This is a genomic window from Paraburkholderia sp. LEh10, assembly GCF_017814945.1.
Lineage (GTDB): Bacteria > Pseudomonadota > Gammaproteobacteria > Burkholderiales > Burkholderiaceae > Paraburkholderia.
The window spans coordinates 1-112,625 of record NZ_JAGIPX010000012.1 but is presented as its reverse complement, the minus strand read 5'-3'; the positions used below and the strand labels follow the sequence as shown (position 1 = coordinate 112,625).

General features: G+C 63.4%; 106 protein-coding genes and 2 pseudogenes (1 of these 108 running past the window's edge). 63 read left to right on the top strand and 45 right to left on the bottom strand.

Annotation, left to right across the window (positions count from 1 at the left end):
- On the bottom strand, positions 1 to 886 hold the 5' portion of the coding sequence (locus J8I87_RS12905; RefSeq protein WP_209931841.1) for a tetratricopeptide repeat protein. Its footprint begins 764 nt before the window's first position; 886 of the gene's 1,650 nt are visible here — the first part of the coding sequence; its start codon is at positions 884 to 886; the stop codon falls past the left edge of the window.
- Positions 887 to 1,589: 703 nt separating this feature from the next.
- Between J8I87_RS12905 and mprF the strand changes: the two genes are divergently transcribed.
- Positions 1,590 to 4,184 (top strand): bifunctional lysylphosphatidylglycerol flippase/synthetase MprF, encoded by a 2,595-nt coding sequence (gene mprF / locus J8I87_RS12900; RefSeq protein WP_209931840.1) that lies wholly within the window; start codon positions 1,590 to 1,592, stop codon positions 4,182 to 4,184.
- Entirely contained in the window at positions 4,181 to 5,458 is a 1,278-nt protein-coding gene (locus tag J8I87_RS12895) for a virulence factor family protein (RefSeq protein WP_209931839.1), read from the top strand. Before mprF ends, J8I87_RS12895 begins: the two co-directional genes overlap by 4 nt.
- Positions 5,459 to 5,551: 93 nt before the next feature.
- On the opposite strand, the gene J8I87_RS12890 is transcribed toward J8I87_RS12895, so the two are convergent.
- On the bottom strand, positions 5,552 to 5,830 hold the full coding sequence (locus tag J8I87_RS12890; RefSeq protein WP_209931903.1) for a hypothetical protein: 279 nt from the start codon (positions 5,828 to 5,830) through the stop codon (positions 5,552 to 5,554).
- A 210-nt stretch (positions 5,831 to 6,040) separates the two neighbouring features.
- Between J8I87_RS12890 and J8I87_RS12885 the strand changes: the two genes are divergently transcribed.
- Together J8I87_RS12885 and J8I87_RS12880 are read left to right on the top strand one after the other, a co-directional pair.
- Positions 6,041 to 8,344 (top strand): xanthine dehydrogenase family protein molybdopterin-binding subunit, encoded by a 2,304-nt coding sequence (locus J8I87_RS12885; protein WP_209931838.1) that lies wholly within the window; start codon positions 6,041 to 6,043, stop codon positions 8,342 to 8,344.
- On the top strand, positions 8,332 to 8,793 hold the full coding sequence (locus tag J8I87_RS12880; RefSeq protein ID WP_209931837.1) for a (2Fe-2S)-binding protein: 462 nt from the start codon (positions 8,332 to 8,334) through the stop codon (positions 8,791 to 8,793). The genes J8I87_RS12885 and J8I87_RS12880 overlap by 13 nt, the downstream gene beginning before the upstream one ends.
- Positions 8,794 to 8,821: 28 nt before the next feature.
- On the opposite strand, the gene J8I87_RS12875 is transcribed toward J8I87_RS12880, so the two are convergent.
- A complete protein-coding gene (locus J8I87_RS12875) occupies positions 8,822 to 9,184 on the bottom strand; it encodes a BON domain-containing protein (protein WP_209931836.1) in 363 nt (120 codons plus the stop codon).
- Between the two features lie 215 nt (positions 9,185 to 9,399).
- Between J8I87_RS12875 and J8I87_RS12870 the strand changes: the two genes are divergently transcribed.
- A complete protein-coding gene (locus tag J8I87_RS12870; RefSeq protein WP_209931835.1) occupies positions 9,400 to 10,572 on the top strand; it encodes a 4-hydroxybenzoate 3-monooxygenase in 1,173 nt (390 codons plus the stop codon).
- A 12-nt stretch (positions 10,573 to 10,584) separates the two neighbouring features.
- Here the strand turns inward: J8I87_RS12870 and J8I87_RS12865 are convergent, their stop codons facing one another.
- Positions 10,585 to 11,478 carry a helix-turn-helix domain-containing protein gene (locus J8I87_RS12865; protein ID WP_209931834.1) on the bottom strand — a complete coding sequence of 298 codons (894 nt, stop codon included), beginning with the start codon at positions 11,476 to 11,478 and terminating at the stop codon, positions 10,585 to 10,587.
- A gap of 162 nt (positions 11,479 to 11,640) precedes the next feature.
- Between J8I87_RS12865 and J8I87_RS12860 the strand changes: the two genes are divergently transcribed.
- The 4 genes from J8I87_RS12860 to J8I87_RS12845 all read left to right on the top strand — a co-directional run bounded on the left by J8I87_RS12860 (position 11,641) and on the right by J8I87_RS12845 (position 16,148).
- Positions 11,641 to 12,471, top strand: coding sequence for an SDR family NAD(P)-dependent oxidoreductase (locus J8I87_RS12860; protein WP_209931833.1), 831 nt, complete (start codon positions 11,641 to 11,643; stop codon positions 12,469 to 12,471).
- 95 nt (positions 12,472 to 12,566) lie between these two features.
- Positions 12,567 to 14,333: an FAD-dependent oxidoreductase gene (locus tag J8I87_RS12855; RefSeq protein WP_209931832.1), complete on the top strand. Its 1,767-nt coding sequence runs from the start codon at positions 12,567 to 12,569 to the stop codon at positions 14,331 to 14,333.
- A gap of 12 nt (positions 14,334 to 14,345) precedes the next feature.
- A complete protein-coding gene (locus J8I87_RS12850; protein WP_209931831.1) occupies positions 14,346 to 14,684 on the top strand; it encodes an NIPSNAP family protein in 339 nt (112 codons plus the stop codon).
- 99 nt (positions 14,685 to 14,783) lie between these two features.
- The gene (locus tag J8I87_RS12845) at positions 14,784 to 16,148 is read left to right on the top strand and encodes an aromatic acid/H+ symport family MFS transporter (protein ID WP_209931830.1); all 1,365 of its coding nucleotides are present in this window, start codon (positions 14,784 to 14,786) and stop codon (positions 16,146 to 16,148) included.
- Between the two features lie 42 nt (positions 16,149 to 16,190).
- On the opposite strand, the gene J8I87_RS12840 is transcribed toward J8I87_RS12845, so the two are convergent.
- The 7 genes from J8I87_RS12840 to sapR are packed head-to-tail and all read right to left on the bottom strand — an operon-like array spanning position 16,191 to position 22,974.
- The gene (locus J8I87_RS12840; RefSeq protein WP_209931829.1) at positions 16,191 to 16,958 is read right to left on the bottom strand and encodes an ABC transporter ATP-binding protein; all 768 of its coding nucleotides are present in this window, start codon (positions 16,956 to 16,958) and stop codon (positions 16,191 to 16,193) included.
- Complete coding sequence (locus tag J8I87_RS12835) at positions 16,955 to 17,836, bottom strand: ABC transporter ATP-binding protein (RefSeq protein ID WP_209931828.1); 882 nt, start codon at positions 17,834 to 17,836, stop codon at positions 16,955 to 16,957. Before J8I87_RS12835 ends, J8I87_RS12840 begins: the two co-directional genes overlap by 4 nt.
- A 1-nt stretch (position 17,837) precedes the next feature.
- A complete protein-coding gene (gene nikC / locus J8I87_RS12830) occupies positions 17,838 to 18,752 on the bottom strand; it encodes a nickel transporter permease (RefSeq protein ID WP_209931827.1) in 915 nt (304 codons plus the stop codon).
- A 13-nt stretch (positions 18,753 to 18,765) separates the two neighbouring features.
- Entirely contained in the window at positions 18,766 to 19,836 is a 1,071-nt protein-coding gene (locus J8I87_RS12825; protein ID WP_209931826.1) for an ABC transporter permease, read from the bottom strand.
- A gap of 22 nt (positions 19,837 to 19,858) precedes the next feature.
- The gene (locus J8I87_RS12820; RefSeq protein WP_209931825.1) at positions 19,859 to 21,466 is read right to left on the bottom strand and encodes an ABC transporter substrate-binding protein; all 1,608 of its coding nucleotides are present in this window, start codon (positions 21,464 to 21,466) and stop codon (positions 19,859 to 19,861) included.
- A 57-nt stretch (positions 21,467 to 21,523) separates the two neighbouring features.
- On the bottom strand, positions 21,524 to 22,090 hold the full coding sequence (gene ddpX / locus J8I87_RS12815; protein WP_209931824.1) for a D-alanyl-D-alanine dipeptidase: 567 nt from the start codon (positions 22,088 to 22,090) through the stop codon (positions 21,524 to 21,526).
- A 5-nt stretch (positions 22,091 to 22,095) separates the two neighbouring features.
- Positions 22,096 to 22,974, bottom strand: a complete 879-nt coding sequence (sapR, locus tag J8I87_RS12810) for a sap1 transcriptional regulator SapR (protein WP_209931823.1) — start codon at positions 22,972 to 22,974, stop codon at positions 22,096 to 22,098.
- Positions 22,975 to 23,379: 405 nt separating this feature from the next.
- Between sapR and J8I87_RS12805 the strand changes: the two genes are divergently transcribed.
- Positions 23,380 to 24,843 carry a catalase gene (locus J8I87_RS12805; protein ID WP_313064439.1) on the top strand — a complete coding sequence of 488 codons (1,464 nt, stop codon included), beginning with the start codon at positions 23,380 to 23,382 and terminating at the stop codon, positions 24,841 to 24,843.
- Positions 24,844 to 24,926: 83 nt separating this feature from the next.
- On the opposite strand, the gene J8I87_RS12800 is transcribed toward J8I87_RS12805, so the two are convergent.
- Together J8I87_RS12800 and J8I87_RS12795 are read right to left on the bottom strand one after the other, a co-directional pair.
- Entirely contained in the window at positions 24,927 to 25,415 is a 489-nt protein-coding gene (locus J8I87_RS12800) for a GAF domain-containing protein (protein ID WP_209931822.1), read from the bottom strand.
- Positions 25,416 to 25,586: 171 nt separating this feature from the next.
- Positions 25,587 to 26,255, bottom strand: a pseudogene (locus tag J8I87_RS12795) (nitroreductase); the annotation flags it as partial.
- Positions 26,256 to 26,420: 165 nt separating this feature from the next.
- Between J8I87_RS12795 and J8I87_RS12790 the strand changes: the two are divergent.
- Positions 26,421 to 27,098, top strand: coding sequence for a hypothetical protein (locus J8I87_RS12790; protein WP_245253890.1), 678 nt, complete (start codon positions 26,421 to 26,423; stop codon positions 27,096 to 27,098).
- A gap of 67 nt (positions 27,099 to 27,165) precedes the next feature.
- Here J8I87_RS12790 and J8I87_RS12785 read toward each other — a convergent pair whose 3' ends face one another.
- Positions 27,166 to 27,924 (bottom strand): sulfite exporter TauE/SafE family protein, encoded by a 759-nt coding sequence (locus tag J8I87_RS12785; RefSeq protein ID WP_209931820.1) that lies wholly within the window; start codon positions 27,922 to 27,924, stop codon positions 27,166 to 27,168.
- A 75-nt stretch (positions 27,925 to 27,999) separates the two neighbouring features.
- Between J8I87_RS12785 and J8I87_RS12780 the strand changes: the two genes are divergently transcribed.
- Positions 28,000 to 28,893: a LysR family transcriptional regulator gene (locus J8I87_RS12780; RefSeq protein ID WP_209931819.1), complete on the top strand. Its 894-nt coding sequence runs from the start codon at positions 28,000 to 28,002 to the stop codon at positions 28,891 to 28,893.
- Between the two features lie 43 nt (positions 28,894 to 28,936).
- Here the strand turns inward: J8I87_RS12780 and J8I87_RS12775 are convergent, their stop codons facing one another.
- The 3 genes from J8I87_RS12775 to J8I87_RS12765 all read right to left on the bottom strand — a co-directional run bounded on the left by J8I87_RS12775 (position 28,937) and on the right by J8I87_RS12765 (position 31,912).
- Complete coding sequence (locus J8I87_RS12775; RefSeq protein WP_245253889.1) at positions 28,937 to 29,560, bottom strand: lytic transglycosylase domain-containing protein; 624 nt, start codon at positions 29,558 to 29,560, stop codon at positions 28,937 to 28,939.
- A gap of 117 nt (positions 29,561 to 29,677) precedes the next feature.
- Entirely contained in the window at positions 29,678 to 31,237 is a 1,560-nt protein-coding gene (locus tag J8I87_RS12770) for a phospholipase D family protein (protein ID WP_209931818.1), read from the bottom strand.
- Positions 31,238 to 31,441: 204 nt separating this feature from the next.
- Positions 31,442 to 31,912, bottom strand: a complete 471-nt coding sequence (locus J8I87_RS12765; RefSeq protein ID WP_209931817.1) for a response regulator — start codon at positions 31,910 to 31,912, stop codon at positions 31,442 to 31,444.
- A gap of 438 nt (positions 31,913 to 32,350) precedes the next feature.
- Between J8I87_RS12765 and J8I87_RS12760 the strand changes: the two genes are divergently transcribed.
- Together J8I87_RS12760 and J8I87_RS12755 are read left to right on the top strand one after the other, a co-directional pair.
- Positions 32,351 to 32,569, top strand: a complete 219-nt coding sequence (locus J8I87_RS12760; RefSeq protein ID WP_209931816.1) for a hypothetical protein — start codon at positions 32,351 to 32,353, stop codon at positions 32,567 to 32,569.
- 294 nt (positions 32,570 to 32,863) lie between these two features.
- Positions 32,864 to 34,426, top strand: a complete 1,563-nt coding sequence (locus tag J8I87_RS12755) for a methyl-accepting chemotaxis protein (protein ID WP_409518754.1) — start codon at positions 32,864 to 32,866, stop codon at positions 34,424 to 34,426.
- Positions 34,427 to 34,450: 24 nt separating this feature from the next.
- Here J8I87_RS12755 and J8I87_RS12750 read toward each other — a convergent pair whose 3' ends face one another.
- Positions 34,451 to 35,350 (bottom strand): hypothetical protein, encoded by a 900-nt coding sequence (locus tag J8I87_RS12750; RefSeq protein WP_209931815.1) that lies wholly within the window; start codon positions 35,348 to 35,350, stop codon positions 34,451 to 34,453.
- A 204-nt stretch (positions 35,351 to 35,554) separates the two neighbouring features.
- Here J8I87_RS12750 and J8I87_RS12745 point away from each other — a divergent pair, with 204 nt between their 5' ends.
- From J8I87_RS12745 to J8I87_RS12730, 4 genes are all read left to right on the top strand, one after another.
- Positions 35,555 to 36,088, top strand: a complete 534-nt coding sequence (locus J8I87_RS12745; protein ID WP_209931814.1) for a carboxymuconolactone decarboxylase family protein — start codon at positions 35,555 to 35,557, stop codon at positions 36,086 to 36,088.
- 156 nt (positions 36,089 to 36,244) lie between these two features.
- Complete coding sequence (locus J8I87_RS12740) at positions 36,245 to 36,649, top strand: FKBP-type peptidyl-prolyl cis-trans isomerase (protein ID WP_209931813.1); 405 nt, start codon at positions 36,245 to 36,247, stop codon at positions 36,647 to 36,649.
- A 278-nt stretch (positions 36,650 to 36,927) separates the two neighbouring features.
- Positions 36,928 to 37,440, top strand: coding sequence for a low molecular weight phosphatase family protein (locus J8I87_RS12735; protein ID WP_209931812.1), 513 nt, complete (start codon positions 36,928 to 36,930; stop codon positions 37,438 to 37,440).
- Between the two features lie 111 nt (positions 37,441 to 37,551).
- The gene (locus J8I87_RS12730; protein WP_209931811.1) at positions 37,552 to 38,385 is read left to right on the top strand and encodes a CHAD domain-containing protein; all 834 of its coding nucleotides are present in this window, start codon (positions 37,552 to 37,554) and stop codon (positions 38,383 to 38,385) included.
- A gap of 10 nt (positions 38,386 to 38,395) precedes the next feature.
- On the opposite strand, the gene J8I87_RS12725 is transcribed toward J8I87_RS12730, so the two are convergent.
- The 3 genes from J8I87_RS12725 to J8I87_RS12715 all read right to left on the bottom strand — a co-directional run bounded on the left by J8I87_RS12725 (position 38,396) and on the right by J8I87_RS12715 (position 39,655).
- Positions 38,396 to 38,596 carry a DUF3562 domain-containing protein gene (locus tag J8I87_RS12725; protein ID WP_209931810.1) on the bottom strand — a complete coding sequence of 67 codons (201 nt, stop codon included), beginning with the start codon at positions 38,594 to 38,596 and terminating at the stop codon, positions 38,396 to 38,398.
- A 212-nt stretch (positions 38,597 to 38,808) separates the two neighbouring features.
- Positions 38,809 to 39,144 (bottom strand): hypothetical protein, encoded by a 336-nt coding sequence (locus J8I87_RS12720; protein WP_209931809.1) that lies wholly within the window; start codon positions 39,142 to 39,144, stop codon positions 38,809 to 38,811.
- Positions 39,145 to 39,235: 91 nt separating this feature from the next.
- Positions 39,236 to 39,655, bottom strand: coding sequence for a secondary thiamine-phosphate synthase enzyme YjbQ (locus tag J8I87_RS12715; RefSeq protein WP_209931808.1), 420 nt, complete (start codon positions 39,653 to 39,655; stop codon positions 39,236 to 39,238).
- 138 nt (positions 39,656 to 39,793) lie between these two features.
- On the opposite strand from J8I87_RS12715, the pseudogene J8I87_RS12710 reads away from it, so the two are divergent.
- Positions 39,794 to 39,895, top strand: a pseudogene (locus J8I87_RS12710) (SDR family NAD(P)-dependent oxidoreductase); the annotation flags it as partial.
- A gap of 154 nt (positions 39,896 to 40,049) precedes the next feature.
- On the opposite strand, the gene J8I87_RS12705 reads toward J8I87_RS12710, so the two are convergent.
- Positions 40,050 to 40,724: an antibiotic biosynthesis monooxygenase family protein gene (locus tag J8I87_RS12705; protein ID WP_209931807.1), complete on the bottom strand. Its 675-nt coding sequence runs from the start codon at positions 40,722 to 40,724 to the stop codon at positions 40,050 to 40,052.
- A gap of 48 nt (positions 40,725 to 40,772) precedes the next feature.
- Entirely contained in the window at positions 40,773 to 41,066 is a 294-nt protein-coding gene (locus J8I87_RS12700) for a Rid family hydrolase (RefSeq protein ID WP_409518753.1), read from the bottom strand.
- 300 nt (positions 41,067 to 41,366) lie between these two features.
- Here J8I87_RS12700 and J8I87_RS12695 point away from each other — a divergent pair, with 300 nt between their 5' ends.
- Both J8I87_RS12695 and J8I87_RS44675 read left to right on the top strand, forming a co-directional pair.
- Positions 41,367 to 41,843, top strand: a complete 477-nt coding sequence (locus J8I87_RS12695) for a glycine zipper 2TM domain-containing protein (protein WP_209931806.1) — start codon at positions 41,367 to 41,369, stop codon at positions 41,841 to 41,843.
- Entirely contained in the window at positions 41,840 to 42,478 is a 639-nt protein-coding gene (locus J8I87_RS44675) for a hypothetical protein (protein WP_245253888.1), read from the top strand. The genes J8I87_RS12695 and J8I87_RS44675 overlap by 4 nt, the downstream gene beginning before the upstream one ends.
- On the opposite strand, the gene J8I87_RS12685 is transcribed toward J8I87_RS44675, so the two are convergent.
- Positions 42,475 to 44,010 (bottom strand): NuoM family protein, encoded by a 1,536-nt coding sequence (locus J8I87_RS12685; protein ID WP_209931805.1) that lies wholly within the window; start codon positions 44,008 to 44,010, stop codon positions 42,475 to 42,477. The two genes, J8I87_RS44675 and J8I87_RS12685, sit on opposite strands and share 4 nt — an antisense overlap.
- A gap of 401 nt (positions 44,011 to 44,411) precedes the next feature.
- On the opposite strand from J8I87_RS12685, the gene J8I87_RS12680 reads away from it, so the two are divergent.
- Complete coding sequence (locus tag J8I87_RS12680) at positions 44,412 to 44,660, top strand: hypothetical protein (RefSeq protein WP_209931804.1); 249 nt, start codon at positions 44,412 to 44,414, stop codon at positions 44,658 to 44,660.
- A 93-nt stretch (positions 44,661 to 44,753) separates the two neighbouring features.
- Here the strand turns inward: J8I87_RS12680 and cyoD are convergent, their stop codons facing one another.
- Genes cyoD through cyoA form a run of 4 tightly spaced genes read right to left on the bottom strand, consistent with a single transcriptional unit; the run spans position 44,754 to position 48,621 of the window.
- Entirely contained in the window at positions 44,754 to 45,098 is a 345-nt protein-coding gene (gene cyoD / locus J8I87_RS12675; RefSeq protein ID WP_209931803.1) for a cytochrome o ubiquinol oxidase subunit IV, read from the bottom strand.
- The gene (cyoC, locus tag J8I87_RS12670; protein WP_209931802.1) at positions 45,099 to 45,704 is read right to left on the bottom strand and encodes a cytochrome o ubiquinol oxidase subunit III; all 606 of its coding nucleotides are present in this window, start codon (positions 45,702 to 45,704) and stop codon (positions 45,099 to 45,101) included.
- A complete protein-coding gene (cyoB, locus tag J8I87_RS12665; RefSeq protein WP_209931801.1) occupies positions 45,704 to 47,716 on the bottom strand; it encodes a cytochrome o ubiquinol oxidase subunit I in 2,013 nt (670 codons plus the stop codon). Before cyoB ends, cyoC begins: the two co-directional genes overlap by 1 nt.
- Positions 47,717 to 47,718: 2 nt before the next feature.
- The gene (cyoA, locus tag J8I87_RS12660; RefSeq protein WP_209931800.1) at positions 47,719 to 48,621 is read right to left on the bottom strand and encodes a ubiquinol oxidase subunit II; all 903 of its coding nucleotides are present in this window, start codon (positions 48,619 to 48,621) and stop codon (positions 47,719 to 47,721) included.
- Positions 48,622 to 48,900: 279 nt separating this feature from the next.
- Here cyoA and J8I87_RS12655 point away from each other — a divergent pair, with 279 nt between their 5' ends.
- The 5 genes from J8I87_RS12655 (at position 48,901) to J8I87_RS12635 (ending at position 52,504) form a co-directional block, all read left to right on the top strand.
- A complete protein-coding gene (locus tag J8I87_RS12655; RefSeq protein WP_209931799.1) occupies positions 48,901 to 49,320 on the top strand; it encodes a DUF1810 domain-containing protein in 420 nt (139 codons plus the stop codon).
- A 106-nt stretch (positions 49,321 to 49,426) separates the two neighbouring features.
- A complete protein-coding gene (locus J8I87_RS12650; RefSeq protein ID WP_209931798.1) occupies positions 49,427 to 49,843 on the top strand; it encodes a Fur family transcriptional regulator in 417 nt (138 codons plus the stop codon).
- A gap of 121 nt (positions 49,844 to 49,964) precedes the next feature.
- Positions 49,965 to 50,627 carry a response regulator gene (locus tag J8I87_RS12645; RefSeq protein WP_209931797.1) on the top strand — a complete coding sequence of 221 codons (663 nt, stop codon included), beginning with the start codon at positions 49,965 to 49,967 and terminating at the stop codon, positions 50,625 to 50,627.
- Positions 50,624 to 51,958 carry a HAMP domain-containing sensor histidine kinase gene (locus tag J8I87_RS12640; protein ID WP_209931796.1) on the top strand — a complete coding sequence of 445 codons (1,335 nt, stop codon included), beginning with the start codon at positions 50,624 to 50,626 and terminating at the stop codon, positions 51,956 to 51,958. Before J8I87_RS12645 ends, J8I87_RS12640 begins: the two co-directional genes overlap by 4 nt.
- 264 nt (positions 51,959 to 52,222) lie before the next feature.
- Positions 52,223 to 52,504 carry a DUF4148 domain-containing protein gene (locus J8I87_RS12635; protein WP_409518752.1) on the top strand — a complete coding sequence of 94 codons (282 nt, stop codon included), beginning with the start codon at positions 52,223 to 52,225 and terminating at the stop codon, positions 52,502 to 52,504.
- 21 nt (positions 52,505 to 52,525) lie between these two features.
- On the opposite strand, the gene J8I87_RS12630 is transcribed toward J8I87_RS12635, so the two are convergent.
- From J8I87_RS12630 to J8I87_RS12610, 5 genes are all read right to left on the bottom strand, one after another.
- Positions 52,526 to 53,977, bottom strand: a complete 1,452-nt coding sequence (locus J8I87_RS12630; protein ID WP_209931795.1) for a heavy metal sensor histidine kinase — start codon at positions 53,975 to 53,977, stop codon at positions 52,526 to 52,528.
- Positions 53,977 to 54,654, bottom strand: a complete 678-nt coding sequence (locus tag J8I87_RS12625; RefSeq protein ID WP_209931794.1) for a heavy metal response regulator transcription factor — start codon at positions 54,652 to 54,654, stop codon at positions 53,977 to 53,979. The genes J8I87_RS12630 and J8I87_RS12625 overlap by 1 nt, the downstream gene beginning before the upstream one ends.
- Positions 54,655 to 54,822: 168 nt before the next feature.
- Positions 54,823 to 55,686, bottom strand: coding sequence for an ABC transporter permease (locus J8I87_RS12620; protein WP_209931793.1), 864 nt, complete (start codon positions 55,684 to 55,686; stop codon positions 54,823 to 54,825).
- 26 nt (positions 55,687 to 55,712) lie between these two features.
- On the bottom strand, positions 55,713 to 56,510 hold the full coding sequence (locus J8I87_RS12615; RefSeq protein WP_209931792.1) for an ABC transporter ATP-binding protein: 798 nt from the start codon (positions 56,508 to 56,510) through the stop codon (positions 55,713 to 55,715).
- Positions 56,511 to 56,561: 51 nt separating this feature from the next.
- Positions 56,562 to 57,578: an ABC transporter substrate-binding protein gene (locus tag J8I87_RS12610; protein ID WP_209931791.1), complete on the bottom strand. Its 1,017-nt coding sequence runs from the start codon at positions 57,576 to 57,578 to the stop codon at positions 56,562 to 56,564.
- Between the two features lie 231 nt (positions 57,579 to 57,809).
- Between J8I87_RS12610 and J8I87_RS12605 the strand changes: the two genes are divergently transcribed.
- The 4 genes from J8I87_RS12605 to J8I87_RS12590 all read left to right on the top strand — a co-directional run bounded on the left by J8I87_RS12605 (position 57,810) and on the right by J8I87_RS12590 (position 63,893).
- Positions 57,810 to 58,487, top strand: coding sequence for a response regulator (locus J8I87_RS12605; RefSeq protein ID WP_209931790.1), 678 nt, complete (start codon positions 57,810 to 57,812; stop codon positions 58,485 to 58,487).
- Between the two features lie 43 nt (positions 58,488 to 58,530).
- A complete protein-coding gene (locus tag J8I87_RS12600; RefSeq protein WP_209931789.1) occupies positions 58,531 to 59,931 on the top strand; it encodes a sensor histidine kinase in 1,401 nt (466 codons plus the stop codon).
- Positions 59,932 to 60,055: 124 nt separating this feature from the next.
- Entirely contained in the window at positions 60,056 to 61,648 is a 1,593-nt protein-coding gene (locus tag J8I87_RS12595) for an aspartate:alanine exchanger family transporter (protein ID WP_209931788.1), read from the top strand.
- A 295-nt stretch (positions 61,649 to 61,943) separates the two neighbouring features.
- On the top strand, positions 61,944 to 63,893 hold the full coding sequence (locus J8I87_RS12590; protein WP_209931787.1) for a putative bifunctional diguanylate cyclase/phosphodiesterase: 1,950 nt from the start codon (positions 61,944 to 61,946) through the stop codon (positions 63,891 to 63,893).
- Between the two features lie 36 nt (positions 63,894 to 63,929).
- On the opposite strand, the gene J8I87_RS12585 is transcribed toward J8I87_RS12590, so the two are convergent.
- A complete protein-coding gene (locus J8I87_RS12585) occupies positions 63,930 to 64,388 on the bottom strand; it encodes an Lrp/AsnC family transcriptional regulator (protein WP_209931786.1) in 459 nt (152 codons plus the stop codon).
- Positions 64,389 to 64,667: 279 nt separating this feature from the next.
- On the opposite strand from J8I87_RS12585, the gene J8I87_RS12580 reads away from it, so the two are divergent.
- From J8I87_RS12580 to denD, 8 genes are all read left to right on the top strand, one after another.
- Complete coding sequence (locus J8I87_RS12580) at positions 64,668 to 65,741, top strand: amino acid dehydrogenase (RefSeq protein ID WP_209931785.1); 1,074 nt, start codon at positions 64,668 to 64,670, stop codon at positions 65,739 to 65,741.
- Positions 65,742 to 65,905: 164 nt separating this feature from the next.
- Positions 65,906 to 66,610 carry a FadR/GntR family transcriptional regulator gene (locus tag J8I87_RS12575; RefSeq protein WP_209931784.1) on the top strand — a complete coding sequence of 235 codons (705 nt, stop codon included), beginning with the start codon at positions 65,906 to 65,908 and terminating at the stop codon, positions 66,608 to 66,610.
- The gene (gene ltnD / locus J8I87_RS12570; protein WP_280923070.1) at positions 66,607 to 67,566 is read left to right on the top strand and encodes an L-threonate dehydrogenase; all 960 of its coding nucleotides are present in this window, start codon (positions 66,607 to 66,609) and stop codon (positions 67,564 to 67,566) included. Before J8I87_RS12575 ends, ltnD begins: the two co-directional genes overlap by 4 nt.
- A 17-nt stretch (positions 67,567 to 67,583) precedes the next feature.
- Entirely contained in the window at positions 67,584 to 68,897 is a 1,314-nt protein-coding gene (gene otnK, locus J8I87_RS12565; RefSeq protein WP_209931782.1) for a 3-oxo-tetronate kinase, read from the top strand.
- The gene (locus J8I87_RS12560; RefSeq protein WP_209931781.1) at positions 68,894 to 69,562 is read left to right on the top strand and encodes an aldolase; all 669 of its coding nucleotides are present in this window, start codon (positions 68,894 to 68,896) and stop codon (positions 69,560 to 69,562) included. The genes otnK and J8I87_RS12560 overlap by 4 nt, the downstream gene beginning before the upstream one ends.
- 154 nt (positions 69,563 to 69,716) lie before the next feature.
- A complete protein-coding gene (locus J8I87_RS12555) occupies positions 69,717 to 71,054 on the top strand; it encodes an MFS transporter (RefSeq protein WP_209931780.1) in 1,338 nt (445 codons plus the stop codon).
- 74 nt (positions 71,055 to 71,128) lie between these two features.
- Entirely contained in the window at positions 71,129 to 71,917 is a 789-nt protein-coding gene (gene otnI / locus J8I87_RS12550; RefSeq protein WP_209931779.1) for a 2-oxo-tetronate isomerase, read from the top strand.
- Positions 71,918 to 71,980: 63 nt separating this feature from the next.
- A complete protein-coding gene (gene denD, locus J8I87_RS12545) occupies positions 71,981 to 72,964 on the top strand; it encodes a D-erythronate dehydrogenase (RefSeq protein WP_209931778.1) in 984 nt (327 codons plus the stop codon).
- A 107-nt stretch (positions 72,965 to 73,071) separates the two neighbouring features.
- On the opposite strand, the gene J8I87_RS12540 is transcribed toward denD, so the two are convergent.
- On the bottom strand, positions 73,072 to 73,479 hold the full coding sequence (locus J8I87_RS12540) for a cupin domain-containing protein (RefSeq protein ID WP_209931777.1): 408 nt from the start codon (positions 73,477 to 73,479) through the stop codon (positions 73,072 to 73,074).
- 65 nt (positions 73,480 to 73,544) lie between these two features.
- Positions 73,545 to 74,024, bottom strand: coding sequence for a carboxymuconolactone decarboxylase family protein (locus J8I87_RS12535; RefSeq protein ID WP_209931776.1), 480 nt, complete (start codon positions 74,022 to 74,024; stop codon positions 73,545 to 73,547).
- Positions 74,025 to 74,579: 555 nt separating this feature from the next.
- Here J8I87_RS12535 and J8I87_RS12530 point away from each other — a divergent pair.
- Genes J8I87_RS12530 through J8I87_RS12520 form a run of 3 tightly spaced genes read left to right on the top strand, consistent with a single transcriptional unit; the run spans position 74,580 to position 77,186 of the window.
- Positions 74,580 to 75,047, top strand: coding sequence for a FecR domain-containing protein (locus J8I87_RS12530; RefSeq protein WP_209931775.1), 468 nt, complete (start codon positions 74,580 to 74,582; stop codon positions 75,045 to 75,047).
- Positions 75,048 to 75,052: 5 nt separating this feature from the next.
- Entirely contained in the window at positions 75,053 to 75,661 is a 609-nt protein-coding gene (locus J8I87_RS12525) for an OmpA family protein (RefSeq protein ID WP_313064447.1), read from the top strand.
- 43 nt (positions 75,662 to 75,704) lie between these two features.
- A complete protein-coding gene (locus tag J8I87_RS12520; protein ID WP_209931774.1) occupies positions 75,705 to 77,186 on the top strand; it encodes a CHASE2 domain-containing protein in 1,482 nt (493 codons plus the stop codon).
- Positions 77,187 to 77,378: 192 nt separating this feature from the next.
- Here the strand turns inward: J8I87_RS12520 and J8I87_RS12515 are convergent, their stop codons facing one another.
- The 3 genes from J8I87_RS12515 to J8I87_RS12505 form a co-directional block, all read right to left on the bottom strand.
- Positions 77,379 to 78,668: an SUMF1/EgtB/PvdO family nonheme iron enzyme gene (locus J8I87_RS12515; RefSeq protein ID WP_209931773.1), complete on the bottom strand. Its 1,290-nt coding sequence runs from the start codon at positions 78,666 to 78,668 to the stop codon at positions 77,379 to 77,381.
- A 115-nt stretch (positions 78,669 to 78,783) separates the two neighbouring features.
- Positions 78,784 to 79,557: a helix-turn-helix domain-containing protein gene (locus J8I87_RS12510; protein ID WP_209931772.1), complete on the bottom strand. Its 774-nt coding sequence runs from the start codon at positions 79,555 to 79,557 to the stop codon at positions 78,784 to 78,786.
- Between the two features lie 135 nt (positions 79,558 to 79,692).
- Positions 79,693 to 80,169, bottom strand: a complete 477-nt coding sequence (locus J8I87_RS12505; RefSeq protein WP_209931771.1) for a universal stress protein — start codon at positions 80,167 to 80,169, stop codon at positions 79,693 to 79,695.
- Between the two features lie 298 nt (positions 80,170 to 80,467).
- Here J8I87_RS12505 and J8I87_RS12500 point away from each other — a divergent pair, with 298 nt between their 5' ends.
- Entirely contained in the window at positions 80,468 to 81,157 is a 690-nt protein-coding gene (locus J8I87_RS12500; protein ID WP_209931892.1) for a FadR/GntR family transcriptional regulator, read from the top strand.
- A 158-nt stretch (positions 81,158 to 81,315) separates the two neighbouring features.
- The gene (locus tag J8I87_RS12495) at positions 81,316 to 82,824 is read left to right on the top strand and encodes an MFS transporter (protein WP_209931891.1); all 1,509 of its coding nucleotides are present in this window, start codon (positions 81,316 to 81,318) and stop codon (positions 82,822 to 82,824) included.
- Positions 82,825 to 82,976: 152 nt separating this feature from the next.
- Here J8I87_RS12495 and J8I87_RS12490 read toward each other — a convergent pair whose 3' ends face one another.
- The gene (locus tag J8I87_RS12490) at positions 82,977 to 83,564 is read right to left on the bottom strand and encodes an acyl-homoserine-lactone synthase (protein WP_209931770.1); all 588 of its coding nucleotides are present in this window, start codon (positions 83,562 to 83,564) and stop codon (positions 82,977 to 82,979) included.
- Between the two features lie 143 nt (positions 83,565 to 83,707).
- On the opposite strand from J8I87_RS12490, the gene J8I87_RS12485 reads away from it, so the two are divergent.
- Positions 83,708 to 84,040, top strand: a complete 333-nt coding sequence (locus J8I87_RS12485) for a helix-turn-helix transcriptional regulator (protein WP_209931769.1) — start codon at positions 83,708 to 83,710, stop codon at positions 84,038 to 84,040.
- Here J8I87_RS12485 and J8I87_RS12480 read toward each other — a convergent pair.
- Positions 84,024 to 84,728 (bottom strand): LuxR family transcriptional regulator, encoded by a 705-nt coding sequence (locus tag J8I87_RS12480; protein ID WP_209931890.1) that lies wholly within the window; start codon positions 84,726 to 84,728, stop codon positions 84,024 to 84,026. The genes J8I87_RS12485 and J8I87_RS12480 overlap by 17 nt on opposite strands.
- Before the next feature lie 697 nt (positions 84,729 to 85,425).
- Between J8I87_RS12480 and J8I87_RS46315 the strand changes: the two genes are divergently transcribed.
- The 9 genes from J8I87_RS46315 (at position 85,426) to araD (ending at position 94,890) form a co-directional block, all read left to right on the top strand.
- The gene (locus J8I87_RS46315; protein ID WP_409518751.1) at positions 85,426 to 85,578 is read left to right on the top strand and encodes a hypothetical protein; all 153 of its coding nucleotides are present in this window, start codon (positions 85,426 to 85,428) and stop codon (positions 85,576 to 85,578) included.
- Positions 85,579 to 85,581: 3 nt separating this feature from the next.
- Positions 85,582 to 85,959 carry a hypothetical protein gene (locus J8I87_RS46310; RefSeq protein ID WP_409518750.1) on the top strand — a complete coding sequence of 126 codons (378 nt, stop codon included), beginning with the start codon at positions 85,582 to 85,584 and terminating at the stop codon, positions 85,957 to 85,959.
- An 81-nt stretch (positions 85,960 to 86,040) separates the two neighbouring features.
- Positions 86,041 to 87,621 carry an aldehyde dehydrogenase (NADP(+)) gene (locus J8I87_RS12470; protein WP_209931768.1) on the top strand — a complete coding sequence of 527 codons (1,581 nt, stop codon included), beginning with the start codon at positions 86,041 to 86,043 and terminating at the stop codon, positions 87,619 to 87,621.
- A 99-nt stretch (positions 87,622 to 87,720) separates the two neighbouring features.
- Positions 87,721 to 88,671: an SMP-30/gluconolactonase/LRE family protein gene (locus tag J8I87_RS12465; RefSeq protein WP_209931767.1), complete on the top strand. Its 951-nt coding sequence runs from the start codon at positions 87,721 to 87,723 to the stop codon at positions 88,669 to 88,671.
- A gap of 283 nt (positions 88,672 to 88,954) precedes the next feature.
- A complete protein-coding gene (locus tag J8I87_RS12460; protein ID WP_209931766.1) occupies positions 88,955 to 90,133 on the top strand; it encodes an extracellular solute-binding protein in 1,179 nt (392 codons plus the stop codon).
- Positions 90,134 to 90,269: 136 nt separating this feature from the next.
- Entirely contained in the window at positions 90,270 to 91,349 is a 1,080-nt protein-coding gene (locus J8I87_RS12455; RefSeq protein WP_209931765.1) for an ABC transporter ATP-binding protein, read from the top strand.
- The gene (locus J8I87_RS12450; protein WP_209931764.1) at positions 91,346 to 92,224 is read left to right on the top strand and encodes an ABC transporter permease; all 879 of its coding nucleotides are present in this window, start codon (positions 91,346 to 91,348) and stop codon (positions 92,222 to 92,224) included. The genes J8I87_RS12455 and J8I87_RS12450 overlap by 4 nt, the downstream gene beginning before the upstream one ends.
- Positions 92,224 to 93,129, top strand: coding sequence for an ABC transporter permease (locus J8I87_RS12445; RefSeq protein WP_209931763.1), 906 nt, complete (start codon positions 92,224 to 92,226; stop codon positions 93,127 to 93,129). Before J8I87_RS12450 ends, J8I87_RS12445 begins: the two co-directional genes overlap by 1 nt.
- A gap of 9 nt (positions 93,130 to 93,138) precedes the next feature.
- Entirely contained in the window at positions 93,139 to 94,890 is a 1,752-nt protein-coding gene (gene araD / locus J8I87_RS12440; RefSeq protein WP_209931762.1) for an L-arabinonate dehydratase, read from the top strand.
- Between the two features lie 71 nt (positions 94,891 to 94,961).
- On the opposite strand, the gene J8I87_RS12435 is transcribed toward araD, so the two are convergent.
- Both J8I87_RS12435 and J8I87_RS12430 read right to left on the bottom strand, forming a co-directional pair.
- On the bottom strand, positions 94,962 to 95,567 hold the full coding sequence (locus J8I87_RS12435; RefSeq protein WP_209931761.1) for a short chain dehydrogenase: 606 nt from the start codon (positions 95,565 to 95,567) through the stop codon (positions 94,962 to 94,964).
- A gap of 226 nt (positions 95,568 to 95,793) precedes the next feature.
- Positions 95,794 to 96,243 carry a DUF3005 domain-containing protein gene (locus J8I87_RS12430; protein WP_209931760.1) on the bottom strand — a complete coding sequence of 150 codons (450 nt, stop codon included), beginning with the start codon at positions 96,241 to 96,243 and terminating at the stop codon, positions 95,794 to 95,796.
- Between the two features lie 299 nt (positions 96,244 to 96,542).
- Here J8I87_RS12430 and J8I87_RS12425 point away from each other — a divergent pair, with 299 nt between their 5' ends.
- Entirely contained in the window at positions 96,543 to 96,776 is a 234-nt protein-coding gene (locus J8I87_RS12425) for a hypothetical protein (protein ID WP_209931759.1), read from the top strand.
- Positions 96,777 to 96,938: 162 nt separating this feature from the next.
- A complete protein-coding gene (gene epsC, locus J8I87_RS12420) occupies positions 96,939 to 97,898 on the top strand; it encodes a serine O-acetyltransferase EpsC (RefSeq protein ID WP_209931758.1) in 960 nt (319 codons plus the stop codon).
- Between the two features lie 223 nt (positions 97,899 to 98,121).
- Here the strand turns inward: epsC and folE are convergent, their stop codons facing one another.
- The gene (gene folE, locus J8I87_RS12415) at positions 98,122 to 98,751 is read right to left on the bottom strand and encodes a GTP cyclohydrolase I FolE (protein WP_209931757.1); all 630 of its coding nucleotides are present in this window, start codon (positions 98,749 to 98,751) and stop codon (positions 98,122 to 98,124) included.
- A gap of 103 nt (positions 98,752 to 98,854) precedes the next feature.
- Complete coding sequence (locus tag J8I87_RS12410) at positions 98,855 to 99,778, bottom strand: LysR family transcriptional regulator (RefSeq protein WP_209931756.1); 924 nt, start codon at positions 99,776 to 99,778, stop codon at positions 98,855 to 98,857.
- A gap of 139 nt (positions 99,779 to 99,917) precedes the next feature.
- Between J8I87_RS12410 and J8I87_RS12405 the strand changes: the two genes are divergently transcribed.
- From J8I87_RS12405 to J8I87_RS12375, 7 genes are all read left to right on the top strand, one after another.
- Positions 99,918 to 101,096, top strand: coding sequence for a 4-hydroxybenzoate 3-monooxygenase (locus J8I87_RS12405; RefSeq protein WP_209931755.1), 1,179 nt, complete (start codon positions 99,918 to 99,920; stop codon positions 101,094 to 101,096).
- 366 nt (positions 101,097 to 101,462) lie between these two features.
- Positions 101,463 to 102,161 (top strand): 3-oxoacid CoA-transferase subunit A, encoded by a 699-nt coding sequence (locus tag J8I87_RS12400; RefSeq protein ID WP_209931754.1) that lies wholly within the window; start codon positions 101,463 to 101,465, stop codon positions 102,159 to 102,161.
- A gap of 12 nt (positions 102,162 to 102,173) precedes the next feature.
- On the top strand, positions 102,174 to 102,833 hold the full coding sequence (locus J8I87_RS12395; RefSeq protein ID WP_209931753.1) for a 3-oxoacid CoA-transferase subunit B: 660 nt from the start codon (positions 102,174 to 102,176) through the stop codon (positions 102,831 to 102,833).
- 174 nt (positions 102,834 to 103,007) lie between these two features.
- The gene (locus J8I87_RS12390) at positions 103,008 to 104,372 is read left to right on the top strand and encodes a 3-carboxy-cis,cis-muconate cycloisomerase (protein ID WP_209931752.1); all 1,365 of its coding nucleotides are present in this window, start codon (positions 103,008 to 103,010) and stop codon (positions 104,370 to 104,372) included.
- A gap of 21 nt (positions 104,373 to 104,393) precedes the next feature.
- Positions 104,394 to 105,185 carry a 3-oxoadipate enol-lactonase gene (gene pcaD, locus J8I87_RS12385; protein ID WP_209931751.1) on the top strand — a complete coding sequence of 264 codons (792 nt, stop codon included), beginning with the start codon at positions 104,394 to 104,396 and terminating at the stop codon, positions 105,183 to 105,185.
- Entirely contained in the window at positions 105,182 to 105,577 is a 396-nt protein-coding gene (gene pcaC / locus J8I87_RS12380) for a 4-carboxymuconolactone decarboxylase (RefSeq protein WP_209931750.1), read from the top strand. Before pcaD ends, pcaC begins: the two co-directional genes overlap by 4 nt.
- Positions 105,578 to 106,253: 676 nt before the next feature.
- A partial coding sequence (locus J8I87_RS12375; RefSeq protein ID WP_209931749.1) for a filamentous hemagglutinin N-terminal domain-containing protein occupies positions 106,254 to 112,625 on the top strand: 6,372 nt, incomplete at its 3' end.

The window sequence follows — 112,625 nt, the reverse complement described above, 5'->3', positions numbered from 1 at the left end:
ACGGGCGCACCTTCTTCCACACATGCAATCCGCCGCTCATCTCGACGATATGGCGCGCGCGACGGATCGAGCCTTCGTAGTCGCGCGCATACGTGTCGAGCTTCGAGAGCGCGAGCATTGCCCATGCCGCATCCTCTTTCGATGCACCCGACGCGTCCCGGCCCGTGCCAGCCGCGAGTTGTTCGAAGCGCTCGCGCACGTCGTCGAACTGGCAGGGCGCTTCGCCTTTCAGGCAGCGCTTCTGCTCCATCTGCGTCAGGTACGACGCGTACAGCAGCGGGCTCTGGTGTTGCAGGATGCGCATCGCGGCCTGGCGCATCGCATGGCGCATCGCCAGCGATTCGTTCGACACGTTGGGCGTAGAACCCATGTCGGGCGGAACGTCGTTGCCCAGCGTGACGGTGTGGCCATCCGGGTCACGCAGCGTGAGCATCACGGCGAACGCAGACGGCGTGCCGACGACGGTGCCGTACACGGACGAATCGCGTTTGAGCAGCGTGCGCGCGAACTCGATTAGCGGGCGGATCGACAGGCCCGTGCCCGGCACCGTGATGTCGGGCAGCTTGAATTCGGACAGCACGTGCTCGGTGTCGTTGGCGGGCGTGACGGCTTGCGCTTCGCTGCGCAGATCGCTGAGCGTATCGACGAGCAGGTGTTGCAAGGTCTGATCGGTATAGCCCTGGCGGTTGAACTCGTCGGAGACCTGGATCGGGTCGACCACCGTCAACGGATCGAACCACACGCCGCACAGCGCGATGATACGCGGCCCGAGATAGAACGCGGCAACGAGGATCAGCGGCACTACGATGCCGAGATACAGCACGTGACGGCACAAGAACCGGACCGCCCAGAGCAGCGAGGCGAGCGGGTTGTCGAGGGGTTTCATGCGGGGTCTCCTTGCGAGGCGCTGCGATTGGCGCACCTGTCACAAGGCATCGAACATGCCAATTCGTCTGACACCGCAGGATAAGGCGGCGCGCGCGTGGCGCGGCCAGCGTGTTGGCACGGCGGCAACGCTGGAGCGGACGAACGTTGGACCGCATCCACCACATGCGAGCGGCCCAGGCCGGGCTCCAATATGAAACGCGATAGACAGTTTGCTTTCACGTGCCGTTCGCCGCTGAAAGCATCCGGAACATTCGATCAGGGCAAACGTAAGTTGGAATCTGGTATCGTGCGTCCCTGGTCGAACGGCCGGAACGCGATCAGCGCGATGTCGGAAATTTGTACCGTCCGGACCACCGTCCTTGTCGAGCTGGCTGAAGAGCGAGCAGCCGTGCGGGTTGCGATAAGGCCGTCCGTCGGGGACCCGCAATCCGTCTCCTGTTTGACCGCATGGAAAATCCGCCTCCATTTCAGGCCGATCGCGAAGCACCTCAGGATTTCTTAAGCGAAAACTGTAAAAAATCGTCCTCGGGAAGCTCCCGATGTCAACCTTTTGGGCAATTTGCCGTTGTCCATTTGTAAAGAGTTGAAAAAGGCGAGGTCAGGGCGGCGATAACGTCCGGCGCGCTCCGAAATCCAACCTCATTCGATGCGGCAGCAACGAGACCATTGCTTTCGCATCCAAGCATTACCCGGGTTCATCCATGTCTGACCTTCCCCGTTCTTTCTTGAGCCGCGCTGGCGCGGTGCTTCGACGAGCGTGCGCCGCCGCCGGGAGCCGCCGTCTGCTGTCGCCCGTGCTTTCGCTGGGCGTCTGCGTGCTGCTTCTGATCGTGTTTCAGCATCTTTCGCAGGCGGTCGACTATCGGTCGGTGATCCGCCACCTGCGTCATCTGACGGCGGGCGAATGGTCGGCGGCGCTCGGCGCGACCGTGCTCAGCTTTATCGCCCTCGTGGGGCGCGATGCCGTCGGGCTGCGCTACATCGGCAAGACGGTGCCGCGCGCGGCGCTGTGGATCGGCGCGACGGCCGGCTCGGCGCTCGGCAACGCAACCGGTTTCGGCGCATTGACGGGCGGCGCGGTGCGCGCGCGCGTCTATGCCGTCGCCGACGTGACGCCTGCGCAGATCGGCCGCATGACGGTTTTCACCAGCGTTTCGCTTGCGCTGGCCCTCGTTCTGATGACCGCGCTCGGCATGCTGTGCGGCGCGGCGACGCTCGCGCCGATGCTGCATAGCCCGACGGGCGCGCTCGCGTGGGGCGGCGCGGCGCTCCTGACCGTGCTCGGCCTATTGACGCTCGCATGCGGCAGCAGCACGCGCCAGATCCGCACGCGCTGGAACTGGCTGTCGTTGGACGTTCCCGCGCGCCGCGATTTCGTCGCGCAGATCCTGCTGGCCGTGCTCGACGTCGTAGCGGCGGGCCTTGCGCTGTGGGCGCTGCTGCCGCATGCGCACGTGAGCTTCGTGTCGTTCATCACGATTTACGCAGCCGCGATGCTGCTCGGCATGATCGGCCATACGCCGGGCGGCGTCGGCGTGTTCGAGGCGGCGATGGTGTTCGCTCTCGGCGGCAGCGTGCAGACGCATCACATGGTTGCCGCGCTGCTCGCCTATCGCGCGATCTACTTCGGTCTGCCGCTGATCGTGTCGGCGGGACTGCTGGCCGGTTTCGAAGGGCGCGCGCTGAAGAAGCATCTGCCGCTGCATCACGCGGCGGCCGTGTCGCAGCTTGCGCCGCTGTTTCTGAGCCTGTTGACGTTCGTCGTCGGCGGCATGCTGGTGATTTCGAGCGCGACGCCCGCGTTCTGGCAGCGCATTGCGATCCTGCGCGACCTCGTGCCGCTGTGGGTGCTCGAAAGCTCGCAGATGCTGTGCAGCGTAGTCGGCGTGATGCTGCTGTTCGTCGCGCGCGGTTTGTCGCGGCGGCTCGATGCGGCGTGGTGGCTCACGCTCGGCCTGACGGTTCTAAGTTTCGCGCTGTCGCTGGCGAAGGGTCTCGCATTCGTCGAAGCGGGCGTGCTGATGACGCTGATCGCGCTGCTGCTCTCGACGCGCGCGCGCTTCAATCGCCGCTCGTCGCTCTTTGCCGAGCCCTTTACGGCGGGCTGGCTGGTTTCGGTGGCGATGGTGCTGATGCTCGCTGTGTGGGTGATGCTGTTCGCGTTCCGCGACGTGCCTTATACGCGTGATCTGTGGTGGCAATTCGCATTCGACGAGCGCGCGCCGCGCGCGCTGCGCGCCACGCTCGCCGCTAGCCTGTTCGCCGCGACCTTCGCGTTCTGGCAGCTGCTGCGTCCCCCGGCGGGCCGCTTCGTGAAGCCCGCGAAGCAGGATCTCGAAGACGCCGCGCGCATTTATCGCGCACAGGAACGCAGCGACGCGGGCCTCGCACTGATGGGCGACAAGAGCTTCCTGTTTTCCGAGTCGCGCCAGGCGTTCCTGATGTACGCGAAGTATGGCCGCACGTGGGCCGCGCTGCACGACCCCGTCGGGCCGCGTGCGGAATGGGCGGACCTGATCGGCAAGTTCGTCGCGCTCGCGCATGCGCACGGTGGCCGCGCGGCGTTCTATCAGGTGCGCGCGAATGCGCTGCCGCTCTATCTCGATGCCGGTCTCACGCTGATGAAGCTCGGCGAGGAGGCGCATGTCGTGCTCGACGACTTCGATCTGAAGGGCTCGCATCGCGCGCATCTGCGCTACGCGCTCAAGCGCGGCGAACGCGATGGCTTTGCGATCGAGGTGATCGAACCGGCGCGCGTGCCCGAATCGATCGCAACGTTGCGCGCGATTTCCGACGACTGGCTCGACAGCCGCGACGCGCGGGAAAAGAGCTTCTCGGTGGCCGCGTTCACCGATGACTATCTCGCCGCGCAATCGGTGATGCTCGTGCGTCAGAACGGCGAGCCCGTCGCGTTCGTCACCTTCATGACGACCGACCTGAACACGGAAGCGACCGTCGGCGTGATGCGCCACGTGCCGCAGGCCTCGCCCTACGCGATGGAGTACCTGTTCACGCAACTCGCGCTGCATCTCAAGCATGCCGGCTTCCGTTCGCTGAGCCTCGGCATCGCGCCGTTCTCCGGCATGTCGCCGACTCCGCTCGCGTCGCGCTGGCACCGGCTTGCGAATATCGTGTGGCGCTTCGGCGGCCGCTTCTATAACTTCCGCGGACTGCGCGCTTTCAAGAGCAAATTCCAGCCTCATTGGGAGCCGCGCTATCTCGCTGCATCGGGTTCCGTCGGCGTGTTCTTCACGCTCGCGGACCTTTCGCTGCTGGCAGGGGGCCGGCGTTCATGACCATGCAAAAGTTTTACCGGCTCGCCGCGCTGGCGAGCGTTTCGCTGTGCGCGCTCGCGGCCGTCGCGCCGACGGCGCACGCCTATGAAACCGTGTCCGGCGGCCGTTACGGGCAGGTTACGGTGACGAGGCCTGCGGGCGAAGTACGCGGCTTCGTCGTGCTGTTCTCACGCGAGACCGGCTGGAATCCGGCCGACCAGCAGGCCGCCGATGCCCTCGCGAAGAACGGCGCGATGGTGGTCGGCGTCGATACGGCGAAGTACGCGGCGAATCTCGCCGCGAAGAAAGAGACATGTCATCAACTGGTGGGCGATGCGGAAGCCGTGAGCCATCAGCTCGAACGGCAGGTGCAGTCGAACCGCTATTTCATGCCGATCGTCGCGGGCACGGGCCAGGGCGCGACGCTCGCGATCCAGGTGCTGAAGCAGGCGCCGGAGAACACGGTGGCGGGCGCGGTGACGGTGGCCGCGCAGCGCGATCTCGACAAGCGCTTCAACCCGTGCCCGCCGGACCCGACCGTGACGCACGGCCCCGGTTTGCCCGGTTTCGCGGAAACGGACGCGAACGCTTCCGCCGGCACGCAGCGCATCGTCGATCTGACGACACCGCATCTGCGTACCGTCGCGATGAAGGAAGAAGATGTCTCCGACCTGCCTTTGATCGAGCTGCCCGCCGCGCATCCGACGGGTTTGATGGCGATCGTGATCTCCGGTGACGGCGGCTGGCGCGACCTCGACAAGACCATCGCGGAAGAACTGCGGAAGGACGGCGTGTCCGTGATCGGCTGGGACAGTCTGCGTTACTTCTGGTCCGAGCGCTCGCCGCAGCAGACGAGCCACGATCTCGCGCGCGTGCTGCAAACCTACACGACCCGCTGGCATGCCGATCATGTGGCGCTGATCGGTTATTCGTTCGGCGCCGATGTCATGCCGTTCGCGTACAACCGCTTACCCGACGCCGTGCGCACGAAGGTATCGCTGATTTCGCTGCTCGGCTTCGCGCCCTCCGCGGACTTCCAGATCCGCGTGACGGGGTGGCTCGGCATGCCCGCCAGCGACAAGGCCTTGCAGGTGAAGCCCGAGTTCGCGCGCCTGCCGCCGAAGATCGTGCAGTGCTTCTATGGCGAACACGAGCAAGACACGCTTTGCCCGGCGCTGACCAAGACGGGCATCGAAGTGATCCGCACGTCCGGCGATCATCATTTCGGGCATGACTATGCCGCGCTCGAAAAGCGCATTCTCGGCGCACTGAAAAAGCAGGCAGGCAAAGTCTGAAGTTGAAGCGGCGCGGCGACCGTGCAGAATGGTCGCCGCGCCTGCTGTTAAATGACTTCGTGCGGCCGCAATGACCGCAATAGCTGTGTGTCCTTAGTGGAAAATCAGATACAGAATCACAAGGACGATAAGCGGCACGCCGAGCAACCAACCAATCAGATAAGGCATCTGTTTTCTCCTGTGCGACTGCCGAGACCAAGCGGTCGTCGTGACACAGCGCTTGTCGCTCTTCAATGCAAGCGATATGCCACTGCGTTCGGATCGCGGTGCAACATCGTAGTCCGCCTGCGCGAAAGCCTTGATGCGGCTTGGATGGAGCGCTTCTGCAACGCACCCGTGAGTGCCCGCTTTTTGCGCTTCGTTTCCACTCATCGGCAATCCGGGAATTGCCGCATCGTCGCAATCTTTTCAGGCTTGATTTGCAGTTCATTCAATACGCCGGAATGCCGCAATGCGCACTAATATGAACGTTGACCGGAGTGATCGGCGCGCATTGACGGGCGTTTGAATTCGCAGGCTTTCACTTGCGCCGTCATTGCTGCGTTTTACTGGTGTCCAGGCTGGATTCCTCTGAGAGATGCGATGAAGCGTCGAACCTTCGTGCTGGGCGGCGCGGGCGCAGCCGGTGCGCTGGTTATCGGATGGTCCGTGCTGCCGCCGCGCCAGCGGCTCGTCACGTCGATGACGATGCCCGTGCATGCCGGCGAAGCGGTGCTCAACGGCTACGTGAAGATTGCCGCCGACGACACGGTCACGGTGATGATGTGCCGCGCGGAGATGGGACAGGGCGTGCACACGGGGCTCGCGATGCTGGTCGCCGAGGAGCTGGACGCGAACTGGGCGGATATCCGTGTCGCCGATGCACCGCTCGACGGCATCTATAACAACGTCGAAAGCGTGGTCGGCGATCTGCCGTTTCGCTCCGACAATGACGGCGTCATCAAGGAACTGGCCGTATGGCTTGCGCGCAAGCTCGCGCGCGACTTCGGCACGGTAATGACGGGCGGTTCATCCAGCATGAATGACCTCTGGCAACCCATGCGCGAAGCAGGCGCATGCGCACGCGCGATGCTGATCGCGGCGGCCGCCGAACGCTGGAACGTGAAGGCCGCAGAATGCCGCATCGAAAAGGGCATGGTGCGGCACGGCGCGGCGCGCAGCGCATCGTTCGGACAGCTTGCCGCTGCGGCGGCGCGGCAGTCATTGCCGCGCAAACTCGTGCTCAAGTCGCCGGACAGGTTCACGCTGATCGGCAAGCCGCTCGCGCGTATCGAAGCCGCCGCGAAAATGAATGGCAGCGCGCGCTTCGGCATCGATGTCGTCCCAGAGGGACTGCTTTACGCGAGCATCTCGATGTGCCCGACGCTGGGCGGCAGCGTGCGCCGTTTCGACGGCTCGAAAGCGCAGGCGACGCCCGGCGTGCACAAGGTCCTCGCTGTCGATGCGTACAACGGCGGCACGGGAGGCGTTGCCGTGATCGCCGAGAACATGTTCATCGCGATGAACGCGCTAGACGTGCTCAATATCGAATGGAACGATGGGCCGGCCAAAGGCCTGACCAACCTCGAGGTCGAAAAGCGTCTCTCGCAGGCGCTCGACGACAGCGAAGGCCACGCATGGTATTCGCATGGCGACGTCGATGGCGCACTGCGCCGCGCCGCGCAAACGCTTACGGCCGAATATCACGCGCCGTATCTCGCGCACGCCGCGCTGGAGCCCGTCAATTGCACCGCGCAGGTCAAGGACGGCAAGGCGACAGTATGGACAGCGACACAGGTGCCCGCTGTCGCGCGCATGCACGTCGCGCATCTGCTCGGCATCGATACGGACCAGGTCGATCTGCAACAGCAATTGATCGGCGGCGCATTCGGGCGCAGGCTCGAAGTCGACTTCATCGCGCAGGCGGTTGCGATTGCACGCGAAGCCGACGGACGTCCTGTGCAAACACTCTGGACGCGCGCGCAAGACATGCGCCACGACTTCTATCGTCCTGCGTGCCTGTCGCGTTTCAAGGCGGGACTCGATGCGCAGGGACAACTGACTGCATGGCACAACGCGTCGGTGAGCCAGTCGATCGTCGCAAGCTGGCTCGCGCGCAACTACCGCGTTCCTGATCCCGGCATCAATTTCGACAAGACCGTTTCCGAGGGCGCATTCGATCAGCCTTATGAAATGCCGAACGTGTGGATTGGGCAACGCACCGTCGATCTCCCCATGCCCGTCGGCTTCTGGCGCTCGGTTGGCCATTCGCATCAGGCGTTTTTCATCGAGAGCTTTATCGACGAACTCGCTGCGGCGGCGGGCAAAGATCCCGTCGCGTTTCGCGCGAGCCTGCTCGCGCAGCATCCGCGGCATCTCGCGGTTTTGCAGCGCGTGGCGAGCATGTCGCGCTGGCGTGCGCCCGCAGTGTGGACGGACAAGGGCGTGAGCCACGCACGCGGCGTCGCGTTGCACGAAGCATTCGGCAGTGTGGTCGCACAGGTCGCGGATGTGTCGATGGAAGCGGGCAATGCAGTGAAGGTCGATCACGTGTATTGCGCGATCGACTGCGGCTTGCCGGTGAACCCGAATCTCATCAGGCAGCAGGTGGAAGGGGCGATCGTCTTCGGTCTCTCCGCTGCGCTGAAGGAAGAGATCACGATCGACGACGGTGCCGTCGTGCAGAGCCTGTATAGCGAATTCGACGTGGTGCGGATGGATGAATGCCCCGACATTTCAGTCGAGATCATGCCGTCCACCAGCCATCCGCAAGGCGTTGGCGAGTCCGCCGTGCCGCCCGTCGCGCCCGCCGTCGCGAATGCCCTGTTCGCACTGACGGGTATCCGCCACCGCACATTGCCGCTGAAAGTCAGGCTGTATTCGGAGGACGCGACATGCGCAGGCTGAATATCAATGGCAAGACGGTCGAGGTGCACTCCGATCCCGCGACGCCGCTGCTCTGGGTCTTGCGCTGTGAACTGAAAATGACGGGGACGAAGTTCGGCTGCGGCGTCGGCATATGCGGCGCGTGCACGGTGCATGTCGGCAAAGAGGCGAAGCGCTCGTGCCAAGAAAAGCTTTCGGCTATCGGCGCACAGAGCATCACGACCATTGAAGGACTGCAAGGGCCGCACGTGCGCGCGCTGAAAGAGGCGTGGGCGCGGATCGATGTCGTGCAATGCGGCTATTGCCAGAGTGCGCAACTGATGGCGGCGAGCGCGCTGATACAGCGCAATCCGAACCCGAGTTCAAAAGATATCGACTGCGCGCTGCGCGGCATCATTTGCCGCTGCGGAACGTATCCGCGCATCAGGCAGGCGATCCTCGAAGCGACGGGGCAAGTCAAACGAACGTGACCTATCCCCGTCACGCGTGCTCAACGGCTTACTGATTCCCGCGCGAATAGAGCGTCAGCTTGTTGCTCACCGACGTGACGCCGTCCACGCCTTTCGTCACTTCCGTAGCCTGCGCGATCTGCGAGCCGTCCACGACGGAACCTGACAAGGTCACGGCGCCGTTACGCGCGCGCACGAACACGTTCGACACATTGAAATTGGGCGCCTTGGACAATGCCTTGCGGACATCGCGGGCCAGCTTCTTGTCCGCTGGCGTGGCTTTCCCCTTCCATGTGCTTGCAGCCGGAGTCGACGCCATCGACATGGAGTCGCTGGCCTGCGCATAAACATTCGACGCTAGTGCGATGCATCCCGCGACGACGATCAGCTTCAGGGCATTGCGTGCTTTCATGATGACCTCTGTTGTTCGATTTGTGAGTTCGTCTGTCAAAGACAGCCGACATTACGCTTCCATTAAGCTCAAAGCCGTAATGAGGGAAAACCCGTGGTTCACTACTATCGCGAATGGAGATAACGCTTATTCACGCTATTACGTTGCTCGATAAGAGCGGGGCCGGCACACTTTGACCCACATCAAAGACGTCACGCATTTCAGGAGACACACATATGCGTACCCAAGTCGGCATCATCGGCGCTGGTCCTGCTGGACTGCTTCTTTCCCATCTTCTCCATTTGCAGGGCATCGACTCCGTCGTGCTCGAATCGCGCAGCCGCGAGCAGATCGAATCGACGATACGCGCTGGCGTGCTCGAGCAGGGCACGATGGACCTGCTGACGGAAACAGGCGTAGGCGAGCGCATGAAGGCCGAAGGCGCGCTGCATCATGGCTTCGAACTCGCATTCGAGGGTAAGCGCCGCCGTATCGATCTGACTGATCTCACGGGCAAAGCGATCACCGTCTACGCTCAGCACGAAGTCATCAAGGATCTGGTCGCCGCACGCGTGGCCGCGCAAGCTGCGCTGCATTTCGAGGTGTCGGACGTATCGCTGCACGGCATCGAAGGCGCGACGCCGACTATTCGCTATCGTCATCAAGGCGAAGCGCACGAACTGCAATGCGATTTCATCATCGGATGCGACGGCTCTCAGGGCATTTCGCGCAACGCGATTCCCGAAGCACGGCGCCGCGATTATCAACGCGTCTATCCGTTCGGCTGGTTCGGCATTCTGGTCGAAGCGCCGCCGTCGTCCGATGAATTGATCTATGCGCGTCACGAGCGCGGCTTCGCGCTGGTCAGCACCCGTTCGCCCAACGTGCAGCGCATGTACTTCCAATGCGACCCTAAAGACAACGTCGACAACTGGTCCGACGACAGGATCTGGGCGGAAATGCATGCGCGCGTCGATTCGGACGAAGGCCACAAGGTTGTGGAAGGCAAGATCTTCCAGAAGAACATTGTCGGCATGCGCAGCTTCGTATCGACGACGATGCAGCACGGCCGCCTGTTCCTGGCCGGCGACGCCGCCCATATCGTGCCGCCGACGGGCGCGAAGGGCCTGAACCTGGCTGTGTCGGACGTGCGCATCCTTTCGGAAGCACTGCACGCGTTCTACAAGGAAGACCGCAACGACCTGCTCGACAGCTATAGCGAAACGGCGCTCAAGCGCATCTGGCGTGCCGAGCATTTCTCGTATTGGATGACGCGCATGATGCACCGCCTCGACGACGCTTCGCCATTCGAGCAGCAGTTGCAAGTCGCGGAACTGGAGCACGTGACGACTTCGCGCAGCGCGGCGATTTCAATGGCCGAAAACTATGTCGGCGCGGTGCCCGTTTAAAGCGGCAAGCCTTTAGTTCAAAGACAAATCGGTGTGCGCGGCGGCTTGGAATGCCTTGGGCGTCGCGCCCGTCTGCTTGCGGAAATAGCGGCTGAAATAGGCCGCGTCCTCGAAGCCGAGCGCATGGGCGATCTGCTTGATCGTCAGACCTGAATAGACCAGATCGCGTTGCGCCTCGCGTATCAGATGCTCATTGACGAGTGACATCGGCGAATGACCGAGTTCGTCACGACAGATGCGGCTTAATTGCGCAGTCGTAATGCCCAGCTTCTCCGCGTAGAACTCGACGGGCCGATGCTCGCGGAAATGCGCGGCGACCAGTTCGCGAAAGCGCCTGATCTGCCCGCTGCGGCGATCGGCGACGGCACTCGTCGCGGGCATCGCCGCGGCGTCGCCCAACCTCGCCACTTGCACGAAAAGTGCAATCATCAACGACATGCCCGCCGCGATATGGCCGCGTGCGTTGCCACGGAATTCCTGTTCGAGCAGCGTAAAGAGCGGCATTAGCGTGTCGTCGCCCGCTGAGGGCTTCACGGGAATCACTGCGGCGCGCTGAAGCACGGGCAGCAGTCCCGGCGCTATCGCTTTCGAAAGCGACTCCAGCGCGCGCTGCGCAGCCGTAATCACCAGCCCGTCGATCTCAGGCGAGAAGACGAAACCATGCACCGTTTGCGCAGGCAACACGACAATGCAAGGCGGCGAAAACGTGTGCTTTTCGCTCTCGATCACGACATGCCCGCTCCCGCTGCGAATGTATAGCACCTGCAATAACGCATCGTGCCGGTGCGCGGCGATTTGCCAGTCGTTCGGCCGGCTGCGCTCGGGAATCCACTCGAAATTGAATGCGTCGAACCACGGCGGGCGGGCGGATTCGCCGTACAAATCGTAGTTAGGGATTTTCCTCATGCGTTGCTGTCGTCCCGCGCAAGATGATTGCCGTGTACGAATTGTCCTGCGATGCGCGCCGTTTGTCCAATGCGCGCAACGAGCGCGTCACTATACTTTTCTCCATGAATCGGTCGGCCTGATGTGAGGCGCGTCGATAGAAGAAACCACATGGAGATTCGGATGACTAATCAAATCAGCGGCAATTGGCTCGGCATTGAAGGAAGGGTTTGCGTCGTGACGGGCGCGGCAGGCGGTATCGGCAGTGCGATTGCAAAAGTACTCGGTGAAAGCGGCGCGCGTCTTGCGCTGCTGGATCGCGAGGCGGCGAAGTGCGAAGACCTCGCGCGGACCCTGAGCGCAAACGGAATCGAAGCCCATGCATTCGCCTGCGATATCGGCGATGCAACAAGCGTCGAAGCGACGGCGGCGCGCGTTGAAGAAACGCTCGGCGCAGCGGACGTGCTCGTCAACAACGCAGGTCTTTTGCGGCCGGGCGGCATTGAAGACATTGCGCTCGACGCATGGAACGCGATGCTTCAGGTCAATCTCACCGGTTACATGCTGTGCTCGCAGGCGTTCGGCCGTGCAATGCTGAGCAAAGGCGCGGGCAGCCTCGTGCATGTGGCGTCGGTGGCTGCGCATCATCCGCAAACGTGGAGCGGCGCGTACAGTCCGGGCAAAGCCGCTGTCGCGATGCTGTCGAAGCAGATCGCAGCCGAGTGGGGCCCGCGCGGCGTGCGCAGCAATGCCGTCTGTCCGGGCATGATCCGCACGCCGCTGTCCGCGTCGTTCTACGCGCACGGCGATATCGAACAGCGGCGCAGCGCAATGACGGCGAGCCGCCGCATCGGCGAGCCCGTCGATATCGCGGACGTCGTCGCGTTTCTTGCAAGCCCGCGCGCAGGCTATGTGAACGGAACGGAGGTGGTCGTCGACGGCGGCTTGGAATGCATGTTGATGGATCTCGTGCCGCGCCCCGGATACGACGCGAAAGCCGGCGCGGCAGGTTAAAGAAGCAGGTTTAGAGGCACAGCGGACACAGCGGACACAGCGCGGTGCGCAAGCAGGCATCCCGGATGGGATCAGAGGAAGGCAGGAGACACAGCATGAAAGCAAACCCCAATACGCCCGCGACATTGACGTGCGATGTACTGGTGATCGGTTCGGGCGCAGGCGGATTATCGACGGCCATCACCGCGCGCAAACATGGCCTCGACGTCGTCGTGATCGAAAAGGAAGCGTATTTCGGCGGCACGACGGCGTTTTCTGGCGGCGTGCTATGGATTCCCGGCAACCGGCACGCGCGCGCGAATGGTGTGAGCGATACGCGCGAAGCGGCGAAAACGTATATGCGTAACGAAACGGGCGCATTCTTCGATGAAGCGGCCGTCGATGCGTTTCTCGATACGGGCCCGCAGATGCTCGATTTCTTCGAGCGCGAAACGCAAGTGAAATTCGTCCCGACGCTATATCCCGACTATCACCCGAATGTGGCTGGCGGCGTCGACATCGGGCGCTCGGTCGTTGCCGCGCCGTACGACGCGCGCGATCTCGGCGGCGACATCGCGCGCTTGCGTCCACCCCTCAAGACGATCACGTTCATCGGCATGATGTTCAATTCGTCGAATGCCGACCTCAAGCATTTCTTCAACGCGACGCGCTCGTTTAAATCTGCCGCCTATGTCGCGAAGCGCCTCGCGAGTCATCTGAAAGATCTCGCGCTCTACAGACGCGGCGTGCAGATCACAAGCGGCAATGCACTGGCCGCGCGGCTCGCGAAATCGGCGCTATCGCTGGGCATTCCAATCCACACGAACACGGCTGCGCGCGAACTTACGGTGTCGAACCAGCGCGTGACGGGTGCGATCGTTGAACAGCCCCACGGCGAGATGCGCATTACCGCGCGCCGCGGCGTCGTGCTCGCATGCGGCGGCTTCTCGCACGACATCGCGCGTATCGCGAAGGCCTATCCGCATGTGAGGCGCGGCGGCGAGCATTGTTCGCCCGTGCCGGAAGGCAACACGGGCGACGGCGCACGCATGGCCGAAAGCCTCGGCGCGCAACTGTCGATACGCTACCCGCAACCCGCCGCGTGGATGCCCGTGTCGCGTGTGCCGATGCGCGACGGCACGTTCGGCGTGTTTCCGCATCTGGTCGATCGATATAAGCCGGGCATCATCGGCGTGACGCGCAAAGGCCGGCGCTTTACGAACGAATCGAACTCGTATCACGACGTAGGCGCGGCGATGATCGAAGCATGCAGCAACGAGCGGGAAACAGCGATGTGGCTGATCTGCGGTCACGCGACGATACGCAAATACGGGCTCGGATACGCAAAGCCCGCACCTGTGCCGCTCGGGCCGCTGCTGCGCAACGGCTACCTCGTCAAAGGACGCACGCTGGCCGAACTGGCGCGCAACGCGGGCATCGACGCGGCGGCGCTCGAAGCGACCGTGCGCCGCTACGACGCAAGCGCGATACGCGGCGAAGACCCTGAGTTCTGCCGCGGATCGACGTCATTCAACCGCTATCTCGCCGATCCCGAACATCGGCCCAACCCATGCGTCGCACCGATCGGCGACGGTCCCTATTACGCGCTCAAGGTCGTCATGGGCGATCTCGGCACTTTCGACGGCATCAGCACAGCCGTCACGGGAGAAGTGCTGGATGTGCGCGGCACTGTGATCGATGGACTTTATGCCGTCGGCAACGACCGCGCGAGCGTGATGGGCGGCAACTATCCGGGCGCGGGCATCACACTCGGCCCGATCATGACCTTCGGCTATATCACGGGCCGCCGTCTCGCGGGCGTCATCGACGCAGCCGGCCACGCGCGCGGAGCGCAAAAGACGGCGCAATCCGAAACCGTATAAGAGGACACACGCATGAGCAGCATCAAGCCTTTTGTCGATCATCGCATCTACACGATCCGGCCGCGCGGCATGGCCGAATTCATCGAGGTATTCGATCGTCTTGCGATGCCCATCCAGTTGAAGTATCTCGGGCCGCCCGTCGGCTTCTATATGAGCGATATCGGCGCGCTGAACCAGGTCGTGCATCTGTGGGGCTACGACAGCATTGCCGATTACGATCAGCGCCGCACCGCGCGCGACGCGGACCCGGAATGGCCCGAGTATTTGCAGGCATCCGCGCATCTGATCGTCGCGCAGGAAAGCAGGATCATCCGGCGTGTCGAATTCAGAAGCCTTACCTTGCTGCGCTAGAACACAACAAACGGCAGCAAACACCATACAGACACGGAGACACAGCATGCAGTCCTTCAGCGTGAAGCGGTCGTTCAACCGCATTCAAGGAGACGCACGATGAACCAGCACAAACGCACCGTCGATGTACAGCATTTCATCGACAGCCAACGTTTTTCGCCTTTTCAATGGACCATTCTCGTGCTGTGCTTTCTGGTCGTGGCCGCCGATGGCTTCGATACGGCCGCAGTCGGTTTCATCGCGCCTTCGCTGGTGCAGGAATGGGGCATCGCGCGCGCGGCGCTGGGGCCCGTGATGAGCGCCGCGCTCGTCGGGCTCGGCATCGGCGCATTGGCGGCCGGACCGCTTGCCGATCGCGTGGGACGCAAGACGGTGCTGGTCTTGTCGGTGTTCTTCTTCGGGCTGTGGAGTTTCGCCGCTGCGCACGCGGCTTCGATCGAATCGCTCACCTTTCTGCGCTTCATGACAGGGCTGGGTCTCGGCGCGGCGATGCCCAATGCGGTCACGTTGATGTCCGAATACGCGCCCGCGCGCATTCGCGCCGTTGCCGTCAATGCGATGTTCTGCGGCTTTTCGTGCGGGCTTGCGATAGGCGGCGTGGCGTCCGCATGGCTGATACCGCATTTCGGCTGGCAAAGCGTGCTCGTGGCAGGCGGCGTTGGACCGATCGCGTTGACCGTCATGCTCGTCGCGCTGCTGCCCGAATCCGCGCAGTTCATGGTGACGAGAAAGCGCGGCGACGCACGCATCGCGCGGGTGCTCTCGCGTATCGCCGCACATGCGCGTCTCGACGAATGCCGTTTTGTCACGGCTGACGCGGCAACGGAAGGCCGGGGTTCCGCGTTGCGCGTGGTGCTGTCGCCGCGCTATCGCTTCGGCACGCTGATGCTGTGGCTCGCGTATTTCATGGGTTTGTTGATCTACTACCTGCTGACCAACTGGCTGCCCACGCTCTTCAAGGACACAGGCTTTTCAGGCCAGAACGCCGCGTTGATGACCTCGCTGTTTCCGCTCGGCGGCGTGCTCGGCAATCTCAGTGTCGGCTGGCTGATGGATCGCTTCAAGGCCAATCGCGTGATCGCCTGCACGTATGTCGTATCTGCCGTGCTGGTCATGCTCGTCGGGCACGGCGTCGGGCATCAGGTGTGGCTCGGCACGCTGATCTTCCTGACAGGCACCGTCGTCACCTCTGCTGTCACGTCGATGTCCGCACTCGCCGCCAGCTTCTATCCGACGCAAGGGCGCGCAACGGGCGTCGCGTGGATGCTGGGCGTAGGACGCATCGGCGGCGTGGCGGGCGCGCTGGTCGGCGCCGCGCTGATGGGGCTGGGCTGGCAGTTCGGTTCGGTGTTCAGCCTGCTCGCCGTGCCTGCGATGATCTCCGCGTTCGGCGTCTATGCAACGGCAAGACGTGCGCGCGTGGCGAGCATCGAAGAAGCAGAACTGACGCCCGCAGTCGAATGACAATCGCGGCGACAGCGGCCCGATCGGGCCGCGTGTCCGCGCTCACAGCGAAGCGTCGACGCCGATCGCCTCGACTGCCTTGCGCTGATAACCCCCCGTTGCGAGCAGCAGGCTGCGCGAATAGTCGTTATCGACCTGCTGCGCGCGAATCCGCTCGATATCGCGTTCTTCGACGATCTCGCCGTTGCGCATGATCGCGACACGTGAACACAAAAAGCCGACCACGGCGAGATTGTGGCTGACGAGAATCATCGTCAGATTGCGCTCACGATGCAGACGCTTCAACAGGTTCAGTATTTCAGCTTGCACGGAGACGTCGAGCGCCGACGTCGGCTCATCGAGCAACAGCACGCGCGGCTCGACGATGAGCGCGCGCGCAATCGCCACGCGCTGCCGCTGTCCCCCCGACAGTTGATGCGGATAGCGAAACCGGAACGATGTGTTCAGGCCCACCTCGCGCAGCGCATCGACGATGCGCGTTTCATGCTGGCCGATGCCGTTGATACGCAACGGCTCGCGTAAGGTCTGATCGACCGTGAAGCGCGGATGAAGCGACCCGTACGGGTCTTGAAACACCATTTGCACATCACGCTTGCGCGCACGCTCGTCGTGCTGCGCGATGCGCATCGCGCCCTGCGTAATGGGCGTGAGTCCGCTCAACGCTCGCAGGATCGTCGACTTGCCGGAGCCCGATTCGCCGACCAGCCCGAACACTTCGCCGCGCGCGACACGGAAGGTCACATTGCGTACGGCATCGACAGCCCCCGCCGCGGTCTTGAAGCGAACGGTCAATGCATCGACGTCGATCATGCGGACCCTCCTTGCGCATCGTCGAGCCACGCGGGGTCGCGCGACAGCACGGGCAGCTCGTCGGGCGGATCGGCGAGCGGCGGATTTGCCGCAATCAGGCCGCGCGTATACGCGTGTCGCGCATGCACGAGATCGCGCGCCGCGCAGGTCTCGACCACGCGCCCCGCGTACATCACCACGACGCGGTCGCAGAACGACATCACGAGCGGAAGATCGTGGCTGATGAAGATGAGGCCAGTGTCATGTTTTGCGATCATCTCGTCGAGCACCGCGAGCACTTGCATCGAGACGAGCACATCGAGCGCGCTAGTCGGTTCGTCGGCGATCAACAGGCGCGGTCCCGTCGAGACCATCATCGCGATCATCACGCGCTGCCCCATCCCGCCCGAAAGCTCATGCGGGTATGAATCCGCGACGCGCTGCGGGTTGCGGATATGCACGGCTTCGAGCGCGGCGACGATCTTGTCGTGCATTGCGCGACGGCTCAGCTTTGGCTCGTGCAGCGCGAACGCCTCGCGCATCTGCTGCGCCACCGTCATCACCGGGTTCAGCGAGTACTTGGGGTCCTGCAGGATCATGCCCATCTGCTGGCCGCACAGACGGCGGCGCTGGCCTGCGGGCATATTCAAGAGATCGTGCCCGTCGAAGCGCAATGCTTTCGCGGTGCAGTGCGCGGCGGCCGGCAACAGGCCGAGGAGCGCGCGGCCCGTCAGCGATTTGCCCGAACCCGATTCGCCGACGATGCCGAGCCGCTCGCCCTTGTTCAACGTCAGCGAAAGGCCGCGCACGGCTTCGCTCATCGTGCCGTCGTGGCTGCGGAACGCAATGCGCAGATCGTCGATTTCGCACAACGCTTGAGTCGTGTGACCGGTGCGCATGTCAGTCTCCGTGGCGCGGGTCGAACACATCGCGCAGTCCGTCGCCGAGCAGATTGAACGCGAGGCTCACGAGCAGGATCGCGAAACCCGGTATCGTGGCGACCCACCAGGAATCGAGCAACACGTTGCGGCCCGATGCGACCATGAAGCCCCATTCGGGGCTGGGCGGCTGCGCGCCGAGGCCCAGAAAGCCGAGGCCCGCGACCGTGAGAATGATGCCCGCCATGTCGAGCGTCGCGCGCACGATCACCGACGACGAGCAGAGCGGCACGATATAGCGCAGCAGAATGCGCAGATTCGACGCGCCTTGCAGCCTTGCGACGTGAATGAAGTCGGCTTGCACGAGCCTCAACGTTTCGGCTCGCGCAAGGCGTGCATACGCAGGCCATGCCGTAATCGAAATGGCGATGACAGCATTGATGACACCTGGACCCAACGCGGCAGCGAATGCAAGCGCGAGCACGATCTTCGGAAACGCGAGCGCGATATCGGTGATGCGCATCAGCACGTTGTCGACCCAGCCGCCGAAAAAGCCCGCTGTCGTTCCGATCATCAAACCGATCGGCACGACGACCACAACGACGAGTATCGCGATCGACAGCGTCAGCCGCGAACCGTAGATGATGCGCGAGAGAATGTCGCGGCCGAGCTGATCGGTGCCGAGCCAGTGGGAAGCCGAGCCGGGCGGCAGCAGACGGTCGGACAGCACTTGCCTGAGGGGATCGTGCGGCGCAATCCACGGCCCGATGATCGCGACGATCACAAGCAGCAGGAGGATCAACAAGCCGAACGTCGACAACGGATTGCCCGCGAAACGCCGCCAGCGCCGGTACGCGAGACCGAGCGCCGCTTGCCGCCGCGAAGCGGGCGTGTCGGTCAGCAGCCATGCTTGCCATGTCGGGCGCGGTGTATTCATGGTTTGCGATGCATCAGCGGGCGCGCGGATCGAACACGCGATACAGCGCGTCCGTCAGCAGGTTCAATGCGATAAAGGTGATGCCGATCACGAGCGTGCTGCCGAGCACGGCATTCATGTCGGCGTTGAGCAAGGCGCCCGTCAGATACGAGCCGATGCCGGGCCATGCGAACACGATTTCCGTCAGCACCGAACCTTCCAGCAGGAAGCTGTACGAAAGCGCGATCACCGTCAGCAGCGGTACGGCGATATTGCCGAAAGCATGCACCCACACCACGCGCCGCTCGGAGAGGCCTTTCGCGCGTGCCGTCGTGATGTACTCCTGGTTCAATTGGTCGAGCATGAACGAGCGCGTCATCCGGCTCAGATACGCAACCGAGTAATAGCCGAGTATCGCGGCGGGCAGCGCGATGTGCGAAAACGCGTTTAAAAACACCTCCCATTCGCCCGCGATCAGCGAGTCGATCAGCAGGCTGCCCGTCTGCGTGTCGACCATGCCGTCGTACACAGGGTCGAGCCGGCCTGGTCCCGACACCCAATGCAGCTTCGCGTAGAACAGCAACAATCCCATCAGACCGAGCCAGAACACGGGAACGGAACTGCCGATCAGCCCGATGAAGCGCGCGACGTGATCGATCCAGCGGTTGTGACGCGTCGCCGCGATGACGCCGAGCGGCACGCCGATCAATACGCCGATGATCGTCGACAGCGTCGCGAGTTCGAGCGTGGCAGGGAACACGCGTTTGATGTCGTCGAGCACCGGGTTGGCCGTCAGCAGCGACACGCCCAGATCGCCGTGCAGCACCGCGCGCACGTAGATGAAGAACTGCTCGGCGAGCGGCTTGTCGAGACCGAGCTGGATGCGCGCGGCCGCATACGCGCTCGCCGATGCGCGATCGCCGAGTATTGCGAGCACGGGATCGATCGGCACCTTGCGGCCGATCACGAAGGTCACGGCCAGCAAACCCGTGAACGTGACGGCGAGCGTGAGCGCCCACCGCAGCACGCGCAACGTCCAGCGCACACTCGCGCTGCGCGCGGACGCGGCGCGAATGCGGTCGATAGGAGTGAGCGTCGTCGACATGTTCTGCAGCGTCGCGGCGTGCTTACTGCTTCTTCACGTGCAGATACGACACGAGATCGTTGATCGGGCCGACTTCGAGACCCGACACGCCCGGGCGCATCGCCACCTGCGACACCTGCTGGAACGTGATGACGAACGGCGACTTCGCGAGCATTTCCTTCTGCATCGTCTGATAGAGCTGTGCGCGCTTCGCCGTCGACGATTCCGCCAGCGCCGCATTGGTCTCTTTCGTCAGATCCGGAATATCCCACGAGTTGCGCCACGCAAGCATCTTGTACGAAGACTTGTCGGAGTTGTCGGGGTTCCACGCATAGCCTTGCGCATTGCTGTGCGGGTCGATGTAGTCCGCCGACCATTCGCCGATATAGATGTCGTGCTGGCGCGCGCGGTACTTTGCCAGCGTCTGCTTGTTGTCGCCGGGAATGATCTCGACCTTGATGCCGCCTTGCGCGAGATTGGCCTGCACGGCCTGCGCGATTTCGTTATACGGATAGGCGCTGCGCACATCCATTGTCACGCTAAAGCCGTTCGGCAAGCCGGCCTTGGCAAGCAGCGCCTTTGCTTTTGCCACGTCCTGGTGATACGGATTGGTATTCAGCGCGCCGAGAAAGCCCTCGGGCAGGAACGTTTGATGAACCTTGAACGTGCTCTTCGTCACGTTCGTTTGAATGCCGTCATAGTCGATCAGCCACTTCATCGCTTCCTGCACTTCCGGCTTCGCGAGATTCGGGTTCTTCACATTGAGGCCGAGATAGAGCAGCGTCGCCTGCGGCACGGACATCACGCTTGCCTTGTTGGCCTTGGTGAGCGCGGCGAGGTCATCGGGGCTCAGATTGCGCGCGACATCCGCGTCGCCGTTTTCGAGCAGCAGGCGCTGGCCCGCCGCTTCGGGCACATGGCGCATCACGATGCGTTTCATCGCAAGCGGCACGCGATAGCCGTCGTACTTCTGCAGGATGATGCTGTCGTTGGCCGTCCATTTGACGAGCTTGTACGCACCGGAGCCCGCCTCGTTGGTGCGCAGCCATTCGTTGCCGAAATCGTTGCCCTTCTGGTGCGACATCAGGAGCTTCTTATCCACGACAGAAGCCGGCCATGCTCCCAGCACGTTCAGCACGAAGGTTGGTGCGTACTTCTGGTCGGTCGTGATGCTCACGGTGGAATCGTCGATTTTCTTGATGTTTTGCAGCGCGTTGTCTTTGGTGAGGCCGATGCCTTGCAGCACGGCAGCCGCGCCCTTGTCGAGCAGCACGCAGCGCTGGATCGACCATGCGACATCGTCGGCCGTGAGCGGATTGCCCGAGTGGAACTTCAGGCCGGGGCGGATCTTGAATGTGAACGTGAGTCCGTCGGGGCTGACCGTCCACGATTGCGCAACGTCACCGTTGAATTTCGACGGGTCTTTCAAATCGACGCGCACGAGGCGGTCATAGGTGTTCGCCACGTATTCCTCGGGCACCAGTTCGTACACTTCGCCTGGGTCGAGGGTCGAGAATTCGTCGAGCGTGGTGGCGATCACCAGCATGTCTTTCGGGGTCGCCGCGAATGCCGTGCCTGTTGTCGTCATCGTAAGCGTCAGTGCCGATACGACGGCCACTGCCGCTAGCGCATTGCGCAAAGCCAGATTCATACTCGCTCCGTATGTAAAGGAAAAGACCTGAAAACGGACAGCAAAGAACCAACGCGACTACATCAATTTCAACGGGCCGCTTTCGCTGTTATCGATGACAGGCAGCGCGCGCGAGCCCGGCAATTCGTAGTGCCACCACTCGCTCGGAATGTGCGTGAAGCCCGCGGCGTGCATGATGCCGAGCAGCAGCAGGCGGTTGCGCTGCACATGCGGCGGCAGCCCCTGGTGAAAGTGCTCGGACTCCTCGATCATCGCGTCGAATGCCGTGCCCATGTCGAGCGCCTCGCCGTTGCCGTCGATCAAGGTCAGATCGAGCGCAGTGCCGCGGCTGTGGTTGGAGCCGCGTCCCAGCTCGGCGATATAGCGCGGATCGGGCAGGAAGTCCCACAAGACCTGCTGCGCTTGCGGCGGACGGTACGCATCGAAAATGCGCAGCGTCATGCCGATGCTTGCGGCGAGTTCGACGGCTTTGCGCAATCCCGCTTCGGCGGGCGCGAGCAGCAGGCAATGTGCTTCTCGATAGATCGGCTTGCCGGTGAGGTTGCGCTCCGTTGCATAGACGAGATCGAGATCGACGCGATGCGTTTCGGGCGTGATATGAATCAGTTGGGGTTTACCGGTCATGAGCATCAAAGGTCGAATTGATCGAGTTCGCGCTGCAACTCGCGATTGCGCGCGACGCGTTCGTCAATGGCGGGGCCGAGCCTTTCGACGATCGACGTGATCAACAGGTTGAACAGGCATGTCAGCGGCGCAAGCGAGTCCCAGAACTGCCCGACATCCGTCTTTACTTGCAGGAGGTCGCATGAAAACTCGCGCGCCCACGGGCAATAGAGATCGGTGACGAGCCCGAACGGCAATGCGCGCCGCGCCGCCGCTTCGCAATAGCGGCGCGCGATGCGCGAATAGGCGCGCGTATCCGTGACGATCAGGTAAGGCGATCCGAATTCCGGGTTGAGCGAATCGACATACGATCCTGACATGCCGTCGGAATAGAACACGCGCGGCCGCAGATATTCGAGGTAGCTATGGAACGCGTTGGCGATGCCGCGCGTCGATTGAATGCCGACGATGAACACGGCGTCCGCATCGGCGATGCGCTGCGCAACGCGCGCGAACGATTCGCCTTGCGCAAGCTGATAGACGAAACGGATCGCATCGACTTCGAGATCGAGCGAATGGGCGAGGGCTGTGCCGTGCGTGGCCGCGCGGTGCGCATCGCTGTCGCGGCGCTCGCTGCGGTAGGCGTCGAGCCGGTCGGTGATGAACCACGGGCGCGATTGCGCGCCGCGCAATTCGCGCTTCAGGTCGTCGAGATTGCGATAGCCGACGCTGCGCAGAAAGCGCCCGACCGAAATGCCGCTCGTGCCCGTCTGCTGCGCAATCTGATCCGCGGTTTCCAGGCCGAGGCGCTCGAGGTTCGCCAGCATATAGCTGGCGATACGCTTGGCCGTGGGCGTAAGCGTCGCGAAACTCGCTTCGACGGTGTGGGCGAACGCGGTGGACATCAACGATGATCGTTAGTTATCTGTCATTGGCCGGCAGTCTGGTATGTATATGACAAGGACAATAAAGCCAGCGCTAACTTAATTTTTTAATCGGTTTGCGGAAATTCATAGCGGGTAGGCCGGCCCCCTTTGCAACCCCCCTTTGCAACTCTTCTCTGCCCCTTTGCTGCCGGCCCATCCGAATGCCGCTAAGATCATTGACGCAGCAATCGGTTCGCGCGCGTCGAGCGCCGCGCGAATCTTCATCCCGATGTATCGCAGACGGTAATGCGCCGGCATGCCGTCCTGATTCCGCCTCCAGAAGCAACCGTTGCCGCACAGGCGCTGCGGCCGTGCTCGCTGGAGAACCCACAATGCGTCTGGCGGAGCGTCCGCCAGACTTCATACAAGGCTGGAGGGCTGAACGTGAACAAGCTGACCACTGCTTTTGGCGCACCTGTCGTAGATAATCAGAACATTCAGACAGCCGGGCCGCGCGGTCCGGCGTTGTTGCAGGACGTGTGGTTCCTCGAGAAGCTCGCGCACTTCGACCGCGAGGTGATTCCCGAGCGCCGCATGCATGCAAAAGGCTCGGGCGCATTCGGCACGTTCACGGTCACGCACGACATCACGAAGTACACGCGCGCAAAGATCTTCTCCGCAGTCGGCAAGAAGACGGAACTGTTCGCGCGCTTCTCGACGGTCGCGGGCGAACGCGGCGCCGCCGACGCCGAGCGCGACATCCGCGGCTTCGCCGTCAAGTTCTATACGGACGAAGGCAACTGGGACCTCGTCGGCAACAACACGCCTGTGTTCTTCTTGCGCGATCCATTGAAGTTTCCCGACCTGAATCACGCTGTCAAACGCGACCCGCGCACAGGGCTGCGCAGCGCGGAAAGCAACTGGGACTTCTGGACGCAACTGCCTGAAGCACTGCATCAGGTAACCATCGTGATGAGCGATCGCGGCATTCCGAAATCGTTCCGGCACATGCATGGTTTCGGCAGCCACACGTTCAGCTTCATCAGCGCGGACAAGGAGCGCTATTGGGTGAAGTTCCATCTGCATACGCAGCAGGGCATCGAGAATCTGACGGATGCGCAGGCGGCCGCGCTCGTCGGCGTCGATCGCGAAAGCTCGCATCGCGACCTGTACGAAGCGATCGAGCGCAAGGAATTCCCGAAGTGGACGATGTACGTGCAGATCATGCCGGAGCAGGACGCATCGAAGTGCGCATACAACCCGTTCGATTTGACCAAGATATGGCCGAAGAAAGACTATCCGCTGATCGAAGTCGGCGTGATGGAACTGAACCGCAACCCGGAAAATCATTTCGCCGATGTCGAGCAGTCGGCGTTCAATCCGGCTAACGTCGTGCCGGGGATCAGCTTTTCGCCCGACAAGATGCTGCAAGGCCGCCTCTTCTCATATGGCGACGCGCAGCGCTATCGCCTCGGCGTCAATCACAGCCTGATTCCCGTCAATGCGCCGAGGTGCCCGGTGCACAGCTATCATCGCGACGGCTTCATGCGCGTCGACGGCAACATGGGCGGAGCAACGTCGTACAACCCGAATACGCGCGGTGAATGGCTCGATCAGCCGGACTTCAGCGAGCCGCCGCTTTCGGTGGAAGGCACGGCCGACCACTGGAACCATCGCGTCGATGACGACTACTTCTCGCAGCCCGGCGCGCTGTTCCGCCTGATGACGCCGCAGCAGAAGCAGGCGCTGTTCGACAACACGGCGCGTTCGCTCGCCGGTGTGTCGGAGCCGATCCAGAAGCTGCACATCGATCACTGCACGAAGGCCGACCCCGCATATGGGCAAGGCGTCGCGGCGGCGCTGGAGTCGGTGAAGAAGGAGAGCGCGACGCCCAATCGCGCGCTGTGACGCTACGCTCGCAACAGCGCGGCGTCGGCGGACATGACGGGCCGCTCGTTGCCGTCCGTCATGCATTCGACGCCGCGTTTTGCTTACTTCAGCGTCGCGACGAATATCCTCGCGACTTCTTCGAGTCCGCGCCGGTCATCGTCGTCGAAGCGCGCGAGCACGGGGCTGTCGAGATCGAGCACGCCGACCAGTTCGCCATTCGCCCTTTGCAGCGGGATCACGATCTCCGAGCGCGATGCGGAATCGCACGCGATATGGCCGGGGAACGCATCGACATCCGGCACAACCTGTGTCTCGCGCGTTTCGGCGGAGCGGCCGCAGACGCCGCGGCCAATCGGAATGCGCACGCAGGCGGGCTTGCCCTGGAAGGGACCGACAACGAGTTCGCCGTCGAGCGCGAAATAGAAACCCGCCCAGTTCAGCTGCGGCAGGCTGTGAAAAATCAGCGCCGACAGATTGGCTGCATTGGCGATCTGATTCGTCTCGCCCTCGACGAGCGAGCGGGCTTGTGCGGCGAGTTCCTGATAGAACGCGGCTTTGGGCAGCGCGGTATTGATGGTGGCTTCGAACATCGGATGCACTCACATTTGCTTCAATGGAACTGTGATTTTCGCATCAACGCGCATCGCGTGTCGGCAGCGTGCAAAGCGCGTTTTTGAAACCTGCGCTTTCCTCGTACAACGCACGCTACGTTCACGTTCATGCCGGCCAAAGCGGCCTGAACGCGCCGCGCTCGACGATGAGATGCCGATGAACTGCGCAAACTCGTCCAGTGGCGTGCGCTGCGCACGCCACTGGTTGATCGCAGCGCCCGTGTCCTCGTAGCCGATCGCCATGCCGCTGAACAGCATGCGCTCGTCGGGCAGATCGAGAAACGCGCCGATCGTCTTCGGATACTGCGCGCAGCACTCCTGCGCGCAGCTATGCAGCCCTTCCTCGCGCAACAGCAGCATGACCGTCTGCAGGAACATGCCGAGATCGGACCATTGCGGCGGACCCATGTGACGGTCGACGGTGCAAAAGAGCGCGAGCGGCGCATCGAAGAACGTGAAATTGCGCGCGAATTGCGCGAGCCTTCCAGGCCTGTCCTCGCGTGCAATGCCGATGCTGCGATAGAGATCCTCGCCGACCTGGAAACGCCGCTCGCGATACGGCGAATGCAGGCTCGGCGGATAGATGTTGTATTCGATGTCCTCGCCGCCCGGCGCATCCGCGATGCGCTCGCGCATGATGTGCTTGAGCCGTGCAAGCCCTTCGCCGCCGACCACATGGACATGCCAGGGCTGCAGATTGCCGCCCGACGGCGCGCGCCCGGCGGTGGCGAGCACGCGGCGTATCACGTCCGGCGCGACGGGTTAGGGCAGAAACTGGCGCACCGACTTGCGGGTGTTCACTGCATCACTGACGTTCAAGCTCCTCTCCTCGACACGACACGCGATCACGACCGTCGATGATACAGGCGGCGGCCATTGGCCTGTCGCGCTAAAGCTTCTGCGGGACTTGCCGTTAATGCGGGCGAATCAGAACGACGACATAGAGAACGACCACATATAAACGGGGAGCCGCATTTGAACTCAATGAAGCTGGCAGCACATCTCGCGGCGATTGCCGCATTGGCCGCGCTGGCCGGTTGCGTCACCAGCGAGCGGCAGATCGCCGCCGCGCCTTCAAGGCCGCCGCGTCCCGTAGTCGTCGCGGTGCAGGCCCCGCAGCCTGGCGTCGTCGTGCGCGCGCCCGCCCCCGCGCCTGCGCCTGCGCCTGCGCCTGCGCCGCAGCCCGTGTATGTGTCCGCGCCCAGCGATGTCTATATCGCGGGCGTCGTGGATCGCGATGTGGTGTTCGTCGGCGGCAGCACGTATTTGTGGGTCGTCGGGCCGGACGGCCGGCGTCATCGCCATTTCTACGCGCGCGGCGACCGGCGCGCCGAAGTGTTTCGCCGGCGCGAGCAGTTGCGCGTCGAGATGGCTCGTCACGGCGGCCATGCCCCCGTTCATGCGATGGCGCCGCACCGCGACGAGCACCGGCCGCATCCGCATGCCGGTCAGCCCGCGTACGCGCATCAGCTGCCGCATCGCGCGGACCGCCGCGAAGGGCCGCCCGTCAGGCATGCGTCAGTGGAGCATCGTCCGCCGCAAGGGCCGGCGCGCGTGGCCGAGCATCGCACACACGAGCAGGGGCCGCGCGATCACCGGCAGACTCCGCGCGTCGACGAGGCGCAACAGCAACCGCATCGTCAGGGGCACGCGGGCGCATGAGCGCCCGGATAGGGCGGGCATCTATCGCGCGACATGCCCGCTCTTTATTCTCGCGCGCGCCGCGCCGTCATTTCGCCAATCCGTACGCGCGCACGAAAAACGCGACCGTGATGCATGACGTCAGCGTGAGCGTGCCGTAGCGGATGACGCGTGCGGGCGCGCGCCGTCCCACCTGCGCGCCGCCATATCCGCCAAGCGTCGCGCCGATCAGCATCGCGATGGTCTCGGGCCAATGCACCGCATGCGCCGCGATGAACATGACGACGGCCATCGTGTTGGCGGCGCTCACGAGCAGCGTGCGCGGCGCATTCAGCAGCTTCAGTTCGCGGCTGTCGAGCAGGCCCCACACGGCCATCATCATGATGCCGACCGCGCCGCCGAAATACCCGCCATACACGCCGAGCCCAAACTGGATGACGAGCAGGGCCGCTTGCCCGATATGCCAGCGCTCGCGCATCCATTCGCCCAGGCGCCCGCCGAACGCGAGCGCGACGGTTGCGACCAGCAGCAGCCACGGCACGACGAAATCGAACGTGGTCGCCGGCGTGAGCAGCAACAGCAATGCGCCGCCTATGCCGCCGACAAGCGTCGTGAATAGCAGCGCGTGCAACGACACGGAACCGATCGGCCCGAGGCCTTCGCGATACGTCCACGCGCTCGCGAGTCCGCCCGGATACAGCGCGACGGTGCTCGAAGCATTGGCCTGAACGGAAGGCACGCCCGCTGCGATCAGCGCGGGCAGCGTGACGAACGAGCCGCCGCCCGCCAGTGCATTCATGCCGCCTGCGAGCAGCCCGGCGCCCGCCACGAGGAATAGATCGTTCATGCGACGCATCATAGCGGCGGCGGCGTCGCGGATACAATCTGGATTCCCCGATGCCAGCGTTCGCCCTGACCGAAGATGACGACGTCGCGTTTTGACCTCACCGACCTGCGGCTGTTCCTGATGGTCGTCGAGCACGGCAGCCTGACGCGCGGCGCGCAAGCGATGCATCTCGCGCTCGCGTCGGCCAGCGAGCGCATCTCCGGCATGGAGTCCGCGCTGGGCACGCCGTTGCTGGAGCGCACGCGGCGCGGCGTGCGCGCGACGCCCGCAGGCGACGCGCTCGTGCGTCACGCGCGGTTGATCGTCGGGCAGATCGAGCAGATGCGCGGCGAACTGCGCAGCTACGCGAAGGGCCTCAAAGGCCGCGTGCATCTGATGTCGAATACGGCTGCGCTCGCGTCGTTTCTGCCCGAGCAGATTTGCCGCTTTCTCACGGCGCATCCCGATCTCTGCGTCGATATCGACGAGCGCCCGAGCGCCGATATCGTGCGCGCCGTCGCCGAAGGGCGCGCCGATCTGGGCATCGTCGCGGACATCGCCGACCTCGCGGCGCTGCAGACGCATATGATCGCGGACGATCAACTGGTGGTGGCCGCGAGCCGCGCGCATCGCGTGGCGAATGAAGCGCGCGTCGCGTTCGCGGATATCGTCGACGAGGCGTTTGTGGGCCTTTCCGATGCGGCGCTGGAGCACCATCTGACAGACCGCGCGTCGCGGCTCGGACGGCGGATGCAATACCGTGTGCGCCTGCGCAATGTCGCCGATCTGGGCCGGCTGATCTCGGCGGGCGTCGGCATCGCGATTCTGCCCGCCGCCTGCACTCAGCCGTTGCGTGAAGCGGGCCTCGTCATCCTGCCGTTGTCGGAAGCATGGACCTCGCGGCGTCTGCATCTGTGCGCGCGGGACTTTTCCGCGCTCACGCCGCACGCGCATGCGCTCGCGCAGCAATTGATGACGCCAACGACATGACGCTGGCGCAATGACGTCAAAGGGATGACCTCAACGGATGACCTCAGCGGATGATGCCGGACGACACTTTTTTGACAGGCTGCGCATTCGCGCGCAGCACGGCATCGAAGCGCTTCATATGGAGCGCGACGCGGCGCGCGTAGCCTTTGCCGCCGCCGCTATAACGCCATAGCGCGGCGTCGATATCGCCGCCCGATGCGTCGAGGTAGCCGCGCAATATCGACGAACCGATACGCACGTTGGTCGCGGGATCGTCGAGTTCCTTCACGTCTGAGAAGGCGCGCGGATGCGCGGCCGGCAGAACCTGCATCAGCCCGCGTGCGCCGAGCGAGCTCACGGCGCGCGAATCGAAGCCCGATTCGACGGCCATCACCGATAACAACAGCACGGGCGGCATCGAATAACGGTTCGCTTCCATGAGTACGGCTTGCGCGATCTTCAACGCGTCAGCGGCGGAGACGCGAAATTGCGCGCGCAACGTTCCAACGATGTCGGCGGGTGAAGGAAGAAAGGGTGCGTCGGCGGTGGCCGGCGCGGGTTCCGCTTGCGCATGCGCGAACGGCAGCGCGCTGCAAAGCGCGAGGCTCGCCGCCATCAATGCGAGCTTGACGAGCGTGTACTTCCACCGTGCTTTGCCTGGGACATGTCGTGCATTTGGCTGTTGCATAACCTCTGATACGAGCCCGGATGCAAGCACTCTATCGGCGGCGACGTCTGGATTTTCAAAAGAAATGCGGGCTGCGCGTAAAGGCTCAGTAAACGCAGTGTTGTCGCAAGGGCTGGGTCAGAGCTGCGACTCGATCGGCAAAATGCCGAGGAGCCAGATGCCGGCCTTGCGCACGGCCGATACGTCAGGCTCGCTGTCGAGTTCCTTCACGGTGCCGTCGGGCTCCGTATCGATCCAGACGATGCGGCTGGTGCCGTTCGCATTGGGCCGCAGTTCGAGCCGCCATGCGATGCGGTCCAGACTCGGCGCGAGAGTATCGACAACCTGTGCCGCCGGGGGCGCGCTTTCGCAATACACGCCGATTTCCGTATTGAGTTCGACGGAACGCGGATCGAGATTCATCGAGCCGATAAAGATGCTCTGGCGATCGAATACATACGTCTTCGCGTGCAACGATGCCTTCGACGAACCGAACACGTGCTTCTTCTTGTCGTCGTCGTTCTTTTCGCTTGCTGCGGGCTTGAGCTCGTAAAGCCGCACGCCCGCTTCCAGCAGCGCTTTGCGGTAGCGCTGATAGCCCGCATGCACGGCTGCGACGTCGGTGGCGGCGAGCGAATTCGTCAGCACGGTGACGCGCACGTTCTTTTGCGTCAGGCCGGAAAACCACGCGACCCCTTCTTTTCCGGGCACGAAATAAGGTGAAACGACGAGCATCTGCTGCTTGGGCTGCAGTTCGAGCGCCTTGAGCTGCGTCATCAGCTGGCCTTGCACGTCACCGGGCGAGCGCGTGATTTTCGCGGGGTCGTCGTAAAGCACGGTGCCTTTACCCCACGAAAACGTGGTTTCGTGCGAATGGAGCACGTTCGTGAGCCGCGCTCGCGCATTCACGACGTAGGGGTTCTTCTCCTCAGAGGCAAGATACGCGTCGAGCTTTGCGCGGACATCGGCGAGCGCCGTGGGGTCCGCTTCACGTCCCATCAGACGGTCGATCGGATATGACGCTTCGGAATTCCAGAACAGATCGAATGCCGTCGACACCTCTCGCACCACGGGACCATGCACGAGCACGTCCAGATCACCGAAGGCGACATCGGATGAAGCGCCGAAGTACTCGTCGCCGATATTGCGTCCGCCGAGTATCGCCCCTTCGTTGTCCGCGATCATCGACTTGTTGTGCATGCGCCGGTTCACACGAAAGAACTCGGTGGCCATGCCCAGTTTCTTGAACGTACGGTTCGCGACGGGATTGAAAAGGCGGATTTCGACATTCGGATGCGAGTCGATTGCGAGCAGCATCTTGTCGTCCGCATTGGTGCCGAGATCGTCGAGCAGTATCCGCACGCGCACGCCGCGATCGGCGGCGCGCAGCACGGCGGCGGCGAGCCCGCGCCCCGTCAGGTCGTCATGCCAGATGTAGTACTGGAGATCGAGCGTGCGGTCTGCGCTCTCCGCGAGCACGACGCGCGCAACGAGCGCATCGACGGCATCGGGCAGCAGATGGAACGCGCTTTCGTCGGGATGCCGCTGTTCAGGCGGCGTGAAAACGACGCCGAGGCGCGTGTTCTGCGTGTCGGTGAGCGCGTGCGTCGCTACTCGGTCTGCCTGCGGCGGCAAGCTCGCACACGAAGTCAGCAGGGCGACGGTGAAGGCCGCGAGGAGACTTCGTAGTGTGATCATGTGCGCGCTCCGCAAGGGCGATGCGCGTCAGATTAACGGGAGCGCCCGCCTGTTACAAGCGGGGCCATGCAGGCGCCGGGTGCTTTTCGTTGCAGGCGGCGCCATGCGCCGAACAGGCGCACGCTCAGGCTCGCGACGGCAACGCTCACGACGGAACGCTCATGACGGCAACGCTCATGACGGCAACGCTCATGACGGCAACGCTCACGACGGCAACGTATGGGCGCGGTTGATCGCAACCGAGCCCAACAGCAAAGTCAGGATCCTCACGACCATCACGGGATCGACCGGCTTCGAGCAGACCGCATCGAAGCCGCTGGCGCGCAGTTCTTCGTAGTTGTCGTCCGCATCACAAGCCGTGTAGGCGAGCAGCGGCACGGATGCTGTCGCTGGCGATTCGCGCAGCGTCCGCGCGACGGCGAGGCCGGACACGCCCGGCATCGCGATATCGAGCACGACGCTGTCGGGACGCCACTCGTTGGCGATCTTCAGCGCGTCGCAGCCGTTGTAGGCGACGCGAGTGTCGAAGCCTACGTTGTCGAGAAATGCGGCAAGCGCGTCGGCGGAATCCATATAGTCATCCACGACGAGCACGCGCGGCGGGCACGACTGCGCGACGAACCGCGCTGCCGTCCATATCTGGCTTCGTGCCGGCGAATAGATTGCATGACGCATGTTGATGCCCTCTGATCTTCTGGCGCTGTTTTCCGCTGGCTTGTCAGCTTTGCAGCAACACGCATTCCAACCTTGGGTCCGGCGCACGTGCGCACATATGCTGCATAGCGCAATGCCATGGCGGTGAGGCGCGCGGTCTTGGCGCGCGGTCTTGGCGCGCGGGCTCTCGCGCGGACTCTCGCGCGAGCGGCCGCCGCGCCGACGTCACATCGATGCGGCGCGAACGGCCCTTTCCCGTCTGCAATTCCACCCGACACGTTGAAGGTTTTGCATGCAGCGACGCGGATTTTCGTCGCGTCGTGCAGACTGCGGCGGCACGCGCGGGCGGCGCAAACGCAACGGACATGCGGGCCTTCGACCATGCTAGGATTCGAACATCCGCCGGGAGAAGCCCAGGCCCGGATTGCATCGCACTTTCTTCGCTGCAGGAGGCTTGCCATGCATTTCGACTACAAGGGATTTCACATCGACTGCCGGGCGAGGCACGACGAAGACGGCCACTACGTCGCCCAGGCGAAGCTCACACGGGCCGCGACAACGAGCGCGCCCGCCGAAGTTCACCAATCGGGAGATATCGATTCGTTCGTCGACGAATCCGATGCAATGGCATGCGCACGCACGTGGGCCATCGAATGGATCGATGAGAACTGGGATTAGGCTTGGCTTCTTTTTGCCCCACGCGCGTAGAGCGCTAGCCTTGGTGTTTGCTTCAGGCTGCGCCACTAGCGGCCTCGTGGCGGGGTCACGTCAATTGAAAACTTAAGACCGGGAATTCCCCACGTTGCCGGCAAAGGTTGCACCGCATAGGCTCTCAACGAATCTTTAAATGCTGAATCGATGCAGCATTGCGCATGCGCATCGACGAACGCGCGAATGCACCTGAGAGCACGCGTTCGATAAAAAACATGCATATCCAGAACAGATTTCATCACACGCACCCGGGGGCTAGCAGTGAAGAAGACCTTGACCATCAGGGCGAGGCTGTTCATTGGCTTTCTGTCGATGGCGGCCATCGCGCTCGTTATTTCCGTCGTTTCCCTTTACAGCCTTGGCAGCACGACTGAGGCATTCATCCGTTACGTGCATGGCATCGATGCGCGCGCGCAGGTGGCCGCCGAAGTGCGCGCGGCCGTGGATCGCCGCGCGATCGCCGCGCGCAATCTCGTGCTCGTCACGTCCCAGGCGGATCTCGACCTTGAGACGGCCGCTGTCAAACGCGCGCATGAAGACGTCGGCATCAGGCTCAAGCAGCTCAACGACATGATCAACACGGCGACCGATACGAGCGAAACCGCGCGCTCGCTGGTCGCCGAAATGAACCGCGTCGAAGCGTTGTATGGCCCCGTTGCACTCGACATCGTGAGACTCGCGCTTGACAATCACCGCGACGAAGCCATCAAGAAGATGGATGACGAATGCCGTCCCCTGCTGGCCGCGCTCGTCAAAGCCACCGACGCATACGCGAGCTTCACGAGGAGCCGCCAGGGCGCGATCGTGCAAGGTTTCGAGGAACGCTACGTCATGCAACGCAACATCATTCTCGGCGTGAGTGCATTCGCGATTCTCGCGTCGCTCATGCTGAGCATGCGCATGGTGCGCTCGATCACGAGTCCCATCACGCGTGCCGTCGAAGTCGCGCGCACCGTCGCGACGGGCGATCTGACGAGCCGCATCGTCGTGGATCGCAACGACGAAGCGGGCGAGCTGTTGAAGGCGTTGCACGAGATGAACAACCGGCTCACGGAAACGGTGGGTCGGGTGCGTTCGACCAGCGCGAGCGTCTCGCTGGCGACGAACGAAATCGCGACGGGCAATAGCGATGCGAGCCGTCGCACGGAAGAGCAGGCGGCTTCGCTGCAGGAAACGGCCGCGAGCATGGAGCAGCTCACGTCGACGGTCAGGCAGAACGCCGAGAGCGCGCAGCATGCAAAGTCGCTCGCGTCGAATGCATCGGCGATATCGCAGCGTGGCAGCAACACGGTCGAGCGCGTGGTGACGACGATGGAAGCGATCAGCGCGAGCTCGGGCAAGATCGCCGAGATCACGGGCATTATCGAAGGCATCTCGTTCCAGACCAACATTCTCGCGTTGAACGCGGCCGTCGAGGCGGCGCGTGCGGGCGAAGCGGGGCGCCGCTTCGCCGTCGTCGCGGGCGAGGTGCGCAGTCTCGCACAGCGCTCGGCGCAAGCGGCGAAGGAAATCAAGGAGCTGATTGCGCGTTCCGTGCAGGAGATCCAGAACGGCTCGCCGCTCGCCGACGATGCCGGCCGCACGATGGCGGACGTGACGCGGGCCGTCGCGCGCGTGTCAGAGATCGTCGAAGAGATCGCAGCGGCTTCGGCAGAGCAGGGCCGCGGCATCGAACAGGTCAATCAGGCAATCTCGCAGATGGACACGGTGACGCAGCAAAACGCGGCGCTCGTCGAGCAGGCTTCGGCAGCGTCGCAATCGCTGCGGCACCAGGGCCAGGAACTCGACGACACCGAGGCCGCGTTCAAGCTCGCGACTGCCTGACACGAACGCGCGACGTGAACATCGCTATTGCGCTGTCTGCTGGCGCTGATACTCGTTCTTCTTCATCTCCAGGTACTCCTGGCGGTCGAGTTCGTGCAACTGACGCCGATATTGCTCAGTCGCATCGAACCACGTCGCGAAACGCTGATCGACGCGTTTGTCGGCGGGCGCGGATAGCGAGCCCAGATACGCGTCGATCGCGAGGTAATAGCGCATCGTGTTGCGTTCGACGAGCCCGCGCACACCGCCGATATAGTCACCCGACGTGTTCTTCGTGAAGCCTACTTTCTCGCTGCCGATCGTCGCGAGATACGCTTTCATCGCAAGGCGTCCCGCCGTGCCGAACCCATACGAATAGGTGAGATGCAGGAACGTGCGTCCTTTGCCGATATCGACGGCTTCGAGCACGATGCGATAGTCCTTCGTGCTGAGCGGCCCCGTCGCCGCGCCCAGATCGACCTGGAAGTAATTGGCGCTCGTTGCCACCGAACGGTAGTTGAACTGCACGCGATACGTGTCGCCGAGTTCCTGCTCCGTCTTTTTGCCCACGTTCATGCTGATCGTCGCGCCGTTGCCGCTGACGGACGCATGGCAGTACTTCGTGTTCAGATGCAGGATCAGTACCTCGCACCAGTTCGCCGGGCCTTGCTGCGGGTCGTTGAGCGCGTTGTTGACGGTCGCGAACGGATAGTCGACCACCGCGTAGATATCGCCCTTCAACGTGTTCTGCGTCTCTTCAGAGTCCAGATGGATCGGGCGATGAAAGACGTTCGACTGAAGCTGCGGCGCGAGGGCGTCGTACTTTTCCTTGAGGGCCGTCGCGTTGTCGTCTGCCCATGTCAGCGCGCCCAGCGATAAACCCAGAAGCGCGAGCGCAACCAGCGCAAGTCGTTTCAATATACGCATGATCCCCAGAGTGCTCATCGCAGGCGCTCCCGCTGACAACCCGGTTATTGGCGGATTCCGCACGAATATAGCAGAGACCTTGCGCAATATGAGGTGAGCCTGAGGTGAGCCGTTCGAGCATAAACGTGATTTGAACCAGCATTCACCGCGGCAACGCGCGTTCCTAGAATGGCCTCCATGCGTTGACACAGTCACGCAAGCAATCACCTAACGGAGAACATCATGGAACGTCTGAATCGCCAACCCATCAATGAAGCAACCGGTCAGGCAGCCGACCTCTTCGCGGGCATCAAGCGCGCGGTCGGCATGGTGCCCAACGCGTATGCCGGCATTGGCACGAACAGCCCGGCCGCATTGCAGCTCGTGCTGGCGACGGGCGACGCGCTGGGCAAGGGCGCGCTGTCGCGCCAGCAAGTCGAAGCGATCAAGCTCGCGATCAGCGGCGTCGCGGATTGTGATTACTGTCTCGCGGCACACTCGCTCACGGGCAAGAAGGTGGGCATCGCGGCCGACGACGTCGTCGCGCTGCGCGAAGGACGCGATTCGGGCGACGCGCATCTGAACGCGATCGCGACGTTTGCGCGCACGGTCTTCACGTCGCGCGGCACGGTGCCCGCCGAAGTGGTCGATGCCGTGAAGGAGGCGGGTTACAGCGATCAACAGATCGTCGAGACGCTGCTCGCGATCGCCGATATCACGTTCACGAACCTGTTCAACCGCGTGAACGACACGGTCGTCGATTTCCCGAAGATCTGACGGGAGCGACGTGAGGCCGCATCGGATGGCGGCTTTAGCCCGCGGCTCGCGAGCGCGAGCCGCGGGCCTTTCATTTGTAGCGAATTGATTCAGGTCTCCTCGTGCGAAGGGGCGTTCCGCTAGAATGGGGCTCGCTTTTCAAACAAGGAGATACGCGTGAAATCAGTTGTTGCCCTGCTCGCCGCAGCCGCGCTCGCATCGATGGCATTCACCGCCAACGCTGCATCGACGGAAAAACTGCCTTCCGGCGTCGTCGTCGAACACCTGACGCAGGGAAACGGCCCGCAGCCCACGGCCGCTGACGTCGTGCGCGTCAACTACCGCGGCACGCTCGCGAACGGCACCGAGTTCGACAGCTCGGCCAAGCACGGCGGCCCCGCAGAGTTCCCGCTCGGCCGCGTGATCCCGTGCTGGACGCAAGGCGTCGCCACGATGAAAGTGGGCGAAAAGGCCCGCCTGACCTGTCCGGCTGCAACTGCATACGGTTCGCACGGCGTCGGCGTGATCCCGCCGAACAGCGATCTGACGTTCGAAGTCGAATTGCTCGCGATCGTCAAGTAACAGCAGCAAGCTGGCAACACGCCAGCTGCCGGGTTTCAGGCGCGGACCGCCCAGCGCGGTGCCGCGCCTGCTGCCGCACCGCGCCGCACATGGCGCGAGCGGACTGCGCCGTACGCCGACCTGGCAATCCGCCCCCGAATTATCGTTAACGCTGGCTGGCCGAGTGCAAATTGGCGTGGTACCTAAACGTTCTTGCGGCGAATCAGTTAATCGATCGGGGACTCTGTCACCAATATGAAAGACTGAGCGCTCAGAATCCCGCAAAAAATAAAATCTGCATGACGGGGTGTAGGGTGACCAGAAAACAAAGAGTGCTGTTCCTTTGCAGGGACAACGCGGCGCTTAGCATATTGGCGGAAGCCTTGCTGCGCGAGCTGGACGGTTTGCATTTCGACGCTTTTAGCGCAGGTCTCGAGCCCGCCGACAAGGTGCATGCGGCGGCAATGGGAGAGTTGCGTCATGGTTTCTCCAGTCTCGAACTGCTGAATCCCAAAAGCTGGCTCGAATTCACGAGCGAGTGGGCCCCGCAGATGGACTTCGTGATTACGCTGTGCGACGAGTCGGCGCGCGTCGATATGCGCGCTTTTCACGGCAACCCGGAGCTGCGCCACTGGGCGCTCACGCCGTCCGCGCGCGTCGACGCGAACACGGTTGGAAACGCGTTCTGGCAGATCCTGAAACGCGTCGAAGACTTCATCGCGGCGGAGCGCCGCCCCTGGCCGCCGCTGAAGTTGCCGACGGTGGCCAGTTGCACATCCGACACCTGCGATCTTCTGCTGAGCGGCCAGTAAGCCGCATCGCAGTGCCGGCCCCATGCGCAGCACGGGCGCTGCGGCAGCGGGAACCTGATTTGCTTACTCGATCATTACGACATCGGGTAGGGAAACGATCCAGGGACCGCAATGAAATCGGAAGACCATGATGCGCTTCGACGCGACGATACCGCCGAAGCCCATTTCTCGCAGTACGCCACGCCGCTGATCGACAACGCGCTGCATTGCGCGGCCGCCTTGCGCGCCGATCCGGATGCGGAAGTGCTGCACAAGCTGCGCGTGTCGCTGCGGCGGCTGCGTTCGTTGCTTTGGGCGTACCGTCCGCTACTTGACGAGCGCTTCGACGAACAGCAGCGCGCGCTCTTCAAGTACTTTGCGGGCGCGGCCGGCAAGACGCGCGATTGGGACATCCTGATCGCGCTGCTCGATGAAACGGGCGACGCACGCGCACAACCGCACGAAGCCTTGCAGGCATCGCGCGAACAGGCCTTCGAGACCAGCCGTGAAACCTTGGAGCAGGCGAACGTGAAAGCCGCGTTGCGCGATGCGCTCAAGGAGGCGAACCAGAGGCTGAATACCGCGCACGATCGCACGTCGTTGCCCAGGTTCGCGCGCAAGCGTCTGGGATCGGCGCAGAAGTCGATGAAAAAGCGCATGAGACGCGCGGCGCACGCTCCGCGCTCGGACTACGCGTCGTATCACGACGTACGCAAGGCGGGGAAGAAGCTGCGCTATCTGATCGAGTTCTTCGAGCCGGTGCTGCCGAAGAAGCAGCTAAAGGCGACCAAGGGCCTCAAGAAGCTCCAGAAGCGCTTTGGCGAATTGAACGACGTGGTCGCGAGCGAGCAGTTGCTGCGCGAGCACCCAGATGTGTTTTCCGACGAGGCATCGGCCGGGCGCGCGCTCGACGCGCTAGCAAAAGAACGCAAGCGCCGCATGCGTGCTGCCGCGAAACTTTTGTGACGCAGGTGAATTACGCTTCCTGGCGCCGGCTTCGCGAGCGCAGCGTTTCGCGCACGCGTTTGGCCGCGAAGAGCGGAACGTAGTCGAGGATGCGCGCTTCGCGCTGATAGTCTTCGACGGCATCGGTGTACATCTGCGATACGACTTCTTCCGGGCTGTCCGTGGACGCTGCGATTTCGTGCACGATCCTTTCCGAGTCGGCCGTCTTCATGCAAGTCTCCGTTGGTTCAGTCAGTAGTCGGAACCCTGAATTGAAGGACACGCGATGCGAGTGCGCCAATAGAAGTTTGCAATCGGCGGACACGCGGGTCCGTGCCATTGCGATGTGCGCATCAGGAAGGCCTGATTCATCAGACAGATAGCGTGCATGCCCCAAACTTTTCCACAGGTCTTTCAACAGAAACTGTGGATAACATGCCGCCGTCATTGGAGCCATTTGCGCACGTCCTTTTCCCATTCGGGGTCGCCGCAACCTTTCGGGTTCTCAGGGCCGAGCACGGTGATGTAGCCTTTGCTCTTCATACACGACTCATACGCGCGGACCTTCGTGCACTGCCCCGGGCCCGAGTTCATCGCGACCGTCTTGCATTGCGCGATGGAACGGTCCATCGGGCCGAAGTCCATGTCGCTTGCCCGGTTAAGCGTCGGTGCGTCCGCGCCCGTCGCCGAAAATTCGACGGGGCCCGTGTGGGTGCAGCCCGCTCCCACTACTACGGCAAGCGACGTAGCCACAAAAAGCATATGCGCACGCAAGGTCATGGTCTGCTTCCTCGATAAGGGTGCATCCATTGATGGATGGTCGCGGATGGTTGTGGATGGTTGCAATTGCGACTATCTGTCTCCGGCGCATTCATTCGCCGATCAGATGCAGCACGATCTCGCGCTCCTGCGGCCGCGCGCGATGCTCGAACAGATAGATGCCCTGCCATGTGCCGAGCGTCATGCGGCCGTGTTCGACGGGGATCGATAACTGCACCTGCGTCAAAGCGGTGCGCAGATGCGCGGGCATGTCGTCGGGGCCTTCCGTATCGTGCTCGTAGCGTTCGGGATCTTCGGGCGCGAGCATCGCGAAGTGCCGTTCGAGATCGCGCTGCACGGAAGGGTCCGCGTTCTCCTGAATCAACAGCGACGCCGACGTGTGCCGGCAAAAAACGGTCAGGATGCCCGTGTCGATCGACTCGTCGCGCACGAACGCTGCGACGTCCGCTGTGAAATCGAATAGTCCGCGAGCACGCGCCCGCACTTTCAGATGGCGAATGGCCTGGCGCATGAAGGTTCTCCGTTGTGCCGTGATAAGGAAACGCCTGTTATCGAGTTTACCCCGCTCGTCGCGCATTAGTGGCTCGCCGCCCGCCCTGCAGGCGCACTGCACGAGATCGCCGGCTTCACTTGCGCCCGACGAGATATGAAGCTCGATGTGACCGACGCCGCGCAGATCGCGGCCGCCGTCGAAGCCGCGCATCAGAGGTTCGGCGCGATCGATGTGCTCGTGAACAATGCGGGCTATGGCTCGAAACGGAGCGGCCGCCGCGCCATCTGGCGCCGGGCGCGTTCGGCGTCGATGCGGTATCGAAACGCCTGCATGCGACCCTCGCCGATCTCGAAGCGTGGCGCGAGACGAGCATCGGTGCGGACTTCCCGGACGACGAAAAGTAACGCGCGATTTACGCGGGGCGCGGCGCGTCGGGATAGTATTGCGGCGCTTCGCGCCGGTCATACATGCCGTAATCGCGCACGACGCGCACGCTGCGCAGGCGCGCGCCGTCGGGCAGCGCGAGCGTGTCCGCGAACGCATCGGCGCACTGCACGTCGCGCCATGCGCTGAGCAGAACGATGTCGCCTGGCGTCAGCACGGCGTCGAACACATCCCACGAAGCGAGACCCGCGGCGTTCTCGCGCAAGCCCAGCGCGCCCGCGACATCGCGCGCGCTCGCCGTCTTCACCCATTCGGCGTCGCGTCGCATGTCGATCAGGACGATAGTGGTCGCGTCGCCCGTTTCCGTTTCGTCGAGCCGCTGCTCCTTCAACGCGCAACCGTCAGGCAGACGCGTATCGCGCGTCACCTGGCCGACGCGCAGGCGGTAGTCACGAAACGTTTGCGAGCGGCCCTTTTCCTGCACGCCATGATGCAGCGCATGCGTGCGCCAGCGCACCAGCGCCTTTTCGTCCTGCCAGCCAGAAAGCGACAGCAGCCATCCGTCGCGCGTGAGGCTGCGATAGCGGACGTTGTCGACGAAGCCGTCGATCTGCTCCAGCTCTGGCTTCAGCATCTTCGCGTAGCCGAGATATGCGTCCCAACTGTCGGCGCGCGGCTGCACTTCGAACAGCACTGAAAACATCGTCTTCTCCTGTTTGTCCCGGTTGCGGTCTGTCGCGTTCCGTTGCGCTCACACGGCCGCGATGCAGTCGATTTCGATATCGAAGCGGCCCGGCCACGCGGGCACGCAGACGAAGATACGTGCTGGCGGATGGTTCTGAAAATAGCGCGCGTAAACGGCGTTGACGGCTGCGAACTGCTCGACCGACGTGCAATAGACATTGCACTTCAACACATTATCGAGCGACGATCCGGCCGTTTCGACGCAAAGCTTCAGTTGCTCGAGCACCAACTCAGTCTGCCGTTCGAGCGGCGCATCGGCGACTTCGCCCGTCGCGGGGTCGAACGGCGGCAGGCCCGACACATAGATCGTGCCGCCATGCCGAGTGACGACGGACGTCGGCGCCTTCCATCGTTCGAGCCAGCTCGACAGCGGTTCGACCCGGATGAATCTCGCGTTTCATTGCGGCGCTCCCTTTGCATGATGTCGAGGCCATCGTAGCGCCGTTCGCTGCGCCGACGTTTCAGGCAAAGACGAAATGACACGCACGAAAGCGGAAAAACAGCCCCTCATTCTTCGCTCATTCTGCAAGCCTACGATGCGTTCATCGAAACACGCAGCCCGCAGCATCATGCGACGCGCCGCCCAATAGAGGGGAACATCATGAACAGGTCATTCGTTACAGCATGTGCATCGGCACTTGTCGTCTCGCTCTCGTTGAGCGCCTGCGCGACCTTCGACGGGTCCGCCAACGTCTATAGCGCGTCGCAGGCGCAGCGCGAGTCGACCGTGCGCTTCGGCACCGTCGAGAGCGTGCGCGCCGTCACCATCGACGCGAGCAACGGTCAGCCCGGCGTGCTCGGCGCGATCGGCGGCGGGCTGCTTGGCGGCGTCGCGGGCAGCGCGATCGGCGGCGGGCGTGGTTCGCTGCTGACGGGCATCATCGGCGGCCTCGCGGGCGCCGTCGCGGGCAACGAGGTGCAGAACCATTTCGAGCAGAAGCATGGCGTCGAAATCACCGTGCGGCTCGACGACGGGTCGCTGCGCGCCGTTACGCAAAGGGCCGAAGGCGCGGCCTTCTATCCCGGCGAACGCGTGCGGATGTTGTCGACGGGCGGCGTAACGCGCGTGACCGCGTGAACATCGCGCAACGCGAGGAGACGATCGTGTTCATGCGCAACGACGTGACGTACCAGTTCCATCACCTCGGCATTCCGACGCGCGAGGTGCGCGAGGGCGAACGCTATAGCCCGATGTACGGCATGTATACGAGCGACACCGCTTGCGAGCTCGTGCACATCCAGTACCACCGCTTCGATGCGGACAGCCCGCTGCACGTACTGATGCGCACGGTGCCGCATCCGGCGTTCAAGGTCGACAATCTGGCGAAGGCCATCGACGGGAAAGAGGTCATCCTCGGCCCTTATGAGCCCATCGACGGATTTCGGATTGCCGTGATCGTCGATGGCGGGATGCCCATCGAGCTGATCGAGACCGCTTTGACCGACGATCACATCTGGGGACGCGCGGCCACCGGCAAGCGCGCGCCGTTGTACGCGGGTTCGAATCCGCATCGGCACGCGGATGCCGCGATAATTACGCGCGGCGCTGCTGTGCGGACGTCTGCCAAAGAGTCGGCGGGAAGCGAGGGAAGGGCAAGCGGGGCGCGGGCCACCCGATGCGGCTCTGGCGCGGCGCCCGCCCATCGCGAACGGATGGGCGGCAGAAGACGGGAGCGGGCGCCCGGAAAGAGACGCCCGCCGAAAGGCGATTAACCCGGCAGGCGGCTCGAAGCGGCCGTCGCGCGGTTGTTGGACGCGACGCCCGTATCCGTCGGCAGCGCGGAGCCTTGGGCCTGCGCAACCAGATTTTCGGCGGAAGGGCCGATTGCGTCGGTGAAGGTCTTCGGACGCACGCCGATTGCGAGCACCAGCACGGCCATCGCGCCGAGCAGCACGAACTCGCGCTTGCCCAGATCGCGGAGGTTCGCGACGCGCGTGTTCCTGATCGCGCCGAACATCACGCGCTTGTACATCCAGAGCGTGTACGCGGCGCTCAGGATCAGCGCGAGGGCAGCCGTCGCGCCGACCCAGAAGTTGAAGCGGATCGCGCCCATCAGCACGAGAAACTCGCCGACGAAACCGGACGTACCAGGCAAGCCGACATTCGCCATCGAGAACAGCATCGCGAACGTCGCGAGCTTCGGCATCGAGTTGGCGACGCCGCCGTACGCATCGATCGAACCGTTCTTCGTGCGGTCGAACAGCATGCCCGTGCACAGCAGCATCGCGCCCGACACGATGCCATACGACAGCATCTGCACGACGGCGCCTTCCGTGCCCATACGGTCGAACGTGAAGAGGCCCAGCGTGACAAGGCCCATGTGCGCGACGGCGGAGTAGGCGAGCAGCTTGCGCATGTCGGTTTGCGCGAGCGCGAGCAGGCTGCCGTAGATCACCGCGACGAGCGACAGCGCGATCATCGCCGGCGCGAAGAAGTGGCACGCGTCGGGGACGATGGGCAGCGCGAAACGCAGGAGGCCATAGCCGCCCATCTTCAGCATGCCGAGCAGCACGGCGGCGCCCGTCGGGCCGTCCGAGTGGACGTCGGGCAGCCACGTGTGCACGGGCCACATCGGCACCTTGACGGAGAACGCGGCGAGCAAGCCGATGAATACCAGCAGCTGCGGCGTGAAATCGAGCTTCAGCGTGCGCCAGGCGGCGATGTCGAAGGTGTGCGACTGCGCCCACAGGTAGATCAGCGCGGCCAGCATCGCGAGCGAGCCGACCAGCGAAAAGAAGAAGAAACGCACGGCCGCATACACGCGGCGCTTTTCGCCCCACGTGCCGATCAGCAGGTACAGCGGAATCAGCGACGCCTCGAAGAACACGAAGAACAGCATGCCGTCGAGCGACGTGAACACGCCCTGCATGCAGCCCGACAGTAGCAGGAACGCGCCGTAGTACTGCGCGACGCGCTTCGTGATGGATTCCCACGACGCGATCACGATGATCAGCGTCGTCACGGAAGTCAGCACCGTGAACCACAGTGAGATGCCGTCGACGCCCAGATGGTACGAGATGCCGAACTCGGGCAGCCACGCGAGTTGCTGTTCGAACTGCATCGCCGACACCGACGAATTGAAGCCCGACACGAGCGGAATGACGGGCAGGATGCTCACGGCGGCGCCGATGAGCGCGAGCCAGCGCGTGCGGCTCGCAGCGTGCTCGGAGCCGGCGAGCAGCACGACGACGCCGGCAAGAATGGGGACCCAGATCAGAAGGTCGAGAACTGATGGGAGGTGCATGTGCTCTTTCGATGAAACGCCAGGACGCGAATAGCAGGCCCTCGCCCCTCTGAGGCGAAGGATCAAAAAACCTTACATGGACATTTCGACGGCCGGCCCCAGAACGGAGCGGGACGATGCGCAGACTTGCGCACGCGCGTAACCAAAACGCATGAGACGGTCAGGGTTAACGAGCATAACTCAAAATAATAATGTTGCGCTGCCACAATGGCGATTTTTATTTTTTGCAAAAATCGCTATTGACATTGATGTGCTGGGCTGTGCAGGCCATTTGCGCTGCACAAAAATCCAGCACTGGAAGCGCTTCCACCGTGTAGGCGCGACGATTTGCCTACCGGGGTTGCCCTGGATTTGCGCGACAGTTCTTCGCGATACGCTTAAGTCGCGAGGAGACAAACCCCATGAGAAAAGTTTTCCACATCGCCGTTATCGCCGTTTTGGCCTATCTGGTTGCCGATCGCGCGCTGTTGCACGCGCAGGCTCGCGAAGCCAGCACGTTTGCGTGTGCGCAGGGCGCCGAGCAGGTGAAGCTGGACGCGCTAGGCCGAGGCTTTGGCGACGCTGCTGCGAGCAGTCAGGGCGAAGCGTTCAGGTCGGGATGTCTGGTGACGGGCCGTGGCCGTCCGACGGAGATGCTGGCGCGCAACTGATGCGCGGTGAGGAAAACACGCAAGGGCAGGGGAGCGTGCCGGCTGCACGATACGGCATGTGCAACCGGCACGAGCGATGTCCGCGCCTGACGCTTAGCGCGACATCATGTTCATGCTGACGTTATGCATGACCCACAGCGTACCGCCGATCACGATCACAGCCGTCAACCCGGTGAACGCAAATGCGGTCACGTTCCAGCGCTGACCCGACGACGTGTTCATGTGCAGGAAGAAAACCAGGTGCACGATGATCTGCACGAGGCCGAGGCCCGCGATCGCGTAAAGCGCCTGCGCGCCCGTGAGCCAGCCCGCCAGCACCACGCCGAATGCGGCTGCCGTCAGGATGACGGACAGCACGAACCCGATCGTGTAGCTGCCGAAGCTGCCGTGGCTTTCGTCCGAATGAGCCGAATGCGACGAGTGAGAATGGCTGCTCATTTAGATCACGCTCGCAAGATAGACAAACGAAAAGACACCGATCCACACGATGTCCAGGAAGTGCCAGAAGAGGCTCAGGCACGTCAGACGGCGGAGTTCACGCTCGCCGATATCGTGAGCGCGAGCTACCTGGACCATCATCACGATCATCCACAGCAGACCCGACGTGACGTGCAGACCGTGCGTGCCGACCAGCGTGAAGAACGCCGACAGGAACGCGCTGCGGTCCGGGCCAGCGCCATCGGCGATCAGATGCGAGAACTCGCGCACTTCGAGCACGACGAACGCCGCGCCTAACACGAACGTCACTGCGAGCCACAAGAGCGTGCTGCTCTTGTTGTTCTTGTGCGCGCCGAGCATCGCGAAACCATACGTGATGCTCGAGAACAGCAGGATTGCCGTTTCGATCGCGACGCCCTGGATCTCGAACAGATCCTTGCCGCTCGGGCCGCCGGCGAACTGATGGCTCATCACTGCAAACGTCGCGAACAGCGCCGCGAACAGCACGCAGTCGGTCATCAGGTACAACCAGAAGCCGAACACGGAGTTCGACGGAGCGTGTTCCGCGTCGTGATGCGGCTCCGCAAGAATAGCTTTTTGTAGCATCAGGCAATCTCCTCAGCTTCGGGCAGGTGCTTGGCGATAGCCGCGCCCGAACCAGCGCCGTGGCGCTCTTCGATCAGTTGAACCGTATCGGCCGGGATGTAGTAGTCGGTGTCCGTATCGAACGCACGGTAGATCACGGTGCCGATCGCGCCGATCAAGCTGGCAATCGCGAGCCACCAGATGTGCCACGTCAGCGCGAAGCCGAGTGCCAGACTGAACAGACCGATCACGAGACCCGTAGCCGTGTTCGACGGCATGTGGATGTCGCGGTACACGGGCTCGCTGCGCTCCACCTTGCGGCGTGCCTTGATCTCGTGGAATGCGTCGAGTTCGCGCACGACGGGCACCGTCGCGAAGTTGTAGATCTGCGGCGGCGAGGTCGTCGCCCATTCGAGCGTGCGGCCGTTCCACGGATCGCCCGTCAGGTCGCGGTTTTCCGGCTTGTTGCGGTCCTTGATCGACACGACGAGCTGCAGCAGTTGGCATGCGATACCGATTGCGACGAGCACCGCGCCCACTTCGGCGACGAGCAGCCACGGATGCCATGCCGGGTTGTCGTAGTGGTTCAGACGGCGCGTCATGCCCATGAAGCCGAGCACGTAGAGCGGCGTGAACGCGACCCAGAAGCCGATCTGCCAGAACCAGAACGCAGCCTTGCCGAGCTTCTCGTTCAGCTTGAAGCCGAACGCCTTCGGGAACCAGTAGTTCATGCCGGCGAGGTAGCCGAACAGCACGCCGCCGATGATCACGTTATGGAAGTGAGCGATCAGGAACAGCGAGTTGTGCAGCACGAAGTCCGCGCCCGGAATCGCCATCATCACGCCCGTCATGCCGCCGATCGTGAACGTGACCATGAAGCCGATCGTCCACAGCACAGGCGTCGTGAACTCGATGCGGCCCTTGTACATCGTGAACAGCCAGTTGAACACCTTCACGCCCGTCGGGACCGCGATGATCATCGTCGCGATGCCGAAGAACGCGTTCACGTCCGCGCCCGAGCCCATTGTGAAGAAGTGGTGCAGCCACACGAGGAACGACAGCACCATGATCGCGCACGTCGCATAGACCATCGTCTTGTAGCCGAACAGCGGCTTGCGCGCGAACGTGGAGATGACTTCCGAGAAGATGCCGAACGCAGGCAGGATCAGGATGTAGACCTCAGGATGGCCCCATGCCCAGATCAGGTTCAGGTACAGCATTGCGTTGCCGCCGGCTTCGTTCGTGAAGAAGTGCATGCCCAGGTAACGGTCGAGGCCGAGCAGCGCGAGCGTGACGGTCAGGATCGGGAACGCCGCCATGATCAGCACGTTCGTGCACAGAGCCGTCCACGTGAACACGGGCATCTTCATCAGCGTCATGCCCGGCGCGCGCATCTTGATGATGGTCACGAAGAAGTTCACGCCTGTCAGCAATGTACCGATACCCGAGAGCTGCAAGCTCCACAGGTAGTAGTCGACGCCGACGCCCGGACTGAACTGCAGCTCCGACAGCGGCGGATACGCGAGCCAGCCCGTTTGCGCGAACTCGCCGATCAAGAGCGAGATGTTGATGAGGATCGCGCTGATCGCCGTCATCCAGAACGACAGCGAGTTCAGGAACGGGAACGCGACGTCGCGTGCGCCGATCTGCAGCGGCACGACCAGGTTCATCAGGCCGACCATGAACGCCATCGCCATGAAGAAGATCATGATGACGCCGTGCGCGGTGAAGATCTGGTCGTAGTGATGCGGCGGCAGATAGCCGGGCGCGTGATACGCGAGCGCGAGCTGCGTGCGCATCATGATTGCGTCGGCGAAACCGCGCAGCAGCATGATCATGGCCACGACGATATACATCACGCCAAGACGCTTGTGGTCGACCGACGTGAGCCACTCGGTCCACAGATAACGCCACTTGCCGAAATACGTGATCGCGCCGAGCACGGCCAGCGCGCCGAGAATCATTCCGGCGCCTGCGACCATGATGATCGGCTCGTGATACGGAATGTCCGCTAGGGTTAATTTACCGAACATGCTTACCCCTTGGTCCCGTTAGGCGCACAGTTCACGTCCTTCATGTTGTCGATGACGTGACCGTTGTTGTAGCGGGCGACAATGTTGTTGAAGAGCTTGGAATCGACCGACGAGAAGTAAGACACAGGTGCCTTTTCTTCCGGCTTCGCCACTGCGTAGTAGCGATCCATGTCGAGGTGATCCGTCGATGCGCGAACCTTCGCGACCCATGCGTTGAAGTCTTCGGGCGATTCCGCGAGCGTGCGGAAGTTCATGTCCGAGAAGCCCTTGCCGCTGAAATTGGCCGATGTGCCCGCGTAGTCGCCGGCTTCCTGCGCGAGCAGATGCAGACGCGTCTGCATGCCTGCCATCGCGTAGATCTGGCCGCCCAGTTGCGGGATGAAGAACGAGTTCATCACCGTGTCGGACGTGATGCGGAAATTCACCGGCGTGCCGACGGGAATCGCCAGCTGGTTCATGGACGCGATGCCCAGATCCGGATAAATGAACAGCCACTTCCAGTCGAGCGCGACGACTTCGACGTTGATCGGCTTCACATCCGATTCGAGCGGCTTGTACGGGTCGAGCTCATGTGTGCTCTTCCATGTCAGCACCGCGAGGAACAGAATGATCAGCGCGGGAATCGTCCAGACGGCTACTTCGATCGCGGTCGAATGCGCCCAGTTCGGACGGTATTCGGCCGCCTTGTTCGATGCGCGGTAGCGCCATGCGAACAGCAGCGTCAGAAAGATCACGGGAATCACGACGATCAGCATCGCCCACGTCGAGGTCGCGATCAGCGACTTCTCGGCGGCACCGATGGGGCCTTTCGGCGCGAGCAGATCAAGGTTGTTGCACCCCGATAGCAGGAACGCTGGGGCAATTGAAAGTAGACCGGGTAGCCGGCCCGCGATTTTTTTCGTCATCGCGGCCCTCTACATAAACAAACGAACGAACGAACGCATTTCCTTGCTCCTTTTATAAGCGCTCGCATAATACGAAGAACGCGTGTTGCAGTACAGCACTTTGACGCGAACGAACTTTTGCGTGATTCAGGGCTGAGACATAACGTCGCATTGGGGCATTTGTGAGATGCCGGGCGGCCTGCGGCAGTCGAATTCGCCGATTTGAAAGCCGTTCGTATGGATTTTGGCGGGCATGCCGGATGCGTTCGCCGACGCATGCAAGACATAGCGGAGGACGCGATGGACGATCAGTACGACCTTCGGCGCTTCGTCGACGCTCAGGCCCCGATTTACGCGCAGGCGCTAGCCGAATTGCGCGACGGACGCAAGCGCAGCCACTGGATGTGGTACGTGTTTCCGCAATTTCAGGGGCTCGGAGAGAGCCCGATGGCCCAAAAATTTGCCATCGGTTCACTGGCCGAAGCTGTCGCATATTTGCAACATCCGGTGCTCGGTCCCCGTTTAAGAGAGGCGACGCGCGCAGTGAACGACGTCGAAGGACGGTCCATCGAGACGATCTTCGGCTACCCGGACTACATGAAGTTCCGTTCGTCGATGACCTTGTTCTCGAAGGCTGCGCCGAACGAAGCGGTGTTCACCGATGCGCTGGCGAAGTATTTCGGCGGCGAGCCGGACGACAGGACGCTGGCGCTAATCTGACACGCGTCGATGACAACTCCGATAAGCGATTCTTAAGGTTCGCGCCATCAGAATGACCGGTCGCGGAGCCCGTCACGAGGCTTTGCACACATGACGGGGCCTCACGATGATTGCGATCTATTCGGAGCTGAAAACGGCCGGGTTGCGCCCGACCTCCAGTCGCGCCGCGGTGTTGAAGCTCTTTCACGAGTTTCCGAACGAGCACTTCACCGCCGATCAGGTGTATCGCAAGCTGTCGCGCGAAACGGAGCCTTGCAGCCTCGCGAGCGTGTATCGCGCGCTGGCCCAGCTCCATGAAGTCGACCTCATCACGAACGCGACGTTGGGCGACGCGCGCATCGTCTACGAACTCAATCGCGGGCAGCGCCACTACCATCTCTTCTGCAACCGCTGCGGCCGCATCGAGGACGCATACGATCCGGGCCTCGAACAGCAACAGGAGAAGATCGCTGCCGATCATCGGTTCCATTACGTCAGTTCCAACCTGGTGATCTTCGGCCGTTGCGCCGCCTGCGAGGGCTAGCCGGCGGCAACGCCTGCAACGGTGCGCGCGGCAGACGCGGATTGACGCGCAAGAAAAACCGTTAAGGGCGCGCTAAGCTATGAGTCCCGACAATGGCGGCTATTGAGGGAGACATGGCGCGATGCGTTTGTTGCTGGTTGAAGATGACGAAATGATCGGCGAGCCCGTCGTGGATATGATGCGGCGCGCGGGCTACGCGATCGATTGGGCGCATGACGGACGGGAAGCCGAGCTGTCGCTGGACCACGACGTCTACGATCTGGTTCTGCTCGATCTCGGACTGCCGAAGGTCGATGGCATCGATGTGCTCAGCCGCTACCGGCGGCGCGGCGGCGGCGTGCCCGTGCTGATCCTGACGGCGCGCGACGCTGTCGAAAGCCGCATCGGCGGACTCGATGCGGGTGCGGACGATTATCTCGTCAAGCCTTTCGATCTCGACGAACTCGCCGCGCGCGTGCGCGCATTGCTTCGACGCCGCATGGGACACACGCATCCCGTCTATGCGCACGGCGATTTGACCTTGAATCCCGCCACGCACGAAGCCACGCTCAAAGGCGAGACGCTATCGCTCGTGCCGCGCGAGTTCAGCCTGTTGCAGGCGTTGATCGAAGAGCCGATGCGCGTCTTCACGCGCTCGGAGCTCGAAGACAAGCTGTACGGCTGGGGCGAGGAAGTGGGCAGCAACACGATCGAAGTGCATGTGCATAGCTTGCGGCGCAAGATCGGCGCGGAGCAGATCGTGACGGTGCGCGGCGTCGGCTACCGGCTGAAGAGGTGCGAATGACGTCGATACGGCGCTGGCTGCTCGGCTGGCTGATCGCCAGTCTCGCGGTCGCGGCGTTGATCGCGGGTTATGGCATCTTTCATACGGCTCGCACCGAAGCGAGCGAGCTGTTCGACTACGAATTGCGCACGGTGGCGCTGTCCGTGCCCGTTGACATCACACGGGGCGATGCGCGCACGCGGCTCACGCCCGAGTTCGAAGGACTGACCGACGATCGTCTGTTCGTCGAAGTGTGGGACCAGACGGGCCAAAGCATTTACAAGTCTCTGGGCGGCATCGACCTTCCGCGTTTTCCTGCGGGCCTGCGCACGATCGAACACGACGAATATCACTGGCGCGTGTTCGGCGTGCAGGAAGGCGACCGTTTCGTGCAGGCCGCACAGCCGGTGTCCGTTCGCGAAGAACTGGCATTGCGTCTCGCGTTGCGCACGCTATGGCCTTTGGGGCTGTTCTTTCCCGCAATTATCTTGATCGTGCTTTTGGTCGTGGGCCGTGGCCTTGCGCCGCTTGGCAGCATCTCGCGCGCGCTGGCCACCCGCTCGTTCGACTCGCTCGAGCCATTGCGTCCAGAAGGGCGCATGCCCGTCGAAATGAAGCCGCTCGTCGATGCGCTCAACGACCTGCTCGATCGTCTGAATAGCGCGTCGCAATCGCAACGCACCTTCGTCGCCGATGCAGCCCACGAACTGCGCTCGCCGCTTGCCGCCCTGAAGCTGCAGTTGCAGGCGGCGGAGCGCGACGGCTCGCTGGTCGGCAGCGAGCAGACGTTCGAGCGCATCGAAGGACGCCTGAACCGGCTGATACATCTCGTGCATCAGTTGCTCACGCTCGCGCGCGAAGACGCGCAGCGCAGCGCGCGACTCGAGCCGGTGAGCCTGCGCAGACTGTGCGAGCGCGCGGTCGGAGACTTTTCGATGCTCGCCGAGACGAAGCAGATCGATCTCGGCCTCGTGTGCAATCACGCGCCCGACAAGGATGACGCATACAAGGTCCGGGCTGAATCTCATGGCATCGAAGTGCTGTTGAACAATCTGATCGACAACGCGATTCGCTATACGCCGCAGGGCGGCAAGATTGACGTGATCCTGAAGCGCAGCGGCGACGAGATCAGCGTCAGCGTGTCGGACAGCGGACCGGGTATCCCACAGGCGGAGCGCGAACGCGTATTCGACCGCTTCTATCGGATCGGCGGCAACAAGGAACACGGCAGTGGTCTCGGCCTCGCGATTGCGCTGAAAATCGCCGAACGTCATCAGGCAGTGCTCGGCATCGAGAACAACGGCGACCGCCCAGGCCTTCGCGTCACATTGGCCGGATTGCGCGCGGAATAACGGGCGCGCTTGCTTTCGCTTCGCTCGACCACCATACGCCGCGTTCGCGGGCAGGATCCGCGCATCGTTCATCATGATCGCCGACGGCGAATGAGCAGATGCTCAACACCTTCGATGAAATTTTTCCTCGCCCGGCAGATATCGAAACCGTAATCGCACGGTCAGTGTGAGGTCACCGTTGGACGCAGAGAATGACTTCATCGGCTCTGGTCCTTGCAGCATGCCAGCCGCCGATCGATCAATGTCTCGACACAGGAGTACACCGTGAAGAATTCGATTTATCTGTTGATGGGTGCATTGGCCTGCTCTATCGCAATGAGCGCTTCGGCTCAAACGGTATCGACGGGCAAGACGCGGGCGGAAGTGCGCGCCGAGCTCGTGCAGGCGCAACGGGAAGGCCTCGTGCCCGCGCCGAAGCACGACTATCCGCCGAATGCGGAAGAAATCCAGCGCAACGCGGAAATCTATGCAATCGAGCATGGCGGCGGCGACGTCACGCGCATGGCGATGCAGGCGCCCGTGAATGCCGCCGGCAGCGCGCAATGAGTCGCGAAGAAGCCTGGCGCCTCAACGAAACGTGAGCACGAAGCGCGTGCTGCGCGCGTCGCTTTCCGCGTGAACGGTGCCGCCGTGCAGCTCCATGATCGTGCGCACGATGGCGAGCCCCAGCCCCGTCGAGCCCGGCGATCCGTGCGACGAACCGGACGAGGGCAGCGAGCTGCGTGAAGGATCGACGCGATAGAAGCGGTCGAAGATCCGTTCGAGATGCTCCGGCGCGATCGGCTCGCCTTCATTCGATACCGTGATGCGCACACCGTTGCCGGTTTCGTGCGCATCGAGCACGATCTCCTTGCCGCGCGGCGTGTAGCGCAGCGCGTTCGCGAGCAGGTTGCTGACCGCGCGGCGAAAGAGTTCGAGGTCGGCCGTGAGCATGGCGGAGCCTGTCACGCGCATGCGCACGTCGGCATCTTCCGCGACGCCTTCGAAGTACTCGCCGATGCGCGTCAGTTCCTGCACGGCATCGAACACGCGCATGTGCTTGACGAATTGCGGATGCTCGGCGCGCGCGAGGAACAGCACGTTCTCGATCATGCGCGACAGCCGTTCGCATTCTTCGAGGTTCGACGCGAGCAGCGCTTCGTATTCGTCAGCGGAGCGCGGACGCGCCAGCGCGACCTCAGTCGCGCCGCGCATGTTGCTGAGCGGCGTGCGCATGTCGTGCGCGAGATCGGCGGTAAAGCGCGACATCTGCTTGAAGCCGTGATCCATGCGTTCGAGCATCGCGTTGAGCGTCGTCACCAGCGCTTCGAGTTCGCGCGGCACGCTCGCGACGGCGATGCGCGTATTCAGGCGATTGACGGTGACTTCGCTCGCGCTCGCCGCGATATCGCGCACGGGCCGCATCGCGGCGCGAATCAGCAGATAGCTCAGGACCGTCGTGAGCAACACGCCCGCGATGCCGTAGACCTTCAGCGTGTCGCGATAGTGGTCGAGCAGTTCGTAGCGGTCGCTCATATTGCGCGCGATCAGAACGCTTACGACTTCTCCGTCGAGCAGTTTGACATCTGTTGCGACGCCGCGAATCGGCGTGCCCGCGCTGTTCTTCCAGCCCACGATGTCGGCCTGCGTGATGCGCGTGTCCGCCGGCACGCGCGGAATCGAGCGGCCAGCCGCGAGAATCGAGTTGTCGCCGACGGGCACGCGCATGCCGAGCGTGCTCTCCAGATTGTGCTCGATCGTCAATTGCCCGCTCGGGTCGAACACCTCCATCGACAGCCCCGGATTGCCCAGCACGATGCTGGTGATGCGGTCGCCATGCTCGCGAATGCCGCCCGACGTGTCGATCTCTTGCGCAAGGCGTCGCGCGTGCCGCGCGGAGAGCACGATGCTCAGGTCGTCTTGAGCGCTGACCTGCTGTTCGAGCGCGCGATAGAGAAAGTTGCCGACCAGCACGAAGACGGCCAGCGTCGTCGCGCCGAACGCGAGCGCTAGCGTGGTGGTGATCGAGCGGCCGCGCATCAGGCCGTTTCCTTGATTTCGAGCACATAGCCGACGCCGCGTACCGTGTGAATCAGTTTGACGGGGAAGTTGTCGTCGATCTTGCTGCGCAGCCGGCGAATCGCGACTTCGACCACGTTGGTATCGCTGTCGAAATTCATGTCCCACACGTACGACGCGATTTGCGTGCGGCTCAACACTTCGCCGTGGCGGCGCGCGAGCAGTTGCAACAGGGAGAATTCGCGCGGCGTGAGATCGATGCGGGTGGTGCCGCGCTTCACGCGGCGCCGGCTGATATCCATTTCCAGGTCGCCGATCCGGATCAGCTCGCTTTCGCGCGGCGGGCCGCGGCGCGCGAGCGTGCGCACGCGTGCAAGCAGTTCGACGAACGCAAAGGGCTTGACGAGATAATCGTCGGCGCCGAGTTCGAGGCCGCGCACGCGGTCATTCACGTCGTCGCGTGCAGTGAGAAAAAGCACAGGCGTGGTGCGTGTGGCGCGCAGCGTCTTCACGACAGTCCAGCCGTCCATCCACGGCAACATCACGTCGAGAATGATGACGTCGTAGTCTTCCTCCTGCGCGAGGATCAAGCCGTGCGAACCATCGTTCGCCACTTCGACGGAATAGCCGGACTCTTCCAGTCCTTTCTTCAGATAAGCGGCCGTTTTAGGCTCGTCTTCGATGACCAGGATGCGCATCGTTCTGCTCCGCTATGCTTGCTGTGCATTGACTTTTCAATGATACCGGCACGTGTGCGCAGTCCGATTACATTTCGGTAATGTTGCCGCGGGGCGTGATGGGCAAAAAAAAAGCGCCTCGAAGGAGGCGCTCAACTGCTTCAAACACAACCACTGCGAGAAATCGAATCAGTTGATATTCGGCCGCCACTTGAGCAATCGCTGCTCGACGGCCGTCAGCAGATAATCCGCCGCGAGCGCGACGACAGCCAGCACGATCATCGCGGCAAACACGCCGCTTGCATTGAACGCGCCTTGTGCCGTCGAGATCAGCAGGCCGATGCCCTGCTTCGAGCCGAGAAACTCGCCGACCACCGCGCCCACGAGCGCGAAGCCGAAGCTCACGTGCAGACTCGCGAGAATCCAGCTGAGCGCGGACGGAATCACGACGGAAGTCGTCACCTGACGCCGCGACGCACCCAGAATCTGCGCATTCGCGATCATGTAGCGGTCCGCTTCACGCACGCCCTGAAACGCGTTCGCGAACACGACGAAGAACACCATCACGACGGCGAGCGCCACTTTCGACGCCATGCCCAGACCCAGCGCGATCACGAACACGGAGCCGAGCACCACGCGCGGAATCGAGTTGGCGATCTTGATGTAGAGGCTGAACACATCGGAGAGCAGCTTGTTGCGTCCCAGCACGATGCCGCAGAACACGCCCGCCACCGAGCCGATGATGAACCCAAGCCCCGTCTCTTCAAGCGTGACCCACACTTGCGTCAGAAGCGGCCCTTGCGACGTGCCGTTCACGAACCAGTCGACGATCTGCTCGAAGATCAGCGTCGGCATCGAAAAGAAGAACGGATCGATCCACTTCATGCGGGCCGACACTTCCCAGCCGCCCAGCACGACGACGAGCACGGCGATACGCAGCCCGATCACGAGCGCATTGCGTTGACGGATGCGCTTTTGCGCGATGCGCTCGACCTGCGCGAGCGAGCCGGCGTCGAGGCCCGCAGGCATCATCTGTTGAGGCGTAGTAGACATTGAACGAAAACTCCAGCGTGATTGGATTAGCCGATCTGCACTTCTTCGCGCAGGTCGTGCCAGATGTCGCGCGAGATTTCGATAAAGCGCGGGTCATAGCGGATTTCCGACGTGACGCGAGGTCGCGGCAGATCGATCTCGTAGACCTTTTTCAGCGTCGCGGGCCGCGCCGTCAGCACGAACACGCGGTCCGCAAGCGCGATCGCTTCTTCGAGATCGTGCGTGACGAACACAACCGAGCCCGCATTCGCCGACCACAGTTGCAGCAGTTCGTCCTGCATCAGCGTGCGCGTCTGCATGTCGAGCGCGGAGAACGGCTCGTCCATCAGCAGGATTTCCGGCTTGTTGATGAAGGTCTGCGCGAGCGCGACGCGCTTTCTCATGCCGCCCGACAGTTGATGCGGATAGTGCTTGCCGAACTTGTCGAGCCCGACGCGGCGCAGCCATTCGTTCGCCTCGTCATAAGCGGCCGATTTCGAGCGGCCGCGATAGAGCGGCCCGGCCGCCACGTTGTCGAGCACCGGGCGCCACGGGAACACGGCATCGGCCTGAAACACGAAGCCGATGCGCGGGTCGATGCCGTCGACGGGCGCGCCCATCACGCGCACTTCGCCCGTCGTCGGCTTGAGCAGGCCCGTAATCATGCTGAGCGTCGTGGACTTGCCGCAGCCCGTCGGGCCGACGACGGCGACGAATTCGCCCTTCGCCACCGACATGCTGAAGTCGCGCAACGCAATCGTCGCCTTGCCGTCCGGAGAAATGAACCGGCACGAGACGTTGCGCAACTCGATAGCGGGTGCGCCGTGCGGCCTGGATTGATTCATCGCGTGCTGCCTCTTTCGTTGCGAATGATGGATAACGGCCCTGGGTCCGGCTTACTTCGAAGCCGTCGCGACGGCCGAGACATACTCGTTCGAGTAGGTCTTCGCGAGATCGATGTGTTTGCCCTTCACGGAAGGATTGAACGACGACAGCACCTTCAACACGGTCTCGGGACCATCGGCGGGCATCTTGCCGTCCTTCGTGAACATCGGCAGCGAAGCCTTCAGAGCGGCGACGTACAGGTCCTTGTTGCTGGCGTAGTAGTCCTTCGGCATCTTGGCGGCGATCTCTTCGGCGCTATGCGTCGCGATGAAGTTCAGCGTCTTCGCGAATGCATGCGAGAGCTTCGTCGCTTCCGCCTTGTGCGATTCGGCCCACGCGCGCTGCACATAGAAGCTCGACGCCGGATACGTGCCGCCCAATGCCGCGCGCGTGCCTTCGATCGTGCGCATGTCGACCAGCACCTTCGCGTCGCCCGTCTTCAGCAGCTGCGAGACGGTCGGCTCGGTCGTCATGCCCGCGTCGATGCGCTCCTGCTTGATCGCGGCAATGAAGCTGTTGTCGGCGCCGACGGGCAGCAGCGTGTATTGCGTCGACGGCACGCCGGCGCGCTGCGCCAGATATTGCGTGAGAAAGCTCGTCGACGAGCCGAGGCCCGTCACGCCGAGCGTCTTGCCCTTCACGTCGGCCATGCTCTTGAGCGTGGCGGAAGCCTTCGTCGATACCATTTCGACTTCGCCCGGCACCTGGCCGAAGATCACCAGCGCCTGCACTTCCTTGCCCTTGCTCTGCAGGTCGATCGTGTGGTCGTAGAAACCGACCACGCCTTGCACCGCACCCGCGAGCAGTTCGTTTTCGGCATCGACGCCGGCCGGTTGCGAAAGGACCTCGACATCGAGCCCTTCGTCCTTGAAGTAGCCAAGCTGTTCCGTCAGCTTGGCGGGGAGATAGATGATCTTGGCGGCGCCGCCCACCATTATCGAGATTTTTTCTGCGTGAGCGGTCGTGCAAGCCGCGGCGAGCGCGAAGGCGAGTCCGGACACGGCGGCGATCTGGCGGATGGTACGCATCAACAGTCTCCTTTGATGAGGCGCCACCCCGTTGACGCAGCGCCTTTCTTTGAAATGAGTGCGGCGATTATAGAAAGCTCAAACCTTCTGTCAGCTTTCGGCGTTCACGCGAACATATGAGTGTTAACCCGATGCAGGAGCCGGCATGGCCTCGACATACAATCGCGCGGCAATGTCGTCCAAACGTCACGGGGAGCTTCGCGCCGCCGTTTTCATGCATTCCGCCAACCGATGAAGCTGCTGTTGATCGAAGATAATCCGACGCTGTCCCACTGGCTCGCGCGCATGCTGGAGCAGGATTCGTTCGCGCTCGACGCGGTGCAGGACGGCGAAGCCGCCGATCGGCTGCTGCGCATGAACCGCTACGACGTCGTGCTGCTCGACCTCAACCTGCCGAGGCTGTCGGGCAAGAACGTGCTGCGGCGTCTGCGGCAGCGCGGCGATGCGACGCCCGTGATGATCCTCACTGCAAGCGGTTCGATCGACGAGAAGGTCGAGTTGCTGGGCGCGGGCGCCGACGACTATCTGGTGAAGCCATTCGAGGTGCGCGAGCTGATCGCGCGCGTGAAGGTGATGATTCGCCGTCAGACGGCCGCGACGGCGAACGAGGTGTCGTGCGGCGATCTCGTGTTCGACATCGACACGCGCCAGTTCACGCTGAAGGGTGCGCCGCTGAACGTCACGCCGCGCGAGCGCAGCGTGCTCGAAACGCTGATCCTGCGCATGGGCAAGACGGTGTCGAAGGCCGCGCTGATGGACTCGGTCGTCACACACGACGACCAGCCCAGCGAAGACGCGCTCGAAATTTACGTGTCGCGGCTTCGCAAGAAGCTCGACGGCAGCTCGGCGGCGATCGTCACGCTGCGCGGGCTCGGCTATCTGCTGCGCAAGAAGGACGACGTCGAATGACGCTGCCGCCCGCTCCGACGCTCACATCGAAGGGCAGCGCGGCATGACCGGCAGCCTGCGCATCCGTCTGCTGTGGTGGCTGCTCGTGCCGCTCGCGATCTACGTGTTCGTGACGGGCAAGGCCGAATACGACAACGCACGCCGCACCGCCGATCTCGTGCAGGACAACACGCTGCTTTCTTCGGCGCGGATGATCGCGGGCGAGGTCGAATGGGCGGACGGCACGCTGCGCGTCGACATTCCGCCTGCCGCGCTGGAGATTTTCGCTTCGCCGTATGGCGATCAGGTCTACTACAACGTGAACGTCGACGATGACCGGCTGCTCGCGGGCGTGCCCGATTTTCCGCTGGGCGCGCCGGCATCGGCGGCCGCCACGCACGATACGCCCTCGTACTACGACGCCGACCTGCACGGCGCATCGATACGCGCGATCGGCTACGTGCGGCGCATGTACGACAACGGCGCGACGCGGCGCGTGCTGGTGTCGGTCGGCAAGACGCAGGCGTCACGCGAAGCCATGGCGCGCGAGCTATGGCGTCCGCAACTGGTGCGTCAGATCGAAATGATGCTGCTCGCGGTCGCGCTGGCCTGCATCGGCCTGACGTTCGAGCTGCGTCCGCTGCTGAAAGTGAAGGACGAAGTGATCGATCGCGATCCGATGCAGCTGGAGCCGTTGCGCGTCGATCGCCTGCATACGGAGTTGCGGCCGATCGTGGATGCGATCAACCAGTGCATTGCGCGGCTCGGCTTGCAGGTGGCCGCGCAGCGGCGCTTCATCGCGGATGCCGCGCATCAGTTGCGCACGCCGCTCACGCTGCTCGACACGCAATTGCAATACGCGCGGCTGCATCGCGAACTGGAGCCGTCGCTTGGCGAAGCGCTCGCGGCGATGCAGCGCAGCAACCGCTCGATGGTCGGCCTCACGAACAAGCTGCTGTTGCTCGCGCAAGCGGAAGCCGCCGACTATACGCAGCTCGCGAACCAGCCCGCCGATCTCGCCGCGATTGCAAAAGACGTGATCGAAGATCTCGCGCTGTTCGCGCAGAAACGCGACATCGATCTCGGCGCGGAGCTCGACCGGCCGGCGTGGATGATCGGACACGAGGGGCTGCTGGCGGCGCTGGTGTCGAACCTCGTCGAGAATGCGATCCGCTATACGCAGCGGCATGGCCATGTGACGATGGCGGTGCGCGGCGACGCGGCGCGTATCGCGCTCACCGTCACCGACGACGGCCCGGGTATTCCGGCGGAAGCGCGCAGCCGCGTGTTCGAGCCGTTCTATCGTGCGTCCGCCGACACGGAAGGCACGGGCCTCGGGCTCGCGATCGTGCGTGAGATCGTGCAGGCACATCGCGGCGAGATCACGCTGGCGGCGGGCGAGGGCGATCGGCGCGGGCTGACCGTGAAGGTCACGTTTGCGGCGGCATCGACGGATGCAGCATGACGCGCGCCAGCGTCTATGATTGATCTGGCAAACCTTGGGCAATCGCGCAAGACGACATCGCGCATAGCAGCCCGTTTCATTTTGCATCGACACTTTGCTCTCTCGTTACCTGACAGGAGCGGATATGGATGCAGTCCGTGCGTTGCTTGAATCGCAGCCGTTGCTTACGTTGTTCCTCACCGTCGCGCTGGGCTATGTGATCGGCGAATGCAGCATCAAAGGCGTGGCGCTCGGCTCGGGCGCGGTGCTGTTCGTCGGGCTCGCGATCGGCGGCTTCGCGCCGAAGTCCGCGCCGCCTCCCGTGCTCGGCACGTTGGGCCTGCTGCTGTTTCTCTACGGAATCGGCGTGCAGTACGGCGCGCAGTTCTTCGCGGGACTGTCGAGCGCGGATGGACTCAAGGCGAACGCGGCCGCCGTCGTGGGCGTGATAGGCGCGGGATTCGTGTCGCTCGCGCTGGGGCCGCTCTTCGGCGTCAGGCTCGATCAGGCGCTCGGGTTGTATGCCGGCGCGGGCACGAGTACGGCGAGCTTGCAGGCGGTGCTCGCCGTGTTGAAAGGCGACGGCGCGGCAGTCGGCTATAGCGTGGCCTATCCGTTCGGCGTCGCGGGACCGATCCTGTTTCTGTATCTGCTGAACGTCGCGCTGGCGCGCAAGATCGAAGCGCCGCCCGCGAACACGCTGGAGACGGCTGAGATCGCGCTGAGAAACCAGGCGTTCGTCGGCCTTACGTTTCCCGAACTGAAGGCGCGTCTGCCCGTGGGCCTCGGCATCGCGGCCGTGCGCCGCGCGCATCACAACCAGCTGCCCGCAGACGATCTCGTCATGCAAACGGACGACGTGCTGCTCGCCACGTCGATGGATCGCAACGAATTGCGCAAGGCCACCGAGTTGCTCGGCGAATTGCAGCCCGGACGCATCACGCGCTTTCGCGAAGACCTCGACTATCTGCGCGTGTTCGCGTCGAGCCGCGTCGTGGTCGGGCACCCGCTGCGCGACATCCGCTTTCCGGAGGGCATGGTGTGTTCGATTGCGCAGGTGCGGCGCGGCGATGCCGACATGCAGCCGAGTCCGGACCTGATACTCGAATCCGGCGACCGCGTCGGCCTGTTGATCGGGCCCGGTCAGCGAGAGGCCGTGCGCAAGCTGTTCGGCGATTCGATCAAGGGAACGGCGGAGCTCAGCTACATTTCGATCGGCGTCGGCGCGACGCTGGGACTTCTGGTGGGACTGATTCCTCTGCCGATTCCGGGCGTCGGCAAGCTGTCGCTCGGTCTCGCCGCGCTGCTGCTCGTCGCGCTCGGGCTCGGCAAGATGCGCCGCACGGGCGGTCTCGTCTGGACGATGCCGCTCTCCGCGAACCTGGTGTTGCGCAACTTCGGCCTGACTGTGTTTCTCGCGCAGGTCGGCTTGTCGTCGGGGCCGAAGTTCTTTGCGACGATCGGCGTGACGGGCATTTCGTTTTTGCTGTACGGCGCGGTCATTCTGATCGCGCTCGTATGCATCACGGCCGCGTGCTGCCTGTGGATTTTCCGCTTGCCGTTCGATGCGACCGTCGGCGTGATCAGCGGCGCAACGGGTAATCCGGCGATTCTCGCGTTCGCCAATCGCGTCGCGCCGACCGATCGTCCCGATATCGGCTACGCGATGATCTTCCCGTCGATGACGATCGTGAAGATCCTGTTCGTCGAGATCGCCGCAGTCGTGGTGGGAGGATAGCGGGCATCAAAGCAATGCCGCGCAGATGAAGCACCAATGATCTGACGAATGCAGCCGCGCACGAGGGCTGCATTACGCCGATATGTCGCGCAAGCGCGTGTGGCGCCGCCGAGACAGCGCGATTCTTCTGTTCCCGTTGTTTACTGACGGGACGGCGCGTCTCGTATCATCAAGTTCGTCACGAAACTGCCGTAAGTAAAGCAGTAATGTGAATGACGACACCGCCTTTCACAGCCCGCACGGGCTACATCAGGCGATGTGTCCGGACTTGCCGACCCACTCTCGCTGCCGAGCCATGATTCGCCCGCAGGACTTTGCATCGCTTCGTACCATTCCGGCCGCGACGGCCGCGCTATCACGCTCGCAGTTCGACGCTTTTTCCCGGCAACTGCCGCTGCTGTATCTGATCCTCGTCGTCAACAGTCTTGCCGTGGCCTTCACGCATGTTGACGTCGCGCCGGCGTGGCTCGCGATTTACCTGCCCATCGCGATGTGCTCGGCCTGCGCGATCCGGCTCGTGGTATGGGTCAGGCGCAGAAAGCATCTCGCGTCGTTGACGGACGAAGAAGTCGCTGCGCGTCTGAAGACGACGGTATGGCTCATCGCGCTACTGGGCGTGATCTTCACCGGCTGGGGACTGCTGCTCTTTCCGTACGGCGATCCGTACGCGCGCGCGCACGTCGCGTTCTATATGTCGATCACGGTGATCGGCTGCATCTTCTGCCTGATGCACATGCGCACGGCCGCGCTGCTGCTGACGACAATCGTCATCGTGCCGTTCACGCTGTACTTTTTGCTGATGGACAACGCGGTGCTCGTCGCGATTGCGATCAACGTGCTGCTCGTATCGATCGCGATGATCGTGATCCTGCTCACCTACTACCGCGACTTTGCGAACCTCGTCGGATCGCAGCATGCGCTGCGGGCGAAGCAGGCCGAGCTTCAGTGGTTGAGCGACGAGAACTCGCGTCTTGCCAATCTCGACATCCTGACGGGACTGCCGAATCGCCGCCGTTTCCTCGCCGATCTCGAAGCGCTGTTCGCAACCGCGAAGCCGGGGCACGCGCGCTTCGCCGTCGGCGTGATCGATCTGGACGGCTTTAAGCAGATCAACGATCTATACGGCCACGGCGCGGGCGACCGCGTGCTCGAAGAAGTCGGCCGGCGTCTTCGCAACGTGGCGGGTCCACGCATCGCGTTCGCGCGTCTCGGCGGCGACGAATTCGGGCTGCTCGTGACGGATGTGCGCGAGCCGCAGGATCTGCGCGATATCGGCGCATCGATCTGCGAAGCGCTGCGTGCGCCGTATGCATGGCCTGGCGCCACGGCGCGGCTGTCGGGGTCGCTCGGCTTTGCGATTTACCCGGATGCTGGCGTCACGCCCGCGCAACTGTTCGAGCGCGCGGACTATGCGCTGTATTTCGCCAAGGAGCATCGGCGCGGCGGCACGACGATTTTTTCCGCCGAGCACGAGAAGCAGATTCGCGAACTCGGACAGGTCGAGCAGGCGCTGCGGCACGCGGACCTGGAGCGCGAGATGACGCTGCATTTCCAGCCGATCGTCGATGTGACCTGCCAGCGCGTCGTGTCATATGAGGCGCTCGCGCGCTGGAGCAGTCCGACGCTGGGCGACGTGCCGCCGTCGCTGTTCATCAAGGTTGCGGAGCGCAGCGACCTGATTCATACGGTGTCGGCGGCGCTGTTTCGCAAGGTGCTCGCGGCGATGCGCGCGTGCGATCCCGCCGTGCCCGTCGCGTTCAATCTGTCGGCGCGCGATATCGGCTCGGCGGAGGCAGTCGAGCATATCGCCGGCCTTGTTCGCGAGAGCGGCATTGCCCCCGGCCGCCTGACGTTCGAAGTGACGGAGACGGCCGTCATTCAGGATTTCGAGCAGGCGTCCGCGTCGCTCGACGCGTTCAAGCGGCTCGGCGTGAATATCTCGCTCGACGATTTCGGCACCGGCTATTCGAGCCTCACGTGCATTCACCGGCTGCCGCTCGACAAGGTGAAGATCGATCGCGGCTTTCTGGAGCGCATCGATACCGATGCGGCCGCGCGGGACATCGTGCGCAGCATCGTCGACCTGTGCCGGTCGCTGAAGCTGACATGCGTGGTCGAAGGCGTGCAAACGGCGTCGCAGGCGAACGTGCTGCTCGGGCTGGGCTGCACGGTGATGCAAGGGTTTCATTTCGGCAAGCCGGTGCCGTTCGCCGCACAATCGTTCGCGACGCGCTACGTGGCCTGACTTCGCTCGCCGTGCCCCGCAGCCGCGCCGCTTGCGTCACGGCTCGACCGACACCGAGCGTTTCAGGCAGCGCAGCGCGAAGATCGAGCGGCTGTCCTGAAAGCCAGGCAGCCGGTATAGCTTGCGCCGCAGAAACGACTCGTATCCTTCCGTGCCCGCCACCGCGACCTTGATCAGGTAGTCGTATTCGCCCGACACGAGAAACGCTTCGACGACTTCCGGCAAATCGGCGAGTGCTTCGCCGAAGCGCTCGAGCGTGCGCTCGTCGTGCTTCGCGAGCTTGACCTCGATGATGACGGTATCCGGCAGGCCGAGCGCCTTCTGATTGAGCAACGCGGCATAGCCCTCGATCACGCCCGCTTCTTCGAGCGCGCGCACACGGTTCCAGCACGGCGTCGCCGACAGGCCGACGCGCTCGGCGAGCTTCGCATTCGAGATACGTCCGTCGTTGCGCAGCTCGCGCAAGATCCGCTGATCGGTGCTGTCCAGTTTCATGCTGCCTCCGGCACGGGCCTGTCCGACGAAAGGGAAGACGAATCGTCTTCAGGCCTGAATTTTATTGGGTGATTATTCTGCCACGAGCCGCCGAATTCCAGATAAACAGAACAAATCTCCGAATTTGGCCGCATACACTTTTGCGATCGAGCCGCCAGCGACTGCGCTGGCCTCGCGAGCTTAGCCGCAGGTGTCCGCGACCCGGACGACTTGCGGCCCGCCGGCGCGAAGCCCATCGCTTCGCGGACCCAACCGCCTGCCCACAAGGAAGGAACACTGATGGACCGACTGACGACGAACTTCGCTGGAACGCTTTTCGGGCTTCACGGCGAACCCGCTCACGAACGCATTGTCGTGGCCAACGACGCCGAATCCGGCCTGCAAGCCGTGATCGCCGTCTACAGCACGGCGCGCGGCCCTGCCTTCGGCGGCTGCCGTTACTGGCAGTACGCATCGGACTATGAGGCGTATCACGATGCGCTGCGTCTGTCGCAAGGAATGGCATTCAAGAACGCGCTCGCCGGACTGCCGTTCGGCGGCGGCAAGGCGGTGATCCTCAAGCGCCCGGAGCAGATGGACCGCGCCGCGCTGTTCAAGGCGTTTGGCCGCCTCGTGCAATCGCTCGGCGGCGTCTATCTGACGGCCGAGGACGTCGGCACGACAGCCGATGACATGCGCGCCGTGCAGAGCGAGACGCCGTACGTGAGCGGCATTCCGCGCGACAACGACGTGTATGGCGGCAACCCGTCGCCGCGCACCGCGTACGGCGTGTTCGTCGGCCTGAAGGCAGCCGTGCAGGTCGCGCTCGGCCGCGACACGCTCGACGGCATTTCCGTCGCGGTGCAGGGCCTGGGCTCGGTCGGCTGGGATCTGTGCGAGCGGCTGCACCGCGCGGGCGCGGCCCTGATCGTGTCGGACATCGATGCGCACAAGACCGAGCGCGCGAAGCAGATGTTCGGCGCGCAAGTCGCCGATACGGCGCGCATCTCCGGCGTCAATGCGGACGTGTTCGCGCCTTGCGCGCTCGGCGGCTCGATCACGGAGACGGTCGCGGCGGATTGCCAGTTCAAGGTGATCGCGGGCGGGGCGAACAACCAGCTGATGTCGCTCGCCGAGGGCGACACGCTGCACAAGCGCGGCATCTTCTATGCGCCGGATTTCCTCGTGAACGCGGGCGGCATCATCAGCTGCGTGCGCGAGTACCTGGGATCGGCGGACAAGCAGACGGTGCTCGACGAAGTTGCGCAGATCGGCCCGCGCGTGTTCGAACTCGCGGAGCGCGTGAAGGCGACGGGCATCGCGCCGGCGCGCGCGGCCGTGGTGTGGGCGCGCGAGCAGATGAAGGCAGTCTGATTCGACAAGTCATTCAATGCAGGACGCCGCGAAGCGGGCACGCTTCGCGGCGTTTTTTTATTTGGGGGTAGCTCCGCTTCATCGACGTTTTTAGGGTTTGCCCCACTGCCCATTCGCTTTCGCAAATTTGTATGATGACCCTATGACATGGCAAATTTGCTGATATGTTCGAGAAGATACCCAACAAGGCGCTCAGCGAGACGGTCGCCCAGCAACTGCTCGCGCAGATCGACAAGGGCGCGTTCGCGCGCGGCGGCAAGCTGCCGACAGAAGCCGTGCTCGCGCAGGAGTTCGGCGTGAGCCGCACGGTGATCCGCGAGGCGATCTCGCGGCTGAAGAACGAAGGCGTGGTCGAGCCGCGCCAGGGCAGCGGCGTGTACGTGTCCGTGCACGGCGCGATCCGTCCGCTGCGGATCGACTACGCGGAGGCGATGGAAGGCGGCTCGGTGCTGCAGATACTCGCGCTGCGCCGCGCGATCGAAGCCGAAGTCGCGGCAGAGGCCGCAATGCGCCGCACCGACGCCGATATGGTGGCCATCGACGCCGCGCTCAGAAAGATCGACGAAGCGGTTGCCGAAGGCCGCGACGGTGTCGCTGAAGACGTCGCGTTTCATCGCGCGATCGCTGCCGTGACGGGCAATCCGTATTTCCTGAAGACGCTCACGTTCCTCAACCAGTACCTCGAAGCGGGCACGGTGGTCACGCGCCGCAACGAGGCGCTGCGCGAAGACTTTTCCCGCCAGGTGCGCGACGAGCACGCGGCGATCGTCGCCGCGATCCGCGCGGGCGATCCGATGGCGGCGCGCAACGCAGCGCAGACGCACATGTACAACGCGGCACGCCGGCTCGCCGAAGCCGGTATCCGCTGAACCCATCACGCGCTTGCGGACGACAGGCGCGAGCCGTCGTCCGAAGCCTTCTCGTAGAGGAAAGTATGTCCAGAAATGTCGGTGTGATTGGTCTCGGCGCAATGGGAATGGGCGTCGCGCGGTCGCTGCTGCGCGGCGGCTTCGACGTCCGTGCATGCGACGTTCGCCGCGATGTGCTCGACCAGTTCGTCGCCGCGGGCGGCAAGGCGTGTGCGAACCCCGCCGAACTCGGCGCGCAGTGCGATGTCGTCGTTACGCTCGTCGTCAATGCGGCGCAAACGGAAGCCGTGCTGTTCGGCGAAAACGGCGCGCTCGGCGCGATGAAGCCGGGCGGCGTCGTGATCGCATGCGCAACCGTGGCGCCCGATTTCGCCATCGAGCTGGGCCGCCGCGTCGAAGCCGCCGGACTTCAGATGCTCGATGCGCCCGTGTCGGGCGGGGCGGCGCGCGCGGCGTCCGGTGAAATGACGATGATGACGTCCGGCCCCGACTCTGCCTATGCCGCGTGCGAAGACGTACTCGCCGCGATGGCGGGCAAGGTGTATCGGCTGGGCGGCCAGCATGGCGCGGGCTCGAAGGTGAAGATCATCAACCAGCTGCTGGCGGGCGTGCACATTGCCGCCGCCGCCGAGGCGATGGCGCTCGGCTTGCGCGAAGGCGTGGACCCCGATGCGCTCTACGACGTGATCACGCACAGCGCGGGCAACTCGTGGATGTTCGAGAACCGCGTGCCGCACATTCTCAACGGCGACTACACGCCGCTGTCGGCCGTCGATATCTTCGTCAAGGATCTCGGTCTCGTGCTCGATACCGCGCGCCGTTCGAAGTTTCCGCTGCCGTTGTCGGCGGCGGCGCATCAGATGTTCATGATGGCGTCGACGGCGGGGCACGGCGGCGAAGACGATAGCGCCGTCATCAAGATTTTCCCGGGCATCGATGTGCCCGCGAAGCGCTGAGCGAGAGGAGCGATGACATGACGAACGCTGCAAGGAAGCCCTTGCTCGGCTGCATCGCCGACGACTTCACGGGCGCGACCGATCTCGCGAACATGCTGGTGCGCGGCGGCATGCGCACCGTCCAGACGATCGGCGTCCCCGCTGCCGGCACGCGCATCGAAGCCGATGCGCTGGTCGTCGCGCTGAAGTCGCGCACCATCGACGCCGCCGATGCCGTCGCGCAATCGCTCGCCGCGCTCGAATGGCTGCGCGCACAGGGCTGCCGCCAGTTCTTCTTCAAATACTGCTCGACGTTCGATTCGACCGATGCGGGCAACATCGGCCCCGTCGCCGATGCGTTGCTCGATGCGCTGTCCCCGGCGGGCGATGCGCCGTTCACCATCGCATGCCCGGCATTTCCGGAGAACGGCCGCACAATCTACCGCGGGCATCTGTTCGTCGGCGACGTGCTGCTGAACGAATCGGGCATGGAGCATCATCCGTTGACGCCGATGAAGGACGCGAATCTCGTGCGCGTGCTGCAACGGCAGACGCAATCGAAAGTCGGCCTCGTGCGTTACGACGCGCTTGCGCAAGGCGCGGGCGCGGTGCGCGCATCCGTCGATGCATTGAAGCGCGACGGCGTGCGCATGGCCATCGCCGACGCCGTTTCGGACCACGATCTCTACACGCTCGGCGAAGCGTGCGCGGATCTACCGCTGATCACGGGCGGCTCGGGCGTCGCGCTCGGCTTGCCGGCGAACTTCCGCCGCGCGGGCCTGCTCGCCGATGCGGCGAATGCGGGCGAACTGCCGCGCGTCGAAGGCGCGTCAGCGGTGCTGGCGGGCAGCGCATCGAAAGCGACGAATGCGCAGGTCGCCGCATGGCGCGACACGCGGCCCGCGTTTCGCATCGATCCGCTCGCTGCGGCGCGCGGCGAACCTGTCGTCGAACAGGCGCTGGCGTTCGCGCGCGAGCACATGAACGCGGCCCAGCCGCAGCCCGTGCTGATCTACGCGACGGCTTCACCGGATGAAGTGAAGGCGACGCAACGCGAACTCGGCGTGGCTCAGGCGGGGGAACTGGTCGAGCGCACGCTCGCGTCGATTGCGCGCGGTCTGCACGATCTCGGCGTGCGCAAGTTCGTCGTCGCGGGCGGCGAGACATCGGGCGCAGTGGTGCAGGCGCTTGGCGTGCAGATGCTGCGCATCGGCAAGCAGATCGATCCGGGCGTGCCCGCCACCGCGACGATCGGCGCTGCGCCGCTTGCGCTCGCGCTCAAGTCGGGCAACTTCGGTGCTGTCGATTTCTTCGCCAAGGCGCTTCGTCATCTGGAAGGAGAAGCGCAATGAACGCTGGCGCGTCACCTGCCATCCATAGCAGCGGCGAAGCGAAAATCCGCGAGGAAATCTGCGTGACGGGCGCGAGCCTGTACGCGCGCGGCTATACCGTCGGCAGCGCGGGCAACATCAGCGCGCGCCTCGACGACGGCTGGCTGATCACGCCGACGGACGCGTGTCTCGGCCGCCTCGACCCTTCGCAGATCGCGAAGGTCGATCTGGCGGGCAATGCCGTATCGGGCGGCAAGCCGTCGAAGACGCTCGCGTTGCATCGCGGCGTCTACGAGCGCAATCGCGACGCGCGCGGCATCGTGCACACGCATTCGACGCATCTCGTCGCGCTGACGCTCGCCGGCGTATGGAGTGAAGCGGACGTGCTGCCGCCCATCACGCCTTACTACGTGATGAAGGTCGGCCATATTCCGCTGATTCGCTATCAACGTCCCGGCGATCCGCAGGTCGCGCAGCGCATCGCGGAACTCGCGGACAGCGTGCGCGGCGTGCTGCTCGAAAGGCTCGGGCCCGTCGTCTGGGAGCGCTCGGTGTCGCAGGCTTCGTATGCGCTCGAAGAACTGGAAGAGACGGCGCGCTTGTGGCTGATGACGAATCCACGCCCGGCGCCTCTCGACGAGGCCGCGCTCGAGGAGTTGCGCGCGGTGTTCGGCGCGCGCTGGTAATCGGGCGCACGAGGCTATCGGGATTCAACAGGTCCGCCAGGGTCGCGGATTTCTTTCCACTGATTTCGTATCACTTAACCAGGCAAAAAAGCTGGAGGGCCGCTCAATGCGAAGCGGGCGGCCCGCAACCGGCGCCATCCGAAGGAGACAGTGCATGACAAGCTATCAGGCAGCATCCGTACGCCCTGCTGCAACCGCCGACGCGGCCGGGCAACCCGGCGCGGCGGAACTCGACCGCACCTATCGCAAGGTGTTCTGGCGCATCGTGCCGTTTCTGATGCTGTGCTACGTGGTCGCGTATCTGGACCGCGTCAACGTGGGCTTTGCGAAACTGCAGATGGCGCAGGACCTCGCCTTCAGCGAGACCGTGTTCGGGCTCGGCGCGGGCGTTTTCTTCATCGGCTACTTCCTGTTCGAGCTGCCGAGCAATATCCTGATGCACAAGCTCGGCGCGCGCATCTGGATTGCGCGGATCATGATCACGTGGGGCCTGATTTCCGCGCTCTTCGTGTTCGTGAAGACGCCGACGCAGTTCTATGCGTTGCGCTTTCTGCTTGGTCTCGCCGAAGCGGGCTTCTATCCGGGCGTGATTCTGTATCTGACTTACTGGTATCCGTCTCATCGGCGCGCGAAGATCATCGCGGTGTTCATGTCGGCGATTCCCGTGTCGGGCATCTTCGGCAATCCGCTGTCGGGCTGGATCATGCAGACGTTCGATTCGCATCATGGCTTCGCCGGCTGGCAATGGATGTTCCTGATCGAAGCGTTGCCCGCGATCGCAGTCGGCATCGCGACGATTCTTTATCTCGACAACGGCATTGCGGGTGCGAAATGGCTCACGCCGCGCGAGAAAAAGCTGCTCGCCGATGAAATCGCCGCGCAGCCGCACGAAAAAGCAAAGACCCATTCGGTCGGCGCGGTGTTTCGCGATCCGCGTACGTGGTGGATGTCGCTGATCTACTTTGCGTTCGTCACGGGCCAATACGGGCTGACGTTCTGGATGCCGACGCTCGTCAAGTCGACGGGCGTGACGGGCGCATTCGAAATCGGCCTGCTGAGCGCAATTCCGTTTCTCGTCGCGATCGTCGTGATGAACGTGATGGGCCGCAGCGCGGACAAGTATCGCGAACGGCGCTGGCATCTGATCGGCCCGGCGCTTGCGGGCGCAGTCGGCTTCACGGTTGCGGCTTCGTTCGTGAACAACACAGCTGTGTCGATCGCGTTCCTGTCGGTTGCGGCGGCGGGCGTGCTGACCTGCGCTCCCCTCTTCTGGTCGCTGCCGACGGCGTTCATGTCGGGCGCGACGGCGGCGGCGGGCATTGCGATCATCAATTCGATCGGCAATCTCGCGGGTTTCGCGAGCCCGTACATGATCGGCTATCTTAAAGACGTGACGCATAGCACGCAGTCCGGCATGTACGTGCTGGCCGCGATGCTGGTGATCGGCGCGCTCGCCGTGTGGCTGACGCCCGCGCGTCTCGTGAACCGCTAAACGCCCATTTGCACGAAGGCCGGTCGCACTGCGCATGCGGCCTTCGTCCGATAGATAGATAAGGAGTTGCTTCGATGCCTCGCTTCGCCGCCAATCTGACGATGATGTACAACGAACACGCGTTCCTCGACCGTTTCGGCGCTGCGGCGCGCGACGGCTTCGAGGCCGTGGAGTTTCTGTTCCCTTATGAATTCCCTGCCGCCGACCTGAAGGCGCGTCTCGACGAGCACGGGCTCACGCAGGCGCTCTTCAATGCGCCGCCGGGCGACTGGGCGGCAGGCGAGCGCGGCATCGCGTCGTTGCCGGGCCGCGAAGACGAGTTTCGCCGCAGTGTCGATACCGGCCTCGAATACGCGCGCGTGCTCGGCAACAAGAAGCTGCACGTGATGGCGGGGCTGATCAGACAGGACGAGTCGCGCGCCGCGCATCGCGACGTGTATCTGCAGAATCTCGCGTATGCCGCGAAGACCGCGCAGGCGGACGGCATCACCGTGGTGATCGAGCCGATCAACACGCGCGATATTCCCGGCTTCTTTCTGAACCGGCAGGACGACGCGCAGGCCATCTGCGCGGAAGTCGGCGCGGCGAACCTGCAGGTGCAGTTCGATTGCTATCACTGTCAGATCGTCGAAGGCGATCTCGCGATGAAGCTCAAGCGCGACATGCCGCGCATCGGCCATATACAGATTGCGGGCGTGCCCGAGCGGCACGAGCCGGATCTCGGCGAAGTGAATTATCCGTATCTGTTCGCGCTGATCGACGAACTCGGCTACGAAGGCTGGATCGGCTGCGAATACCGGCCGCGCGCGGGCACGTCGGCGGGGCTCGGCTGGATCAGGCCGTACGTGAAGCCGCGCGGCTGAGCGCATTCGTGAACGGCGTGCACGCGCATTCGACAGACGGACACACAGAGGGACAACGGGAACATGAAAGTACTGATCACAGGCGGCGCGGGATTTCTTGGCCAGCGGCTGGCGCGCGCGCTGCTCGCGCGCGGCGAACTGACGGGCGCTGACGGGCAACGTCAGCCGATCACCGAACTGGTGTTGCTTGATGTCGTGGCAGCGCCCGGTCCCGACGACAGGCGCGTGCGCGTCGAAGTCGGTGATATTGCCGAGCGCAGTGTGCTCGAACGCATGATCGACGATAAGACGGACGCGATCTTCCACCTCGCCGCCATCGTCAGCGGCCAGGCGGAGGCCGACTTCGATCTGGGCATGCGCATCAATCTCGACGCGTCGCGGCTGCTGCTCGACGTATGCCGGATGCGCGGGCACCGGCCGCGCGTCGTGTTCACGAGTTCCGTCGCGGTGTATGGCGGCGACCTGCCTGCTGTCGTGCTCGACGAGACGGCACTGAATCCGCAGTCGTCGTATGGCGCGCAAAAGGCGATGGCCGAGCTGCTGCTCAACGACTATGCGCGGCGCGGTTTCGTCGATGGCCGCGTGCTGCGCCTGCCGACCATCAGCGTGCGGCCCGGCAAGCCGAATGCGGCCGCGTCGTCGTTTGCAAGCGGCATCATTCGCGAGCCGCTGAATGGCGAGAAGGCGGTGTGCCCCGTGAGCGGCGCGACGCGTCTGTGGCTGCTGTCGCCGCGCAAGGCAGTCGAATGCCTCGTGGCGGGCTGCGAGATCGACGCAGCCGCGCTCGGCAACCGGCGCACGGTGAATCTGCCGGGCGTGTCCGTCACGGTCGACGAAATGATCGCGGCGCTGCGCGAAGTGGCGGGCGACGCCGTTGCCGCGCGCATCGAATGGCAGGCGGATGAGCGCGTCGAGAAGATCGTCGGCAGCTGGCCGGCGCGTTGGGATATCTCGCGCGCGGCGCGGCTCGGCCTGCAAGGCGATGCGTCGTTCAACGATATCGTGCGCGCCTATATCGACGACGAAATGGGCGGGAAGATCGCGTAGCGCGGTTTGCGTTCGACTCGACGGGAGCCTGTGTCCGCTCCCGTCGCGAGCGCCAGGTTGCGCTTGTGCGTTCGATCCGTCTGCTTGCGGCGCACGCGTTGCCCCGCCTATTTCTCCGGCACGAGCACAGGCGCGCCCTTGTCCTTCAGCAGCAGCACAATGAACTTCGCGGGCTGGGTCTGGCTTGCGTTGCGTCCGACCGTGTGCACGTCGTTCGGGCCTTCATAGAAGGTTTGTCCCGGCTTCAGCGTCACTTCGTTGCCGCCCTTGACCTGCATCACGATCGTTCCTTCCAGCACATAGACGAACGCATGCGCATGATGCCGGTGCACGGGATCGACCGCGCCGGGCGGATACTCGACCATGATCATCAGGCTTTCCTTGCCTGGATAGTCGTCGAGCGGCTTTGTCATCAGCGGTGTGACGATGGCCTCGGGCGCCGCGGCCTGTGCGTCGCCGATCAATGCGCCCGCGGCGACGAGCATTGCGATTGCGATGTTTTTCAAGCGGAACATGATGTGCATCCCAAATGACATGGCCCGCGCGCGGGCCCAAGATGGAGGCGAACGAGCCCGATCGCTCAGGCGAGGTTCGCCTTTTCCAGGCCGAATGCCTTGTCGGCCGAACCCGGCACGGTTCTGAACGCGACGTTCGCGCGGTTCCAGCCGTTGATCTTCACCACGTCGAACGTCAGGTCCGAGAGTTCCTTCTCGGAGAATTCGGCGCGCACGAGGTCATAGATCGCGTCGGACACGCCATGATGGGACAGCTTCGTCAGCGCTTCCGTCCATTCGAGCGCAGCACGTTCGCGCGCTGAGAAGAGCGTCGAGTCGCGCCATATCGCAACGTGATGGAGGCGCAGCTCGCGCTCACCGTGAATGCGCGCTTCCTTCACATGCATGTCGACGCAGAAGCCACAGCCGTTGATCTGCGATGCGCGGATCGAAACGAGGTGGCGGGTCGTTTCTTCGAGCGCACATTCGTTCAGCAGGTTGCTGAACTCAAGAAACTTCTTGAACAACTCCGGCGATTGTTGAATGTAGTTGATACGCTGCGTCATTGAAATCTCCTGGCGAGGATGAGCGAACACCGGCGCTTCGCGGATGTCGTGAACGGCGATGCGCCGCATGTCATCATCGTAGGCGGGCGCTGCGTGTTGCGGTAGTGACGCAGCCGTGCTCACGGTGTTGCCCTTGCGGCATCAATCGAAACTCGCGTCGAAATCAGATGAGTCGACGCGTGGCCAACGCCAATCGCTTGCGGCTGATGCGCACGCATGCGCAATCGACGAGCGATCCATTGATATAAAAGCGTCAGCGCGGGCGCAACGCCGATATCGACGCTTGCCATCGTAAATCGCGGATGTGGCTCAGCAGCGTCCCCGTCACGTCGGGAAGCAGCACGCCCGTCAGAAGACCCGCTACGGGCGCACCGTGTTGCGCGCAATTCATCAATCGGGGCGCGTGCTGCGTAGCCCGCAAAGGCGACCCGCGTCCAATGCAAAGAACGCGCCCGACGGCCTCTTCGTTTGTGCGATAGCGAACGGAGCGATTCAGCAGACAACGCTATGCTCGCTGCGATCACGGAAGCATCGCGTCGTTTTTCGGGGCCGCCCATGCGTAGCGAAGCCATCAAGTATGCGTTGATTGTTGCGTTCGGATGCACGCCAGCCGTCAATGCGCTGGCCGACGATTCAATCGGCGTCGTGAAGACCGTCAAGGGGACGGCGCACATCGAACGGGCGGGGCGAACGGTGGACGTGGCCGTCGGCAGCGAGATTTTCAGCAACGACCGCATCGTGACGGGCCCTGCGTCTTCTGTCGGCATTACGTTGCGCGACAACACGCTGCTTTCCGAAGGCGCCAATTCGACGCTCGAGCTCAACCGGTTCGCCTTCAATACGACGACGTATGAAGGCGCGCTCGATGCATCGATCAAGCGCGGTTCGCTTGCCGTGGTGGACGGCAAGCTCGGCAAGGCCAATCCCGATGCCGTGCACTACAGCACACCGACCACCACGCTCGGCGTGCGCGGCACCGAATTCATCATCGAAGTCGGCGGCAAAGGGGAGAGCCAACCTTGAACGCGGTGACGGGACGACATCGGTTGATAGCGGCCGTGGCGTTCGCGATGTCGGGTTTTCTGACCGCGTGCAGCTCGGCCCCCGACAAAATCACCTTGCTGCCCAATCCGGACGGCAGCGTCGGAACGGTCGTCGTCCGCAGCGCTAATAAGACACAAGTGATGGACAAGGCGTATGCTCATGCTGATGTTGCCGAAAGCGGCGCCATCGAAGTCACGACGGACAACCAGGCCAACGTGCAGGCCCGCTACGGCGATCTGTTTGCGGCGCGGCCTCCGCGCCCCATGACGTTCACGATCAACTTCGTGTTCGACTCCGCCACTGAACTGGCGCCCGGTTCGGCGGCCACCGTCGAAAAGTTGAAAGCCGTGCTGGCGACCTGGCCGGCGCCTCACCTGACGGTCGTGGGGCACACCGACCTGGCCGGCTCGGACGAGTTCAACGACCGGCTTTCGATGCGCAGGGCGCAAAGTGTCGCGTCGTTCCTGATCAAGTCGGGCATTGCGCAGCGGCAGATCGAGACGGCAGCACGGGGCAAGCGTGAGCCCGTCGTCCACACGGCGGATGGCGTGCCCAATCAGATGAACCGGCGGGTGGTCATCACGATCCAGTGATTCGGGCGGGCGCGTGTCATCTTCACTCATTGAGCGCGCTGACATGAAACGTTACTGCGCCTGTTCGTTCAACTTTGTCAGAACCATGGTGAAGGCGTACCAGGGACGACCTTGGGCGCTCACTGTGCTGTTCGCGCTGATCCTGTTCAACCTGCTCAGCGAATGGCCCGGCAACCTGCCGCGTCCTGCGTTCCTCGACAGGCTCGACGCAGTGATGCCCGATACCTTCGGCTCCGCGCGGCAGCTTCTGTTCGATCATTTTCAGCGTCGTTCGCCACGCATTCCGACCTCGCAGCCGGTGACCATCGTCGAGATCGACGACAAGACGCTGGAAGCCATCGGTCAATGGCCGTGGCCGCGCAACCGGCTGGCGAACCTGGTCGACGCGATCGCTGCGAAAAAACCGTTGGCTATCGGGCTCGACATTTACATGCCGGAGCCCGATCAGACTTCGCCCGCCCGCGTGGCCGACAATCTGCCGTCGACAGCGGACGACATCGCCACGCAACTGCGCGCGCTGCCGAGCCACGAACGCATTCTCGCCACGTCGCTGCGCGCGTCGCCGTCCGTGCTGGGCGCGGTCGCGTTCGATCACGCGACCTCCACGACCAGCACCGATCTGCTGAGCTCGCCGATCCTCGTGCATGGCGCCGACCCGTTGGATAAGGTGCATCGGTTCAAATACGTGCTGGCGAGCCTGCCGGAATTGCAGGGCGCGTCGCACGGCCAGGCGATGCTGAATGTCGCACAGGAACAAGGCACGGTGCGGCGCATTCCGCTCATCATGGGGCTCGGCGACAAGATGGTGCCGGGCCTGCCGATCGAAATGCTGCGTGTCGCCACGGGTTCGCCCGCCGTCGAGGTGTTCGCGGACAACACGGGCGTGCAGGCGTTGGGCGTCGCGGATGTGCGGGTGCCTACGCAGCCCGACGGCGACGTCTGGTTGCATTTCGCGTCCATTCAGGCGACGCAGCATCGTTACGTGTCGGCACTCGATGTGCTGCGCGGCAAAGCCGACGCGGACCGCTTTCGCAACAAGCTGGTGTTGGTCGGGCTGACGGGCACGGGTCTTACCGACATGCGCACGACTGCGCTCGGCGAACTGGTGCCCGGCATCGAAATCCAGGCGCAGGCGATCGAGACGATTTTCGAAGGCCGGTTCCTGCGACGGCCACTCTGGCTGAAGTGGGCCGAAATCGGCTTTATCGTGGGCTTCGGACTGCTGCTTATCTGGTATGTGCCGCGCACGAATTCGCGCTTTGCGGCGTTCGTGAAAGTCGTGCCGAAGGCCTATGCGTTCGTCGGCGTGACGCTGAATGTGCTGCTGTTTTCGATCTGCTTCGTGCTGTTCAGGTATTTCGGCTTGCTTGCTGATGCAGCGTCGATCTTCATTATTCTTTCGGCGGTTATGGGCAGCTTTTTCTCGGCGTCACTGCTTGCCAACGAAGCACAGGTCAAGACGGATGCTGCGCGTGCGCAGACGCGAGGGGAGATCAAGCGGCGCGCCGGGAAGGCGCATGGCTAGCGGGTGAAAATTGCTGTCGGCTGTGCGGGTGAGCATCGCTGTTGGGCTTCGTGCTATTTGCCTGGACCGACGCGATGTCGGTCGTCACTTCGACGGTGCACGTCTTTGCGGCGCGATCGAGCCTCACGTTGCGTTGCGACTCGGCCTGGTCGAACGGCAGCCCGACCCGAGTCGTTCGCGTCAATGCTTGGGTCAGGCTCTCACACACCGAAACCCCGCATACACATGCTGATACCTCGGCTGAAACCAGTTGCGGAAAGTCGGCCGCAGCATGCATTGCGCAGTCCGTGCCGATCCGCCTTTCAGCACGTAATGTTGTCCGTCGAAGAAATTGGCTGAATAGCCGAGATAGAACGGAAACGGATCAAACCCCGGCAGCGGTTCAAAAAGCGATGACGTCCATTCCCAGCCATTGCCATATTGACCTTCGACGCCGAACGCGCTGACGTTTTCCGATGACGCATCGACCGCCTGCGGGTCCCAGCTACGAAAATCGAAATTTCCCGTCGCCGCGTGCGGCGCGCCTTGCGCGGCGCGCTGCCATTGCGCTTCCGTCGGCAGCGCCTTGCCTGCCCAGCGCGCATACGCGCTCGCTTCGGCATGACTCACGTAAACGGGCCAATCAGCCGGCAGCGGGATGGAGTCGAACATCGTGCGCAAGATCCAGTCGCCGTGCGCATCCTTCGACCACGCGACAGGGTGCGTAATGCCCTCGGCTTCCTTCCAGTCCCAGTCCTTGTCGTTCCAATACGCGCGATCGAGATAGCCGCCCTCGTCGATGAACTCGCGATACTGCGCGTTCGTAACCATGTAGCGGTCGATCTCGAATGCATCGACATGGACGCGCAACTCGCCGAACTCGTTGTCCCAGCCAAACCGGCCGTCCTCTTTCTTCATGCCGAGTACGGCTTCGCCTGCGGACACGGGCACCATCGGCGCCGATTCGACATTGCGCGCCGATTGCGCATTCGAGCGCGTTCCCGCCGGCGCCGCTTTCATCTCGAGCGGCAACTGATGCAGCATGTACGCGAGCGTCTCCGCGTGCATCAACCGATGCTCGATCGCGACATGCAGCAGTTGTTCAGGCGAGCCCGTCGCCATCCCGCCACTGACGAACTCGAATGCGCGAAGGCTGCTGTCGATCTGCTCGCGCGCCTGCTTCGCATAGTTGCGCACGACATCGATCGACGGCCAGTCGGAAGGTTGATCGGTGGGGAAGCCGCCATCGACGGGGTCGATGCCGAACGCGAACAGCGTGTCGAGCTCCGGCGCGAACGCGGGCAACGGGCAGAGGCGCTCGTCGAAGAGATTGCGGTCGAAGGCTTCGAGATGACCGATGTAGAACACGATCCGGTGACGTTCGCGGATCGGACGTTCATAGAGGTATTCGGGTTTGACGACCGCGAACAGGGCGTCCGTGACGCGGCGCGCGTCGATGAGACGTTGGACCAGCGGTTGTTGCGGAGCAGGGTCGCGATTCATTTCGCCGGGTCTCCTCTAGGGACAGTCGTAAACTGTACCGCAGCCGCAGGAGACATGCCAGGCGCATGCCCGCGAGCGCCGCCGATGCGCCGCCGCGTGCCTGCGCCTTGCCGGATCAGGGAGTCGGAGCGCCGACCAGGCGCAGGCCTTCCGGATCGACGATATGAATGAACCGGCCTTGCGCGTCGATCAGTCCGCGCTTTTGAAATCTTGACAGAGTGCGGCTCACGGTTTCGAGCGTCATGCCGAGATAGCTGCCCATGTCTTCGCGCGTCATCCGCAGATTGAATTCGGCCGATGAGTAGCCGCGTTGCGCATTGCGTTCGGAGATGTCGAGCAGGAATGCCGCAACTCGCTCGTCGGCGCTTAGTGAGCCGAGCACCATCATCTGCGCGGCTTCGCGGACGATCTGCTCGCCCATCAGCTTGTGCAGACGCTCCTGCATCGAGCCGATCTCGCGGCACAAATGTTTGAGCGCGGCGTAAGGGATGATGCACACGGAGCTGTCTTCGAGCGCGACCGCGCTGCACGCGTGCGTGTCGCTGCTGATGCCGTCGAGTCCCAGCGCTTCGCCTGCGAGCCGCAAGCCCGTCACCTGCTCGCGGCCGTCGCGATGCGCCATCACCGTTTTCAGCGAACCGGAGCGCACCGCGTACAGATTGTCGAAGGAATCGCCTGCGCGGTAGAGCGCCTCGCCGCGACGCACCGAGCGCGCCGAACAGATCAGCGCTTCGAGCTGCGGCAGTTCATTGGCGGCGACGCCTTGCGGCATGCACAGGTGACGCATCGCGCACGATGAACAGCGCGCGGTGCTGCGCGCGGCACGGGCTGTGGAAGTGACCCGCACGCGACGGGCGGGGGCTGTGGGAATTGCGGTAGGAGTGAGCATGGGACCAACCGGCGAAAAGAGGGTGACAACCGATTGTCCCACTCGATGCGCGCGCAACTTCGCGGCAAAATGACGCGTCACGGCGGACTTCGCCATTGAGCGAAGTCACGCGGAGGCGCAGCAGGATTCTGCCGCTCAGGCTTCCGGTTCCGGCGCAGTCTCGCCGCCCGCTGCGGATGGAATCAGCAGCACGGGGAGCGTCGACTGGCGCACGCAGCGCTCGGCCACGCTGCCGAGTATCAACCGCTGCATGCCGCGTCGCCCGTGCGTGCCCATCACGATCAGATCGGCGTTGAAATCGGCGGCGGCGCGCAGCACGAGCGTCGGCACGTCATCGAGCGATGACGCCTCGCCGACCGCGAAGTCGCCGCTGACACCGCGTTCGCGCATCGCCGCCGACAACTCCGCCGTCAGTTCGTTGCCTTGCTCGACGAGCTGGTTGCGTAAAACAGACGGATCGTAGCCGGGCGCGTCGAAATACATCGGCGTATTTTCAACCGCGTAGAACGCGCGCAGCGTCGCGCCCAGTTTGCTCGCCAGGTTCAGCGCGCCTTCGAAAGCGCGGCGCGATGTGTGGCTGCCGTCGACTGCAACGAGTATGCGTGTGTACATAAAGCCTCCGTGCCGTGTGTGAGCGGCGCGCCGCCCTATTTCGCCCGCCGCCAGCGAAAATCCGTCGGATTGCGCTTGCAGCTTAAATGATCGTCGAAAAATCCGCGTTTTCGTTCGCCGGCGGGCAGATGTCAATCAAAGATTTGTCAAATTTTGCTGACGGGCACGCGGTCGTTCATACTGGCGGCGTACTCGCAAAAACGTGCTTTCGAGCCTGAAAGCGCCTTGATTTTCGTCAAGCGGCGCGCGCTATTTGCCTTACAATTTAAATCTACTCTGACAAGCCGCTACCTCGATGATGAACGAGCGCAAATCGACAGGTCTGCCGGACAAGATCTACGGCGACATTCTCAACCGCATTCTCGAAGGCGAGTACAAGGAAGGCGAGCGTCTGCCGACCGAGCACGCGCTCGCGGAGCGCTTCGAGACCTCGCGGCCCACGGTTCGCGAAGCGCTGGCAAGGCTTCGCGCCGACGGCATCATCGTGACGCGGCATGGTTCGGGCACGACGGTCGCGCGCCGGCCCGACCCCGACGTGCGCCGCTTCGCGCCGCTCGAGACGCTGTCCGATATCCGGCGCTGCTATGAATTTCGCATCGTGACGGAGTCGGGCGCAGCCGAACTCGCCGCGCAGATGGCCGAGGCCGACGACATCGCCGCGATCCAGCACGCGTGGGACGAACTGGAACGCATCATCGAGACACAGGGCATCGGCGCAAAGGACGACTTCGCGTTTCACCTCGCCGTCGCGCGCGCGTCGAAGAACCAGTTCTTCATCACGATGATGTCGTTCATCGAAGAGCAGATCGTGTTCAGCATGAACCTGTCGCGCAACCTGTCGTTGGTGAAGACGCTGGAGCGCCAGCGGCTCGTGCAGGCCGAGCATCTGGCCGTGCTCGAAGCGATCCGCCGCAAGGACGCTGCCGCCGCCGGCCAGGCAATGCGCCTGCATCTCGAGCACGCGCGCGACCGGATGTTCGGTTCCTGACGTTTTCCTCCGCTTCACTGGGCCGCTTCAAACGCGGCCCGCTTTTTCCGTTGACCTCCCCGATCCAGGAAATGTGGCGCGAAAGGAGTCCCCAGGCGCCGCATCGCAAAGAATTGAATCCTTCCCGTCCTCTGCCTTTTCGCGACGCGCTGCTGGCCATGCTCGGCATTGGTCTCGTCAACATGCTGGTCGCGCTCGATCAGACGGTGGTCAGCACGGCATTGCCGTCGATCGTCGTCGAACTGCACGGTTTCGAGTACTACGCGTGGATCGCGAGCGCCTATCTGCTCGCGTCCGTCGTCACCGTGCCCGTGTTCGGACGCCTTGGCGACTACTTCGGCCGCAAGCGTTTCGTGATCGCGGCCGTGATCGTCTTTACGGGCGCTTCCGTTCTATGCGGCCTCGCTGCCAGCATGCCGTTTCTGGTTTTCGCGCGCGGCCTGCAGGGCGTGGGCGGCGGGATGATGGTCGGCACCGCGTTCGCGTCGATTCCCGATCTCTTTCCCGACCCGCGCACCCGTGTGCGCTGGCAGGTGGTGCTGGCAGCCGCTTATGGGATCGGTACGGCTGCGGGACCGTCGCTTGGCGGCTGGCTCAGCCAGCATTTCGGCTGGCGCTCGACCTTTCTGGTCAATCTGCCCGTTGGCGCACTCGCGCTGTATTTCATCTGGGCTCACTTGCCGTACTACCGGCGCGAGCGCGCGGGCGACGTGCGCATCGACTGGGCGGGCGCCGCGCTCGTCGCGCTGGTGCTGGGCGGCTTTCAGACCGTCATCGAAGCCGTGCCGAAAGACGGCCTGACCACGGGCAACCTGTTGCTCGCCGCGCTGGTGGCCATGGGCGCGGCAGCACTGCTCATGTGTGAGCGGCGCGCGACGCATCCCATCGTGCCGCTCGATCTGTTCAAGGATCCGCAACTCGTGACGCTGTTCACGCTGTCGGTGCTGTCGGGCTTCGTGATGTTCTCGCTGATCTTTTTCGCGCCGCTGCTGCTGCAAGGCGGGTTCGGGCTGTCGCCGCAACAGGCTGGTCTGCTCGCGACGCCGATCGCTGCCTGCATCGCGATCGGCAGCCTGATCAACACGCGCATCGTGATTCACATGTCGCGGCCGACGGCGATCCTGTCGATCGGCTTCAGCCTGCTCGTGGCCGCGTCGGTCGGCATCGCGCTCGCGACACCCGCGACGCCGCATCTGTATCTGGAGCTGTCGATGGCCGCTGTCGGGATTGGCCTCGGCTTCATTCTCAACAACCTGAACGTGTTCGGCCAGGAGATTGCCGGGCGCGATCGCCTTGGCATCACGACGGCGCTCCTGCAATCGACCCGGATGGTGGGCGGCATGCTCGGCACCAGCATCGTCGCGACAGTCGTGAACCGGCGCTACACGTCAGGCGTCGAGGACTCGCTGCGCGTGCTCGGCGAGCCCGTCGCGTCCCTATGGCGACCGAAGCTTGCCGATCCGCGCATTCTCGTCGACGAGAACCTGCGCGACTCGCTGCTGATCGAGCTGAAACGGGCGGGGCTCGAAGGCCCCGCATTGCTGGACGCCGCGCGTCACGTGCTGATGCAGTCGATACACATCGGCGTCGTGCTGACGGGCTGCGCCGCGCTAACGGCCGCGTTCCTCGTACGCCGGATCGCGCACATCACCTTCCGGCGCGGCTAAGCGCGCCGGCTCGATCCGGCCTCGCCGGGTCCTGGCAGCGGCGAGCGGTCAGACGCCGGGACGACGCGCGAGGCGTACCGCGCCCCTCGGCTTCGCGCCTGACCCGTTGCCGCCATTACGCCAGCATGAACGCGCCGACGGCCGTCGGACCGTCAGGCCGCAACGGGCATCGGCTTGCAGACAGCCGCGCGAATCGCGTCGACGGAGATGTCGAGCGCGATCGTCCGTTCGACGCCGATCTTCACGGGCGGCCCGAGCCGCGTGGTCTCGATGCCCGCCCGCCGCAGCAGCCGCTCGATCGCCGTCGTCGTGACGGTCACGTAGCAGGTGATCCCCATCCGGTCAGCGAAAGTCACCAGTTCGTGGATCGCGTGCATCGTCAGTTCTGCAAAGCCAAACGTTTGCTCGCCGTCCGTTTCGATGGCAAAGCGGCTCAATTCCCATATATGCCGCCCGACTGGTGCGTCGTGACCGTCGAGCAGCTGCGGGAACGTATCTTTCAGCATGTTGGGCCCTTCTGTCGGCATCAGCCGCCAACAGCCGCGCACGTGCCGGTCGCCGTCCTGAATCAGCATGTAGTACGGGCTGAGCGCGTCGTAGCCGTCGATTTCCATGCCCGCGATGGTCGGAATGTCCCATCCCATCCGGTCCCGAAAGACGCGGGCGCGCAGCCGGTACATTTCGTTGATGTGGTCGTTATCGAATTCTTGACGAGTGCCGATACGAATTGCCGTATGCATGGTGTGCTCCTTACGTGGTCGCGGTACGCAGGGAAACGTATGCATTTCGGATAAAAAAAACACCTACTCACCTGGATAGGTGCCGATCGCGTCTGATGATTACAAAATTGAGACGAGGGCAAGCCAATCACCAGGAAAACATCATGGAACTTCACAATCATTGGCAATCGGGTGTTCACGCAAACGTTCAACCGACCGTGCACGGCCTTAATCCTGACGCTTCGTCCGGCGTGGACCGGGTGATGATCATTGCGTACCGCAAGAAAAGGAAAGAAAGCCAGCGTCAGTTCTGGGCGCGTTTCGGCGTGACCCAGTCGCGTGGCAGCCGCTTCGAGTCGGGCGCGGAGATTCCGGCACCCGTCTCCATCCTGCTGGGCCTTTATTTCACGAAGACCGTCACGGACGGCGACCTCGGCAGAGCGGAAAAGGTGCTCCACAATCCGGAAGCGCGTGAGCTGATCAACCTGGATCAATAAGACCGAGTTGCGTTGCTATCACGGCCGCCGCGCGCCGTGAGTTCACGCCGAATTTCGTGCGAATGTTCTTAAGGTGGAAGTTCACCACTGCTTCCGAGCAATTAAGAATGTGCGAGATTTCCCACGTGGACTTACCCCGGGCGGTCCATTTCAGACATTCCTGTTCCCGCGGCGTGAGCTTCGGGACAAGCGCCTGCGTGTGAGCATTCAGATGGGGCTGGCTCGTGTCGATGACGAGGTCGCGCAACAGCACCAGATTGGGCAACACGACATCGAGATGACGCCAGAAATCGTCGCTCGGATTGCGGTCGTTGACGAAGCAGATCAGGCCTGCTTCCTGCCTCGGCCCGTGAATGGGCAGGCTCACGCCCGCGCGCAAGCCATGCGCGCGGGCTTCCTCATACATGGTTTGCTGCGGATTGGTCGAGAAGAGATCCGGCGACCAGATCAGCGGTGACGACTTCGTCATGCAATGCGTGACAGTCGGATCGATGTGCGCGAACCCTTGGGCGTTGTAGAACTGCCGCCACGTCGGTGAGTACGTGCTGCGGATGAACGCGTCCTCCAGCCGGATGCCCGGCCGCGGGAGAATGCCGACCAGCACGCGGTCAAAGCCCCAGCCGTCAGCCAGGCGGGCGACTTCGCGGAACCACGTGACGTCGTTCTCCGCTTCCAGCAACGGCGACATCTGTTCAATGAAATGTTGCGGCAAGGTGCTATCTCTCGAGGTTCGCAGCGGAGCGGGCTATGGCCATGCCGATGCTGCGCATACTCATCATCATCTTGTTACGCATTAATTTATCACCATTATTAGCCGACTAATGCGAAATGGCGATAGTGAATTTTCATCCGTTTCATTTTTGGTTCGAAAATCCAGCATCGCGCGGAACCGCCCCATTAAATACAGGCCGTCCAATTGTGCATCGAATTGCGGAAGTCCGCTCCCGACTTGGCATGCGGCCATTCGATTAACGACGCTATTTTGAAATGCGCTCGCTCATTTTTGACTCGGTATTTAGTGCGATCGAATCTAACAAATCGGAAGAGATTACAAAAATTTGATTCAAATCTGTTCGATTTTCCAGGCGTTGTCATACCAGCTTTTTAAAAGACATTTCTGCATTAAACCTTCCGAAGCCTTCATTTGTATGAGGAAAATCGTTTTCATGCAACGTATATGCGGGCCGCGCTGCGGCTATGGTTGTTTGACAACATTGCAAGCCATGCTAACCTGGCGCGTGATGTGTCCTTGCCGTTCGAAAGCGAGTTTTCGGTTAGCGTGATGGCGGTGCCGCCGCTTGCGCGCCGCCCCGATCTGGCGCTCGGTCCAGCCGAAAACCGGAAGCTGCGGTCGTATCGCGGCGGGCGGGTTCGCACGCTGCTTTATGGCGGCAAGACAAACCGTCGATACGCTCGCGCGTCTCGTCGATCGCGGCACGCTGGTTGCTACTAAGTATGCAATCGCGCGCGACGATCCTTCACGCGACGACCGTCTTCACCGGCTGCTGCAAAGCGTGGCTCCGGCGAAGGCGATTTGAGGAATGGGCGAGCGTCCGGCGCTCGTGCACGTGCGGCAATTCGGTCTGGCCGCGTGGACGACGGGTTCGGGCTGCATCGCGCCGCGCGCGGTAATGGCCTTGCCGCGCGTGGCGAAGGCGCAAAGCGGCAAAACAGCGGAACACGAGTGGCAAACGCGGAGGCTATACGACGCATTCACGCCGCTCGAAACCCCGCGCGACGACAATTCGCTGATCCGCGTGCTGCACGACGCAGTGACGCTATCGAAGCTCGCTGGCATGGGGCCGATTTTGCCGCTGTTGAGTTCGACGCCGCTCGCACGTCATGCGAAGATCGAAGCTGCGACGCTGGCCTTGCTCGATTTCGAGCGCCATCTCGCGGAATCGTCCGCGCATTCTTGACGTCGCACACCCGTTATTGGGATTCCAGGCCGCGCGCTGCGACATGAGGTCGTGTCGCGTGGCCTTTGACAGGAGCTGGACATGCAGATTACCGGAGACATGCTGATCGGCGGATCGGAGGTGCGCGGTACCAAAGGTACCTTGCGCGCGTTCGACCCGGCGCGAAACATGGAGATCGAACCCGAGTTCGGCGCGGGAGGCACGATCGAAGTGGACCGCGCGTGCGCGCTGGCCGCGCTTGCGTTCGATGCCTACCGTCAAACGTCGCTCGAAATTCGCGCGCATTTTCTGGAAACGATTGCCGAGAACATCCTCGGCCTCGGCGACACGCTGATCGAGCGCGCACAGGCCGAATCGGCGCTGCCGAAGGCGCGGCTCGAAGGCGAGCGCGCGCGCACGGTCGGGCAGCTCAAGCTGTTTGCTTCGCTGGTGCGCGAAGGCCGCTGGCTTTCCGCGACGCTCGACTCCGCGCTGCCGGATCGAAAGCCGCTGCCGCGTCCCGACTTGCGCATGCACAAGATTCCCGTCGGTCCCGTCGGCGTGTTCGGAGCGAGCAACTTTCCGCTCGCTTTCTCTGTGGCGGGCGGTGATACGGCGTCTGCGCTCGCAGCTGGTTGCCCAGTTGTTGTGAAAGCACACGCGGCGCATCTTGGCACGTCCGAACTGGTCGGTCGCGCGATTCAGAAAGCCGTCGCCGATTGCGGTCTGCACGAAGGCGTGTTTTCGCTCGTGATCGGCGCGGGCAACGAAATCGGCGAGGCGCTCGTCCAGCATCCGGCCATCAAGTCGGTTGGCTTCACGGGTTCGCGCGCGGGCGGCCTTGCGCTCGTCAATCTCGCGCAGAAGCGCCGCGAGCCGATCCCTGTGTTCGCCGAGATGAGCAGCGTCAACCCGCTCTTCGTGCTGCCCGGCGCGCTGGCGAAGCGCGTGGAGCAGATCGCGACGGGCTTCGTCGAATCCGTGACGCTCGGCGTCGGCCAGTTCTGCACGAACCCCGGCCTCGTGCTGATCCTCGAAGGTCCGCACAAGCAGATTTTCATCGACGCCGCGGCGAAGGCGCTCGCGCAAAAGAGCGCGCAGACCATGCTCACGCCGGGCATCGCGAACGCGTATCAGGATGGTGTCGCGCATCGCACTGAACAGCGCGGCGTGCAGAGCATTGCGCGCGGCACGTCGTCGGATGCGACGTGCGCCGCGCTGCCTGCGCTGTTTCAGACTTCGGCGATGCAGTTTCTCGCTTCCGCCGAACTGGAAGACGAAATCTTCGGGCCGACGTCGCTGATCGTGACGTGCGCCGACATCGACGAGATGGTGAAGGTCGCCGAATACCTCGAAGGCCAATTGACGGCCACGCTGCAAATCGAACCCGAAGACCACGTCATCGCACAACGCCTGTTGCCGACGCTCGAACGCAAGGCCGGCCGTATCCTGGCGAACGGCTTTCCGACTGGCGTCGAGGTGTCGTATGCAATGGTGCACGGCGGGCCGTTCCCGGCGACGTCCGATCCGCGCGCCACGTCGGTCGGCGCGACGGCCATCGAGCGCTTTCTGCGTCCCGTCTGCTATCAGGACCTGCCCGCTGAACTGCTGCCGAAATCGCTGCGCGACGACAATCCGCTGAAACTCTGGCGTCTGCGCGACGGCAAGCCTACGCAGGCGTAAGAGCGGCCTCGCTTCATACGCACATCACAATAACGAACCAGAACGGCAACGCGCGGGGCGTCGATACGCTCGACGTTCCGCGCTCGCCCGGAGCGCGCCATGATCGAATTCGGCAATCCGAACCAACGACGCTATCCCGATCCTTCCATCCGCAGTTTCGATCCCCGCTTCGACGCATTGCGCCTCGGCACGGCTTCTGTCGAATGCCTTTATCAGGGCGCGCGCTGGTCCGAGGGGCCCGTCTGGTTCGGCGACGGCCGTTATCTGCTGTGGAGCGACATCCCGAACAACCGTATCCTGCGCTGGGACGAGGAAACGGGCGCCGTCACGCCGTTTCGCCGGCCGTCGAACAATGCGAACGGCAATACGCGCGACCGTGAAGGGCGGCTCGTCACCTGCGAGCATCTGACACGGCGCGTCACGCGCACCGAGTACGACGGGTCGATCACCGTGATCGCCGACCGCTACGAGGGCAAGCGCTTCAATTCGCCGAACGACGTGGTCGTGAAATCGGACGGCTCGATCTGGTTCACCGATCCGTCATTCGGCATCGACAGTTTCTACGAAGGCGAAAAGCAGGAGCCGGAGCTGCCGCAAAACGTGTATCGCGTCGATGGTCGGACGGGCGAAGTGACGATGGTCTGCGACGAGGTGAGCGGGCCGAACGGACTCGCTTTCTCGCCGGATGAATCCGTGCTGTATGTCGTCGAATCGCGGTCGACGCCGCGCACGATCCGCGCATTCGATGTCGTCGACGAAGGGCGCGCGCTCGCGAACAACCGGGTGCTGATCGACGCCCAACAAGGCACGCCGGACGGCTTTCGCGTCGATATCCACGGCAACCTGTGGTGCGGCTGGGGCATGGGCACCGACGAACTCGACGGCGTGCGCGTGTTCTCGCCGCGCGGAGAAGCGCTCGGGCATATCGCGCTGCCGGAGCGTTGCGCGAACGTGTGCTTCGGCGGCAGGCATCGCAACCGGCTGTTCATGGCTGCGAGCCACGGTCTGTATTCGCTGTACGTGAACACGCAGGGTGTGCGCGGCGGGTGATCAGCCCAACGGACACGCGGCGATTGTTCAAAGTTGCCTAACAAGTCTCGTGTCGGTGTTCTCCCTAGGCCGAATGGCCGAGTCGGTGAAATCAGCTGGAACCCTTACCATCAAAGGATTTGAAGAATCTGGAGGGGCGCCGCGGAATACGCTGGCCGGGCGAGAATTTGCTTGACATCATCACCGCGCGTTCGTTATGTTTCATTGACTAGCAGCCCGTAACACACGCGTCGGCGCCGCACCCCATCGGCAGACGCTCCATACCAAGAGGCGAGGAGACGAAATGGCTTTTTCTGGCAAGTTGTCAGTGAATGTGGCGGCATTGTGCGTGGCCGTCGGTGCCGCGGTCGCAGGTTTCACGCAGACGGCGCGAGCAGCCGATCCCGTCACGCTCAATATCGTCGACGTCGCGGGCGACCTTCAACTGACTCAAAAGGGCTTTGAGGCCTTCAAGGCCAAGTACCCGAATCTCGTTTCCAACATCACGTACACGAACGCCCCCGCGCCGCAGTTGCCCGGCAAGATCAAGGCGATGCAGGCGGCCGGCCGTTCGGATATCGACCTCGTGCTGACGGGCACCGACGCGCTCGCCGCCGGTATCGAGCAGAACCTGTGGGCCAAGCTGCTGCCGGACAACAACGTAGTGTTCTCCGGCGTGCTCGACAAATACGCGCCTGGTCCGCGCAAGATGCAGGACCTCGCGCAAGGCTTCGGACTCGAAGTCGCGTATATGCCGGCTGGCCCGCTGATCGAATTCAACCCGGCCAAGGTCAGCGATCCGCCGAAGACGCCCGATCAACTGCTGCAGTGGTGCAAGGCGCATCCGAACAAGCTGATCTACGCGCGCCCCGCCAACTCGGGTCCGGGCCGCACGTTCCTGATGGGGCTGCCGTATGTGCTCGGCGATAAAGATCCGAAAGACCCTGTCAACGGCTGGGACAAGACCTGGGCGTTCCTCAAGCAGCTGAACGACTGCATTCCTTACTATCCGGGCGGCACGTCGGCGGTGATGAAGGAGCTGGGCGAAGGCACGCGTGACATGACCGTCACGGTGACGGGCTGGGACATCAACCCGCGTGCGCTCGGCATCGTGCCGGCCGAGTTCAAGGTGCAGGCGTTCGACAACATGACATGGGTCAACGACGCGCACTTCATGGTGATCCCGAAAGGCGTGCCGAAGGAAAAGCTCGACGTGCTCTACAAGTTGATGAACTTCATGCTGGAGCCGGCGCAGCAGGCGCTGACCTATGACGACGGCTACTTCTACCCAGGCCCGGCCATCAAGGGCGTGACGGAAGCACAGGCACCGGAGCACAGCCAGGAAGTGCTGAAGAAGTTCGGTCGTCCGGAATACGCGAAGCTGTTGGCCGACCGTCCGCATGTGCAGCCGCTGAACGCCGCCGCGATGGTGGCCGCGTTCCAGAAGTGGGACCGCGAAGTGGGCGCGCAAAAGACCAAATAAATATCAACGCACCCGTCACCGCGTAAAGCGGAACAGCCGGTGCCGCGCTATGGTGCCTGTCACGCACGGCGCGCATCGGCGATTGTGGCGGCAGGCCGCACGGCGGCGCAGCCATGCAACAGCGTAGGAAGCGACCATGAAGCATCAATTTGAGCAGTTGCGCCTCGAATCGGTCAGCCGCAGTTTCGTCAATGCCGAAGGCCAATCGGTGGCGGCGTTGCAAGGACTCGATCTGAATATCCGCCGCGGCGAGTTCATCGCATTGCTGGGGCCGTCGGGCTGCGGCAAGTCGACGGCGCTCAACTGCATTGCGGGCTTGCAGCCGCTGTCGGGGGGCGGCATCTGGCTCGACGACAAACGTATCGATGTGCTGCCGCCCGAAAAGCGTGGCTTCGGCATGGTGTTCCAGAACTACGCGCTGTTTCCGCATATGTCGGTGCTCGACAACGTCGGCTTCGGCCTGAAGATGCGCGGCGTCGCGAAGGCTGAAACGGTGAAGCGCGCACGAGAGGCGTTGCAACTGGTGCAACTGGTCGGCCATGAAAAGAAGCTGCCGGGCCAGTTGTCAGGTGGACAACAGCAGCGCGTCGCGATTGCGCGCGCAATCGTGATCGAGCCGCCGCTCATTCTGATGGACGAGCCGCTGTCGAATCTCGACACGAAGCTGCGCATCGAAATGCGCGCGGAAATTCGCCGTATCCACACGCAGCTCGATCGCGCGACGATCTACGTGACGCACGATCAGGACGAAGCGCTGTCGATGGCCGATCGCATCGTCGTGATGAAAGAGGGCGTCGTGCAGCAGGTCGCGACGCCGAAGGAAGTCTACGGCCGGCCGAAGAATCTGCATGTCGCGCGCTTCATGGGCTATCGCAACGTACTGCCGTTCACGCTCGAGGGCACGCAGGGCGAAGGCGTCGCCGTCGAGTCGAATGGCGTGCGGCTCATCGGCATGGCAATGGACGGCTTCAACAGCAAGCGCGTGTCCGTCGCGCTGCGTCCGGAAGACATGGAGCGCGCCGCGCCGGGCGCGGAGAACGCGTTCGATGCGCAGGTGACGGCCGTCGAATACGGCGGCCGCGATTCGCTGATTCGCGTGACGAGCGCATTCGGCGAATTGTGGGCACGCGTCGCGGGCGAATTCGCCGAGGGCGAGCGCGTCACGTTGCGTGTGCCGCCGTCGCGCACGCTGGTGTACGACGGGGAGCCCGCATGAGCACGCTAACGCCCGCAGCGGCCACCGCGCCGCGCGACGGCAAGGCGTGGCTCGTCTCGCCCGCGTTGCTGTTCATCGTCGCGCTGTTCGTCTATCCGTTCATCTACGGGCTCGCGCTGTCCTTCACACCGATGGAAGGCGGCGGCATGTGGGCGAACTACGCGAAGTTCTTCAGCGACACGTCGATGTGGCCGACCATCCTCGTCACGCTGAAGCTTGCCGTGCCCGCTACTTTGATCAACGTCGGCGTGTCGGTGCCCGTCGCGTTCGCGCTGCGCCGTCCATCGCCGTATCAGAAGTTCGTGACGACGCTGCTCGTGATTCCCGTCACGCTCGGCACGGTGCTGATCGCCGACGGCATGCTGACGTATTTCGGCCCGAACGGCTGGTTTCCGCAAGCGCTGCAAGGCCTGCATCTCTATACCGACGAAGTGCGCCTCACGCACAACTTCTGGGGCGTGCTGATCTCGCTCGTCGTGTCGGGCTTTCCGTTTGCGTTCCTGCTCACGCTCTCGTACGTGACGGGCATCGATCCGACGCTCGCGAGCGCCGCCGCGACGCTCGGCGCAAACCCGTGGCAGCAGTTCCGTCAGATCTATTTGCCGCTGCTGGTGCCAGGGCTGACGATGGCCGCGTGTCTGTCGTTCGTGCAGGCGTTTTCGGTGTTTCCATCGGCTGTGCTGCTCGGCGCGCCGGCGGGCCCGACTCGCGTGATGTCGATTGCCGCAGCCGAGGCCGCATTCGAGAACTACGATTACTCGCTGGCTTCGGCGATTGCGATCGTGATGGGATTCGTGCAGCTGGTGATCGTCGCCGCGATGCTCGGCGCGCGCCGCTTCTTCTACAGTGGACCGGCGACGGGAGGTAAGGGCTGATGGCAACCGATCATCACGTCGCGCATCCGTGGCCTGCTGCGCCGCACGGGCAAACGGTGAAAGCGATGAAACCGCATGTCAGTCTGCGCGACCGCGTGTACAGGGCGCTCGTCTGGGGCGCAATGATTTTCTTCCTGCTGAACATCGTGTTGCTGATCGCAACGGTCGCAGTCAACTCGATTGCGACGCGCTGGTTCGGTACGCTGCTGCCGCAGGGTTTCACGCTGCACTGGTATGCGCAGGCGTGGAGCGATTTTCAGTTGGCCGCTGTGTTGTGGGTGACGGTCGAAGTGGTCGGCGCGGTCGTGTTGCTGTCCATTCTGCTCGGCGTGCCTGCCGCATACGCGCTTGCGCGCGTGCAGTTTCGCGGCAAGCGTTTCGCAATGCTCGTGTTCCTGTTGCCGTTGATGGTGCCGCCCGTCACCTACGGCATTCCGATGGCGACCGTGATGTACAAGATCGGGCTCGCGGGGACGCTTTCCGGCGTGATACTCGCGAACCTCGTGCCCGCGCTGCCGTTCGTCATTCTCGTGATGACGCCCTTCATCGAGCAGATCGATCCGAATCTGGAATCGGCGGCGCGCATCTTCGGCGCAAACACGTTTCGCTATTTCCGTTCCGTGCTGCTGCCGCTGCTGGTGCCGGGCATGCTCGCCGCCGGTCTGCTCGTGCTGGTCCGCACGATCGGCATGTTCGAACTGACGTTCTTCACGGCGGGGCCTGCGACGCAAACGCTCGTCGTCGCGTTGTACTACGCTGTATTTTCAACGGGCGTGCGCGCGCCGCAATCGATCGACGCAATGGCGATGATCTATATGGCGATCACGCTCATCTGGGTATTGATTGCGCTGCAGTTCGTGAGCCCGACGCAGATCGTGTCGCGCGTGAAGGAGCAGCGCCGATAGGAGCGCGTCGTGTCAAACCAGTCGACGAAAAAACGCAAGACCCCTGAAGAACTACGCAGCCACCGCTGGTACGGCGTGAACGATCTGCGCTCGTTCGGGCATCGCTCGCGCACGGCGCAAATGGGCTACAGCCGCGAGGAATACGCGGGCAAGCCGGTGATCGCGATCCTTAACACGTGGAGCGAAATGAACCCGTGCCACACGCACTTCAAACAGCGTGTGGAAGAGGTCAAGCGCGGCATCTGGCAGGCGGGCGGCTTTCCCATTGAGCTGCCCGTGCAGACGCTGTCGGAGCCGTTCCAGAAGCCGACGACGATGCTCTACCGCAACTTCCTCGCGATGGAAGCGGAAGAGACGCTGCGCTCGTATCCCGCCGATGGCGTCGTGCTGATGGGCGGCTGCGACAAGACCACGCCCGCGCTGCTGATGGGCGCGATCAGCATGGACCTGCCGGCGATCTTCCTGCCCGCCGGTCCGATGCTGCGCGGCAACTGGAACGGCGCGACGCTCGGCTCGGGCTCCGACACCTGGAAGTACTGGGCCGACCTGCGCGCGGGCAAGATCACGGAAGAGGACTGGCACGGCGTCGAGGGCGGCATCGCGCGTTCGCCGGGGCATTGCATGACGATGGGCACGGCCTCGACGATGACGAGCGCCGCCGAAGCACTCGGCTTCACGCTGCCGGGCTTCGCATCGATTCCCGCGCCGGACTCGCGTCACGCGCAGATGTCGGCGAAAACGGGGATGCGCATCGTCGAGATGGTGTGGGAAGATCTGAAGCCCTCGGACATCCTCACCGACAGGTCGATCGACAATGCGGTGACCACGTGTCTCGCGCTGTCGGGTTCGACGAACGCGATCGTGCACATGATCGCGCTCGCGCGCCGCGCGGGCATCGAGCTGACGCTCGACCGCTACGACAGCCTCTCGCGCCACACGCCGGTGCTCGCGAACATCCGGCCGACGGGCGCGTACCTGATGGAAGACTTCTACTACGCGGGCGGCCTGCAGGCGATGCTCGTGGAACTGGGCGACCTGATCGACCGTTCGCAGTTGACGGTGAACGGCCGGACGCTCGGCGAAAACCTCGAAGGCGCGCAGATCTTCAACGACGACGTGATCCGCCGCCGCGGCAATCCGCTGATGCCGGACAACGGCCTCGCCGTCCTGCGCGGCAACATCGCGCCCGATGGCGCGGTGATCAAGCCGGGCGCGGCGGAACCGCATCTGCTCGTGCACACGGGCCGCGCGGTGGTGTTCAGCGACTACAACGACATGGCCGCGCGCATCGACGACGACGCGCTCGACATCGACGAGACCTGCGTGATCGTGCTGCAGCACGCGGGGCCCGTGGGCGCGCCGGGCATGCCCGAGTGGGGCCAGCTGCCGATTCCGAAGAAGCTGCTGCAAAAGGGCGTGCGCGACATGCTGCGCATCTCCGATGCGCGCATGAGCGGCACGAGCTACGGCGCGTGCGTGCTGCACGTCGCGCCGGAATCGTTCATCGGCGGGCCGTTTGCGCTGGTGCGCGACGGCGACATGATCGAGCTCGACGTGCCGCAGAGGAAGCTCAACGTGCTGGTATCGGATGAAGAGCTTGCGCGGCGCAAGGCCGAATGGGTCGCGCCCGCGCCGCGCTTTTCACGCGGCTACGGCGCGATGCATCAGGTGCATGTGCTGCAGGCCGACAAGGGCTGCGACTTCGATTTCCTGCAACGCGGCGGCGCGAGCGCCGAGGCGGGCGAGCCGGAGATTCACTGAGCGCCAGTGTGCCGTTGCGCGGCGAGCGCACAGGATGCGCGCTCGCCAGTCGATAAACCCAACGCGGTCTTCTAATAGCCGACGCGATAAACCCGCCCGGTTTGCGCGCCTTCGACGCTACGCAAATAAGCCTGCGCAGCCTTCTTCGCATCGACGGGTTCGAAGCCGCGGAAGAACGGCGCGTAGCTTTCCATCGATTCCGTCAGCACAGTCGGACTCACGAGATTGATGCGGATGCCGCGCGGCAGTTCGATCGCCGCGCCGCGGACGAAGCCTTCGAGCGCGAGGTTCACGGTCGTCGCGCTGACGCCCTGGCTGATCGGCTCGTCGGCGAGAATGCCGCTCGTCAGTGTGAACGAGCCGCCGTCGTTCACGTACTTCTGCGCGGTGAGCACGACGTTGATCTGCCCCATCAGCTTGTCGCGCAGACCGACCCAGAACTGCTCGATCGTCATTTCAGGCAGCGGTCCGAAATGGACCTTGCCCGTGGCCGTCACGACGCCATCGACCTTGCCGATTTCCTGAAACAGCCGCTCGATGCTCGCCGGGTCCGTGCTGTCGACGCGATGTGCGGCGCGCGTCGCACCGACCTCGATCACTTCATGACGTGCCTTCAATTCGGCGGCGACAGCCTGGCCGAGCGTGCCCGTTGCGCCGATCACGACGATTCTGCTCATCTGCTGCTCCTTGAATGGAAAGATGCGGCGATTGTGCGGGCCGTTTCAAGCTGGAAAAAGGTCCGCCTGCGATGAAGTCATCAAACCGGGAGTTTCGAATCGCGGGCATCGAACGTGAAATGCACACGCACGCGAGGCGCCACGGCGCCTGATACCGCGAGCGCCGTGTGCCCCCCAACCCTGCAACGTGACGCGCCGCCGGATGACGCGTCACATGACAGGCCGCTCACTTCACACGTTCGAGTTCGATGATACGCATCGGCCGTTGATGATTGAGCGCGAAGTGCATGCGCCCGCGCGTATGATCCCCCGCGTGCGTACGCGGTTCGTGGAAGCGGTCGTCGAAGCGCTCGACGGGCTCCGGCACCGTCATGCCCTTGTCGATCACGCGATAGCCCGGCTCCAGCGCAAGCAGCAGATGGTTTCCGCCAACGCGGCTGTCGAATCCCGCGAGCTCCGCATAGGGATTGTCGGGCACGCTGTTGACGAGCGATGCGTTGCTCGTCGTGATCTCATCGGGGCCGATCGGCGCCTGGCCCGCAATGCGCGCGGCTTCATGGTTCTTGCTGTCGGTATCCACGGTGCTGTCGTGCGTGCGGTCGTTGTGCATCTCGGCGCTGCGCGCGGCGCCCGATCCAGACTGCGTTGCAGGTATTTTGCGAGTGTTGAGGCTCATTTGGCGTCCTCCTTGTCACGTTCCTATAAACCATAGGATAGGAGCAAAAGTCGTTCCGCGTGAGCGCCCGATCACCTGGCGATCCACGCGCGACGGCGCTTCCCGCATACGGCAAATTTTTATGAATTTTTTTCGTAGACGCTCATTTCCTACAGAGTATGATTCTGGTGCGAGTGCAGCAACGCGCTGACGGGAGCGCGACAGCGGCAGAGGCCGAACACTGTATCGAGCGGCACGGCACTCGCGAAAAGAGCCAAAAAAAAAGGACCATCTATGAGGCAGTCAGGGACGGGTCACTCATGCACGTTGACGCTGCATTCACACATCGTGGCTATTTGCTGAACTGCGCTCCGGCGCGCGCTAGCGATGGTACCTGGCAACCGTATGTGGTTGTATCGCGCTCCAGCGATGGCGAACTGGTCGCCAACCGCTTCTTCCCCACCGATCTCCGCTTCACTGACGAAGCAGCTGCTATCGCGCACGCTCGCGACTGGGCCGTACGCTGGATCGATGCAAGCAGTATGACCGTCTGACGCGCCCGTCTCACTCGCCAGCGCGCATGCCGTGGATAGTACGGCACGGCGTGCCGCATCCACGCGCATCGTGAACAGGCGCTGCACGGCGCATCGCGAAACGCGGTAATCTCTGGGGACAATTCACTTTAACGCGCCCCGACCGCGCCAGCCGTCCTCGCCATGTCAAACGTTTCGTCCAACAACTGGGGCCTCGAGCAGATCGTCGCCGAACTACGCGCGTCGCGTGAAGAACTGCATCGCACGCGCCATCCGCGCGGTATTCGCGAACTGCCTTCGCGCGATGCTGTCATCGACATCGTTGCGGGCCTGCGCGCCGCGCTTTTTCCGACGCACTACGGCGCGCCCGATTTGACCGATGAAAGCGTCGACTATTACGTCGGCCATACGCTCGAAAGCACATTGCGCGTGCTCGCCGAGCAGATTCGCCGTGCGCTGCGCTTTCTGCCGGAACACGCGCAGACTTCGGACGCCGATTTGAGCGCGCGCGCGTTCGACGTCGCGCGCGAGTTCGGCAAGCAGTTGCCGGGCATCCGCGCGATGCTGGTCAGCGACATCCAGGCCGCGTATGCGGGCGACCCCGCCGCGCAGCACATCACGGAGATTCTGCTCTGCTATCCGGGCGTATGGGCGATGACCCATCACCGGCTCGCGCATGCGCTGCATCGGCTCGGTGTGCCGCTGCTCGCGCGTTTCATCAACGAGATCGCGCATTCAGCGACGGGCATCGACATTCACCCCGGTGCTCAAATCGGTCCGAGCTTCTTCATCGACCACGGCACGGGCGTCGTGATCGGCGAGACGGCGATCATCGGCGAGCGGGTGCGCGTCTACCAGGCCGTCACGCTCGGCGCAAAGAGCTTCGCCGCAGACGACGACGGAACGCTCGTAAAGGGCAATGCGCGCCACCCGATCGTCGAAGACGACGTTGTGATCTACGCGGGCGCGACGATTCTAGGGCGCGTGACGATCGGCCGAGGCTCGGTGATTGGCGGCAACGTATGGCTCACGCATAGCGTGCCGCCTGGCAGCAGCGTCTCGCAGGGCAAGGTCCGCGAGGGTGAGCGCAACCGCAACGACGACAGCCGCACGCCGACGCGTGCGCGACATGGAGACGCGTGAAACGGGTCAGGCATTGAGTCCCGCGCGTTGGCAACTATCGTGAGAAGCACGCTTCCGTATGAAGGACGGGGCCGCTGAGAGCCCGTGGGCAATAACGAGCAACTGGCGGTGTGAGCGGTTTTCTTTTGCCTGCCCTGCATAAGGGCAACGCCCGCGCCGCACAGGCGCAACGCGGATGCAGAGAAGAAAAAAGGCGAACCACCCAAAGCGTCGCGGGAAAGGCCTAGGTATTGGCCACACTGACCGAAGTGGGACTATTCACAATCGACAGAAACTCCCGTCGCGTCGACGGATCAGTACGAAACGTACCCAGCATCCGCGACGTGACCATCTCCACCCCGGCCTTATGCACACCGCGCGTCGACATGCACTGGTGCGACGCCTCAAGAATCACGCCGACCCCCTTCGGCTGCAATACTTCGTTGAGCGTATCGGCGATCTGCACGGTCATCTTCTCCTGAATCTGCAGACGCTTGGCAAACGCGTCGACGAGCCGCGCGAGCTTCGAAATACCCACGACGCGATGCTCGGGCAGATACGCGACATGCGCGCGCCCGATGATAGGCACCATATGATGCTCGCAATAGCTTTCGAAGCGGATGTCCTTCAGCACGATCATTTCGTCGTAGCCGTCCACTTCGGAGAACGTGCGCACGAGAATGTCGCGCGGGTCGACCGTGTAGCCCACGAAAAATTCTTCATACGCTCGCACGACGCGCGCTGGCGTGTCGATCAGCCCTTCGCGCCGTGGGTCGTCGCCGGCCCAGCGCAGCAGCACGCGCACGGCTTCTTCGGCGTCCTCTCGGGACGGGCGGCCGGGCGCGTCGCTGGGATTTGTTGTGTTCGTAGTCATCCTTCGCTCCAGTTGCAGTAAAACGCTCGCGCGTTGCGGCATTGTTCCATGTTTCCCAACCCCACGTCCGATATGGATATGCGCGCCGGGCGTGATGCAAACGCTACTTCGGCCACTCGTCCTTCGCGTCATTGAACAGTTCGGCGACGACGCCGCGCAGCCAGCCCGCGCGCGGATCGTTATGGAACTTGCGGTGCCAGTGCTGGCGCAAGTCGAAGCGCGGCAGCGGCAACGGCGGTTCGACGAGCGTGATCGACGCATGTTCCGACACGTACGCGAAGCCGATCGCGTGCGGTACCGTCGCGATCAGATCGGTGCGCGCGAGGATGAACGGCAGGCTCATGAAGTGCGGCGTCTCCAGCACGGCGCGTCGGCGGATACGCTTTTTCTCCAGATACTGTTCGAGCACTTCCTGGCTGCGCCCTTCGGCGCGCACGACGGCGTGTCCGAGGCTAATGAACTGTTCGAGCGTGAGCGGCGCGCCCGCGAGGGGATGATCGCTGCGCATGAGGCAGATGAAGCGGTGCGTGAAGAGGCGCTGCTGAAAGAAGTTGTTGCCGGACAGATCGGGGAAGTAGCCGACGGCAAGATCGATGTCGCCCGATTCCAGTCCGCGTTCGACATGCGCAGGAGGCAGCGACACCGAGCGCAGGTTCGCATGTGGCGCGCGCTCGGCGAACAGTTGCAACAGACGCGGCAAGAACACGATTTCGCCGACATCGGAGAGCGCGAGCGAAAAGGTATGCGTCGATGTCGCGGGATCGAAGTCCTGCGAGTCGAGCATGCCTTTCTCGATGCGCGCGAGCGCCTCGCGTGCGGCGGGAATCAGCGCGAGGGCGCGCGGCGTCGGCTCCATGCCGCGCGACGTGCGCACGAAAAGCGGATCGTTGAAGTACTCGCGCAGCCGCCCGAGCGCGGTGCTCACGCGCGGCTGGCTCACGCCGAGACGTTCGGCGGCGCGACTCACGTTGCGCATGTCCTCCAGCGCGACGAGGTAGGGAATCAGGTTGAGATCGAGTTCGGCCATGCCTGGGCGCGTGGACGTGACGGACGCCGCGCGGTATCGATTAAGCGTATACAACCTATCCTAAAAATTGCGCTGTTGCATAGTGGGGAAAGCGCACACAATCGTTTGAATAGTCGAATAACAACCTAGGAGACGTACGATGCGCACTCAGGTGGCCATTGTCGGCGCTGGCCCCGCCGGTTTGCTGCTATCGCATCTGTTGCGGCTGGCGGGCGTCGGGTCGGTGGTGCTCGAAAGCCGTTCGCGCGAGTACTGCGAGCATCGGATTCGTGCGGGCGTGCTGGAGCAGGGCACCGTCGATACGCTCAACGCCGCCGGGCTCGGCACGCGGATGCAGCGCGAAGGGCTTGTGCATCACGGCATCGAACTGCTGTTCGGGCGCAAGCGGCATCGCATCGATCTGACGGCGCTGACCGAGGGTCGCGCGATCACCGTCTATGGCCAGCATGAAGTGGTGTGCGACATGATCGACGCGGCAGTCGAACACGGTCAGCCTTTGTACTTCGACGTCGCCGATGTCTCGCTGCACGATCTGACGACGGATAAGCCGTGGGTCCGCTTCACACACAATGGCGCGCAGGAGCGCATCGACTGTGACTACGTCGCCGGCTGCGACGGCTTTCACGGCATCTCGCGCGGGTCGATCCCCGAGCACGCGCTGCAAGCCTTCGAGCGCGTTTATCCGTACGCATGGCTCGGCATTCTTGCCAACGCCGCGCCGACCTGCGACGAGCTCGTGTACGCGCATTCCGAGCGCGGCTTTGCGCTGTTCAGCATGCGTTCGCCCGAAGTGACGCGTCTGTATCTGCAATGCCGTCCCGACGAAGACCTCGCGCAATGGCCCGACGAGCGCATCTGGGCCGAACTGCACGCGCGCTTCGAGAGCGATGACGGCTGGCTGCCCGCTGTCGGCGAGATCACGCAAAAAGGCGTGACGCCGATGCGCAGCTTCGTGTGTGAGCCGATGCAGCACGGCCGGCTCTTTCTCGCCGGCGACGCCGCGCACATCGTCCCGCCGACGGGCGCGAAAGGGATGAACCTGGCCGTCGCCGACGTGCGCGTGCTGTCAAGGGCGTTGGCCGCGCACTATCACGATGGCCGCGACGATCTGCTCGACGCGTATTCGTCGACCTGTCTGGAACGGGTTTGGCGCGCCGAGCATTTTTCGTACTTCATGACGAACATGCTGCATCCGTCGTTCGACGACACGCCGTTCGTCAATCGCCTGAAGATGTCCGAGCTCCGGTACGTCGCGAGTTCCAATGCGGCCTCACGGATGCTGGCGGAGAATTACGTGGGGCTGCCGTTCAGGGACTGAGCCCGCGCGCGCGTGAAGCGCCGGGCGGTGCCGGGACCGCCCGGGACGCCGGCGCCGCGTAGAGCCGCAAGGGCAAACCATGGCCGTAGGGCAAACCACGAAACAGTTGCCTTGACAAGCGATGCCGCCGCAAACCATAATTCTCCGGTACGTTCGCTAAACGAAACTGTGTTCGCATATAGAACTTTGTGATGTGCCGACGCAGAGTGGGAGGCGAGCCAAACTCATGCGGCCTGCAGCAGGTCTGCATGCCGTCAGCGGGACCAGGCAAGGCGAAAGCGGACGTGGAGACCGTCCGGCGTGCATTCCGTCGTTTGTTCGGCGGGCCGTGCGGCGCGGAACCACGCGTTCCAGAGGAAATTCGACATGATCAACAAGATTTTCGAGTCACAGTCGGCAGTCGCCGACGTGCAAGACGGCGCGACCGTCATGATCGGCGGCTTCGGCACGGCCGGGATGCCTTCCGAACTGATCGACGCGCTCATCGAGCAAGGCGCGAAAGAGCTCACGATCGTCAACAACAACGCCGGCAACGGCGACACCGGCCTCGCGGCGCTGCTCAAGGCGAAGCGTGTGCGCAAGATCATCTGCTCGTTCCCGCGTCAGACGGATTCATACGTGTTCGACGCGCTCTATCGCGCGGGTGAAATCGAACTGGAACTCGTGCCGCAGGGCAATCTGGCCGAGCGCATCCGCGCGGCGGGCGCGGGCATCGGCGGCTTCTTCACGCCGACGGGCTACGGCACCAAGCTCGCCGAAGGCAAGGAAACGCGCGTGATCGACGGCAAGCATTATGTGCTGGAAGCGCCGCTGCACGCGGACTTCGCGCTGATCAAGGCATATAAGGGCGACCGCTGGGGCAACCTCGTGTATCGCAAGACCGCGCGCAACTTCGGCCCGATCATGGCGAGCGCGGCGAAGACGGCGATCGTGCAGGTGTCGGAAGTGGTGCCGCTCGGCGCGCTCGACCCCGAAGTGATCGTCACGCCGGGCATTTTCGTGCAGCGCATCGTCGAAGTGCCGCAAGCCGCGCATGACGCGCAGCGCCCTGAACAAGCCGCCTGAAGGAAACCTGAGATGAAACGACTGACCCGCGATGAAATGGCGAAGCGCGTCGCACAGGACATTCCTGAAGGCGCTTATGTGAACCTCGGCATCGGCGTGCCGACGCTGGTGGCGAACCACCTCGACGCGAACAAGGAAATCTTCCTGCACAGCGAAAACGGCCTGCTGGGCATGGGCCCCGCGCCCGCGAAAGGCGAGGAAGACGACGAACTGATCAACGCCGGCAAGCAGCACGTGACGCTGCTGACGGGCGGCGCGTTCTTCCATCACTCGGATTCGTTCGCGATGATGCGCGGCGGCCATCTCGACTACTGCGTGCTCGGCGCGTTTCAGGTGTCGGCGAAGGGCGACCTTGCGAACTGGCACACGGGCGCGCCCGACGCGATTCCCGCTGTCGGCGGCGCGATGGATCTCGCCATCGGCGCGAAGCAGGTCTTCGTGATGATGGAGCACCTGACCAAGCAGGGCGAAAGCAAGATCGTCGCCGAGTGCTCGTATCCCGTGACGGGCGTCGGCTGCGTCGACCGCATCTATACGGACCTCGCGATGATCGACGTGACGAATGACGGGCTCGTCGTGCGCGAGATCTTCTCGGATATCGACTTCGCCGAGCTGGAGAAGCTGACGGGCATCGCGCTGATCGACGGCACGCAGCAGGCTCGCGCGGCCTGACGCGCACACGGCCGGCACGATCCGGCACAACCGGCTTCATGCATGGCAGACGTGCGTGAAGCCGCGCGTGACCCCGGCGCGGCGTTAGGCGACAATGAAGCCGAATGCCCCGCGCCTTTTACGAAGATCCGGCGCGTTTGCGCGCGCGAATCATCCCAGAGCACCGAGCACGACATGCTAGAAGCCAGCGCCCGTTTGACAGGCCTCATCTGCGGTACGGAGCCGATGAATGACATCTGGTCGCCGCGCGCGACGCTGCAGCGGATGCTCGATGTCGAAGCGGCGCTGGCGCGAGCATCGGCGGCGCATGGCGTGATTCCGCAAGCGGCCGTCGCCGCGATCGAAGCGACCTGCCGCGCCGAGCGTCTCGACGCCGACGGCCTCGCACGCGACGCCGCGCTCGGCGGCAATCTCGCGATTCCCCTCGTCAAGCAACTGACGGCGCGCGTCAAGGACGCCGACGCCGAGGCGTCGAAGTTCGTCCATTGGGGCGCGACGAGCCAGGACATCATCGATACGGCGACCGTGCTGCAACTGCGCGATACGTTCGATCTGCTCGACGGCGCGCTGTCGTCCACGAGCGACACGGTCGCCGCGCTGGCAAAGCAGCATCGCGAGACGCCGATGATCGGCCGCACGTGGCTGCAGCAGGCGCTGCCCATCACGCTTGGCCTGAAGTTCGCGCAATGGCTGGATGCGCTGCTGCGTCATCGCGAGCGGCTCGACAGGCTGCGCGAGCGTGTGCTGGTGCTGCAATTCGGCGGCGCGGCGGGCACGCTCGCGAGCTTGCGTGACAGGGGCACCGTCGTCGCCGCGTCGTTGGCGGACGAACTGCATCTGCAATTGCCCGCCGTGCCGTGGCATACGCAGCGTGACCGGATCGCCGAAGCGGCGTCGTTCTTCGCCATGCTGATCGGCACGCTCGGCAAGATTGCGCGCGACATCTCGCTACAGATGCAAACGGAACTCGGCGAACTCGGCGAGCCGGTGGCGGCGGGTAAAGGCGGTTCGTCGACGATGCCGCACAAGCGCAACCCGGTCGGCTGCGCGGCCGTGCTGACGGCGGCGACGCGCGCGCCCGGGCTGGTGGCGACGGTGTTTGCGGGGATGGTGCAGGAACATGAGCGCGCGCTCGGCGGCTGGCAGGCCGAATGGGACGCGCTGCCCGATCTCGCGCGCCTCGCGGGCGGCGCGCTCGCGAATATCGAGCAGATCGCGAAGGGCCTCGAAGTGAACGTCGGGCGTCTCGCCGCGAATCTGAACGTGACGCACGGCCTGATCCTCGGCGAAGCGGTGATGCTTGCGCTCGGCGACAAGATCGGCCGGCTGGATGCACATCATCTCGTCGAGCATGCATCGAAAGAGGCCGTCAAGAGCGGCAAGACGCTCTACGACGTGCTGGCCGCCGATGCGTCCGTCACCCAGCATCTGCCCGTCGAGCAGCTCAAACGCCTGCTCGATCCGGCCAATTACGTCGGCAGCGCGCACGCTTTCGTGGACGCCGTGCTGGCTCTTCATACCGCGCGCAGGAACGCGTGACACAACATCAGGAGTAGAGGAATGCCTTACGCCGCAGTCAATGGCATCGAGCTTCATTACCGGATCGACGGCGACCGTCACGGCAGCGCGCCGTGGCTCGTGCTGTCCAACTCGCTTGGCACCGACCTGTCGATGTGGACGCCGCAAGTCGCCGAATTCGCGAAGCACTTCCGCGTGCTGCGCTACGACACGCGCGGCCACGGCCACTCGGAAGCGCCGAAGGGACCGTTCGCGATCGAGCAACTGACGGGCGATGTCATCGGCCTGCTCGACACATTGAAGATTTCGCGAGCGAATTTCTGCGGCATTTCGATGGGCGGGCTGACGGGTATCGGACTCGCGGCGCGTCACGCGGACCGCATCGATCGCGTCGTGTTGAGCAATACGGCCGCGCGTATCGGCTCGCCGGAAGTGTGGGTGCCGCGCGCGGCACGCGCCCGCGGCGAAGGAATGCTCGCGTTGTCGGAAGCCGTGCTGCCGCGCTGGTTCACGGCTGAGTTCATCGCCCGCGAGCCGCTCGTTTTCAGCTTCATCCGCGACGTGTTCGTGCATACGGACAAGGAAGGCTACGCGTTGAACTGCGAGGCCATCGACGCCACCGACCTGCGTCCTGAAGCGCCCGGCATCAAGGCGCCCGCGCTGGTGATTTCCGGCACGCACGACCTGGCCGCGACGCCCGCGCAGGGGCGCGAGCTGGCCGCTGCGATTCCTGGCGCGCGCTACGTCGAACTGAACGCGTCGCACATTTCGAACATCGAAGTCGCGGACACGTTCACGAAGACCGTGCTCGACTTCCTGAAGGGGCAGCGATGAACGACGAACAACGCTACGAAGCAGGCATGGGCGTGCGCCGCGCGGTGCTGGGCGATGCGCACGTCGACCGGTCGCTGGCGAACCGCACGGACGTGACGGAAGAGTTCCAGAACTTCATTACACGCTACGCGTGGGGCGAGATCTGGACGCGCGACGGGTTGCCGCGCCATACGCGCAGCCTGCTGACGATCGCGATGATGGTCGCGCTGAACCGCAGCGAGGAACTGGCGTTGCATTTGCGCGCGGCGCGCAATAATGGCGTGACGCGAGATCAGGTGAAGGAAGTGTTGCTACAGACGGCAATTTACTGCGGCGTGCCGGCGGCGAATTCGGCGTTTCATCTTGCGGATAAGGTTTTTCGTGAGCAGGATGAAGAGGTGAAGAATCCTTAAGGTTTGGTTTTGCGCTTGCGACAAAAACCGAACTGGCTACCCCAGTATTCGACACCAGCAGGTCGTGATTCATGCAACTGCAACAGAGGGCCGAGCGTTGCACGCCGTGACCATCACACCCGCGGATGTCGAGCTGGCCGACATGATGCCTCATTTGCCCGCGACCTTGTGTCGGGGTCGCTGCCTGGTAGGTTGCGCGACCTGAGCCGGGCGAGGCATTGCTGACAGCCGACGACAGCGAAGCGAACGTCGCGCATGCCTGCGCGCGATTGCGACGGTGACAAGTCGCCAACCGTTGCGCCACTACGACCTGAGTCTTTGGTTTGCCGTGCATCACACTGGTCTGGGCCAAACATTCACGATGCTCCAGGTCAAGCGGCGGGAGTAGCGATTCAGGAATCGTTCTCACAGCGCATCGGACTACGCGCCATCCATACTGAACTCGCTTTTCGCGCACCTGCCTCAGCGGCGTAATGAGGTTTGGCTCTTCCAACGACCAAAACGGCAACAGCTTTTTTGATCGCCCGCTACCGCGGGCTTTTTTTCGCCCACTTCAATCAGAAACTTCCTATTCCTCTCCCCCTGTTGCGTTTGCATATGCATTGACAATTTCAATGGAACTGTGAATGTCGTTCGTTTAGGCTTACCAACCTTTGATACTTGGTAAAGCTAAGTAATGAACAAGAATAAGTTCCGGCTTGTGTTCAGCCGGTCAAGAGAGATGCTGGTTGCCGTCGAGGAAACCGCCACGGCAGCGGGAAAGGCGGGTGAAACATGCGCATCGGGCCGTCCATCGGGAGCGCAGATCATTCACCTGTCGTTGCGCCGACTCGCGCCCGCCGTGCTGCTGGCAATTACGCCATTCGTGGCGTTGGCACAGATCGTTCCGGGCGGCGCGCATGCACCGGGCATCGACACCACGCAGAATGGCATCCCGCAGGTCAACATCAACAAACCGTCGGCGGGCGCTGGGGTGTCGGTGAACACCTACAACCAGTTCGATGTCCAGAAGAACGGCGCGATCCTCAACAACTCGCCGACCATCGTCAATACGCAGCTCGCGGGTTATATCAACGGCAATCCGAACTTCGGGCCGAACGATGCCGCGCGCGTGATCGTCAACCAGGTCAACAGCCCCTCGCCGTCGCAGTTGCGCGGCTATGTCGAGGTAGCGGGCCAGGGCGCGCAGGTGGTGATCGCGAATCCGAACGGGCTGTACGTGAACGGCGCAGGCTTCATCAATACGCCGCGCGCGACGCTCGCCACAGGCACGCCGAACTACCGGGCAGACGGCTCGCTGGCGGGTTTCAACATTCCGGGCGGGACCATCACGGTTGAGGGCGCAGGGCTGAATGCGTCGAACGTCGATCAGGTTGATCTGCTGGCCAGAGCCGTGCAGGCGAATGCTGCGATCTACGCGAAGAACCTCAACGTCGTGACGGGCGCGAACAATGTCGACTACGACTCGCTCAACGCCACGCCCATTTCGGGCGATGGCCCCGCTCCCGGCGTCTCCATCGACGTGAGCAATCTTGGCGGCATGTACGCAAACCGCATCTTCCTGGTTGGCACGGAGAGCGGCGTCGGGGTATCGACCAAAGGCGTGCTGGCAGCCCAGGCGGGCGACATGGTTCTGAGCACGCAGGGCAAGCTGACGCTCGCCGGACAGACGAACTCAAGCGGCAATATCACGGCGAGCGCGCGAGACGGCATCGATAACAGCGGCACGACCTACGCGCAGCAGAACGTCAGGCTGAGCACGGCCGGCGCGCTCACGAACAGCGGCATGGTTGCCGCGCAGCAGAACACGGCAGTCAGCGCAGGCACGGTGAATTCCACGGGCACGCTCGCGTCAGGCGTGAACGGCGACGGCTCACTGGCGCAGTCCGGCGGCCTGAGCGTGAACGCATCCGGCGCGGTCACCGCGACCGGCCGCAATGTGGCGGGCAGCAACGCGACCCTCAGCGGTGCAGCGGTCAATCTCACCGGCAGCATCACGTCAGCAAACGGCGCTATCGCGCTCGCGGCGAACGGCGGCGATCTCAATCTGTCGGGCGCGACAACCACGGCGGGCGGCACGCTCGACGCGCGCGCAAGCGGCACGCTCACCAACGACAACGGCGCGATGTCCTCGGGCGGCGCGCAGACCATCACGGCGGGCGCCCTCTCGAACCGCGGCGGCCAGATGGTTTCGGAGGGCGCGCTCACCCAAAACGTCACGGGTGCCGTGAACAACCAGAACGGCACGATGCAGGCGAACGGCGCGCTTTCGGTTGCGTCCGGCTCGCTCGACAACACGGGCGGTCATATTGCATCGCTCGGCGCGGACAGCGTGACCATGTCGACGACCGGCCAGCTCACCAACGGTGCGGGCGGCAGCATCGGGGGCAACGGCAACCTCACCCTGCATGCCGCACAGATCGCGAACGCGGGTTCCATCACGGCCGTCCAGAGCCTGATTGCCAGCGCCGCGCAGACCCTGTTCAACAGCGGCACGTTCGCGACCAACGCGAACATGACGCTTTCGACGGGCTCGACGCTGACGAACGCAGGCCAGTTGGGCGCGGCGGGCGTGTTCGCGCTCTCGGCAGCGACGTTCGACAACAGCGGCGGCACGGCCAGCGCCAACCAGTTCACGCTGCACGCGACGAATCTCGTCAATCACGCCGGCACCATGACGCAGACGGGAACCGGCGCAATGACGCTGGACGTAACGGGGACGCTCGACAACTCGGCTGGCGGCACGTTGCAAACCAACAGCACGGACCTGGCACTTGCACCGGCCACGCTCGACAACGACGGCGGCACGATTACGCACGCCGGCAAGGGCAAGCTGACGATCAACGAGGGTAACGGCACGGGTGCCGTGTCCAACGTCGGCGGCAGCATTGTCAGCAACGGACAGGCCGCGATCCAGAGTGGAACGCTCAATAACGCATCGGGTTCGATCATCGGCCGGAACGGTCTCGCGGCGACGGTCGGCGGCGCGCTGGACAACGCAAACGGCAAGCTGCTTTCGAATACGGACCTGAGCGTTGCCAGCAGCACGCTAAACAACAACGGCGGCGAGATTGGTGCAGGCACGAACGCGACGGTCCAAACGGGATCGCTGTCGAATAGCGGCGGTTCGATTGTTGCGCCGAACCTTGCGGTGTCGACAGGCAGCACGCTCGACAACAGCGGCGGCGACATCGAGGCGAACCAGCTTGCCCTGAACGCGACGAACCTGCTGAACCACGGCGGCACGATTACGCAATACGGCCTGTCGCCGATGGGCTTCAACGTCGGCGGCACGTTCGATAATTCGGCGGGCGGCACGCTGCAAACCAACGGCACGGACTTCACACTCGCGCCGGGTGCGCTCGACAATGACGACGGCAAGATTCTCCACGCCGGTACGGGCACGCTGACCATCGCACCGGGCGCGGGCGCTTTTTCAAACGCGGGCGGTCAGGTCATCACGGCGGGGCAGCTCGTCGCGCAGGCCGGCAGCTTGAACAATGCGAACGGCGTGCTCGCCGCGCAGGGCAATATCACGGCGAGCATCGCGGGCGACGTCGACAACACGCAGGGAGCCGTTCGCTCGCTCATGTCGCTTGCGCTTGCGAGCGGCGGCACGCTGACGAACAGGAACGGACAGATTCAGTCCGGCACGGGTGCGGCGGGCGACGCCAGCACGCTCGCGATTCAGGCCGCGTCTGTCGATAATACGAACGGCCTGATGGGCAACCTCGGCACGGGCAACACGACAATCTACGGCGGCAGCCAGATCGTGAACACGGGCGGCGTCATGACGGGTAACGGCAACGTGTCCGTCGATATGTCGTCGCTCGTGAATACGCAGAACGGTCAGCTCAGCGGCGCGAACGTGACGGTACAGGCGGATACCGTCGACAACAGCAACGGCCAGATCGGCAGCCTGTCCGGTTCGAATGGCGATGTCGCGATCGCGACGACGGGCGCCATCACGAATACCGACGGGCGGATCGGCGCGACGCATAACCTGTCCGTCGATGCGGCTGCGCTCACGGGCGGCGGCGCATACAGCGCGGCCAATGATGTCGCGGTCAGCGTTCAGGGCGATTTCGCGCCTACGCCCGATCTGCAGTTCGTCGCGGGCCATGACCTGACCTTTACCCTGCCAGGTACATTCAGCAACGGCGCGACGCTGGAAGCCGCGAACAACCTCGGCATCAACGCGAGCGATATCGCCAACCGCGGCGTGATGATGGCGGGCGGCATGCTCACCACGCACTCGAACACGCTGGAGAACACGGGTGCGATGGTCGGCGGCAGCGTGTCACTCAACGCGAACAGCACGATCACCAATGTTGGGCCGACCGCGCTGATTGGCGCGACAGACAGCAACGGCACGCTCGAACTGCTTGCACAGGACATCGAGAACCGGGACGACACGACGACGACCGACACGCAGGCGACCACTGCCATCTACGGTCTCGGCAAGGTCGTACTGGCGCGCGGCAAGAATGCGGACGGCAGTTACACGAACGCAAACCTGATCCGCAACCAGTCGGGTCTGATTGAGTCGGCGGGCGACATGGAACTCCACGCCGGTCAGGTCTCGAACACCCGCACGACGATGACCACGACCGGCCTCAATCAGCCCGTCGACCCGGCGCTGATCGACAGTCTTGGCATCAGTCTGTCGGGCTGTACCTCGACGGACATGGCTGCCTGTACCGCCAATCATCCTTTTGTCGGCTGGATCAGGGGCGATGTCAGCGTCATCGGCGGCATGCCGACCGATCCGCCGCACGGCGGACAGTGGAACAGCGGTTACCAGTACACGACCTACACCGGCGCGGCGGTGGCGAACCTGATCGCCGGCCTCAGCCCGCAGGCGCAGATCATGGCGGGCGGCAACCTGGACGCGTCGGCGGTCGGCGTATTCCAGAACTACTGGAGCGCGGTGGCGGCCGCGGGCAACATCGCCGCGCCCGTCTCGCTCGACCAGAACAGTTGGCGAGGCCAGAGCGCGCCCCAGGTGCAGATCACGTACTCGGGGTATTACCACTACCGCAACTATGACGGCAGCATTGCGGACTGGACGCTGCCGTTCGGCGACGCCCCGTTTGTCGGTTCCCGGCCTGGCGGCTACACGCAGGCGGCGCCCGCCGACATCCGCTATTACGCGCTGCCAGCCTACGAATCGAGCTTCGCCGCGGGCGGCACGCTGTCGGGCTCGGGCATCAGCATCGACAACACGGCCGGCAACGCGGGTATCCCGTCGCTCGGTCTTGCGCCCGGCCAGGCGCTGTCAGGGGTGAATATCGGCGGGATCAGTGGCAGCGTGGGCGGCACGAAGTCCGGCGCGGCTTCCGTCAGCGGGGGCTTGGGCGTGATTGATCCGGCCATCGCGAGAGCGACGGCGCAGAACGTCCTGCAAAACCTGACGGTCCCCCAGGGCGGACTGTTCAGTCCCGCAACCGCGCCCGGTGCCACCTGGCTGATCGAAACGAATCCAGCCTTCACGAACCAGAAGACGTTCATTTCGAGCGACTACTACCTGCAACAGCTTGGCCTGAATCCACAGACGACGGAAAAGCGCCTCGGCGACGGCTTCTACGAGCAGCAGCTTGTTCGCAACCAGGTGACGTCGCTCACCGGCAAGGCGGTACTCGGCCCGTACACCGATATCCAGTCGATGTACCAGTCGATGCTCGAAGCAGGCGCTTCGCTCGCGCAGTCGCTGAACCTGCCGCTCGGCATCAGCCTGTCGCCTGAGCAGGTCGCAGCGCTCACCAGCAACGTGATCATCATGCAGACCGAAGTGGTTGACGGTCAGTCCGTGCTCGTGCCCGTCGTCTATCTCGCGAAGGCCAGCCAGCAGAACATGAACGGGCCACTGATCGCGGCGACCGACATCGACCTGAAGAACGCACAGACCTTCACCAACAGCGGCACGGTGCAGGCAGGCAATACGCTGTCGATCCAGGCCAACCAGATCAACAACGCATTCGGCACGCTGCAAAGCGGCGGCCTGATGTCGCTGACGACGAAGGGCAACGCCGACCTGACCTCCGCGACCGTGAACGCGGGCAGCCTCGCGCTGAACGCAGGCGGCGACCTGATTCTGAATACGGCGGTGAAGACCGTCGGCCAGGTCAGCGCGACGGGCGCGACGCGCACTACGACCACGCTCGGGCCGATTGCAAACCTGAACGTGGCGGGTAACGCAGCCATCGTGACGGGAGGCAACTTCGAGCAGAATGCGGGCAACCTGAACGTGGGCGGCAACCTTGGTGTGGCCGTGGGTGGTAACTACGCCCTCGGCCCGGTGCAGACGGGCGAGCACAAGGTCGTCGAGCGCGCGAACGGTGTGTCGAATACGAACTTCAACCAGACGACCGGCAGTACCGTGAACGTCGGGGGCGTATCGCAGATCGGTGTCGGCGGCGACCTGACGGCGACGGGCGCGAATATCAATCTCGGCGGTGGCGGCACGGTCGCGGCGAAGGGCAATGTGACGCTGCAGGCGGCCAAAGCGACCTCGACACTCGACAGCAACAGTTCGGGCAGCGATCACCACGGCAGCTACTCGGAGTCGCTGCACAGGTCCGACGATACGCTCACGGCAACGACGCTCAATGCGGGCAATTCCCTGACCGTGGCATCCGGCAAGGATATTAACGTCACCGGCAGCGCGATCAGTCTCGACAAGGGAACGGCAACGCTGGCGGCCGCGGGGAACGTCAACATCGGCGCGGCGACGGGAACGCATGTCGAGAATGGACAGGAGCAGCACAGCCACAGCAATGTCGTAAGCGGAAAAGAAGTGCAGAGTGCGCGTGACACCACGACGACGCTTTCGCAGGGCAGCATGGTGTCCGCCGACGCCGTGCAGATCGCGAGCGGCAGGGATATCAACGTCGCGGGCAGCACCATCGTTGGCACGAACGATGTCGGGCTCAGTGCTGCGCATGACGTGAACATCACCACGTCACAGGACACCATGCAGTCGTCCGGCAGCTACCAGGAGAGGCGCACGGGCCTCGGGACGAGCGGCCTGACGGTCACGGTCGGCAGC

Excerpts from the sequence above, each read along its gene's own strand:
- J8I87_RS12500 (WP_209931892.1), top strand. The coding sequence starts at position 80,468 with ATGAACGAGCGCAAATCGACAGGTCTGCCGGACAAGATCTACGGCGAC.
- J8I87_RS12535 (WP_209931776.1), bottom strand. The coding sequence starts at position 74,024 with ATGACGCAGCGTATCAACTACATTCAACAATCGCCGGAGTTGTTCAAG.
- J8I87_RS12695 (WP_209931806.1), top strand. The coding sequence starts at position 41,367 with ATGAACAGGTCATTCGTTACAGCATGTGCATCGGCACTTGTCGTCTCG.
- J8I87_RS12785 (WP_209931820.1), bottom strand. The coding sequence starts at position 27,924 with ATGAACGATCTATTCCTCGTGGCGGGCGCCGGGCTGCTCGCAGGCGGC.
- J8I87_RS12630 (WP_209931795.1), bottom strand. The coding sequence starts at position 53,977 with ATGCGCGGCCGCTCGATCACCACCACGCTAGCGCTCGCGTTCGGCGCG.
- J8I87_RS12840 (WP_209931829.1), bottom strand. The coding sequence starts at position 16,958 with ATGATCGACGTCGATGCATTGACCGTTCGCTTCAAGACCGCGGCGGGG.
- J8I87_RS12750 (WP_209931815.1), bottom strand. The coding sequence starts at position 35,350 with ATGAGCACTCTGGGGATCATGCGTATATTGAAACGACTTGCGCTGGTT.
- J8I87_RS12825 (WP_209931826.1), bottom strand. The coding sequence starts at position 19,836 with ATGTCGACGACGCTCACTCCTATCGACCGCATTCGCGCCGCGTCCGCG.
- folE (WP_209931757.1), bottom strand. The coding sequence starts at position 98,751 with ATGACTACGAACACAACAAATCCCAGCGACGCGCCCGGCCGCCCGTCC.
- J8I87_RS12650 (WP_209931798.1), top strand. The coding sequence starts at position 49,427 with ATGATTGCGATCTATTCGGAGCTGAAAACGGCCGGGTTGCGCCCGACC.
- J8I87_RS12645 (WP_209931797.1), top strand. The coding sequence starts at position 49,965 with ATGCGTTTGTTGCTGGTTGAAGATGACGAAATGATCGGCGAGCCCGTC.
- J8I87_RS12890 (WP_209931903.1), bottom strand. The coding sequence starts at position 5,830 with ATGAGTGGAAACGAAGCGCAAAAAGCGGGCACTCACGGGTGCGTTGCA.
- J8I87_RS12850 (WP_209931831.1), top strand. The coding sequence starts at position 14,346 with ATGAGCAGCATCAAGCCTTTTGTCGATCATCGCATCTACACGATCCGG.
- J8I87_RS12460 (WP_209931766.1), top strand. The coding sequence starts at position 88,955 with ATGGCTTTTTCTGGCAAGTTGTCAGTGAATGTGGCGGCATTGTGCGTG.
- cyoB (WP_209931801.1), bottom strand. The coding sequence starts at position 47,716 with ATGTTCGGTAAATTAACCCTAGCGGACATTCCGTATCACGAGCCGATC.
- J8I87_RS12875 (WP_209931836.1), bottom strand. The coding sequence starts at position 9,184 with ATGAAAGCACGCAATGCCCTGAAGCTGATCGTCGTCGCGGGATGCATC.
- J8I87_RS12880 (WP_209931837.1), top strand. The coding sequence starts at position 8,332 with ATGCGCAGGCTGAATATCAATGGCAAGACGGTCGAGGTGCACTCCGAT.
- J8I87_RS12595 (WP_209931788.1), top strand. The coding sequence starts at position 60,056 with ATGGATGCAGTCCGTGCGTTGCTTGAATCGCAGCCGTTGCTTACGTTG.
- J8I87_RS12705 (WP_209931807.1), bottom strand. The coding sequence starts at position 40,724 with ATGTTTTCAGTGCTGTTCGAAGTGCAGCCGCGCGCCGACAGTTGGGAC.
- denD (WP_209931778.1), top strand. The coding sequence starts at position 71,981 with ATGAAAGTACTGATCACAGGCGGCGCGGGATTTCTTGGCCAGCGGCTG.
- pcaD (WP_209931751.1), top strand. The coding sequence starts at position 104,394 with ATGCCTTACGCCGCAGTCAATGGCATCGAGCTTCATTACCGGATCGAC.
- J8I87_RS46315 (WP_409518751.1), top strand. The coding sequence starts at position 85,426 with ATGGCGGCAAGACAAACCGTCGATACGCTCGCGCGTCTCGTCGATCGC.
- J8I87_RS12655 (WP_209931799.1), top strand. The coding sequence starts at position 48,901 with ATGGACGATCAGTACGACCTTCGGCGCTTCGTCGACGCTCAGGCCCCG.
- otnI (WP_209931779.1), top strand. The coding sequence starts at position 71,129 with ATGCCTCGCTTCGCCGCCAATCTGACGATGATGTACAACGAACACGCG.
- J8I87_RS12435 (WP_209931761.1), bottom strand. The coding sequence starts at position 95,567 with ATGAGCAGAATCGTCGTGATCGGCGCAACGGGCACGCTCGGCCAGGCT.
- J8I87_RS12480 (WP_209931890.1), bottom strand. The coding sequence starts at position 84,728 with ATGTCGCCGTTGCTGGAAGCGGAGAACGACGTCACGTGGTTCCGCGAA.
- J8I87_RS12745 (WP_209931814.1), top strand. The coding sequence starts at position 35,555 with ATGGAACGTCTGAATCGCCAACCCATCAATGAAGCAACCGGTCAGGCA.
- J8I87_RS12405 (WP_209931755.1), top strand. The coding sequence starts at position 99,918 with ATGCGCACTCAGGTGGCCATTGTCGGCGCTGGCCCCGCCGGTTTGCTG.
- J8I87_RS12895 (WP_209931839.1), top strand. The coding sequence starts at position 4,181 with ATGACCATGCAAAAGTTTTACCGGCTCGCCGCGCTGGCGAGCGTTTCG.
- J8I87_RS12680 (WP_209931804.1), top strand. The coding sequence starts at position 44,412 with ATGAGAAAAGTTTTCCACATCGCCGTTATCGCCGTTTTGGCCTATCTG.
- J8I87_RS12625 (WP_209931794.1), bottom strand. The coding sequence starts at position 54,654 with ATGCGCATCCTGGTCATCGAAGACGAGCCTAAAACGGCCGCTTATCTG.
- J8I87_RS12490 (WP_209931770.1), bottom strand. The coding sequence starts at position 83,564 with ATGCATACGGCAATTCGTATCGGCACTCGTCAAGAATTCGATAACGAC.
- J8I87_RS12510 (WP_209931772.1), bottom strand. The coding sequence starts at position 79,557 with ATGCTCACTCCTACCGCAATTCCCACAGCCCCCGCCCGTCGCGTGCGG.
- J8I87_RS12775 (WP_245253889.1), bottom strand. The coding sequence starts at position 29,560 with ATGCAACAGCCAAATGCACGACATGTCCCAGGCAAAGCACGGTGGAAG.
- J8I87_RS12485 (WP_209931769.1), top strand. The coding sequence starts at position 83,708 with ATGGAACTTCACAATCATTGGCAATCGGGTGTTCACGCAAACGTTCAA.
- J8I87_RS12835 (WP_209931828.1), bottom strand. The coding sequence starts at position 17,836 with ATGCGCACCGGTCACACGACTCAAGCGTTGTGCGAAATCGACGATCTG.
- J8I87_RS12450 (WP_209931764.1), top strand. The coding sequence starts at position 91,346 with ATGAGCACGCTAACGCCCGCAGCGGCCACCGCGCCGCGCGACGGCAAG.
- J8I87_RS12555 (WP_209931780.1), top strand. The coding sequence starts at position 69,717 with ATGACAAGCTATCAGGCAGCATCCGTACGCCCTGCTGCAACCGCCGAC.
- J8I87_RS12885 (WP_209931838.1), top strand. The coding sequence starts at position 6,041 with ATGAAGCGTCGAACCTTCGTGCTGGGCGGCGCGGGCGCAGCCGGTGCG.
- mprF (WP_209931840.1), top strand. The coding sequence starts at position 1,590 with ATGTCTGACCTTCCCCGTTCTTTCTTGAGCCGCGCTGGCGCGGTGCTT.
- J8I87_RS12400 (WP_209931754.1), top strand. The coding sequence starts at position 101,463 with ATGATCAACAAGATTTTCGAGTCACAGTCGGCAGTCGCCGACGTGCAA.
- J8I87_RS12730 (WP_209931811.1), top strand. The coding sequence starts at position 37,552 with ATGAAATCGGAAGACCATGATGCGCTTCGACGCGACGATACCGCCGAA.
- J8I87_RS12520 (WP_209931774.1), top strand. The coding sequence starts at position 75,705 with ATGAAACGTTACTGCGCCTGTTCGTTCAACTTTGTCAGAACCATGGTG.
- J8I87_RS12600 (WP_209931789.1), top strand. The coding sequence starts at position 58,531 with ATGACCGGCAGCCTGCGCATCCGTCTGCTGTGGTGGCTGCTCGTGCCG.
- J8I87_RS12800 (WP_209931822.1), bottom strand. The coding sequence starts at position 25,415 with ATGTTCGAAGCCACCATCAATACCGCGCTGCCCAAAGCCGCGTTCTAT.
- ddpX (WP_209931824.1), bottom strand. The coding sequence starts at position 22,090 with ATGACCGGTAAACCCCAACTGATTCATATCACGCCCGAAACGCATCGC.
- J8I87_RS12790 (WP_245253890.1), top strand. The coding sequence starts at position 26,421 with ATGAAGCTGGCAGCACATCTCGCGGCGATTGCCGCATTGGCCGCGCTG.
- cyoC (WP_209931802.1), bottom strand. The coding sequence starts at position 45,704 with ATGCTACAAAAAGCTATTCTTGCGGAGCCGCATCACGACGCGGAACAC.
- J8I87_RS12560 (WP_209931781.1), top strand. The coding sequence starts at position 68,894 with ATGAACGCTGGCGCGTCACCTGCCATCCATAGCAGCGGCGAAGCGAAA.
- pcaC (WP_209931750.1), top strand. The coding sequence starts at position 105,182 with ATGAACGACGAACAACGCTACGAAGCAGGCATGGGCGTGCGCCGCGCG.
- epsC (WP_209931758.1), top strand. The coding sequence starts at position 96,939 with ATGTCAAACGTTTCGTCCAACAACTGGGGCCTCGAGCAGATCGTCGCC.
- J8I87_RS12540 (WP_209931777.1), bottom strand. The coding sequence starts at position 73,479 with ATGTTCCGCTTGAAAAACATCGCAATCGCAATGCTCGTCGCCGCGGGC.
- J8I87_RS12765 (WP_209931817.1), bottom strand. The coding sequence starts at position 31,912 with ATGCGTCATGCAATCTATTCGCCGGCACGAAGCCAGATATGGACGGCA.
- J8I87_RS12585 (WP_209931786.1), bottom strand. The coding sequence starts at position 64,388 with ATGAAACTGGACAGCACCGATCAGCGGATCTTGCGCGAGCTGCGCAAC.
- J8I87_RS46310 (WP_409518750.1), top strand. The coding sequence starts at position 85,582 with ATGGGCGAGCGTCCGGCGCTCGTGCACGTGCGGCAATTCGGTCTGGCC.
- J8I87_RS12715 (WP_209931808.1), bottom strand. The coding sequence starts at position 39,655 with ATGCGCCAGGCCATTCGCCATCTGAAAGTGCGGGCGCGTGCTCGCGGA.
- J8I87_RS12530 (WP_209931775.1), top strand. The coding sequence starts at position 74,580 with ATGCGTAGCGAAGCCATCAAGTATGCGTTGATTGTTGCGTTCGGATGC.
- J8I87_RS12425 (WP_209931759.1), top strand. The coding sequence starts at position 96,543 with ATGCACGTTGACGCTGCATTCACACATCGTGGCTATTTGCTGAACTGC.
- cyoD (WP_209931803.1), bottom strand. The coding sequence starts at position 45,098 with ATGAGCAGCCATTCTCACTCGTCGCATTCGGCTCATTCGGACGAAAGC.
- J8I87_RS12615 (WP_209931792.1), bottom strand. The coding sequence starts at position 56,510 with ATGAATCAATCCAGGCCGCACGGCGCACCCGCTATCGAGTTGCGCAAC.
- J8I87_RS12620 (WP_209931793.1), bottom strand. The coding sequence starts at position 55,686 with ATGTCTACTACGCCTCAACAGATGATGCCTGCGGGCCTCGACGCCGGC.
- J8I87_RS12390 (WP_209931752.1), top strand. The coding sequence starts at position 103,008 with ATGCTAGAAGCCAGCGCCCGTTTGACAGGCCTCATCTGCGGTACGGAG.
- J8I87_RS12725 (WP_209931810.1), bottom strand. The coding sequence starts at position 38,596 with ATGAAGACGGCCGACTCGGAAAGGATCGTGCACGAAATCGCAGCGTCC.
- J8I87_RS12590 (WP_209931787.1), top strand. The coding sequence starts at position 61,944 with ATGATTCGCCCGCAGGACTTTGCATCGCTTCGTACCATTCCGGCCGCG.
- otnK (WP_209931782.1), top strand. The coding sequence starts at position 67,584 with ATGACGAACGCTGCAAGGAAGCCCTTGCTCGGCTGCATCGCCGACGAC.
- J8I87_RS12395 (WP_209931753.1), top strand. The coding sequence starts at position 102,174 with ATGAAACGACTGACCCGCGATGAAATGGCGAAGCGCGTCGCACAGGAC.
- J8I87_RS12685 (WP_209931805.1), bottom strand. The coding sequence starts at position 44,010 with ATGCACCTCCCATCAGTTCTCGACCTTCTGATCTGGGTCCCCATTCTT.
- cyoA (WP_209931800.1), bottom strand. The coding sequence starts at position 48,621 with ATGACGAAAAAAATCGCGGGCCGGCTACCCGGTCTACTTTCAATTGCC.
- J8I87_RS12605 (WP_209931790.1), top strand. The coding sequence starts at position 57,810 with ATGAAGCTGCTGTTGATCGAAGATAATCCGACGCTGTCCCACTGGCTC.
- J8I87_RS12770 (WP_209931818.1), bottom strand. The coding sequence starts at position 31,237 with ATGATCACACTACGAAGTCTCCTCGCGGCCTTCACCGTCGCCCTGCTG.
- J8I87_RS12820 (WP_209931825.1), bottom strand. The coding sequence starts at position 21,466 with ATGAATCTGGCTTTGCGCAATGCGCTAGCGGCAGTGGCCGTCGTATCG.
- J8I87_RS12470 (WP_209931768.1), top strand. The coding sequence starts at position 86,041 with ATGCAGATTACCGGAGACATGCTGATCGGCGGATCGGAGGTGCGCGGT.
- nikC (WP_209931827.1), bottom strand. The coding sequence starts at position 18,752 with ATGAATACACCGCGCCCGACATGGCAAGCATGGCTGCTGACCGACACG.
- J8I87_RS12515 (WP_209931773.1), bottom strand. The coding sequence starts at position 78,668 with ATGAATCGCGACCCTGCTCCGCAACAACCGCTGGTCCAACGTCTCATC.
- J8I87_RS12860 (WP_209931833.1), top strand. The coding sequence starts at position 11,641 with ATGACTAATCAAATCAGCGGCAATTGGCTCGGCATTGAAGGAAGGGTT.
- J8I87_RS12870 (WP_209931835.1), top strand. The coding sequence starts at position 9,400 with ATGCGTACCCAAGTCGGCATCATCGGCGCTGGTCCTGCTGGACTGCTT.
- J8I87_RS12505 (WP_209931771.1), bottom strand. The coding sequence starts at position 80,169 with ATGTACACACGCATACTCGTTGCAGTCGACGGCAGCCACACATCGCGC.
- J8I87_RS12855 (WP_209931832.1), top strand. The coding sequence starts at position 12,567 with ATGAAAGCAAACCCCAATACGCCCGCGACATTGACGTGCGATGTACTG.
- J8I87_RS12780 (WP_209931819.1), top strand. The coding sequence starts at position 28,000 with ATGACGACGTCGCGTTTTGACCTCACCGACCTGCGGCTGTTCCTGATG.
- J8I87_RS12760 (WP_209931816.1), top strand. The coding sequence starts at position 32,351 with ATGCATTTCGACTACAAGGGATTTCACATCGACTGCCGGGCGAGGCAC.
- J8I87_RS12575 (WP_209931784.1), top strand. The coding sequence starts at position 65,906 with ATGTTCGAGAAGATACCCAACAAGGCGCTCAGCGAGACGGTCGCCCAG.
- J8I87_RS12430 (WP_209931760.1), bottom strand. The coding sequence starts at position 96,243 with ATGAGCCTCAACACTCGCAAAATACCTGCAACGCAGTCTGGATCGGGC.
- J8I87_RS12445 (WP_209931763.1), top strand. The coding sequence starts at position 92,224 with ATGGCAACCGATCATCACGTCGCGCATCCGTGGCCTGCTGCGCCGCAC.
- J8I87_RS12580 (WP_209931785.1), top strand. The coding sequence starts at position 64,668 with ATGGACCGACTGACGACGAACTTCGCTGGAACGCTTTTCGGGCTTCAC.
- J8I87_RS12640 (WP_209931796.1), top strand. The coding sequence starts at position 50,624 with ATGACGTCGATACGGCGCTGGCTGCTCGGCTGGCTGATCGCCAGTCTC.
- J8I87_RS12455 (WP_209931765.1), top strand. The coding sequence starts at position 90,270 with ATGAAGCATCAATTTGAGCAGTTGCGCCTCGAATCGGTCAGCCGCAGT.
- sapR (WP_209931823.1), bottom strand. The coding sequence starts at position 22,974 with ATGTCCACCGCGTTCGCCCACACCGTCGAAGCGAGTTTCGCGACGCTT.
- J8I87_RS12720 (WP_209931809.1), bottom strand. The coding sequence starts at position 39,144 with ATGACCTTGCGTGCGCATATGCTTTTTGTGGCTACGTCGCTTGCCGTA.
- J8I87_RS12410 (WP_209931756.1), bottom strand. The coding sequence starts at position 99,778 with ATGGCCGAACTCGATCTCAACCTGATTCCCTACCTCGTCGCGCTGGAG.
- J8I87_RS12735 (WP_209931812.1), top strand. The coding sequence starts at position 36,928 with ATGACGGGGTGTAGGGTGACCAGAAAACAAAGAGTGCTGTTCCTTTGC.
- J8I87_RS12865 (WP_209931834.1), bottom strand. The coding sequence starts at position 11,478 with ATGAGGAAAATCCCTAACTACGATTTGTACGGCGAATCCGCCCGCCCG.
- J8I87_RS12610 (WP_209931791.1), bottom strand. The coding sequence starts at position 57,578 with ATGCGTACCATCCGCCAGATCGCCGCCGTGTCCGGACTCGCCTTCGCG.
- J8I87_RS12465 (WP_209931767.1), top strand. The coding sequence starts at position 87,721 with ATGATCGAATTCGGCAATCCGAACCAACGACGCTATCCCGATCCTTCC.
- J8I87_RS12495 (WP_209931891.1), top strand. The coding sequence starts at position 81,316 with ATGCTCGGCATTGGTCTCGTCAACATGCTGGTCGCGCTCGATCAGACG.
- J8I87_RS12845 (WP_209931830.1), top strand. The coding sequence starts at position 14,784 with ATGAACCAGCACAAACGCACCGTCGATGTACAGCATTTCATCGACAGC.